Origin of the sequence: Streptomyces sp. SM10, assembly GCF_002910915.1 — a bacterium.
In the GTDB taxonomy this organism is placed as follows: Bacteria; Actinomycetota; Actinomycetes; order Streptomycetales; family Streptomycetaceae; genus Streptomyces.
The window spans coordinates 1-113,177 of record NZ_NEUF01000108.1 but is presented as its reverse complement, the minus strand read 5'-3'; the positions used below and the strand labels follow the sequence as shown (position 1 = coordinate 113,177).

Below are 113,177 nucleotides of genomic sequence, written 5' to 3'. Positions count from 1 at the left end.
ACATCCCGGCGCCGCCGTGGAAGATCTCGTCCGCGAAGGCGGTCAGCCAGATCGGGAAGTTGAATCCGAAGGTGCCGACGAAGCCGACCAGGACGATCGGCCAGATCAGCTCGGGTCTGCCCGACACGTAACGCAGTCCTTCGCGCAGCTGGCCCTTGGCCCGCTTCACGGTCACGGACGCGTGCAGCTCGCTCGTCCGCATCATGAGCAGGCCGACGAGCGGTGCGATGAAGGACAGTCCGTTGAGCATGAAGGCCCAGCCGCTGCCGACCGTCGTGATCAGCACACCCGCGACGGCGGGGCCGATGAGCCGGGCGGACTGGAAGTTCGCCGAGTTCAGGCTGACCGCGTTGCGCAGCTGCGCGGGGCCGACCATCTCGGAGACGAACGACTGCCGCGCCGGGTTGTCGACGACGGTCACCATGCCGAGCAGGAAGGCGATCAGGTAGACGTGCCAGACCTCGACGACGCCGGAGAGGGTCAGGACGGCGAGTGCGATGCCGCACAGGCCGAGCGCTGCCTGGCTGATGAGGAGCAGACGCCGCTTCGGGAGCCGGTCGGCGATGACTCCGCCGTACAGGCCGAAGAGCAGCATCGGGAGGAACTGGAGGGCCGTGGTGATGCCGACGGCGGCGGCGGACCCGGTGAGGCTCAGGACGAGCCAGTCCTGCGTGATGCGGGACATCCAGGTACCGGTGTTGGAGATCACGGCGCCCGTGGCGAACAGGCGGTAGTTGCGGATCTTCAGCGACGAGAAGGTCCCGCCGGTCTTGCTCTCGTGGGTGGAAGTCGGTGCGGGGGCGGAGTCTGCTCCGGATCCCGTACTCAAAAGGGTTCGCCTCCTCGGGCGTATACGACGTTCGGACTGACGGGTACGTGACCGGGCGGACGCCGCGGGCCGGTGGCCCGCGCGCGCCCCGGGGTCAGAGGTGGGCGAGCTTCTCCAGCACGGGCGCGGCGGCCCGCAGCTTCTCCCACTCGTCCTCGTCCAGGCCCTCGGCGAGGCCGGCCAGCCAGGCGTTCCGCTTGGAGCGGGACTCGGCGAGCATGGCTTCCGCCTGCTCGGTCCGGCTGACCATCTTCTGCCGACGGTCATCGGGGTGCGGTTCCAGTCTGACCAGGCCCTTGGCTTCCAGCAGCGCGACGATGCGGGTCATCGACGGCGGCTGCACGTGCTCCTTGCGGGCCAGCTCACCGGGTGTGGCGGAACCGCAACGGGCGAGCGTGCCGAGCACCGACATCTCGGTGGGGCTCAGCGACTCGTCGACACGCTGGTGCTTCAGTCGTCGACCCAGCAGCATCACGGCGGAGCGAAGGGAGCTCACGGCGGCGGCACTCTCACCGTCGTGGATCAGGTCAGGCATGTTCCTTAGCGTAACTCATTAGCAATGCTAAATACCAGCCGGTGGTACACGCGCGAGAGACTGATCACCCGAACGAGTGAGCATGGGGCGGAAAGCGGCGCGCAGGAGCCATGTGTGCCGCGACCCTGCTTGGCATGGGATCGACAGTGCTCAGCCTGCGCATGGACGGTGAGCTGCTCGACCGGCTCCGCCGACACGCCGCCAGACGCGGCATGAGCGTCCAGGACTACGTGGTCCGGACGCTCGTACGCGACGATTTCGACGAGCGCTTCAACGCCGCCGTCGACGAGACGGAGAAGTTCTACGGGGCGGAGCCCCGTCACGCGGACCCGGCCGACCGGGTCACGTGACGGAGTTCCGCCCCGCAGGGGTGGGGACGTCCGGGCGCGCAGACGTCTCCTGACGTGCTTACGTGAGGCCGAGAGCCGGCATCGCGTAGTAGAAGACGAAGACCGCGGACACCACGTACATGGCCGCCGGGACCTCCCGGCCGCGACCGGCCGCCAGGCGCATCACACTGAAGGCGATGCAGCCGATGCCGATGCCGTTGGTGATCGAGTACGTGAGCGGCATCATCAGCATGGCCATGAAGGCCGGGATGGCGAGCGTGTAGTCGCTCCAGTCCACGTCCCGCACGTTGCCCGCGAGGATCAGGAAACCGACCGCGATCAGCGCCGGGGTGGCCGCCTGCGAGGGAACCATCGTCGCCAGCGGCGTGAGGAACAGCGCCACCGCGAAGAACAGCCCGGTCACCACGCTCGCGAGGCCCGTACGCGCGCCCTCACCGACGCCCGCCGTGGACTCCACGAAGCAGGTCGACGCGGAGGAGGATGTGGCACCACCCGCGGCGACGGCCACACCGTCGACGAGGAGGACCTTGTTGATGCCCGGGAAGTGGCCGTCCTTGTCCATCAGCTTCGCCTCGTCGCCGACGCCGAGGATGGTGCCCATCGCATCGAAGAAGCAGGACAGCAGCACGGTGAAGACGAAGAGGACGCCGGTCAGGAGACCGACCTTCCCGAAGCCGCCGAACAGACTGACCTTGCCGAGCAACCCGAAGTCCGGGGACGCGACGGGGTTGCCGGGCCACTCCGGGACGGTCAGGCCCCAGGCGCCGGCCGGGAGGTCCGCGACCGCGTCGATGACCAGCGCGACGACCGTCATGGCGACGATGGAGATCAGGATCGCGCCCGGCACCTTGCGGACGATCAGCGCGAGGGTGAGCAGCGTGCCGAGGATGAAGACCAGGACCGGCCAGCCGTTGAGGTGGCCGTCACTGCCGAGCTGGAGCGGGACCGTGGTGTGCGCGGCGTCCGGGATACGGGAGACGAAGCCCGAGTCGACCAGGCCGACCAGCAGCACGAAGAGGCCGATGCCCATCGCGATGCCCTTGCGGAGCGACTTCGGCACGGCGTTCATCACCCGCTCGCGCAGCCCGGTCGCGACCAGCAGCATGACGACGATGCCCGCGAGGACGACCATGCCCATCGCGTCCGGCCAGCTCATCCGGGGAGCGAGCTGGAGGGCGACGACGGTGTTCACGCCGAGACCGGCGGCGAGCGCGATCGGCACGTTGCCGATGACGCCCATCAGCAGCGTGGAGAACGCGGCCGTCAGCACCGTGGCCGTGACGAGCTGGCCACCGTCGAGCTGGTGCCCGTACATGTCCTTGGCGCTGCCGAGGATGATCGGGTTGAGCACGATGATGTACGCCATGGCGAAGAACGTGGCGAGACCACCACGGACCTCGCGCGCGACCGTCGACCCCCGCTCGGAGATCTTGAAGTAACGATCAAGGACGCCGTGCGGCTGCTGCGGCATCGGAGGCTGATCGACCGGAGCGGTGGCCGAGGAGGACATGTATGACCTTCAGTCGTGCATCGGGGGATGAAAACCAGTCGCGCTTGGATGTTCATACGAATAAATCGAGTCATCCGTAACCAGATTCAGTATGAATACATAAGCGAAAGATCGCTATCTCCGCGCGTAGATCCTTGGGCCGACTGGCCTGCGACGGGTCCGTCCGGCACCCCACTAAGCTGATCCCATGGAGAAGTGGACACCCAAGCACGAGGCACCCGAGCCCCTGGAGGGCCCCGTCGTCGCCACCGTCACCGGCGGCACGATCCTCTGGTTCGTCCTCTTCGTCGTGCAGGTCCCCTTCTACGGCTGGTTCGACGACCGCGGCCACGCCTGGTGGATCTGGGTCTGCCTGGCCGGCGCCGGTCTGGGCCTGATCGGCATCTGGTACGTCCGCGGACGCGACGCCGCGATCAAGCGGGCGGCGGCTCAGAGCTCGGCCGAGGAGTCCACGTCCGGCGGCACGCACCACTGACGCCCGGCCGCCCGGCGGGGCGGGACAGCGGGCCCGGCGAACGACAGCAGGCGCGGCGGCCCGGCGTACGACAGCAAGGCTGCCCACGGCCCCGTGTACGCCGTGGGACGGACGGCCCGGCGTACGACCGTGGGACCGTCCCGGTCCTCCCCCGGTCGGATCTTCCGGCACCCGGCGGGTGAATCGCCCCGTCCGCCCGTACGGTCGGAATCATGACGCAGCGGGCACTCGACTCCTCCGGTGAGCAGCCGGACCCCACGAAGAGCTCTCCCGCGCCCGCGCCTCCGGACGGGCTGAGCACCGCGGAGGTCGCCGAACGGGTCGCGCGGGGCGAGGTCAACGACGTACCGGTCCGCTCGTCCCGCTCGGTCAGCGAGATCGTCCGCGCGAACGTCCTCACCCGCTTCAACCTGATCATCGGCGTGCTCTGGGTGATCATGCTGCTCGTCGCGCCGATCCAGGACAGCCTCTTCGGCTTCGTGATCATCGCCAACACCGGGATCGGCATCGTCCAGGAGTGGCGGGCCAAGAAGACCCTGGACGGCCTCGCGGTGATCGGCGAGGCGAAGCCGACCGTGCGCCGAGACGGCGCCTCCGCCGAGATCTCCGTCTCGGAGATCGTGCTCGGCGATCTGGTGGAGCTGGGGCCCGGGGACAAGGCCGTCGTCGACGGCACGGTCGTCGAGGCCGACAGTCTGGAGATCGACGAGTCGCTCCTGACCGGCGAGGCCGACCCCGTGATCAAGCGGCCGGGCGACCCCGTGATGTCGGGCAGCTTCGTCGTCGCGGGCGGCGGGGCCTTCACCGCCACCAAGGTCGGGCGCGAGGCCTACGCCGCACAGCTGGCCGAGGAGGCGTCCCGCTTCACCCTCGTGCAGTCGGAGCTGCGCAGCGGCATCAGCACGATCCTCAAGTACGTGACGTGGATGATGGTGCCGACGGCGACCGGGCTGATCATCAGCCAGCTGGTCGTCAAGGACAACAACTTCAAGGACTCGGTCGCCCGCACGGTCGGCGGCATCGTCCCGATGATCCCCGAGGGCCTGGTCCTCCTCACCTCGGTCGCCTTCGCGATCGGCGTCATCCGGCTCGGCCGCAAGCAGTGCCTCGTGCAGGAGCTGCCCGCCATCGAAGGGCTGGCCAGGGTCGACATCGTCTGCCTGGACAAGACCGGCACCCTCACCGAGGGCGGCATGGACGTCACCGAGGTCCGCCCGCTGAACGGCTCCGACGAGGGCTACGTCCGCCGCGTCCTGGGCGCCCTGGGCGCCTCCGACCCGCGGCCCAACGCGAGCCTCCAGGCCATCATCGACGCCCACCCGGACGGCGAGGGCTGGGGCGTCACCCAGGCCATGCCCTTCTCCTCGGCCCGCAAGTACAGCGGCGCCGCCTTCACCGAGGGCAACGGCGACGCGTCCGCGTGGCTGCTCGGCGCCCCCGACGTGCTGCTGTCCGCCGACGACCCCGCCCTCGCCGAGACCGGCCACCTCAACGAGCAGGGGCTGCGGGTGCTGCTCCTCGCCAGGGCGCGGGGCGCGCTGGACGCCCCCGACGCCGCCTCCGGTGCCCTGCCCACCGCCCTCGTCGTCCTGGAGCAGCGGCTGCGGCCCGACGCCGGGGAGACCCTGGCCTACTTCGACGACCAGGACGTCGCCGCGAAGGTCATCTCCGGCGACAACGCCGTCTCGGTCGGCGCGGTGGCGCAGAAGCTGGGGATGCCGGGTGCCGAGCGTGCCGTGGACGCCAGGCGGCTGCCCGACGACCGGGACGACATGGCGACGGAGATCGAGCGGAACGCGGTCTTCGGCCGGGTCACCCCGCAGCAGAAGCGGGACATGGTCGCGGCCCTCCAGTCACGCGGGCACACGGTCGCCATGACGGGCGACGGCGTCAACGACGTGCTCGCCCTGAAGGACGCGGACATCGGGGTGTCGATGGGCTCGGGCTCCGAGGCGACCCGTGCGGTGGCCCAGATCGTGCTGCTGAACAACAGCTTCGCCACGCTGCCGTCGGTCGTCGCCGAGGGCCGACGGGTCATCGGCAACATCACCCGGGTCGCCACCCTGTTCCTGACGAAGACGGTCTACTCGGTGCTGCTGGCGATCCTGGTGGTCTGCTTCCAGGTGGAGTACCCGTTCCTGCCGCGCCACCTCACGCTGCTGTCCACCCTGACGATCGGCGTCCCCGCCTTCTTCCTGGCGCTCGCGCCCAACAAGGAGCGGGCCCAGCCGCACTTCGTACGCCGGGTGATGCGGTACGCCGTCCCGTCCGGGACCATCGCGGCGGCGGCCACCTTCGCCACGTATCTGCTGGCCCGTCACCACTACGCCGGTACCGGCGCGCTGGAGGCGGAGACGAGCGCCGCGACGCTCACCCTGTTCCTGGTGTCGATGTGGGTCCTGGCGATCATCGCCCGCCCGTACACCTGGTGGCGGATCGCCCTGGTGGCGGCGATGGGCCTGTGCTTCCTCATCGTGCTCGCCGTGCCGTGGCTCCAGGACTTCTTCGCGCTGAGGCTGGTCGGCACGACCATGCCGTGGGCGGCGGTGGCGATCGCGGCGGCCGCGGCGGCCGTCCTGGAACTGGCCTGGAGGCTGGTCGGCCGCCGCTTCCGCCCGTGACTACTTGACGTCGACGAAGTCACCCGCGGTCGTGACGGCCGGGGTGGTGGACGTGCCGGCGAAGCTGTAGCGCCAGTAGCCGTCCTCCACGGCCTTGACCGTGGTCTTCAGCGAGCCGGTGCTGTTGGTGTTGATGGTCTTGACGGTGGTGTAGGTGCTGCTGGCCTTCTTGCGGAACTGGAGCTTGACGGGCTGCACGGTGTAGCCCATGTAGGTGCCGTTCTCCCAGTTGGCGCGCGACAGCTTGCCGGTGGCCGTGATGGTCGCGCCCTTCTTGACGGGCTCCGGCGCGGCGTTGACGGTCAGCTTGGAGAGTCGCTGGACCCGGGCCGTGGCCTGGTAGTCGTTCCACGCGACCGAGGTCAGGTCGCCCGCGAGCGCGCCCGCGGTGACCTTCCAGGTGCCGGCCAGCAGGTTCTTGTACAGGTCGTAGCCGGGGTAGGCCGTGATCGTCATGGAGCAGGTGGCGGTCGTGGCGCTGGAGTTCTTGCAGGTCGCCGCCTCCTCGTTCGGGAGCAGCACCCCGTCGAGACCCTCGTCCAGGTTCGTGCCGTGCCAGAGGTCGATGTAGCCGTCGACGATGCCGGACGGGTGCGAGGCGGTGACGGAGACGGTGAACGTCTTCGCTGCCGTGGTGCCGACGACGACGTCCTTGCCGCCGTTGACGACGACCTTCGAGATGACGGGGGTCGCCACCGCGGCGCGCGAGACCGCGCGAGGCGCCTTGGCCCCGGTGCCGAACACGTCGGCCGCGGTGGGCTTGTCCAGGCCCGGAACGGCCTGGTCGCCCGCCTGCGCCGCCGGAACGGCGAGAGCGGACAGAGCCAGGGCGCCGGAGAGAGCGGCGACAGTGGCACGCATACGCATGTGTTCCCCAGGTGGAGAAGGGGGCCCGCGGCAAGTCCCGCGTCCGACGGTCCCCATGTGGTCGGTGAGTCTGCTGACTCCACAGACAGAGACTGTTCACACGCGTGAAGGGTTGTGCCCATTCGGCGACTTTTATGTGAAGATCACATCACCCGCCAGGCTGACGGGCTGTGCTGAACAGGCAGGCCCTCCACGGACCTGCGCCCTAGCTTCCACACACGGCCGCCTCCGGCAGGAGCGTGCCCCGGAGGAGACACGGATGCTCGACCCGCTCACCGGAGTCATCGCCGTCGGAATCGTCGGAGCGGCCTCGGCGTTCGCCGGTGACCGCCTCCTCCGCAGACGCAAGCGCGCGTTCCAGGACCGCTATGGAAGTTACGAGGGGTTCCGGGGCCAGGTCGACGCGGACGAGGTCCGCGCCGTACGCGACGCGCGAGGAGACGTCGCGGCGGTCAAGGCCGTCCGCGACCGCCACCCCCTCGCCTCGCTCACCCACGCGAACCGGTACGTCAAGGAGCTGTGAGGCGGGGCGCCGGGTCCGCTCAGTCGAACCAGCGGTCCCGCGCCAGCTCCTCCGTGCGGGACGGGTCCTCCAGCAGCGCGGCCACCTCGAAGCGGCGCGGCCACTGCCCGGCCGCCCAGGCGAGACCTGCGGCGACCCCCTCCAGCGTGGAGGCGTGGACCACCCCGTCGGGCGTGCGGCGCCAGTCCAGCTCGACGCCGCCGGCCCGCAGTTCGCCGTGCTCGATGTAGGTGTCGGGCGTCCCGGCGCCGAGCAGGGCGCGCACGGAGTCCGGCACCTGGTGCTCCTCGCCCTCCGTCGTCACCACGGCTTCGACGCTCTCGCCGAGCCGCCGCACCTGGAGCAGGTCCGCCAGCTCGGCCGCCCGCGCCGGAGCCACCGGCAGCAGCGGGAGGCCGCCGGTCAGCGGCAGGAGGTCGGGGGCATCGGCGATCACGACGTCCGCCGCGTCGGCGACCCGCACCTCGTCGTCCACGACGGCCCGCAACTCGTCGGGCAGCGTCACCTGTTCGGGGTCCAGCTCGGCGAGCGCCGTGTAGAGCGAGTGCAGCTGCACGGGGCCGACGGGACGATCCTCGTCCGCGAGGCGCCCCAGCAGTTCGGCCGCCCCGCCCGGCTCGTCCAGGAGCGCGGCCACCGAGGTCCGCACGCCGAGGGCGCGCAGCACCTGCGCGTCGTCGAAGCCGGTGGCGTCCGCGGAGTCGTACAGCCCCGCCAGTCGCGGGTCGCCGCCCGCCGCGCGCAGTCCGGCAGGGCGCCGTCCGTCGAGCACGGGGTGATCGCGCAGCCACCACGCGGTGTAGGGGCGTACCGACTGCGTCGTGCCGTCCGGGAGCAGCACCCGCACCGGCTGGGTCAGCGCGTCGCGCAGCGGAGGGCGGGCCAGCATCGCGAGCGCCTGCGGCCAGGCGTCGTCGTCGACGAGGTCCAGGTCGCGTACGGCGACGAGCTCGGTGGCGACCGGCGGTACCGGGGAGTCCGGGAGCTGGTCCAGCACGTCCTCGCACCAGACGTCGACGGCGTCGAGCAGGCCGGCGTCGTCGGGCTCGGCGAAGTCGCTGTCGCGGGGCTCCAGTTCGTCCGGATCCAGGACGACGTCGGCGGCCCGTACGAGCGCGAAGGTGGCCAGCACCCCACAGGCGGTCAGGGGCTGTTCGCCCCAGCGTTCGGCCAGCCCGGCGTCGCAGAAGGCGAGTTCGCCCTCGCGCATCACCTGCGCGAACGGGCTGTCCGGCAGCACGAGCTCACCGGCGGGCGCCGGTTCACCGTCCTCGTCGGGCAGAGCGAGCGCACCCAGCCAGGGTTCGTCGCCGGGCGTGAGGTCCGCGTCCCGCACGAGCGTGAGGACGGTGTCGGCGAGCTCGTCGCCGTCCAGGGCGTCCTCGTCCCAGATCTCCCCCGCGTCCAGCGAACCGGCGACGGCCGCCCGCACCTGAGGGGTGGTCAGGACGGCGCGGGGCGTGGCGGGCAGCGCGCCGAGCTTCTCCAGCAGGGGGTGCGCGGCGTCCGGGTGGGCCACCTTCAGCCCGAGGCGGGCCAGCCGGTCGAGGACGGGCGAGGTCAGCGCGTCCGGCAGCGGCAGGAGGACCTGGCGGGGGCCGATGGTGGTGCGGGGCGCGTCCGCGGAGCCCGCGAGGGGCACCGGCAGGCCGGAGAGCCGGTCCGGGTCGACACCGGCGAGGCTGTCGTACAGCCGCCGCCACCACTCCGGGTCACGCTCCAGGCCCGCCAGCCGGTCGACCGCCTCCGTCAGCGGGACCCGGGCGACCCCGAGCGTGCGCAGCTCCGCCCGGCGTTCGAGACCGGCGGGCAGCAGGCAGGGAAGGACCTCGGCGAGGACCCGTACGGTCTCGGCGCCCACGCCCTCGACCACCTCGGCCTCGACCGGGCGCAGCGCCGTCGTGTCCCGGCGCGGGGCACCGGTGCCGTCCCAGTCGTCCCACTGGCCCGCCGACTCGGCCGGGTCCCGGGGAGCCGCCGGCTCCAGGAAGGCGACGCGGGGCAGCCGCTCCAGGATCGCGGCCCGCAGGGCGCCGTCGAGCGGCCCGTTGCCGAGCGCCCCCGGCACCAGGGCGATCGTCGCGACGGAGACGGGTTCCCACCCGGCGAGCAGCTCCGCGTAGGCGTCGGCCGCGCGCTGCACCAGGAAGTCGGTCAGCGGGCCGGGCGCGGGGTGCCTGCGGGCGGTGTCCAGCGGCAGCGAGGCGATCAGCAGCGCGGGGACGCCGAGGGGTTCGTCGGTGGGGGTCGGGGCGTGCACGACGGGCGCCGTACGGGGGTGCTGGGGCGCTCCGTCCTCGTCCACCGGCACGGCCCACGTCACGGACCAGTGCGGCCGGAGCCGCTCCTCGACGGGCCGGTCGGCCAGCAGGGCCGGCTCCAGGGGTCCCTGGTCCGCGACGGTGCGCCACCGGTGCAGGCCGCGCACGGAGTCGTCGATGTGCGTGTACGGGCCGTCCTGGGAGCGGCGCAACGTCCGGACGCCGTCGGGGGTTTCGATCACGAGCTCGTCGAGGCCGGGCAGCGTCAGGAGCAGTGCGTCGTCGACGCCGTCGAGCAGCCTGCCCACCAGGTCCTCGGCGACACCGTCACGGAGGGGCAGGACGACAACGGTGTCGTAACCGTCGGGCGCCGTGCCCTCGGCGGGCAGCGGCAGCCGGAGCAGCGGCACATGGCCGTCGCGGCGGCGCAGTTCGTCGCCGAGACCGGGGCTGCCGACGGACGCCTGCCGTGCGAGGTCACGGGCCTCGGCGAGAGACCAGCGGACACCGCCGTGGCGCCCGATCACGGCGGGCTCGTCGCTGACGGCCAGCACCGCGGCGAAGCCGACGCCGAAGCGGCCGACGGACGATTCGTGGCCCTCGCGCTTGGCGGAGGCGCGCAGGGTGCTCAGCGACTCCACGCCGGTCGCGTCGAGGGGGGCACCGGTGTTGGCGGCGGCCAGGACCGCGGGACCGTCACCGCCCTTGCCCTCCGCGGCGTGCAGGGTCAGCCGGAGGCGTCCGGGGACGCCGGCGCGCGCGGAGGCGTCCGCGGCGTTCTGGGCGAGTTCGACGACCAGGCGGTCGCGGTAGCCGCCCAGGGCGAGGTCCTCCTCGGCGTTGGCGTCCTCCCGGAAGCGGGCGGGGCCGGCGCCCCAGGCGTCGAGCACGCCGCGCCGCAGTCGCGCCGTCCCGAACGGATCGGCCCCCTCGGTCGCATTCATGCCCACGCTCGTACTCCGCTCTTCCGGTGACCCGTGACGCCCAGTGTGCGCCCGAAGGTACCGCGACCGGGAACCACGCCCGCGCCCCGCACCGGGCCACGGCCGCGCGCCCCCGCCCGGGGCGTCGTCCGCAATTCACCGGAAGGGACGGAATCGCCCGGAGGGAGCTCCGGCGCACCCGGACGAGGAGAAGGACCGGGGCAGGACCGCCGCCGGGGCGCGGGTGCGCCCCGGCGGCGGGCAGGAGCGTCAGGAGTGGCCCAGGTCCTCCGTCGAGCCGTCCGGCCGGAACGGGACCGAGCCCGAGTCGTCCGCGGGACGCAGCGGGTAGTCGTCCACCTTCATCGTGTCCAAGGCGTGCGGCGCCGGTTTGGGCGGTTTCGGCATGACCGCCGCCTCGGAGTGCCCCCCGCAGCCGTACGACAGCGAGACCACCCGGCCGTCCGCCGGGGCGAACTCGTTCGCGCAGACCCCGAAGGCCTGCTTCAGGGACCCCGCCATCGGCACCAGGAACGCGCACGTGACGCAGGACGCGGGCGCGGCCTGCGCCATGGGTGTCCTCGCGCCGAACTCCTCGTCCCACCGGTCCGCCGCCTGACCCAGGCCGTACCGGGACAGCACCCGCGCACGCCGCGTGCCGAGCTCGTCCGCGACCGAGGCGATCGAGCCCCTGCTCGTCGCGGGCAGCGTGGTGAGCTCCGCGTCCTCGGTGTCGGCGAGAGCGGCCAGCTCCTGCGACACCTCGGAGACGGCGGAGTTCGGCAGGGGCTCGTCCTCGCCCGTCCAGCCGGGCTCCAGGCGCGGGTCCTCCGCCTCGGTGGGCAGGAGGTCGCCGGGCCCCATGTCGCCCGGCCGCAGGCGCTCGCTCCAGGGCACCCACTCGGGGGCCAGGAGCGCGTCGGAGCCGGGCAGCAGCACCGTTTCGTCAAGGGTGACGTTCTTGGCGCGGGAGGCCCTGGCGACCGTCACCGCCCAGCGCCAGCCCCGGTAGCCGGGCTCCTTGGACTCGAAGTAGTGGGTGACGACCCGGTCTCCCTCGGAGACCAGCGCCACGTGCTCACCCACCACTCCGGGCGCGGCGGCCTCCTCGGCCGCCGCGCGTGCGAGGTCTACCGCCTCGGCGCACAGGCGGTCGGGGGCGGGGGTACGGGCCGTACGGCTTCGCGTCGTCGCAGCACTCACAGGTCTCGCTTCTCTCCATACGCCGTCTCACGAGCGCGCCAGCAGCCCCATCGATGTCCGATTTCGGCCATGACAGTTGTGAGCGGAGCGGACCTGGGGGCCGCGTCGACGTCCACACCCGTTGTGCCTGCCTCGGGCGCGCCTTCTGCCACCCATTCTGCGGGATCGCGGAGAGGCGCGCGGCCAAGAACAACCGCCGGTGGCGCGTGAGTGCACGCTACCCTCTCCGCCGCCCCACGCCCACCTGCCCGTCCCAAAGTGGACCGGAACCCTTCCGGAAAGCCCCCCGATCCGCTCCGGACCGAGCCGGATCCGCCCGGGATCCGCCCGGGACCGATGGTGCATCCCGGCCATCTCCCGCCCGGGGACGACTCACCCGACGGAGCGCCCCCGCGCCACGCCCCGGCCCGATCATGGGTTCGTGACGGCGGGGGGTGGGGCACTATGACCACGTGGCTGCCGCCAGGTCGTCCGACGGATCCGGTCCGCTCCGCAGGGCGGGCCGGGCGATGGGCCGTGCCCTGCGCGCCCCGTTCACCGGCACCGCGCGAGCAATCCGCAAGGCGACCCACGCCCACGGGGCGGGCGAGTCCGGCCTCGGCAAGCTGATCGAACTGCACGCGGTCAACGGCGCGGGCGACGTCATGATCACCGTGGCGCTCGCCTCCACGGTGTTCTTCTCCGTACCGACCGACGAGGCACGCGGGCGCGTCGCCCTCTACCTCGCCGTCACGATGGCCCCCTTCACCCTGCTCGCCCCGGTGGTCGGCCCGCTCCTGGACCGGCTGCCGCACGGCCGCCGCGCCGCGATGGCCGGCGCGATGTTCGCCCGTGCGGTGCTCGCGATCACGATGTCGGGCGCGGTCGCCACGGGCGGCCTGGAGCTCTATCCGGCGGCCCTCGGCGTCCTGGTCTGCTCGAAGGCGTACGGGGTGGTGCGCAGCGCCGTCGTCCCCCGGCTCCTCCCGCCCCGCTTCTCCCTGGTGAAGGCGAACTCGCGGGTCACCCTGGCCGGGCTGCTGGCCACCGGCATCGCGGCTCCGATCGGGGCGGGGCTGCAGACCATCGGATCCCCCTGGCCGCTCTACGGCGCCTGCGCGATCTTCCTCGGCGGGACCGTCCTCGCCTTCACGCTGCCCCACAAGGTCGACTCCGCCAAGGGCGAGCGCAAGGCCCGCCTCGTCGTCCCGCACGAGGAGGCGGCACGGGCCCCGCTCCCCCGCACCCCCAAGGGCGGCAGGGGCGGCAGCACGCTCCGGAGGAGGCGCGGGCGGGAGAAGCCGCCGGGGCTGCGGTCCGTCGGCCCGTCCGTCCTGCACGGTCTCCAGGCGAACGCCGCGCACCGGGCGCTCTCCGGCTTCCTCATCTTCTTCCTGGCGTTCCTGCTGCGCGAGCACCCCCTCGCCGGGCAGAGCGCCGCCGTCTCCCTCGGCATCGTCGGCGTCGCCGCGGGCACGGGCAACGCGTGCGGGACCGCGGTGGGCTCATGGCTGAGGGCGCGCGGCCCCGAGGTGATCGTCGCGACGGTGCTGGGGCTGGCCCTGGGCGTCGCCGTGCTCGCCGCGGTCTTCTTCAGCACGGTGATGGTCGCCGCGCTGGCCGCGGTCGCCGGATTCACCCAGGCGCTCTCCAAGCTGTCGCTGGACGCGATGATCCAGCGCGACGTGCCGGAGGAGGTGCGCACGTCGGCCTTCGCCCGGTCGGAGACGCTGCTCCAGATGTCCTGGGTCGTCGGCGGGGCGATCGGCATCGCGCTCCCCCTCAACGGAGTACTGGGCATGTCGGTCGCGGCCGGGCTCCTCGCCCTCGGTGCGACCGCCTCCGTACGGGGCCTCCTGGGGGCCGCCCGGCGCGGCTCACCGCACCCCCGCGTGGCGTGAGCGGCACCGACCGATAACCTTCGGCGCATGACCGTTGCGTTCTTCTCCGGTAAGGGCCGTCGAATCGGCGTCGCTCTTGGTGCCGTGTCCGCGGGACTCCTTGTCCTGTCCGCCTGCGACAAGCCGACGCCGCTCGCCACCGTGACGGTCGGCGACAACTCGGTGAGCACCGAGGCCGCCTGCTACAACGACGGCGACGCCCTCAAGGAGTCCGAGATCCAGGGCTGCCTCAACAAGAAGGCGGAGAAGTCCGTCGAGGTCGCGATGGACGACAAGGTCCACTTCGGTGTCGACCCCGAGGTCGCCGACCACGGCTGGACCCTCTTCATCAACGGCCAGCAGGCCGAGCAGGAGCCGTACAAGAAGACCTACCGGACCATCCCCGGCAGCGCCTTCTTCGCCAGCCAGACCGGCGAGAGCACCGCGTCCAAGACGCAGGTCAGCATCGTCGAGACCAAGGGTCAGAAGCTCACGGGCGTCTGGCACTTCCAGCTCAAGAAGACCTCCTGACCCCCCTGACTCCAGGGACCACCGCTGTGCGTGTGCTCGTCGTGACCGCCGTCCCGGCCGAAAGGGACGCGGTCACGCGTGCGTTCGGGGGTGAGCCGGAGGTGCACGAGGTGCCGGGCGCCGAGCTGCACCGGGCCGGGCCCTACGACGTCCTCGCGGGGGGTGTGGGCCCGGCCGCAGCGGCCGCCGCCACCGCCTGCGCCCTCGCCCGCGCCCCGGAGCCGTACGCCCTGGTCGTCTCGGCCGGGATCGGCGGCGGCTTCGCGCCCGCCGCACCGGTCGGCTCCCTCGTCGTGGCCACCGGCATCGTGGCGGCGGACCTGGGGGCCGAGACCCCGGACGGCTTCGTGCCCGTCACCGGTCTCGGCTTCGGCCGGGACACCTTCGTGCCGCCCGCGCCCCTCGTACGGGACGTCGCGGAGGCCACCGGCGCCGTGCCGGGCCCCGTCCTCACCGTCTCCACCGTGACCGGCAGCGCGGCCCGCACCGCCGCGCTGCTGGCCGCGCACCCCGGAGCCGTCGCCGAGGCCATGGAGGGCTTCGGCGTCGCGGAGGCCGCCGACCGGTTCGGTGTGCCGGCGCTGGAGCTCCGGGCCGTCTCGAACGCCGTGGGGCCGCGCGACCGCGAGGCCTGGCGCATCGGCGACGCCCTCGCGGCGCTCACCGAGGCGTTCGGGAAGACCGCACCCGTAGTGGAAGGTTGGACCCCGCATGACCGACTCGGCCGACACCGTGACTGACACCCCGAGCACCGGCGCACCGCTCCCCGCGCTGCGGATCGCCTTCTCGCCGTGCCCGAACGACACCTTCGTCTTCGACGCCTGGGCACACGGGCGGGTCCCCGGGGCCCCCGCGCTCGACGTCACCTTCGCCGACATCGACCTCACCAACGGCATGGCCGAGCGCGGCGAGTTCGACGTGCTCAAGGTCTCCTACGCCGTCCTGCCGTGGGTCCTCGACGAGTACGCCCTGCTCCCGTGCGGCGGCGCCCTGGGGCGTGGCTGCGGACCGCTCGTCCTCACGAAGGAGCCGGGCACGGACCTGACGGGGAAGACCGTCGCCGTGCCGAGTGAGCGCTCCACCGCCTATCTGCTGTTCCGGCTGTGGGCGGCCGAGGTCGTGCCGGGCGGCGTGGGCGAGATCGTCGTCATGCCGTTCGACGCGATCATGCCCGCGGTGCGTGACGGCCGGGTGGACGCCGGGCTCGTGATCCACGAGGCCCGCTTCACCTATCAGAACTACGGGCTGCACAGCCTCGCCGACATGGGGCAGCACTGGGAGTCGACCACCGGCCTGCCGATCCCGCTCGGCGCGATCATCGCCAAGCGCTCGCTGGGCCAGGAGACCCTGGAGCGCCTCGCGGCGTCGGTCCGCGCCTCGGTGCGGATGGCCTGGGACGACCCGGAGCGCTCGCGCCCGTACGTCCTGGAGCACGCCCAGGAGATGGACCCGGCCGTCGCCGACCAGCACATCGGTCTCTACGTGAACGAATTCACCGCCGACCTCGGCGAGAGCGGCTACGCGGCGATCCGGGGCCTGCTGACCCGGGCGGCGGCCGAGGGCCTCGTCCCGGCACTGGCCCCGGACGCGTTGTCCGTCACCGGGCGCTGACCCCGCGCCTCCTCCTCCACGGGCAGCTCACGGGTGCAGTCCCGGACCAGTGCGTGGAAGGAGAAGCGGGCGGCGGCGTCCTGCCGGATCAGATTGTTGTCGAGCAGGACGTCGACGAGCTGCTCCGCGTCGTCGGGGCCGAGGCCGGTGACGGCCGCGGCCCTGTCCAGGTCGAAGGAGGCCGCGGGGTGCAGGCTCAGAAGCCGGCTGTACCGCCGCTCCGCAGGGCTCAGACGCAGGTACGACACACGGAGCAGGGGCATGAGGTCGCGCTCGGCGGTCCGCAGGCAGCGCATCCGGCTCGTGGTGCCCGTCAGACGGGTGACGAGGTCCCCGGCCCTCATCGCGGGCCGGTCCCGCAGCCGGGTCGCGGCCATACGGACGGCCAGGGGCAGATGCCCGCACAGCTCGACCGCGCGCGCGACCTGGTCCGGCTCCCGGGCCGCCCGCTCCTCCCCCGTGATCCGGCCGAACAGGGTGACGGCGTCCTCCTGCGGCATCACATCCAGTGACAGCGGGACCGAACCGTCCAGCGCGGTGAGCCTGCGTCGGCTGGTCACGAGCACTGTCACCCCGCCCGTGCCGGGCAGCAGCGGGCGGATCTGCCCGGTGTCCAGCGCGTCGTCGAGGATCAGCAGGCTGCGCCGGCCCGCCAGCCTCGACCGCCACAGGGCGCTGCGCGGCGCCAGTCCCACCGGGAGCGCGTCCGCGGCGATCCCGTCGGCCTGGAGGAGCGTACCCAGGGCCTCCTCGGGCGTCACCGGCCCCCGCAGCGGGCTGAAGCCGTGCAGCTCGACGGCGTACTGCCCGTCGGGGTGGTCCGGGGCGAGCCGGTGCCCGGCGTGCACCGCCAGGACGGTCTTGCCGACGCCGGCCGTGCCGTCGACCGCGACGACCCGTGGCGCGCCGGCGCCGCCCCGCCCGACGGCGTCCAGCAGACGGCGCAGGTCGGTGGTCCGACCGGTGAAGTCGGGCAGGTCGCGCGGCAGGAAGTTCCGGCCGGCGGGGCCGGAAGCGGCGGGTGCCCCGGCCGGGGGCGCGGGCATCTCGCCCTCCCGTCCGGTCGTGTCGTGCCTCACCGCGCCGTGGACGGCCGGGGAGTCCGCGAGGATCTCCGCGTGCAGGGCCCGCAGCCCGGAACCGGGTTCGAGTCCGAGCTCCTCCGCGAGGTGGCGCCTTCCCTCGTCGTAGACCGCGAGGGCGTCGGCCTGGCGACCGCTGCGGCAGAGCGCGGTCATCAGGCTGCCGCGCAGGGCGTCCCGCAGCGGGTACCTCGCGATCAGAGCGTGCAATTCACCGACCAGCGAACTTCCCTCCCCCGCCCTCAGGCGCAGGGCCATGAGGTCCTCGATCGCGGTCAGCCGCTGCTCGTCGAGCTTCACCGCGGCACCGAGGACGGCGGAGCACTTGATCCCGACGAAGGCGTCGCCGCGCCAGAGGTCCACCGCCGACTGGAGCAGTCGGACCGATTCGGTGAGGCGCCCCTCCCGCTCCGCCGCCTTGGCCGCGCGGACCCGGCAGGTGAAGAGGTGCATGTCGAGGGCGCCGCCGGGGACGGTGAGCCGGTATCCGATGTCCGCGGTGACCAGGCTGCTCCCGCCGCCCACCGGCAGGATGCGCCGCAGGTCGTGGACCGCGTTGTGGACCTGTGTACGGGCGGACGACGGAGGGGTGTCCCACAGCTCGTCCACCAGGAAGTCCACCGGGACCACCCGGCCCGCGCCGATCAGGAGCAGCGCGAGGAGCTTCTGCTGCCGCATGCCCCGTACGGGCACGACTTCGCCGGACCGCCGCATCTCCAGGGAGCCCAGGACCAGGAATTCCGTCATGCCCGCCACCACCGCACATCGACTCGGTTCGGTGCCCGGCCGGAAGCCGCGTCCGGGCTGTGTACGAGAGCCGCGGTGAACGCGGCCACGCCGGACCGTCAGTCCCAGCCGGTGGTCTCCTCGCCCGACTCCGCGGTGCTCAGGCTTCCCGCGGCGCCGGCGGGCGGAGTGGCGGACGCCTGGGTGTGGGCCGAGACGGCGGTGAGTGCGCAGAACAGCAGGCCGGCCAGTGCGACGGTCCGTCTGGTCCGGCGTGCGACGCGGAAGGAAGACTGCGACATGGGATCACTCCTGCGTGAAGGGGACGTGGAGGTTGCCGGCGGGCCCCTGGCGAGGTGTCCCGTCCGACATCGAAGAGTCTTGTCGCCCCGGGGGGTGATCGACTAGCCTTCCCCGCCTTCCGCATCCGTCCATCGCATATACCGTCCAGGATCCCCGGTGGACCGGACCATCTCGTCGAAGACCGGCGGCACGAGGGCGCTGGAGCAGCTGGTGATGCGGGCGCGGCTGAGGGCCGGCTCCGCCTCCAGCACGCGTTGCGCCACGGCATACGCAATCCGCTCGGACTCGACGACCGTGACGCCGTTGACCCAGAACCCCATGGTCAGCTCTCCGCCGCTCCCGGGGTGCGCGCTGATGTGCTCCACCGCCCCGCCGGGCGCGACATGGCGGAGGAACACCTGCTTGACCCCCGCGAACTGGGCCGTTCCTTGAGGGAGTTGCAGCCGGACGTGTACCAGATTCATCAGTTCACCACCTCGGTGCGTAGCCGGGGGACCGCCGGCGGCCGACCCCCGAAAGGCCCTCGAAGGGCCCGATTGGCCTGCTGCGCAAGGGCGTTCGCGCTTTAGGCAACGTTTACGGATGCGGACCCTCCAGGCTGTTCCGATCATGCTTAGATTGAGGCCGAATGTCTTTGCATGGGGGGAGAGACAGTCGGGTGCTGGAGATTCTCGGGCTGGACGAGATCTGCGAAGCCGTCTACAGAGCTGTCCTCGCGTATCCGCAGGTGGAGCTCGCGGAGTTGGGGGAACGGCTCCGGATCTCCGGAGTGAAACTCCGCCAGGCGCTGGACCAGCTGAGCGAGTTGGCACTGATCCGGCCGATCGCCGGCCAGCCGTCGCACTTCCGCGCCGTCAATCCGGAACTGGGCATCCAGACCGTCATCGCCCAGCAGGAGGAACGCCTCGCCACGGAACAGCGGCGGATCGAACAGATCCGTCGGACGGCCGCACAGCTCTCCGCCGACTTCACCGCCACCCGGCTCGACAAGCGGATCGAGGGTGTCGAGCGGCTGGACGGCATCGAGGAGATCCGGGACCGCATCGCCCTGCTCGTACGCGACGTCCGCGTCGAGATCATGGCGTTCGCCCCCGGCGGTGCCCAGAGCGAGGCAAGCATGGAGGCGGCCAAGCCGCAGGACCAGCAAGTGCTGGAGCGCGGTGTCCGGATGAGGACGCTCTACCTGGACAGCGTCCGCCACAACCCGGCCACGCTGTCCTACGCGAAGTGGCTGTCGGGTCTGGGGGGCGAGGTCCGCACGACGCCGTCCCTGCCGGTCCGGATGATGGTCCTGGACCACGGGACGGCGATCGTGCCGGTCGACGGCGGCGACAGCTCCGCCGGCGCCCTGGTGCTCAGCGGCTGCGGAACCGTCACCGCGCTGTCCGCCCTCTTCGAGAGCATCTGGGAGCAGAGCGTCCCCCTGGGACAGCCCGCCAGCCGGGAACGGGACGAGCACGACCTCACCCCCCAGGAGGCCGAGGCGCTGCGCCTCCTGGGCCAGGGCCTCACCGACGAGGCGGTGGCCAAGCGGCTCGGGGTGTCCCCCCGTACCGCCCGACGCATCGCCGCGGACCTGCTGGAGAAGCTCGGCGCCCGCAGCCGGTTCCAGGCGGGCGCCAAGGCCGTGTCCAGAGGGTGGCTGACCGGCGCGGAGTGAGCTCCGGGCCACTCCCGGCGCACCCGCCGTGGCCGGGCCGCCGGCCGGCCCCGGGTGGTGTGCCACCCCGGACCGCCGGCTCCCGCGGCGCACGGCGGCCGTACCGCACCTCACGCCCGCCATGCCCTCACGCGTCCTGACCACGCCGACGGTGCTCCCTGCGGTCCGCAGCGAACAGCGCGAGAGCGGGCACGAGGGTGAGCGCGTAGATGCCGATGAGCCAGCCGAAGGAGTGGGCGAAGGCCCCCGGCACCAGCCCGTGGCGGTCCTCGGCCGCCTGCTGCAGCACCACGGTGACGACGGCGACGGCGACCGTGCCGCCGATGCGCTGGACGAGGTTCAGCTGCGCAGAGGCATCCCCGATGGACTCGGGGCGGATCGACTGGAACGCCCTGGTCATGGCGGGCACGATGGTCAGACCGGTGCCCAGCCCCCGCACGGCGAGCGTGGCGCACAGCAGGACGTAGGAGGTGTCTCCGCCGACTCCGGCCAGCGGGAGTGTCGCCAGCATGGTCAGCGCGATACCGATCACCACGGTGCCGCCGCCGCCCACCTTCTTCATCAGGACCCGGCACAGCCATGCGGCGGTCACCACGCCCACCCCCGCCGTGGACATCAGCAGTCCGGTGGTCACCGCCGACTCGCCACGGGCACTCTCGAAGTACAGGGGGATCAGCATCATCGGCGAGTAGAGGATGAACCCCAGACAGAAGACATTCACCACGGCCATCGTGTACACGCGGTTGCGGAACAGCCGCAGGTCGAGCAGCGGGAACGGGGTGCGAAGCCCGCGCACCACGAACACCGTGCCGCTGGCCAGGGCGAGCAGCAGCGGCAGCAGGAGAACCGTCCGCAGGGCGATCCCGTGGTCGGTGAACTCCTTGATGGCGAGCACGGTGCTGACGGTGCAGACGGCGGAGGAGAGCAGCCCCACCACGTCGAGCGGCTTCGGGATGCGCTCGCCCGGCGCGTCGCCGCGGACCCAGCGCGCGGTGACGCACAGCAGCGCGGCGCAGAGCGGGATGTTGATCGCGTACACCGCGGGCCATCCCCACGCCCCGACCAGGAGACCCCCGACCGTGGGGCCGAGCAGCGGGCTGATCAGCATCACGCTGCCGTTCAGCGCCTGGACGCGGCCCAGTTGCTCACGGGGCACCCCTCGGGTGAGCAGGATCGTCGACACCGGGGTGAGCACGCCGGCGGCCGCTCCGGACACACCGCGTGCGGCGACCAGTTCGGGCAGGGTCTGGCTGAGCGCGCAGGCGGCCGACCCCAGGGCGAACAGGACGGTGGCGCCCATGAAGACGCGCTTGACGCCGAATCTTCCGGCGAGCCACCCGGTGGCCGGCATGCAGGCGGCGAGCGCGATCAGATAGGCCGTCACCACCCACTGGACCTGGTCGAGCGAACCGAACCTGGCCGTGGTGTCGTGCAGCGAGACGTTGACGATGGTGGTGTCGAGCAGGGCGAGGAAACCGCCGGTCACCGCTGCGGCGATCGTCCCGAAGGCCGGACCCCGCGTGCCGGGGGCGGCCGGCTTCCCCTCGGGGGCGGGCTGCTCCCCCGCCGCGGGTGCGGGCTGCTCCCCCGCCGCGGGTGCGGGCGGGCCCGTCGGTGGCGCCTGGTCCGCGGGAGCGGCCGGACCGGCCGGGATCACCGGGTCCACCGGAGGACTCGACACGTCCGCATGGGTCTGGTTGGTCATCGACATGGGTGCGTCCTTAGAGGTCAACGGGCGGGCGGGCCGGACCGGTCCGCCGCGAGGAGTTCGTTCTCGGCGTCGTCGAGGAGCGCCTCGCCCGCGGCGCGCGCGCCGGGACGGTCGCGGCACGCCAGGGTCAGTTCGGTCTCGTCGCCGATCCGGAAGGCGCTGAGGAACATCTCGGCGTACGGGACGAGCATGGGAAGAGTGAAGAAGCCGGTCGGGGTGAACCCCGGCGTGCGGTGGTCGTCAGTGTCGACGCGGCCGTGGTCGGAGACGATCGCCGTGCAGGGAAAGCGGGTGCCGTCCAGGTTCTGCGCCTCACGCAGGCTGTTGGCGAAGGGGTTGCTGCGCAGGAAGTCCCGTTCCAGCACGGCCACATCCCGCTTGCGCAGCAGGGCCCCGACGATCTGGCTGTGGAGCCGCTTCCACTCGTCGTCCCGCCGCAGGTCGAGCACCACCTGGGACGTCAGGTTGGCGGAGGAGCGCACACCGGGGTCATGGCGGCGGAGGTCGACGGGGACGATCAGCCGTCCGGAGGCGGCGGGCAGACGCCGGGACACGGCCGCCGCCACCCGGGCGGTGACCGCCGAGGGACAGGCCTTCACCCGGCGCCGGATCCACAGGGGAGTTCCGGCGGCCGGCCCCTCGCCGAGGACTGCGGGGAGCCCTTCGAGGCGTACCGCAGGCGGCGGGGAGGGCACCTTTCCCGCCGCCGTACGGAAGTGGGCGTCATCGGCCGTGGAGGCCGCGCCGACGGGATCCTCCCCGCGCAGCACCCGGAAGACGTCGGCGGTCCACTGCCGCAGACCGCGGCCGTCCGTGACGATGTGGCTGGCGCGTACGACGAGGCGGGTCACCGGCCCGTTCGCCAGGCCGACCTCGCAGACCGGCCCGGTGACCACGTCCAGGTCGCGGAGGTGGAAGGGGCTGTCGAATCCGGCGGACGGCGGGAGTTCGACGATCGGCGGAAGCGGGCCGCCGGCCCTCCAGACCGCCCCGCGCCGCCGTACGGTGACGCCCGGGGAGGCGAGGCTCGCCACCCGCACCGCGTCCCGGAGGGCGTCCGGGTCGATGTGGCCCTCGCCCTCCACGACCATCTGGATCAGCTGTGGTGTGCCGGTCGCCGCCGCGTTCAGGTAGCCGCGCTCGATCGGTGAGATGCGGCGGGTGTAGGGCCGCGGCGGAGCCCCGGCGGTCGTCGTGGTCATGCTGACTCCAGGGTCGGGGCGTCGGTGCGGGCGGCCGCCGTGCCGGGGTCCGGCCGCCACCACCAGCGCACCGGGGCGGTCCGGTCCGCGGCGAGGGCGAGGTACGTGTCCCGGCCGACGGCCGCCGACCGCACCTGGTGGCCGGCGACGCCCGTCGGGCGCCACCCCGGACTCCATTCGGGCAGGCGGACCCCCCGGAAGGTCTCCTTGGTGAGGTGCGAGGCCTTGATGAGCGCCTCGCACTCGGCGAAGTCGCGGATGCAGGCAGGTCCGGGCAGCCCGAGCAGGGCGCCGAGCCACCCCATGGCGCCGGGGCGGTCCCTCTCGTCCTGGAGGTCCACGCCCACCTCGGCCCCGGTGCCGAAGGCCACGGCGCTGAACTCCGCGCAGTGGGCCACCGACACGGCCAGGCCGAGGCGGGGCAGCCGCCAGCGCCGGTGCGCGTCACGGGCGAGATCCCGGCCGTTGACACGGAGCCCGTGGACGCTGTGGACGGCATCGATGATCAGCGAGCGGCCGGATGCGTTCAGGCGGTGCCCCATACGGTCGCGGGGCAGCCCAGGGTGACCGGTGAGGAGGCAGTCGAGGACCGCTCCCGCGCCCGGCGCCGCGGCGCCGGCGGCCAGGAACACCCGGTCCCTGGGCGAGATGACCGGCGGCACGGTCAGCAGGCCGCTCATCACGCCCCCGTGTCGAACACGGCCGCGGCGTACGAGCCTCCGTGGGCGAAGCTGGACAGCAGCAGCCTGCCTCCCGGAGCGGCCCCGTTGAGCGCGGCCACCAGCCCGAGTGCTCCGGCGCTGCCGTAGGTCTCGCCCAGCAGGGCCTTGGGTGCGAAGACCGGGCGGCCCGCCAGGCCGGCCAGTTCCAGGGCGCGGGCCTCGGCCCGGTCGACCAGGCCGTGGCCGGACGCGGCCGACACCACCGTGTCGATGCCCTCGGGGCCGGTACCCGCGTCGGCCATCGCCGCGCGCAGGGCACGTGCCCACGCCCCGCCGTCCCTGCCGAGCCTGCCGATACCCACCGACTCGCCGGAGGCGCCGTACCCCTCGGCCCTGGCCAGGACGTCCGCACCGCGTGCGGCAGCGGCCTCCTCGCTCTCCAGCAGAATCGCGGCGGCACCCTCGCTGAGCACCATTCCGGTGCGTCCCCCGGGCACCACGTGCGCGGACCGGGCGTAACCGGGCAGGCCGGCCTGGGTTGCCAGGGCCTGTTCGGGGAACTCGTCGGCGATCACGACCATGATCCGGTCGGCCGCGCCCCGGGCGATGACGCGTGCCGCGAGATGCAGGGCGAGGACCGAACTGGTTCCGCCGTTGGCGATCGTGGCGGTGTAGCCGCGGTAGCGGTGCAGCATCGCCACATGCCCGGCGGCCGCGTTCACCACGGTGTTGGCGAACAGCGAGGGGTTCGCCCCGGTGATGCCCTGCCGCAGCACGCCCTCGTGGAACCGCAGGACGGAGGTGACCGGTCCGTAGCCGGTGGCGAACACGATCCCGGTGGACTCGGCCTCGGCCCGCGAGGGTTTGCCGTGCCGGGCGTACAGGTCGCCGACGGCGGCGGCGGCCAGCAGACTCAGCGGGTCCATGCGGCGCGCGCGACTCGGATTGAGCTTCCCGGTGGCCGCCTTGACGTCCACCCGGCCGACCGGCACCTCGCCGATGCCCGTCACGTGTTCCAGGGTGTCGAAGCAGGGCCGTCCGGACGCCAGGGCCTCGGCCAGCGGTCCGGTGCCGGCCGCCGCACCCGCGAGGCCGGCCGCGCCGGTCACGACGACCTGGTGGCGGGCCGCGGCACGCCGTGGCGCAGATCCTTTGCGGCCCGGCCGGTTGAGGACCACGGAGGCGTTGTTCCCGCCGAAGGCGAAGGAGTTCGACAGGACCACCTCGGGCGCTGCCGGACGGCCGGTGCCGGGGACGATGTCGAGACCGAACGGGGACTCCTCGCCCCGGGTGTTGACGGTCGGGGGCAGCACACCTCGGTCGATGGCCAGGGTACTGACGACGGCCTCGACCGCCCCGGCTGCGCCGAGGGTGTGGCCGAGCATCGACTTGGTGGAGCTGGCGGGCGGTACCGAGGATCCGAACAGCAGCTTGAGCGCCTTGGGTTCGGACGCGTCGTTGGCGGGCGTACCCGTACCGTGCAGGTTGAGGTAGTCGACGTCCTCCGGACCGAGACCTGCCGTCTCCAGGGCCTGGGCCATGGCGGCGGCGGCGCCCTTGCCGCTGGGGTCGGGCGCGGTCTGGTGGTAGCCGTCGCAGGAGAGGCCGTATCCACCGAGCTCTGCCAGGACGCGGGCGGAGCGCGCGGCCGCGCGTTCCACCGACTCCAGGACCATGAACCCGGCCCCTTCGCCGAGGGTCAGTCCGGTCGAGGCCGTCAACGGCGCGCAGGGTTCGGGGTCGAGGGCGCCCAGGGCACTGAACCCGTAGGCGGACAGCGAGGCCAGGGGGTCGACACCGCCGCAGATCACGTAGTCGACATCGCCCTTCCACAGCATCTCGGCGGCGTAGCCGAGCGCCACCGCACTGGCGGCACACGCGTTGGAGAGCACCACGCGCGGTCCGCGCAGGTCGAACTCGGCCGCGATGTAGTCGCCCACGCAGGGGAGCTGGGCGACGGCGGCCTGCTCGGCGTCGAGCCGGCCCTCGTGCACCAGGGCTCGGTGGACGTTCTCCAGCGTCGGCATCGCACCGAGGCTGGATCCCACCACGACGGCCACCCGGTCGCGGTCGACCCGGTCCAGGTCGAGTCCGCCGGTGCGCAGCGCCTCGCGGATCGCGGTGGCCGCGAGGCTGTAGCAGCGGTCGAGTCCGGGCTCCTGGGAGCTGGTGACCATGCCCGCCCAGTCGGTGAGCAGCTCGTCCGTGGCGAAGAGCGTGTTGGTCCGGATGCCGGAGATCCCGGCGGTGATGGACGACCAGCTCTTCTCGAGGTCGTCCCCGGCCCCTGTGATCAGTCCGAGGCCGGTGAGGGCTATGCGCGGGGCGGTCATCAGGAGATCCGCGTGGTCAGCGAGCGGGCGATGACGCGGGGCAGCGTGACGGTCCGCAGCGGACGCTCCGCGCCCTGCTCGTCCGGGGCCGACAGCTCGAGGCCGGTGGCCCAGAACGGGGCGTCCAGGAGAGCCAGGACGAGCTCCTCCTCCGGATTCGCGGAGGGGGCCTGGGCGAGGAGGGTACCGACGGCCCGGCCGGCGGCGGACACCTGCGTGCCGACGGCGAAGCCGCTGTCCGCCGGAGCCGCGAGGACGGTCAGCCGGGCGGACCCGGTGGTCGGCCTGACGAGGTTCTCGGAGCCCCGGAAGTCACCGATCCGGCTCCAGTCGACCATCCAGGCCAGGTCGGCCTCGTCCACCGCCAGACCGGCAAAACCGGTCGCGTAGCCGCCGAGTCCCGCCTCGGCCTGGACACGGGCCAGGCCCTCGGGCCCGACCTCGGCCCCGCCCAGTTCGACGACGGCTGCGAGGACCGCTCCGTACGCCCTCTCCGGGGCGTTGGACAGCAGGAGGTAGCCGTATTCGCCGGTGGTCCCGACGCGGGCCAGGTGGGCCAGAGCGGCCGGGTCCCCGGCGAGGGCTGCCTCGGCGACGCCGTGCAGGGTCAGGCCGGAGATGTCGAAGTCGACGAACCGGGCCGCCGCCGACCAGGCGGTCGGGCCCTCGAAGGCCGTGGCGCCCCAGCCCTCGGGGGCCGTCTCGACGGTGACGCCCTCGGGGACGTCGAGCGCGGCCAGGTAGCCCCGCAGCTCGTCCTCGGTGACCGGGGTGCGCGGCAGCAGCCACGCCTCGTCGCCGATCTCGAAGTGCAGCAGGACCGCGAACGGGGAGCCGTCGGTGTTCAGGGCGAGCGCCTCACGGACGGTGTCCGGGTCGACGAACTCGCCCGACTTGGCCAGGAACTGGTCCAGCAGCGCGATCCGCTCGTCGCCCGTGATCCGCACCAGCGGAGCGGTGACGCGGTATGCCCCGGCAGTGGTGCGCAGGGTGGCGTAGTCCTCGGTGCTGGTACGCGGTCCGGTGACGGTCGTGACGGTCATGGTGAGTGGTTTCCTTTCACAGGTACGGGTGTGCAGAGGGAGTACGTGGAGTTCGGGGCCCTGGCCCCGAGGGCTCAGAGGCCGGGACCGTCCCGGACGGCCAGGTGCCAGGAGGCGGCGACGCCGTCCTGCCCGTCGGCCGCGGCGACGCAGCCGACGAGCAGGCCCGACGGGGTGGTGCGGAGCACGATCTCCGCGTCGCCCGAAGGCGTTCCGGCCGGCCGGCAGTCCAGCCAGCTGCCGTCGGACAGCCGGACCGAGACCGCCGCGGCCCACACCTGCCGGAAGTCCGGGGAGTCCAGCTCCCACCGGGTGCCGGCCGAGTCGATCACCACGGAGGCCCGGGCCCCGGTGTCCGGGGTGATCCAGAGAACGGCCTCGTCCTCGGCGAACGGGGCGCGTACGTCGACACGGAGGGGGCCGTCCCCGGAGGCGGTGACGTCCCAGTCGATCCCCCGCTCGGGGTCGAACAGGCCGAGCGCGTGCTTCTCGGCCCAGCCCGCGTTCAGGTGCACACCCCAGCCGAGACCGCTGGCGCGGCTGGAGCGGCTCTGCTCCAGGGCGACCCACATCCCGGCCGACCAGCGCGGGTTGCAGCCGAACGCACGGGTCCGTGGGTAGGGGCTGCGGAGCACCTTGGTGGCGCCTTCGCGCCACACGGTGACACCCGCGGCCGGGGCGTCCACCGTCAGCCGCCGGTCCTGTGTGGCAGGTCGCGGGCCGACGGCCGGCAGCGGCGGGCGCCCCGGTGTCTCACCGGTGCTGAACGTGGTGCGCAGGCGCGCCACCCCGTCGGCCCCCGGCTCCGGCCTGCGCTCCAGCAGGGTCGCGTGGATCAGCCGGACCCGCTGCTCGGCCGGCACCTGGATCCGGACGGCGGAGCCCGACCAGGTGAGGACGCTGCCCTCCGGCGCGGTCGAGGAGGCCGCGACCACCTCGGAGGAGTCGCGCACCCCGAGACCGATCCCCAGGGGGTGCTCCGTGGCAGGTCCGCCGTCCGGACCGGGCAGGGCGAGGGTGCCCTGCCGGAGCCCGACGGTCTGGAAGACCCTGCCGGGCCGCCCGCCGAAGGTGAAGTCCTGGCTCAGGACGCCGTCGGCGAGGGTCACCGTGCCGGTGACCTCGTCGTCCCCGCAGCGCTCCGAGATCCGCACCCCGTGCCCGACCGGGTCGACGCGCAGATCCAGCGGCTCGCCCTCGCGCCAGCCCGCCGATCGGTCCGCCCGGCAGCTGGGCCAGGTGGAGACGGACAGCGGACCGTGGTGACCGGGGGCGAACACCCTGACGGTCCCGTCGTCGCCGTCCACCTCACAGGTCAGCCCACCGTCGGTGAACCGGTACGGCTCGGCGCGCCGGGGCACACGGATCTCGTAGGGGGGCTCCGTGACGGCCAGCGCCCGGCCGGTGCCGTCGGGTCCGGTGATCTGCGCCCCGCGGACGCACCCCCGGTCGACGTCCACCTCGGCCGTGAGCCTGTAGTCGCCCAGCGAGAGGCAGTAGGCGACCGTACGTATCCCCTCGGACACCACCACGTCGGTGCGCAGTTCGTCGGCGCGGGCCTGGGTGACGGTGCCGAAGCTGCTCATCCCGCCGAGAGCCGCCCTCACCCCGTCGTCCAGGTCGGCGAAGACGCTGCGCAGGATCAGCGGGATGTAGTTGTGCAGTTCGACGTTGCCGTCCTCACCGGGCACGGTCTGCCCGACGGAGACGCAGCCCACCCGCCGGTAGAGCTTGAAAGCCACGGAGTTGGCCGGGTTGACGGTGAGCCGCAGCACCAGGCATCCGGTGCGCATCATCCACTCGACCGCCTCCGTGAACAGCCGCCCGGTGACCACCCCGTTGCGGTAGGCAGGTGCCACGAAGAACATGTCGGCGATGAGCTCGCCCGCACGGGCGGAGCGCCGGCCGGTGCTGTGGAACAGCCCGAAGGTGCCCACCACCCGGCCCTCGTCGAGGGCGACGAGGAACGTGGCCGTGTCGCGCTCGACGAGCTCGCGGGCCAGCTCCTCGCCGCTGATCCCGCCGGCCACCGGGTTGGGATTGTCACGGTGACGGCCGTAGAGCCCCGCGATGTCATCGGCGTCGCCCTCCTCGTACGGGCGGATCGTGACGGACATTCCACACCTCCTTGCTTGCGTGTTGTGGGACGGACAGGTCGTGTGGGGGGAGCCGGGGCGCGGCGGGAGCCGTGGGGCCTCCGCGGCGTACGGCGCTCACGGCCGGCCGGCGGACCGTGTCTGCGGCTTGCGCTCGGTGGTGACGATCAGCGAGCCGGACGCGGCGGTCTCCGAGCCGACGGTGGCCCGGACGGACACCTGGCGCAGCCCGCCCAGGCGCTGGCCGAGCTTGGCCTCCAGCTTCAGCTGGTCGCCGGGGACGACCAGCCGGGAGAACTTCATCGAGCTGATCGAGCCGAGGTAGCCGACGCCCTCGGAGGGCTCTCCGCTCACGGCACCGGACTCGACGGCCTCCGCGACGTACACGACGGCGACCAGCTGGGCCATGGCCTCGACGATCATCACGCCTGGCATGATCGAGTGGTCCGGGTAGTGCCCGGCGAAGAAGGGCTCGTTGACCGAGACGTTCTTGACCCCTCGCCCGGACACTCCGGGGACGACGTCGTGGGCCCGGTCGATCATCAGCATCGGCCAGCGGTGCGGCAGCATCCGCTTGATGTCGTCCGAGGAGTAGCTGAAGGTCTTGGGTGCCGGCTTCCCCGCGGGGGCGGCCGGGGCGGCGGATCTCTCCTGGATGACCGTCATCGTCAGACCTCGCGTGCTTCGACGAAGTCGACCAGGGAGTTGATGGACCCGAACGCCTCGAAGTCGTCGTCGCTGATGAGCACGTCGTACTCGTTGTTGACCATCACGACGATCTCCAGCGTGTCGAGCGAGTCCATCTCCAGGCCGCGGCCGAACAGCGGCTGGTTGTCGGAGACCAGGACCGGCTCGACGTCCAGGCCGAGGCGCTCGATGATCATGGATTTGACCTTCATGTTCTTCGCGAGCCGTGCCTCCGCCTGGCTGCGGACGTCCTCGAAGGTGGCGACAGACATGGGGTATTCCTCTCGGGAGTGCGTGGGTCGGTGTTCGTGCGTACGGGCCGGTGACCGGCCGCGTGGTTCAGCCGGGGATCATCCCGCCGTCGACGGTGAGGACCTTGCCGGTGATGTACGAGGCGGCGGGGCCGGCCAGGAAGGCCGCGGCCTGGGCCACCTCGGCCGGCTCGCCCATGCGGCCCAGCGGGATGGCCTGGAGCGCTTCCTTCATCTGCGCGCCCGGCACCTTCTTGACCATGTCGGTGTCGATGAAGCCGGGGGCGACCACGTTGACGCGGATGCCGCGCGGAGCGCCTTCCTGCGCCAGGGTCTTCGCCAGGGCGATCACCCCGCCCTTGCTCGCGGCGTAGTTGGCCTGGCCGACGCGACCCGCGATTCCACTGGTGGACGCGATGAAGACGATCGCGCCCCCGCTCGTGTACATCTGCTTCGTCGCCTCACGGGCGGTCAGGAACGCGCCGGTGAGATTGGTGGAGACGACCTCGTTCCACTTGGCGCTGGACATCGCGGCCAGGTGGCCGTCCGCGGTGATCCCGGAGTTCAGGACGGCCACGCCGAGGGAACCCCACCGGACGCGCAGCTCCTTGTACATCGCGGCGACCTCCGCCTCGTCGGAGACGTCCGCCTTCAGCAGCAGCGCCCGCCTGCCGAGCGCACGCACGCGTGCGGCGACCTCCTCGGCCTTCGCCTCGCTGGCGCGGTAGTTGAGGGCGACGTCGCAGCCCTGCTCGGCCAGGGCGACGGCGATCGCCGCCCCGATTCCGCGCGACGCACCGGTGACGAGGGCCTTGGTGCCCTCGGCGAAGAGGCCGCTCATGCCGCCCTCCCGGCGACGGCGGGGGCCTCCGTGCGGCCGGCCGCACCGGTGACCCGGTGGCTGCCGGGGTCGAAGCCGGCCACCTCGCTGCCGATTCCGGCCCGGGCCGCCGCCGCGAGGACCGCGTCCGCCACCGCGAGGTCGAGGATGCCCAGACCGAACGGCGAGAAGACGGTGGTGCCCGCGTGCGGAGGTGTGGCCGAGCCGTCCAGGAAGGCGGCGATCTCCGCCCGCACGAACGCACGGTGCCCCACCTCCTGTTCGGCACGGTGCAGCGAGGTCTGCTCCCGCACGGTGTGCTCGACGTCGTCGACCACGTTGTACGCGCCGAGGACGGAGGAGGTGCTCAGGTCGCGCAGGGACAGGTGCAGGATCACCTGTCCGTCCGGGCGCCCGGGGAAGTCCGCCAGTTCGAGCCAGTAACTGGAGTCGGTGGTGGCGACGGACACGGTCTGCGCCCCGAGGGCCTCGGCGATGTCCCCGGCCCGGAAGGTGATCCCGGGGTGAGCGCCGGCCAGTTCGGCCGCGAGGGCCTCGGCCCGGCCGGGAACGGCGTCCTGGAGCACCATGGTCTCGACGGCGGGGTGCGTGAGCGTCAGGTAGGCGGCGACGCGGTGGTTGATCGTGCCGCAGCCGATCAGGCCCACGGTGCGCACCGTGCGGTCGCCGTGCAGTGCCCCCGCGGCGAGCGCCGCACTCGCGGCGGTCCGGGAGGCGGAGATCTGGCTGCCCTCCAGCAGGGCCGACGGGTAGCCGGTCTCCAGGTCGTTGAGGATCTGGAGGGACGAGGCCCGCTGGAGTCCCTGTTCGACGTTGGCGGGGAAGGACGATATCCACTTCAGGCCCATCACAGGCGCGGGGCCGCCCAGATGGGCCGGCAGCGAGATGATGCGCGATCCGGGGGTCTCGGGCGGGCGCAGGAAGGTGGAGAAGGGCACCTGCGACTGGCCGCGGCCGTGCAGGAGATAGGCGGTGCGCACCGCGTCGAGCACGGTGGTCTCCAGGCCGTTCAGCGCGGCCCGGACGTCGTCGCGGCCGAGGATTCTCAACGTTCGCTTCTCTCGTCGTCGTGGGTGGTGCCGTCGTGGGTGACGGGGTGCGGGATGTGCCGGATCTCCGCGAGGAGTCCGTCGAAGTGCGCGTCGACCCAGTCGTCGTCGTAGACCGTGTCGAGGTAGCGGTCGCCGCCGTCGGGAAGCACCGCGACGCAGGTGGCGCCCGGCTCGATCCACGTCGCGGCCCCCTGGAGGGCTGCGACGACGGCGCCGGAGGAGCCGCCGGCGAGGACCGATTCCCGTGCCAGGAGCCGGCGGCAGCCACGTACGCAGTCGGCGTCGGTGACCTTGACCACCCGGTCCGCCAGGCCCGGCAGCAGCAGTTGCGGCACGACCGCCGCGCCGTGCCCGGGGATCGACCGCCGGTGGCTCCGCTCCCAGGGCTCCGGGGGGCCGAAGATGACGCTGCCCACCGCGTCCACCGCCACGATGCGGGTGCGCAGGTCCTGGTCGCGGATGTACTCGGCGCAGCCCCGCAGGGTGCCGCAGGTGCCGGCGGCGAGGAACAGGTAGTCGGGGCCGCCGGGCAGCGCCTCGCAGATCTCGCTCATCGTGGAGTGGTGCGCCCGGGCGTTGTACTCGTTGGCGTACTGGTTGGGCCAGTAGGCGTCCGGAATGCTCTTCAGCAGCTCCTGGACCCGGTTGATCCGTGCGGGCAGGTACTCCCCGGTGGCCGGATCGCGGTCGACCACCTCGACCCGGGCACCGTACGCCCGCATGATCGAGGCGTTCTGCGCGGTGGTCCGGGGGTCGACGACGCAGACGAGGCCGAGCCGGTGGAAGTTGCACACCTGGGCGAGGGCGATGGCCAGGTTGCCCGAGGAGGACTCGACGACCGTGGACACACCGGGCACGAGCCGGCCCGTCCAGATCGCGTGCTCGACCATCGACTTGGCGGCACGGTCCTTGATGCTGCCGCCCGGGTTGAACCGCTCGCACTTGCCGTAGACCTGGAAGTCCGCCGGGGGGAAGAGCCGGTCGAGGGCGACGAGCGGGGTTCCGCCGATCGTCTGGACGATGTCGGCCTTCGGCTGGTGGGCCGGCGGCGCCGCGAGTGCGACTCCGCCGGGGGCGAGGAGCGTCATTCCGGCACCTTTCTGCTGATCTGGAGCCGCAGTTCGCTGACGTAGCGCTCACCCTCTCCATCCGGAAGCCAGGAGTCGTCCGGGTCCGGCAGGGGCTCGCTGATCGTCACGACGGCCGACGGATCGTGTCTGAGGGCTCTGCGGGCGGTGTTGGCGAAGGAGAGCACCAGCGCCGGGCTGGTGAAGTCGGCCAGCGACGGCTTGGTCTCCTCGGGGAATTTGACGAAGGCCCTGTCCGGCAGGCCGTTGCCGGACACCCAGCGGCGCACCGCCAGGTAGTCGGCGTGCCGGTCCGCCTTGGCGGCCAGGCCGATCCCCTCGGCCGGCAGCCGCCAGGTCTCCCGGAAGAGGACGAGCTTGTCGAGCGTGACGCGGGGGGTGTGGGCCCGGTCGAGGCCGATCTTGAAGGCGTCGGCGGCGATGATCGACACCAGCACACCGAGCAGTTCCGGGATGCTCCACACGCGGCCGTCGGGCGTGGTCGCGGTGACCGTCCCCGCCTCCTCGGCGAGGACGACGGCTGCCGCGGGATCGACCCGGGTGCGGTCGCCGAACGGGGCACGCGTGAAGCCGATCAGCCGGTCGCCCTCACCGATGGGAGCCGGCACCATCCGGCCGCTGTTGCGCCGCCAGTTGGTCGGGAGGAGCGGCACCATCCGGGGGGCGCCGACCGCGCGGTTGACCTTGTCGCGGAGCGATTCCCCGTCCGCGGTCCACTCCAGGAACGGCAGGTCCAGGGTGGCGAGGCAGGCGTGCATCTCTCCCAGGACGACCGTGAAGTCACCGGAGTTGACCGCCTCGACCGACCGGGCGACCACCTGGAGGTCCGGGCTGTGCACGGCGGCCGGACGCGGTCGGCCGGGAGCGACGGCGAACGCCGCCCGGGCCCGGTCCTCAATCGCGTCGACCGGAAGCCGTACCCGTGCGGACCGCTCGTCCGCCGGGTCCAGCGCGATGACCTCGCGCCACTTCTCGGCCAGCTCGCGGGTCGCGGTCCGCACCGCGACCGGGTCGTCCCCCCAGAACATGCCGAGCACCTGGGGCCATACGTCGGCGAGGGTCACCGTGCCGTGCCGGGCCGCGGCACGGCGTACGAGGCCGGCGACCTGGTCCTCCACGAGCCGGGCCAGCCGGTCGCCGAACCAGTCCGCCGCATCGGCGGCGACGGCCAGCGGACGGGCGATCGGGTCGAAGAAGTCACGCCCGAGACGGGTGCGGCAGTCCCGCACGGTGTCCTGGAAGCAGAGCGTGCGTCCCGCGTAGGTCTTGCCCTCCTCCCGGGACGCGGACTGCCCGGTCGTCCGGACGAAGAAGGTGTCCAGCCGGTCCAGTGCCCCGGTGAGCTCCTCGGAGGCCGCCGCCCGCCCGATGTCGTCCCGCAGCCCGGCCAGTTCGGTGAGGACCGCGTCGAGGCGCACGAACAGCACCGGGTCGCCGATCGCGGCGACGCGCCGGCGCAGGGTCTCCTCAGCCCACAGATCGACGGGGATGTTGGCGTCCCAGCTGAGGACCCGCTGCCGCAGCAGCCGGTTCAGAGCCCGGTCCACCCGCTCTCCCGCGGAGGCGGGTTCCCACCCCTGCTCGGCGACCAGCACGTCCACGAGGGCCTGGGCGTGGCGCTCGCCGTCCGCCTGGCGCAGGACCTGGACCTCGTCGTCGCGCAGCCGCACCGAACGGCCGCCCGGCAGCGTGAGCCGGTCGCCGTCGAGGTGCACGTCCGGCCGCAGCACCGGCGGGAACCACCAGCGGGCGCCCGGCTGCGCGGTCATCCACTCGGCCAGGGCGGCGACCGCCCAGCGTTCGAGAAAGACCCGGCTGTCCGCGATCAGTGACGGCCCCGGGGAGAAGTCGAGGGCACGCTGCTCCTGCCCGACGGAGATCCAGGAGGCGGGGCCGAAGAAGCCGATGGTGTCGGCCTTGGCGCCGTAGCGCATCCAGTACATCGCGAGGGTGCGCTCGCGCTCCCTGCGCTTGGCGCCCTTGGCGGTGCCACGCACCAGCGAGTCGAGGATCCGGTACACCCCACGGTTCTGCCAGGCGATGGCGGTGCGGACCCGTTCGTCGCCCGCGATCCCGGCGAGCCGTGCGGCCTCGTCCGCGTAGGCGCTCTCGTAGCGGGCGACGAAGTCCTCGTGACCGGTCGCGCCGGTCTCGGTGAGTGCCGCCGCGTCCGCCGCGCTCCGAGCGCCGATCCGGTGCAGACCGGATACGGGGAATCCGGCGCTGCGGAGCATCCCGACGCCCCACACCTGCCAGCCGGTGCCGGCCAGGGCGTACGACGGTTCGCAGGACGACCAGTCGAAGGGGCGGGCGATCTCCGGGGTGACCGTCATCCTTCCGCTCCTTCCCGTAGTGCGGCGGCCAGCCGTGACACGCCCTCGGTCATGCGCTTGCGCGGTACGTGACTGAAGCAGAGCCGCAGCCCGTCGGCGTGCTCCCCGTCGACGGAGAAGTGGCTGCCGGGCACGTAGGAGACCCCGTGCCTGGCGGCTGCCGCGGTGAAGCGGTTCGTGTCGGTGCCGTCGCGGTGCCGGAGCCAGATGTAGAAGCCGCCGTCGGGGCGCTCCCACTCCCAGGAGCCCTGGGGGCCGAGCTCCGCGTCGAGCGCGTCGGCCATCTGCGTGCAGCGCTCCCGGTAGCCGCTCCGGTAGCCGTCGATGGTGTCCGTCCACCCGTTGCGGGCGTAGAACGTGGCGAGCGCGGACTGCGCCAGCGCGGACGGGGAGAGCGTCATCACCTCGGTGGTGGCGCGGAGGTTCTGCGTCAGATGGGCCGGTGCGGCGATCCAGCCGCAGCGCAGTCCGGGGGCGAAGACCTTGGAGAAGGTGCCCAGGTAGACCACGTGGTCCGGCGCCAGGGCCTTCAGCGAGGTGACGCACGTGCCGTCGAAGGACAGCAGGCCGTAGGGGTTGTCCTCGATCACCAGGAGGTCCAGCTCCTGGCAGACCGCGATCAGCGCTGTCCTGCGCTCGGTGGAGAGGGTCCGGCCGGTCGGGTTCTGGTGCGTCGGGTTGCAGTACAGCAGCCGGACGGTGCGCCCCTCGGCCCGCAGGCGCTCCACGGTCTCCCGCAGTGCCGCGGGGTCCATGCCGAGCGGGTCCTCGGGGACCCCACACAGGCGGAGGCCGGCGGTCCGGAAGGCGGCGGTGGCACCGGGGTACGCCGGCGTCTGGCACAGCACGGTCTCACCAGGTGAGGCCAGGCCCAGGGCGACGGCCATCAGTCCCGCCTGGGACCCCCCGGTCGGCACCAGGTCCTCGGCCGGCTCGTGCACGCCCTCACGGTCCATCAGGTCGGCGATCGCCGGGACGAGGGCCTTGGGGACGTGGGGGGTGCTGTACTGGAAGGTGATCCTCCCGCCGAGCCGCACCAGTCGGGACAGCTGGCCGGAGATCTCCTCCAGGGGAAGTACGTCGAGGTCCGGCAGGCCGCCCGCGAAGGAGATCAGGTCACCGCCCCGCTCGAACAGCCGCGGCATCTCCGCCGTGGTTCTGGTGGTGGTCCACATGGGTCGTCAGCTCCCGGCCGTCACCGGCAGAGAAGCGGCGAGCCGCGCCTGCACCGAGCGCCACAGTCCCGCCGACGAGGTGAGCGCGGGGTCGGCGAGGACCTCGGGGTCGACCTCGATCCCGAACCGCTCCTCGACGGCCATCACCAGGGCGACGGTGTGCAGGGAGTCGACGCCGAGGTCGACGAGCGGGCGCTCGGGGTCGTTGACGGTCACGGAGCAGATCTCCTCGACGAGCTGGTCAAACTGCGACTGGTTCATGGGTGTTCCTCGTCTGTGCGATGGGAGGCGTGTCCGACGCGTGAGCGTGGGCCGGGGAGCCGATCAGACGCTGGGTGGCCGCGCGGTCCGGCTTGCCGTTCGCGGTCAGGGGCACGGCGTCGAGCGGGACGATCAGGTCGGGAAGGCGGGCACGGTCCAGCCGGCGCGCCAGGTGGATGAGGATCTCCTCCGGGGCCAGATCGCTCTGCACCGCCAGGCGCAGGGGTCCGTCCTCGGGTTCGGGCCGCAGGGCCACCGCCGCGGTCACACCGGGAATGACCTCCGCGGCGCTCTCGATCTCGGTCAGGCCGATGCGGACACCGCGGCGTTTGATCATGTCGTCGTCCCGGCCGACGAAGTAGAGCCGTCCTTCCTCGTCGAGGTGGCCCTGGTCGCCCGAGTGCAGTTCCAGCGAGCCGTCCGTACGCCGGACGAATCGGTTCTGCTCCTCGATCGGGACCCCCCAGTAGCCGTCCATCACGGTGGCTCCGTGGACGACGATCTCGCCGGTCTCGCCGGGGCCGAGCGCCCGCTTGTCCGGGCCGACGATCCGCACGTGGTCGCCGGGGATGGGCCGGCCGACCGAATCGGGGTGGGTGGCGTACTCGGCGGGGTCCAGGACCGAGATGCGCTTGCACTCGGTCATGCCGTACATCGAGGCGAACTCCGAGCCGGGGAAGACCTCCAGCAGCTCGGACATGACCGCCCGTCCGGGCCGTGCGCCGGTGTTGGTGAACAGCCGCACCTTCGTCGGCCGGCGGAGCTTGCGCTGAAGCAGGGTGAGGATCTGCGCGAGCGAGGGCACCAGAGGGACGACGGTGAGGCCGTGCCGTTCGATGAGCCTCAGCAGACCGACGTCCTGGCCGCGCCCGGTGAGCACGAGCGTGCCGCCGGTGAGCGCGCAGAGCAGCCCCTGGTAGAGCCCGTAGTCGAAGGAGAGCGGCAGCCGGCAGAGCACCACGTCGTCCGGTCGGTAACCCAGGCAGGCGTTGACCGCGTGAAGGGCGGCGATCATCTGCCGGTGCGGGCAGACGACCCCCTTCGGCCGGCCGGTCGTGCCCGAGGTGTAGATCAGCATCGCGACGGCGGTGTCCGGCAGTTCGGCGGCGCGGGGGTCGAGGACGGCGCTCCCGATCTCCCGCTGTGCCGTGGAAACGCTCACGGTGTCACCGGCGCCCTGCCCCGCACCCGGCGGGCAGATGGCCAGGGCAGCGGCGCAGTCCTCGACGATGGCCCCGACCTGCACGTCCGTCAGCTCGGGGTGTACGGGGACGAAGACCGCGCCGACGCGGAGCGTGGCGTAGAACAGGGCGAGGAACGCCCGGTCGTTGCCTCCGGTGTAGACGACCCGCTCTCCGGGGGCGATCCCCCGGCCGCGGAGCCATCCGGTCGCGCGGTCGACGGCGGTGCCGAGCTCGCCGTAGGTCCAGGAGCCCTCGGTGTCGATGACGGCGAGGTGCCCGGGGCGCTCGGCACACGGGGGGCCAAGAAGGTCAGACACCAGCACGGGCCGGCTCCGTTCTCCCGGCACCGGCGTCGAGCCGTGCTGCGGCCTTCGCGATGTCCCGCGGTGTGTTCAGTGCGACGACGTCGATGCCCGGATACCGGCGCTTGAGGATGCCGGTGAGCGTGCGGGCGGGCGGGAGCGAGATCACCGCCCCGGGCGCCGTGCGGTCCAGGGCGTCCATGCACAGGTCCCAGCGCACCGGCCTCACGACCTGCTCGACGAGCCTGTGGCGGATCCCGTCGGGCGAGGTCACCACCGCCCCGTCGGCGTTGGAGAGAAGGAGCAGGCGCGGCCGGGCGAAGTGGGTGGCGGCTGCCGCGTCGGCGAAGACCTGCCGGGCGGACTCCATGTGCGGGGTGTGGAAGGCTCCCGCGACCTGAAGCTCCTTGACCGTGGCTCCGCGCGGCGGGTGGGCGATCAGCTGCCCGATCCGCAAGGACGTCCCTGCGGCCACGATCTGGCCGGGGCCGTTGTACGTGGCGGGGCTCAGGCCGAGCCCGGAGAGGTGCGCCAGCACCTCCGCCTCGTCCCCGCCGACCACCGCCGCCATGGATGTCGGGGTACCGGCGCAGGCCTCCGCCATGGCGCGACCGCGTACGGCGGCCAGCCGCACGGCGTCGGCGGGGTCGAGGACTCCCGCGTACACCGCCGCGGTGAGCTCCCCCACCGAGTGGCCGGCCACCACGGCCGCCCCGTCGGTCAGCTTCCCCGCCAGCGCCCCGTGGGCCAGCAGGCCCTGGGCGACGAGCAGCGGCTGGGTGTTCTCCGTCCGCGCGATCTCGGCCGACGAGGCCTTGGTTCCCAGGTGGGCCAGATCGCAGCCCGATGCCTCGGACCACTGCCGCACCGACGCGGCGCACTCCGGGTCCCGGAGCCAGCCGGCCAGCATGCCCGGGGTCTGGGACCCCTGACCTGGCGCAATAATTCCGAACATATGTTCTATCCCCCTCTGTCGAGTACCCCTGCGCGATCGTCGGCGACGACGGATGCGAACGGCCGGCGTAGGGACCGCGGCCGGCTACTGCCGGCCGGTGCTCCTGGCGAATCTGCGGACCGCCATGAACGAGAACGCCGCGAACCAGGCGACGACGTTGAGGACGGCACCGGTCAGGCTGGAATGCTCACCGCTGAACGCGTAGCCGTCGGTGAGGGCGTACCGGGCGAGGGTCGCCACCCCGTACATCGGGGTGAACCGCGAGATCTCCAGCATGACCCCGCTGAGCGGGATGAAGAGGTCGCCCAGGAACGCGAGCGCGGTCATGGTCAGCCCCGGCATATGCATGACCACGTCGGGCTTCATGGCCAGGCCCATCGCGATGCCGAGCGCGGCGAACACCGCGGCGCCCAGCCAGGCGACCAGCAGGGCCGTCACCCAGACCCCGGCGTCGGCGCGCGCCCCCGTGGCGAGGCCGAGGACACCGACGATGACCACCGGGACGCCGGCCATCAGCACGGAGCACAGCACCTTGACGAGCAGGTAGCCCGGAGGGGTGAGCGGGCTCAGCGCGATCGTGCGCATCCAGCCCACGGACCGCTCGACCGAGATCGTGGCCGCCGAGCTGATGGCCGCCGTCCCGGCGCCGTACACGGCCAGGCCGGCCATCATCCAGGCGGCGAAGTTCCCGTGCGGCAGGGAGGCGTCGTCCGGGCCCGTCCGGAACAGGGCGAGATAGAGCACGGCCGGGAGCAGCAGCGTGAAGATCGTCGTCTGGCGGTTGAACCGCCGGCGCAGCTCGTACCCGATGAACGTGGCGTTGACCCCGCCGAACACCGACCCACGGGGGCCGGCCTCCGTCTCTGCGAGCGTGGTGGTCACAGTCCCTCCTCGGCACCGCGGTTGTGCTGGGTGATGGCCATGAACGCCTCTTCGAGGCTGCGCGGGGCCACTTCGATCTCCCGCGCCTGCGTCTCGCCGACGAGCAACCGCAGCACGGCGTCCGAGTCGGCACAGTCGAAGAAATGGCGCTCACCGCGGACCGTGCAGGAACGGACACCGGGGGAGGCCGCGACGGCCGCCGCGTGGTGCGGCGCGATCACGGCGGACACCGTGCGCCCACTGGTCGCTGCGCGGACCGAGGAGGCCGAACCGTCGGCCACGACCGCGCCGTGGTCGATCATCACCACACGGTCGGCGAACTGGTCCGCCTCCTCCATGTAGTGGGTGGCGAACATGACGGTCATACCCCGTCCCGCGTCCTCCCGGACGGCCGCCCAGAACTCCCTGCGGGCCGCCACGTCCATGCCGGCCGTCGGCTCGTCCAGCACCAGGAACTCGGGGTCGGACAGGAGCGCCACGGCGAACCGCAGCCGCTGCTGCTCCCCTCCGGAGCACGCGGACACCTTCCGGTCCCGCAGCCCGGAGACCCCGGCCCTGCTCATGCACCGCTCGGGGTCGGCACCTGGGTGCAGCGAGCCCAGCATGTGCACGGTGGCCCCGACCGTCAGATCGGGAAGCAGTCCTCCCGACTGCATGACGGCCGCGACCCGTCCGGCGCGTACCGCGTGCTGCGGCTCCTGCCCGAACAGCTCCACCGTCCCGGAGTCGGGCCGGGTCAGGCCCAGGAGCATGTCGATGGTCGTCGATTTTCCGGCGCCGTTCGGGCCGAGGAAGGCCACCACCTCGCCGCGCGGGATCCGCAGATCCAGCCCGTTCACGGCGGTGAAGCCCTCGCCCTTGGCGTTGGCGAAGCGCTTGACCACCGCGCCGAGCACAGCGACGTCCGAAGGCGCACCTCCTCCCTCGGCGGGGCGGACTCGGGGTTCGGTCATCATCGGAAGCCTCACGATTCGGTGGACGCCGGCTGGCGGAAAACACTCTTCCGCGAGCCGCTATCCCTCCGGACCGGAGCCGCTACTCCCCGCCTATCCTCCCTCTGTCCGACGAGGCGGCGAAGGTGACCGCCGGGCCGGCACACACGCGAAAGGCCGGGCACTCACCCCATGGGGTGGGTGCCCGGCCTCGCGTGATCACGCCCGGAACGGCGGGATCCGGGCGGTCAGACGTCGAGCTCGTCCGCGACCGCCCTCAGCAGGCCCGCGATCTTCGCACCGGCGGCCTTGTCGGGGTAGCGGCCCCGCTCCAGCAGCGGTGTGATGTTCTCCAGCACCGTCGTCAGGTCCTGCACGATCGAGGCCAGCTCGTCCGGCCTGCGCCGCTGCGCGGCGGCGACCGACGGGGTGGGGTCGAGAATCACCACGGACAGGGCCTGGTCACCGCGCTGGCCCGCGACCACGCCGAATTCGACGCGCTGACCGGGCTTGAGGGCGTCGACGCCGGCCGGGAGTACGGAGGAGTGGACGAAGACGTCGGCGCCGTCGTCGCGCGAAAGAAAGCCGAAGCCCTTTTCCGAATTGAACCATTTGACCTTACCCGTGGGCACGTCTGTCCTCGTCCTCGTACTCGTCGGTGTGCGGGAGAGCCGAAAACGGCTCCGGATAGCAGTACAGCGGGTCTGTGACCCGCCGTGTCCCAGGCTAATGGCCCGGGGGCCGGACACAAGACGTCGCCGACCGGTTCCGCCGAGCGGGGAACTACCCTGGCCGGGTGAGTACTACTCCTTCAGGCGCAGGCGACCGGCTCGTACAGGTCGGCGCGATCGTCTTCTTCGTCGGCGCCCTGGCCACCCTGGTGACCGTGGCCCCACTGTTCCTGGGTACCGACCCGTTCCCGTCCGTCGCCTACGCGGTCTGCATGCTGATGGGTCTGGGCTTCCTGATCGCGGCCGCCGGGGTGGTGCGGTCGGTGTGGATGAGCTCCCCGAAGCGGGCCGCGACGAGGTAACGGCCCGCTCCTCCCTCTGCGCGGCCCGCCACTCCTGTGCGTAGTCGTCGAAGACGACGCGCAGGTGGTGGCCGATCTTCAGGCGGTCGAGGTCGTCCAGGTCGGCGAGCGAGACCCGGACCGACCACTCGGGGCCGTCGAAGCCTCCGCCGTCGAGCGGGACCACCGAGATCTGCTCGGCGAGCTGGAAGAGCGGGTCGACGGGCTCGTGGTTCTGCTCCAGGAATGCGGCGAACCCCCTGCCGTGGACGCGTTCGGCCTCCGCCGGCAGGCCCAGCTCGATGGAGTGCGCTGCCCGCTTCGGATCCTGCCGAGATCTTCATGTGGACGCCCTCCAGGAGGAGGTCGAGCCGCTGCCGCACAATGGCGCGAATCCGGTGCTTGTACTCCTGGCCCTCGTCCAGCGTGTCGAAGAGCGGGAACAGCGCCGTCATCATCTGGTGCGGCAACAGCAGCGCCCCGGGCGGCACCCGCGACGGGCCCGACGACCCGGGGCCGGCCCGGGGTGCCGTCCCTGGTGTCACACGGCCACGAAGGTCCTCAGCCAGGCGGGGAACGCGGTGAGGTCCGGCAGGATCACCTCGGCTCCGGCCGCCCGGAGCTCCGCCTCGTCGCACGGTCCGGTCGTGACGCCGACCGACAGGGCGTTCGCCGCGTGGGCCCCCCGGACGTCGCCGGTGTGGTCGCCCACGTAGATCCGCGCGCCGTGCTCCAGGAGCGCCTCCGCCTTGCCCTCGGCCCAGAGTCCGCCGATGAGCAGGTCCGCGTCGATACCGAGGTGCGCGAGGTGGAGCTTGGCGTTCGGCTCGTACTTGGCGGTGACGACCATCACCTGCCCGCCGAGCACCTGGACGGCCTCGACGGCTTCCCGGGCACCGGGCATCGCCGTCGTCGGCGTGATCGCCCGGTCCGGGTAGATCGCGCGGAAACGGTCGGCGGCCCCCGCGATCGCCTCGGCGGGGAACCAGTTGGACATCTCCTCCGCGAGCGGCGGCCCGAGGCGGCTGACGACCAGGTCGGTGTCTATGTACACACCCGTCTCGGCGGCCAGCGCCTCGTAGACGGCCCTGATGCCGGGCCGGGAGTCGATGAGGGTCATGTCGAGGTCGAATCCGACCGTCAGGGTGGGTGAAGGCATGGGCTCCATTGTGCCGAGTCTCCCGGCGGGACCGGCGGGCCCGCCCCGCGCGGGGGCCCAGGGCGCGCCCCCGGAAGGGGCATCAGCGGTAGCCGGTGGCGTCGGCGGGCCCGCCGACGCCCTGGACCTCGGTGAGATAGCGCCAGGCGTCCGGCCGGCTGCCGTCGAGGTCGGTGAACCCGTACTCCTGGGCCAGCCCGCCGCTGGACAGCGACCGACCGTTCCACCGGCTCACATCGGGATCGGCGGCGAGCGCGACGACGGCCCGCCCGGTGTAGGACGGCGTCTCGGAGATGCAGAAGTGCGGCACCCGGTCGAGGGCGTCCCGCCAGGTCTCCTCGGTCACCTCGAAGTGGTCGAGCATCATCTCCGAGCGCATCCACCCCGGGGTCAGCGCCACCGCCGTGGCACCCCGGGAGCCCAGTTCATGGCCGAGGGAGAAGCCCATACGCAGGACGGCGGTCTTCGCCAGGTCGTAGAAGAAGGAGTTCCGGTAGGTGTCCCGGTTGTACTCGGCGGTGCCGTCGGTCATCTCGACGACCAGACCGCCCCGGCCGCGCAGCAGGAGGGGAAGGGCGTGGTGGCTGGTGATCGCGTGGGTCTCCACGGCGAGCCGCAGCAGCCGCAGCCCCTTGTCCAGGTCGTGCTCCCACACGGGGGTGTCCCAGGCGAAGAGGTGCTCACCGCCCCAGATGTCGTTGACCAGCACGTCCAGCCGGTCCTGTTCGGCCGCGATGCGGTCCACCAGCGCGCGGACCTGCGAGGGGACCAGATGGTCGGTCGGCACGGCGATGCCGTGGCCGCCCGCCGCGGCCACCAGGTCCGCCGTGTCCTCGATGGTCTCGGGACGGTCGTACTCCGACCGCCGGGTCCGGGTGCTGCGTCCGGTGACGTAGACGGTCGCCCCGGCCGCGCCCAGCTCGACCGCGATCCCCCGTCCCGCTCCCCGCGTCGCCCCTGCGACGAGGGCCACCTTGCCGTCCAGTGCCGCTGACATGTACGTCCTCCCGGATCCACGCTGTGCCGCGCCGACGCCCGTGCGGACGGCGGAGACAGCATGCTTCCCCGGAAAGCAGACACCTTCTGTCGCCTTTTACGGGCGTGTTCTCCGCGGCTTTCGGGGGGCGCAACGGCCTTCCGGGTGCGTTCTCCACTGCCACCCGGGTGCGTGGCCCACGGCCGTCGGGTGTGTTCCCCGCGGCTTCCGGAAGCGGGCCGAAGCCTGTGGGGCGCGGTGTCAGGTCCGCGCCCCACAGGTGATCCGGGGATGTACGCCAGGGCATGATCCTGCCCAGGCAGCTCCGGTCTAGGCCCCCGACGTCATCCGCTCGACCGCCTGCCGCGTCAGTTCACGGCTGGACGGCTCGGTGTCGAGGGCCCGGTGCAGGGTCAGCCCCTCGATCAGCGCGTCGAGCCGGCGGGCGGTGTCCGGGTCGAAGTGCTGCTCCAGCAGACGGCGGCTGCGGTTCATCCACGCGTGGGTGAGCTCGCGGTACTCGTCGCGCCGGGCGGCCAGGGTGTAGAGCTCCTGGGTGAGGACGAGTTCGCGGCGCGGCCCCTCGGACAGCACGTGGATGAGGTCGGTGACCGCCTCACGCGCCTCCTCGGGGGTGCCGGCCCGGCCCAGGTGCTGTTCGAACACGGCCACGATCTGGTCGGCGAAGCGGGTGAACGCCTCGCGCAACAGGTCGTCGATGCCGCTGAAGTGGTAGGTCATCGACCCCAGCGGAACCTCGGCGCGGGCCGCGATCCTGCGGTGCGAGACGCCGACGACCCCCTCGTCGGCGATGTGGTCGAGCGTGGCGGCGAGAATCCGCTCCCGCCGCTGGGGGTCCGTACGTCCGGTGGCCACGGGACGGGCGGGTCAGACGCCGCGGACGACGCGGGCGGGGTTGCCCACGGCGACGACGTCGGCGGGGATGTCCTTCGTGACCACGGCACCCGCGCCGATCACGGAGTTGTCACCGATGGTCACCCCGGGGCAGACGATGACGCCGCCGCCGAGCCACACGTTGTCACCGATGGTGATGGGGAGCGCGGCCTCCAGCTTGTCCCGGCGGGGCCCCGGCTCGACGGGGTGGGTGGGCGTGAGGAGCTGGACGTCGGGCCCGATCTGGCAGTCCTCACCGATGGTGATGCGCGCGACGTCCAGCGCGGTGAGGTGGTAGTTGACGAAGGTACGGGCGCCGATGGTGATGTTGCTGCCGTAGTCGACGTACAGCGGCGGGCGCAGGTCGACGCCCTCGCCCACGGAGTCGAGCAGTTCGGCCAGGATCGTCCTGGCCGCGTCGGCGTCCTCGGTGTAGGCGGCCTGGAAGCGGGCCGCGAGGCGCATCGCGTGCTGCTGGCGCCGCGCGATCTCCGGATCGTCGGCGATGTAGAGGTCACCCGCGAGCATGCGCTCCAGGTTCGTACGCGGATCGTCGGCGAAGTGGTCCATCGGCATGCGTGCGACCGTACACCCAAGGCGTACGAACGTACACTCCAGCCGTGCCGCCCGCCCCAGCTCCTCGGCCGCCCGGCCGCTGTCAGCCCGTCAGCCTGCGGGAGCGCCACACCAGGTAGAGCGCCGACGCCACCGCCGCGACCCGCACCACGACGGGCCAGACGTCCGTCATCGCGTCCCCCATCGCGCTCTCCGCGAGCGGCTCGCCCCAGCGGCCGTCCATGCGGCCCCACAACCAGACGAAAGCGCCGCCGACGACCAGGCCCGGCAGGCCCAGCGCGACCCACTTCGCCTCCGCGCGGGAGAACCTGCGCGAGCTGTACGCCAGCAGCCACCCTCCCGCGAGCGCCAGCCACGACCCGAGCACGGCACCGGCCACCAGCAGCGCGGCGGCCAGCAGCAGGAGCGGATGGGAGAGGCGGGGCCGCGCGGGGGCCCCGGCGTCCACGACGGCCTTCCTGGGCCGCCGCAGCCGCAGGCGCGGCCGGGGACGCGCCACGGGCGCCGGAGCGGCGGCCTCCTTCCCGTCCGCCGCAGGTGCGGGCTCCTCCCCCTCCGCCGGGGCGCGCGGCCCGGGGGGCTTCGGCGTGCTCGGCATGCCGAACAGCTCCGGGCTCTCCAGCCCGCCCACGAACCCCGGCACGGACGTGCCGACGCCCATCGCCCCCGGCCCGCCCTGCGCGACCTCACCGAAGGGCCCCGGCTCGATCCGCCACCACTCGGTCTCGCCCCCGGGCTGCTCCTCGCCCAGCCCCGCCATGTGCGGCGCGGACGCCGACGGCCAGGCCGGAGCCGGTCCAGCGGCCTCCGGCCTCCCCGGCGCCGGCCCGCCGGGTCCGGGATCCGCCTGTGCGGCCTGTGGCGACGCGCCCTTGCGCGACACGTCTTTCCTGAGCAGACCACGCCGCGCCCGGGGCACCCCGGGCGCGCTCCCGGCTTCCGTGGCGGCGTCCGCCCGGGGCGAGGGGAGCGACACCTCCCCGTCGCCCGACTCGGCCGCCGCGGACACGAGTTCACCCGGAGCCCCGAGGCGGCCGAGGATGCGCCGGACCACCGCCGGAGAGTCGGATCCGTCCGTGCCGCGCTGCCGGTCGATCTCGCCCCGCAGCGTCGCGACGAGCCTCATCCGGGCGCCCGAGGACAGCTGTTGCTGCTGCGCCAGGTCACCGACCCGGCTGAGGTAGTCGTAGACAAGCTGGTCGCTCTCGATCCCCACGCGCTGGTTCTCCCTCCACCCGCCCTGCCCCGACGGTAGCGTTCCAGGGGCTACCGTGGGACGGATGGGGACGACCACACCACCGCGCACGCTCGCCGAAGCCCTGCGCGCCCGGGGCGACGAATCGCTGGCCGGGCTGCTGCGTGCCCGCCCCGACCTGCTCAGCCCCGTGCCGAACGACATCACGCAGCTGGCGACACGGGCCGGCACCCGGGCCTCCGTGGTCCGCGCGCTGGAGCACCTCGACCGCTTCGCCCTGCAGACCGCCGAGGCGCTGGCCGTGGCACCGGACCCCGCCCCCTACGACACGCTGCTCGCGCTCCTCACCGGTGACGGGCAGGACGACGGCGACGGACGCGACGACGCGGGTGCGGCGATCACCGCCGCCCTGCCCACCGCCCTCGCCACCCTGCGCGAACAGGCCCTGGTCTGGGGCGAGGACACCCGGCTGCACCTCGTGCGCACCGCGCGCGAGCTGCTCGCCCCCTCGCCGCAGCACCCCTCCCCCACCGGCCTCGGCCCGACCGTCTCCGAGGCCACGGCCGGGATGTCGCCCGGCAGGCTGCAGGAGATCCTGACCGCAGCCGGGCTGCCGCCCACCCACGACCCGGTCTCCGCCGTCACCGCGCTGGCCGGGCTCTTCACGGACCGGACCAGGATGGCGGAGCTGCTCGACACCGCCCCGGTCGAGGCGCTGTCGGTGCTCGACCGGCTGGTGTGGGGCCCGCCCTACGGGGAGGTCACCCCGAACCCCACCCCGCCCGTGCAGTGGCTGCGCGACCGCGGGCTGCTGCTGCCCGTGTCGACGCGCACCGTCGTCCTGCCGCGCGAGGCGGCGCTGCACCTGCGGGCCGGCCGCGCCCATCGCGTGCCCGAGCCCGTGGCGCCGGCGCTCATCGCCGCCGCCGAGCGCGATCCCCAGGCTGTGGACAGAGCCGCGGCGGGCCAGGGCTTCATGGCGCTGTCCACCGTCGAGGAGCTCCTGAAACTCTGGAACAACGGCGGCCCGGCCATCCTCCGCGCGGGCGGCCTGAGCGTCCGCGAGCTGAAGCGCGCCGCCGCCGCGCTCGACACGTCCGAGCCCGTCGCCGCCTTCTGGATCGAACTCGCCTACGCGGCGGGCCTGCTGGCCTCGGACGGCGAGACCGACGAGCGGTACGCGCCGACCCCGGCCTCCGACGAGTGGCTGGACCTCGACGCCCAGGACCGCTGGACCCACCTCATCACCGCCTGGCTCGCCGCCACCCGCACCGCGGGCCTGGTCGGCGGCCAGGACGCCAAGGGCCGGGCGCTGTCCGCACTCGGCCCCGACCTGGACCGCTCCGCCGCACCCGAGGTACGCCACCGGGTCCTGGCCCTCTTCGCCTCGCTCCCGCCGGGCACCGCGCCCGACCCGCAGACCCTGCTCGCCCGGCTCCGCTGGGAACGCCCGCTGCGCACGACGCCACCGGGCGGGCCCTCGCCCCAGGGCGAGGCGTCCGACCTGCGCTCCCGGATCGCCCTGTGGACGGTCAACGAGGCGGAGATGCTCGGCGTCACCGGCCGCGGCGCCCTCTCCTCCCAGGCCCGCGCCCTGCTCGACGAGGGGCCCGACGACGCCGCCGCCCGTCTCGCCCCGCTGATCCCCGAGCCCCTGGACCACGTGCTGCTCCAGGCCGACCTGACGGCGGTCGCCCCCGGCCCGCTGGAACGCCCGCTGGCCGACATGCTCTCCGTCCTCGCCGACGTCGAGTCCAAGGGCGGCGCGACGGTCTACCGCTTCACCCCCGGCTCCGTACGCCGCGCTCTCGACGCCGGGCGGGCGGCGACCGACCTGCACGCCTTCCTCGCCACCCACAGCCGTACGCCGGTGCCGCAGCCGCTGAGCTACCTCATCGACGACGTGGCCCGCCGCCACGGTCATCTGCGGATCGGCGCCGCCTCCGCCTACGTGCGCTGCGACGACGAGGCCGTGCTCAACGAGATCCTGGCCGACAAGCGGTCGGCCACCCTGCGGCTGCGGCGGCTCGCACCGACCGTCCTGGCGGCGCAGGCCGGCCCGGGGTCGCTCATCGAAGGGCTGCGCGAGATGGGGTACGCCCCGGCCGCCGAGTCCGCCGAGGGTGACGTCCTGATCACCCGCGCCGGCGCGCGCAGGACCCCGCCGCGCACGCCGCCCGTCCCCGTCCCCGAGGGGCCGCCGGTCCCGGACGCCACCCTGCTGACCGCGGCCGTCCGGGCCGTCCGGGCCGGCGACACGGCCGCCAGAGCCGTCCACAAGGAGTCCCCGGAGACGGGCACGGCCCCGGCCGGCTCCCTCCCCCGCACGACCACGGCCGAGACCCTGGCCACCGTGCAGGCCGCCGCGATGACCGGCTCGGCGGTCTGGATCGGCTACGTCAACGTGGACGGCGCGGCCAGCCAGCGCGTGATCGCCCCGGTGAAGGTCGAGGGCGGCTTCGTGACGGCGTACGACCACACGGCCGACGAGGTCCGGACCTATCCGCTGCACCGGATCACGGGGGTCGCGGAGCTCGCCGACGAGCAGTCGACCTGACCCGGAGGCGTCAGGCGGGATCCATGTCCCGGAAGCGCTCGAAGGTCTCCGTGCCGGTGTCCCCCTTGGCCCACTCGACGGTCAGGGTGTTGCCGGACTGCTCCAGGTTCCCGACCCGGTCCTCGCTCTCGACCCGGACGCCGTCCTTCTTGCAGAGCAGCGCGACCTCCAGGAAGTCACCGCTCTCGTCCTCCTGCCACCGGCCCTCGCACTCCAGGCCGTCACCGGCACTGAGGACGGCGTTGATCCGGGCGGGCTCGTCGGTGTACGCGTCGCCCAGCCCCAGCATCGTCGAGTCGGACGCCCGCCAGACCGCCTGGAGCCCGGTCCCCGTCGGCGCGGGCATGCCCGTCGGCGAGGGGGACTCCTCCGGTGTCTCCTCCGTGGCGCTCGGAGAGGGCGAGGTGGCACTGGGACTCACCTTCGCGACGGGCCCCTTGGCGTCGTCGTCGTCACCGGTGCCGAGCGCGAACCACACCCCGCCGCCGATCAGGACGAGCGCCACCAGAGTGGCGCCCACGATCGGCCCGGTGCGCCGCTTCCCCTTCCCCGCGGGCGGAGGCGGCACCGCCGGTCCCTGGGGCGGCGGCGGGTACGCGCCGTACGGCGCGGGCGGACCGGGCGGACCGGGCGGTGGCGGCTGCTGAGCCGCGTACGGGTTGTCCGGCACGGGCTGCCCGCCGTGGGGATTCCCGTACCCGGGCCGCGGCGGAAGGCCCGGGGGCTGAGCACCGATCGGCGGCTGCTGCCCGCCTCCGTACGGCGGCTGCGGCTGACCGCCCGGCGGCTGCTGCGGCGGCCAGGGTGACGGCTGTGACATGACGTTCCTCCCCCGCGGACGACGACCTGCCGACGCGCATTCCCTTTCTACCAGCCGCTTCTGACCACCGGTCGGCCGGTGAGCTCACCCCGGCCGGAGGGCCCCACCGGCCGACCCGCACGGGCTTCGCCGCACCAGGACGCCGGTCAGAGCCGGCCCCCCGGATCGTACGCACCGTGGCGTCGCCGGCTCCCTCCGGACCACCGCGCGGCGGGAGGCCCGCCACCCGCTCCGTCACGCGTGCGCGACGCCCGTTCGCGGCCGATGCGGCACACTGGACGTTTGGCCGTTCGCGGCCGTCCCCGGCGGCGGATCCCAGCAGCAGGGCAGAAGCGGAACAGAAAGGGCCGACGCGCGTGACCGGACCCCTCATCGTCCAGAGCGACAAGACGCTGCTCCTCGAGGTCGACCACGACCAGGCCGAGGCCTGCCGCCGTGTCATCGCACCCTTCGCCGAGCTGGAGCGTGCCCCCGAGCACATCCACACCTACCGCGTGACCCCGCTCGGCCTGTGGAACGCCCGCGCCGCGGGGCACGACGCCGAGCAGGTCGTCGACGCGCTCGTGGAGTACTCGCGCTACCCCGTGCCGCACGCGCTCCTCGTCGACATCGCCGAGACGATGGCGCGGTACGGCCGCCTCACCCTGTCCAAGCACCCCGTCCACGGCCTGGTGCTGACGTCGAACGACCGCCCGGTGCTGGAGGAGATCCTCCGCTCGAAGAAGGTCCAGCCGCTGGTCGGGGCGCGTCTCGACCCGGACACCGTGGCCGTGCACCCCTCCGAGCGCGGGCAGATCAAGCAGACGCTGCTCAAGCTGGGCTGGCCCGCCGAGGACCTCGCCGGGTACGTCGACGGCGAGGCGCACCCGATCGAGCTGGACCAGGAGAGCTGGTCGCTGCGCCCGTACCAGAAGCAGGCCGTCGAGGGCTTCTGGCACGGCGGCTCGGGTGTCGTCGTGCTCCCCTGCGGCGCCGGGAAGACGCTGGTCGGCGCGGGTGCCATGGCCGAGGCCAAGGCGACCACGCTGATCCTGGTCACCAACACCGTCTCCGCCCGCCAGTGGAAGCACGAGCTGGTGAAGCGGACCTCGCTGACCGAGGAGGAGATCGGCGAGTACAGCGGTACGCGCAAGGAGATCCGGCCGGTCACCATCGCCACGTACCAGGTGCTGACCACCCGCCGTAAGGGGATCTACCCGCACCTGGAGCTGTTCGACTCCCGCGACTGGGGGCTCGTGATCTACGACGAGGTGCACCTGCTGCCCGCGCCCGTCTTCAAGTTCACCGCCGACCTCCAGGCCCGGCGTCGCCTCGGGCTCACCGCGACGCTGGTGCGCGAGGACGGCCGCGAGTCGGACGTCTTCTCGCTCATCGGGCCCAAGCGGTTCGACGCCCCGTGGAAGGAGATCGAGGCGCAGGGCTACATCGCGCCCGCCGACTGCGTCGAGGTCCGCGTGAACCTCACGGACTCGGAGCGGCTCGCCTACGCGACGGCGGAGGCCGAGGAGAAGTACCGGTTCTGCGCGACGACCGCGACGAAGCGGAAGGTCACCGAGGCGCTCGTACGCAAGCACCGGGGCGAGCAGACCCTGGTCATCGGGCAGTACATCGACCAGCTGGACGAGCTCGGTGAGCACCTGGACGCCCCGGTGATCAAGGGCGAGACGAGCAACGCCCAGCGCGAGAAGCTCTTCGACGCGTTCCGGCAGGGCGAGATCAGCGTGCTGGTCGTGTCGAAGGTCGCGAACTTCTCGATCGACCTGCCGGAGGCCACGGTCGCCATCCAGGTGTCGGGAACGTTCGGCTCGCGTCAGGAGGAGGCGCAGCGGCTCGGCCGGGTCCTGCGCCCGAAGGCGGACGGGCACGAGGCGCGCTTCTACTCGGTGGTCGCCCGCGACACGATCGACCAGGACTTCGCGGCTCACCGCCAGCGGTTCCTGGCCGAGCAGGGGTACGCCTACCGGATCGTCGACGCGGACGAGCTGCTGACGGAGAACTGACAGCGGTCCCTGGGCGGGGCTTCCGGGCGAGGGCCCACCGGTTCAGCGGCGGCGGACGGGCTTTCGGGCTCAGCGGCGGCGGCGGACGACGCCCGCCTCCTCCGCGTACTCGCCGAGGACGGCCACACCGAACGCGGTGCGTGCGAAGACGGATACGGCGCGCACCGCGTTTCCCATGCGGTGGCTGCGTGGATGACCGGTCGCCGCGGTCGCGCCGTGCGCGGGGCCGGTCCTGCGCGGGTTCAGATGAACGGTGCTCATGCATTCCATGGTGCTCCGTCCGCCCGCGCTCCGGCATCGGCCTGCGGACCGAAGCGCGGGCGGGAGCCCGTAGGCCGGAGGTCGCATGCCGTCCCCTACGGGACGGACACGGCCCGCGTCTATTCGTTCGCCCCGGGGTCCCGCGGTCGCTACAATCGCCGGTCTGCCCGCCTCCCGCACCGTGGTACCGGCCTGCCCTTCGAGCGGTCGGCAGCCGGGGGAGCGCCGCCGACCGGACGGAAACCGGCCGACAACTGCCGCACGCGCCCACCGGCGTGCGCGTCTGCGTGTGAACGTCCCCGAGCGGACCGGGCGCTGCGCCCTGTCCGCCGTCCTGCGTCGAAAAGCCGGAGGCAACACCGTGCCCGCGCACGAAGAGACAAGCAATCCACTGGTCAGGGAGCGGGCGCACCTCGCCGCGTCCCGTGCCGCGCTGCGCGCCATGCGCGAGGACGTGCAGGCGCTAGACATCCGTGATGTCACCGCGAACTGGGTCAACGCCGCGGTCCTGCAGGCCCAGATCGACGACCGCATCAAGGCGCTCGCCGACCTCTCCCACACCCCGCTGTTCTTCGGCCGCCTGGACTACCTGCACGTGGTCGGCGCCGAGAAGGCGGAGGGCTCGGAGGGGGAGCGCTTCTACATCGGGCGCCGCCACGTCCACGACGCCCACGGCGATCCGATGGTCATCGACTGGCGCGCGCCGGTCTCGCAGCCGTTCTACCAGGCCTCCAGGAACAACCCCCTGGACGTCGGCCACCGCCGCCGCTTCGGCTACACCGGCGGCGAGCTGACCGCGTACGAGGACGAGCACCTCACCGACCCGACGGAGACCGAGCAGACCAGCAAGCTCCTCCAGGCGGAGATCGAGCGGCCCCGTGTGGGGCCGATGCGTGACATCGTCGCGACGATCCAGCCCGAGCAGGACGAGATCGTCCGCAGCGGCCTGGGCGGCACGGTCTGCGTCCAGGGAGGCCCGGGCACCGGGAAGACGGCCGTCGGCCTGCACCGTGTCGCCTATCTCCTCTACGCGCACCGCGAGCGCCTCGCCCGCACCGGCACCCTCGTCATCGGCCCGAACCGGTCGTTCCTCCACTACATCGAGCAGGTGCTCCCGGCGCTCGGTGAGCTCGAGGTGCAGCAGGCCACCGTCGAGGACCTGGTGGGTGCGCGCGTCGAGGTGCGGGGGACCGACGGGTCGGCCGCCGCGGTGATCAAGGGCGACGCCCGCATGGCGGAGGTCCTGCGGCGGGCGATCCGCTCGCACGTGACGCCTCCGGCCGAGACGGTCGTGGTGGTGCGCGGTTCCCGGCGCTGGAGGGTCCCGGCCCACGAGATCGAGGAGATGGTCACCGAGCTGCTGGCCCGCGACATGCGGTACGGGGCCGCCCACGAGGCTCTTCCGCAGCGCATCGCGCACGCCGTCCTCGTGCGGATGGAGGAGGCCGGCGAAGCCCCGGACGACCGGGTGCAGAACGCGGTGGCGCGCAATCCCGCGGTGAAGGCGGCCGTGAAGGCGATCTGGCCGGCGGTGGAGCCCGCGAAGCTGGTGCTGCGGCTCCTGACGGACGCGGACTTCCTGGCCGCGCACGCGGAGGGCCTCCTCACCGGCGACGAGCAGAAGCAGATCCTGATGGCACGGCCCGCGCGGAGCGTGAAGTCGGCGAAGTGGACGGTGGCGGACGCGGTGCTGATCGACGAGGCAGCCGACCTGGTGGCGCGCACCCATTCGCTGGGCCATGTCGTCATCGACGAGGCCCAGGACCTGTCCCCCATGCAGTACCGCGCGGTGGGCCGGCGCTGCTCGACGGGGTCGGCGACCGTGCTCGGCGACCTGGCCCAGGGGACCACCCCGTGGTCGACGCGGAGCTGGGAGCAGGCGCTGTTCCACCTGGGCAAGGCAGACGCGGTCGTGGAGGAGCTGACGGCGGGCTTCCGTGTGCCGCGCGAGGTGATCGCGTACGCCTCCCGTCTCCTCCCGTCGATCGCCCCGGGCCTGGCCCCGGTGGAGTCGGTGCGTGAGACGCCGGGCTCCCTTGCGGTACGGCAGGTCGCGGCGGCGGACGAGCTGGACGCGGCGGTGGTCGCGGCGTGCGAGGAGTCGCTGCGCCACGACGGCTCGATCGGCCTGATCGCCGCCGACGCCCGCATCCCGGCGCTCTCGGCGGCACTCGCGGACGCGGGCCACAGCGTCCTCTCCCCCGGTGAGGAGACGACCGCGCACTCCCGGCTGACCCTGGTCCCGGCCTCGCTCGCGAAGGGACTGGAGTACGACTACGTCGTGCTGGACGAACCGGCGGCCGTGGTCGACGGAGAACCCGACGAACGCACCGGCCTGCGCCGCCTGTACGTCGCCCTGACCCGCGCGGTCTCCGGCCTCGCGGTCCTGCACGCGGCCCCGCTGCCCGAACAGCTGGGTTAGCGGGACCCGACGGGCTGCCCGGGACCCGGACGGCCGGTCGCCGGACGGGTCGGGTCGGGTCAGGTCAGGTCAGGTCAGGTCAGGTCAGGTCAGGTCAGGTCAGAGCACGGTCACCTCGGTCGGGTGGTTCCCGGTCCTCCTGCCCTTCCGCGTCGAGGTGCGGCAGGAGCCGGTCCAGCCACCGCGGGGTCCACCAGGCGGCGCGGCCGAGCAGGGTCATCACCGCGGGCACCAGGAGCAGCCGCACGACGGTGGCGTCGATGAGCACGCTGACCGCAAGGCCCAGTCCCAGCATCTTGACCACGATGTTGTCGCTGATGATGAAGGCGGCGAAGACGCTGACCATGATCAGCGCGGCGCAGGTGATGACCCGTGCGGTGATCTCCAGGGCGTGCGCGACGCTCGCCTTCGGGTCGTTCGTGGCCAGCCAGGCCTCGTGGATCCGGGTCAGCAGGAAGATCTCGTAGTCCATGCTGAGTCCGAAGACGATGGCGAACATCATCATCGGCACGTAGCTCTCGATCGGGACGTCGCCCGAGACGCCGAGCGCGGGCCCTCCCCAGCCCCACTGGAAGACGGCGACCACGACCCCGTACGAGGCGGCGATCGACAGCACGTTGAGCACGGCCGCCTTGACCGCGACGAGCAGCCCGCGGAACACGGCCAGGATCACGAGGAAGGCGAGTCCGACCACCACCGCGATGATCAGGGGCAGCCTGCTGGAGACGATGTCCAGGAAGTCGACCTGGGCGGCCGTCGTGCCGGTCACATAGGTGTGCGCGGCGGTGCCGGAGACCGCGCCGGGCAGCACGTCGTCCGACAGGCGGTCGACCAGCTCCGTGGTCCGCTCGTCCTGGGGTGCGGCGACGGAGTAGGCGGTGGCGGTGAGGACGTCCCCGTCCGAGGTGGGGGTGAGCGGGGTGATGAACGCCGCGTCCTGCACCTTGGCCAGGGACTGCTCCGCCTGGCTCTCCAGCGCGGACCGGTCGTCCTGGGGGACGTCGCTCTGGTCGATCACGAGCGTCAGGGGGCCGTTGGAACCGGGCCCGAACGCCGAGGACATGAGGTCGTAGGCGCGCCGGTCGGTGAAGGACTTGGGGTCGGCCCCGTCCCCGATGTGCCCGAGCTGGATGAAGAGGAGCGGGAAGGCGAGTACGGCCAGCACGACCACCCCGCCGGCCAGGAACCACCACGGCCTGCGCTCCACCCGCTGCGCGTACCGGTGCCAGGTGCCGTGCGTCGTCCGCTCCGGACCCTCCACTCCCCCGCGCGGCCCAGGCCTGTCCGCTCCCCCGCGCGGCTCCGGCCCGGCCTCCACCTCGGCGATCGGCCGCCGCACGTGGATGCGGTCGATGTGCCGCCCCGCCAGGCCGAGCACGGCGGGCACCAGGGTGAGGGCTCCGAGCACCGCGGTGACGACGGTGACGGCCGCCGCCAGGCCGAGCTTGCCGATGAAGCCGATCCCGGAGACCCACAGCCCGCAGAGGGCGATGATGACGGTGCACCCGGACAGCAGCACGGCCCGCCCGCTGGTGGCCGTGGCCGCTCCGGCCGCCGCGACCGGGTCCCTGCCGTCCATGAGGCTCTGGCGGTGCCGGGTGACCAGGAAGAGGGCGTAGTCGATGCCGACGCCGAGCCCGATCATCGTGGCCAGCGTCGGCGAGACGGTGGCGAAGGTCGTCGCGGCGGCCAGCATCGCGAGCAGGGCGAGCCCGCAGATGACGCAGATCAGCGCGGTGACCAGCGGCAGCAGGGCGGCCACCAGACTGCCGAAGCCGATCAGCAGCACCACCACGGCCACCCCGAAGCCGATCGCCTCGCTGATGCGGTCGTTGGCGCCGGGCCGGGCCAGCTCGCCCAGCGAGCCGCCGTACTCCACCTCGGCGCCCGCCGCCCGGAGCGGCTGCACGGCGGAGTCCACCCCGGCGAGGTAGCCCGAGCCCAGGGTGGAGGGCTGCTCACTGAACCGGACGGTGACGTACGCCGTCTTCCCGTCGCTCGACAGCGGGCCCACGTCCGGGCCGCTGGTGCTGGTCTGCGCGGTCAGCGGGTTCTGGACGGAGAGCACGTCGGGCAGCTTTTCGAGGTCACTGACGACCGTGGACATCTGGCTGCTCAGCCCGCTGAGCGACGCGTCGGCGTCGTGCACGACCACCTGGCTGCTGTAGCCGCCGGCCGAGGGGGCGTGTGCGTCGAGCACGTCGAGGCCGTCCTGCGACTGGGTCCCGGAGATCGAGAAGTTGTCGGAGTAGTCACCGCCGTAGGTGCGGTGCATGACCTGGAGCACGGCGAGCGTGGCCAGCCACAGCACGATGACGATCACGAAGTGACGCGCGCACCACACCCCGGTCGCGTGCAGGACCCCCGCCCGGCGCGCTGCGGCGCCGGGCTCGCGGGCGGGCTGCTGATGCGACATGTGGACTCCGGGGCTGGGCCGGGCACCTGGGACACTCAGCATTGAAAGCCGGTCCCGGCGCCGTGGCACCCCGGAGTGGGGGAACGGGTGACGCCGCCCCGACCCGTCCGCCCCTACCCGCCCGTCAGCCGTCGAGCGCCGCGCGCCACTCCCGTACCGCTGCGGCGTCCACCGGTCCGGCCCAGCCGCCCGGCCGGGCCGCCCCTCCGATGTGGAAGGCCTCGATGCCCGCGGCGCACAGGCTCGGCAGGTGCTCCAGACGCAGGCCGCCGCCCACCATGATCTGCGGCTCGTAGCCGGGCATGTCCGAGCGCCCGGCCTCGGCGAGCAGTGTCTCCATGCCGTCGTCGACACCGCCGGGCGAGCCCGCCGTCAGGTACGTGTCCAGCCCCGGCAGGTCCGCGAGGTGCTTGCGCAGCACGTCGCGGTCGGCGGCGCGGTCGATGGCGCGGTGGAAGGTCCACGGGCAGCCGTCCAGCTCGGCGACGAGCCGCTCGACGGCCACCAGGTCGGCGTGGCCGTACTCGTCGAGGAAGCCGAGGACGAACTCCTCGGCCCCCGCGGCGCGCATCGCGCGGGCCTTGTCGACGAGGACGTCGATGTCGCCGGCGGCGAAGCCGTCCGCGACCCTGAGCATGACGCGCAGCGGGATGTCGACTGCGGCCCGGATCTCCTCGAAGACCGCGAGCGGCGGCGTCAGGCCGTCGGCCGCCATGTCGGTGACCAGTTCGAGGCGGTCCGCACCGCCCGCCTGCGCCGCGACCGCGTCCTCGGCGTCGAGAGCGATCACCTCCAGGACTGCACGGTTGCTCATGGTGTTCCATTCCTTAGCAGCGGCTACGGACTACAGGTCTAGTCCAATAAACCAGACTACGGGTCAGCCACCCGGGGCGCAGCTCCCCATGCGAACGCAAGCATGAAGATACGCGGAGGCCGCGGCGCGTCCGCGGTGGCGGACGGGCCGCGACCTGGAGGGTCACGGGGCGCGCGCGTCAGATGCCGCTTCCGAAGCTGGAGGTGGTAGAGCGTTCCGCTGTGGGGGTCACCCGTTTGGCGGCGCGGGGTGAGCGGTGGTGCCGGGCGGGGGCGAGGGTGGCCCTGTCTGCAGATCTCCGTCCGAGGAGTTTGGTCATGATCATCAAGAAGTTGCACGAAGCGGGTGTGCGCAGTGATCACGCCTATACGGCCGCTGTCGTCTCGATCGGTTTGTCGTTCCTGTCGTGGGCGACGTCGGTCAAGGTAGAGACATCGGGGACAGATCGCGCCGACCGGTGGGGGATTTTCGTGGGTGAGTGGGCGCCTACGTTCTTCGGCCTGGGGCTCGCGCTGGCGCAGTACGAGAAGGACTGACAAGCGGCCTGACGCTCTTGTGGGACCGGCCTGAGGCCGGTCCCACAAGAGCGTCGGGCCGCCGGCCGGGGCCCCGCGGATGAAACAGGCCGAGACGAGAACGCCCACTCAGGGCTGGAGCGGCATCGACCAGCAGTTGGAGAAGGCCTTCTTCCCGGAGAGCCGGTCGGTCAGCCAGGAGATGGCGCTGCCCTGGTCGGTGAGGAGCGGGACGAGGTGGTTGGTGAGGAGCTTGTCGCCGAGGTTGGGCAGGTGGATCGCCTCGTACGTCACGTCACCACCCCTGCGGCACCAGTCCACCGCGAGCTGACGGGCCTGCCTGTGCCCGACGATGTCGTCCTGGACCCCGGTCGCCAGCCGCACCGGGCCGGTCGGCTTCAGGGTGCCGATGCGCTGCTGGGCGAGGATGGCCTGCAGCTTCGGTTCGGCCGCGATGACGTCCGCGATCGGCTTGCCGTTGGCGGTCCACTTCTTGCTGTTCGTGAAGCCGTAGCCGAGGATCGCGTCGCCCACGCACATCGAGGAGGTGTCCTTCAGCGCCGCCTTGCCGACGTCGTTGGTGTTCGCGTCGACGACCGCCTTCAGGGACGGGTCAGACTGGGCGAAGCCGTTGATCGACCAGCCCAGCGCGCCGGCCAGGGCGCTGCCGTCGATGCCCTTCATGACCTCGGTGAGGTCCGCGGGCGGGGCTCCGGCGTAGGTGCCCGCCAGGTTGACGTCGGGGGCGTACGAGGAGCGGAGCTCGGCCGCCGACGCGCTGGCGCCGCCGCCCTGGCTGTAGCCGTAGAGGCCGACCTTCGAGGCGGAGGTGACCGAGGCGCCCTGGACGGAGCGCGCGGCGCGGGCCGCGTCCAGGAGGGCGTGCCCCTCGTCGACGCGGTTGACGTAGGTGTGGAGGCGGTCGGTCGTGCCGAGCCCCGCGTAGTCGGTGACCACGACGGCCGCGCCGGCGGCGAGGAAGCGGTAGACGGCGATGTTGTCGTAGCCGATGGACACCGTGCCCTCGCCGATGGTCAGCGGGTGCTGGAGCGACAGCGAGGGGGCGCACTGGTCGCCCTGCCCCATGGTCCCGGAGGCGAGCGCCACCAGGGGGCGCTCGCCTCCGCCCTTCCATGCGGCGGACGGCTCGATGTACGCGCCGGTCACGGCGACGGGCCCGCCGCCCGCGTCGGTGGACTTGTACATCAGCCGGGTCGCCGTACCGGGCATCCGGCGGCCGTCGAGCCCGGGGAGGCTCACCCCGAGAGGCAGCGGCTCCGTACGGACGAGCGCCCCGTCGGCGGCGGGCAGCCGCGCCGGCGGGTTGTAGAACTCGGGGATGGTCACCCCCCGGGAGACCACCGGCTCCGACCCGGCGGTGCCGGTGGCCGAGGCCGGTACGGCCGCCGCGCCCAGGCAGGCGGCGGCCGCCGCGGAGGCCGCCAGGAGGCGCCCCGCACGGCGTCCCGGCCGACGGGGTTCCAGGAGGTGGGGGGTGTTCACGGTCGAGCTCGAACGGGTGGTCTTGCGCGGACTCACGGCTCACTCCTCGCTCTGCTCCGATGAAGGTGAGCGCAAGCTAGCACCGAGGAGTTACCCGAAGTAACTCGTCGGTAAGTTACGCTTCGGTAACGTGCACTCCGGCAGACCGGAGCCGCCTCCGGGGCCCGTCACGCCCGCACGAACCGCACCGGAGTCCCCGGGACCGCCTGCGCCGCCCCCGCCAGGGCCGCTTCGGGGACCACGCCGACGACCGGGTAACCGCCCGTCGTCGGATGGTCGTTGAGGAACACCAGGGGCAGCCCTTCCGGCGGGACCTGGACGGCCCCCAGCACCATGCCCTCGCTGGGCAGTTCGCCGTCCCTGGCCCGCTCCAGGGCAGGTCCCTCCGTGCGCAGCCCGATGCGGTTGCTGCGCTCCGAGACCCGGTACACGGCGGTGGTGAGCGTGCACAGGGCCGCCTCGGTGAACCAGCCGTCGCGCGGCCCCGGGTGCAAGGGGAGCACCAGTTCGGCGGGGACCCCGGGCCAGGGGACCGCGTCCACGGCCGGGGCGCCGTGCCCCGGGCCCAGCGGCAGGGCGTCGCCCTCGCGCAGGACAGGCGGACCGAGCCCCGAGAGCAGGTCGGCGGATCTGCTGCCGAGCACCGGCTCGGGCACCAGCCCGCCCGCGAACGCCAGATAGCCGCGCAGCCCGTGCACCGCGGGCCCCGCCTCCAGCACCGCGCCGGGCGGCACGCGGACGGGCGCGCCCCATGCGACCGGGCGGCCGTCGACCGTGACCCGGCACCCCGCCCCGCCGACGACGGCGAGCACCGGCCGGTCGCCGGTCACCCGGACCGCGCACCCGGTGAGGGTCGTCTCCAGGACCGCCGCGTCGGGGGTGTTGCCGGCGAGCCGGTTGACCAGCCGCCGGGCGGGCCCGTCCAGGGCCCCGGCCCTGGGCACGCCGAGGTGGGCCCAGCCGGTGCGGCCCTCGTCCTGCACCGTGGTCAGGGCGCCCGCCCGGACGACTTCGAGCCCGGCGCTCATCCGCGTACCCCCGCCTCGACGAAGCGCACCCGGGTCCCGGGGCCGAACAGCGCCGCCGGTTCGCGGCCCGTGTCCCACAGGGCCTCCGGCTCCGGCATCCGGCCGATGAGCTGCCAGCCGCCGGGCGAGGGGCGCGGATAGACACCGGTGTACGGACCGGCCAGCGCCAGCGCCCCCGCCGGCACCCGGGTCCGCGGGGTGGCCCGCCTCGGCACGTTCAGGTGTCCGGGCAGGCCGGTGAGGTAGCCGAAGCCGGGCGCGAAGCCGCAGAAGGCCACCCGGAACTCCGTACGGGCGTGGAGGCGCGGCACCTCGCCGACGGCGACGCCCCACGCCTCGGCCACGTCGGCGAGGTCGGGCCCGTCGTAGACGACCGGTATCTCGACGGCCTCCCCGTCGCCCCGGCGCAACGGCGGCACGGTCCACGCCCGCAGCCGCCCCGCGAGCCCGGGGTCCTCGACCCCGTCCAGCAGCACCGTCCGGGCACCGGGGACGACCTCCCGTACGGCGGGGAGCTCACCGGCGGCCCTGCGGCGGAGCAACTCCGCGTGGAAGGCCTCCGCCTCCTCGCCGGAGGCGAGTTCGACGAGCAGGGCGCGGGGGCCGGCCGGCAGCACCCGGGGGCCGCTCACGTGAACGCCCGCACGCGGACGCCCGCCGCTTCCAGCGCCGTCCGGACCCGCCGGGCCAGCGCCGCGGCCCCGGGGGTGTCCCCGTGGACGCACAGCGACCGGGCCTCGACGGCTATCCGGCTGCCGTCGATGCCGCTCACCGCCCCGTCGACGGCCATGCCGACACTGCGGCGTACGACCTCGTCCGCGTCGTGCACCACGGCTCCCGGCTCGACCCTCGGCACGAGCGTGCCCCGCGGGGTGTACGCGCGATCGGCGAAGGCCTCCTCGACGGCGGTCAGGCCGGCCGCCTCCGCGTGGGCGAGCAGCCGGGAGCCGGGCAGCCCCAGGACGGCCGGGCGGCCGCCCGCGAGCAGCACGCCCGCGACGACGGCGGCGGCCTGCTCCTCGTCGTGGACGACCCGGTTGTAGAGGGCGCCGTGCGGTTTCACGTACGAGACCGCGGAGCCCGCCGCCTCCGCGAAGACCCGCAGGGCGCCGATCTGGTAGGCGATCTCGGAGGTCAGCTCGGCGGCCGGCACGTCCATGGAGCGCCGGCCGAACCCGGCGAGGTCGCGGTAGGAGACCTGCGCCCCGATGCGGACGCCCCGCTCCGCCGCGGTGTCGCAGACCCGTCGCATCACGGACGCGTCGCCCGCGTGGAAGCCGCAGGCCACGTTCGCGCTGGTGACACAGGTCAGCAGCGCCTCGTCCTCGGTGAGGGTCCAGCGGCCGAACCCTTCGCCCAGGTCGGCGTTGAGGTCCATCGGCCGCGCCGGGCGCGTCACACTCGTCAGATCCGTCACGGGCGCACGCTAGCGATTGTTCAACAATCTGACAAGAGCCCGGCCGCCGCCTGAGACACTCGTACGGTTCACTGAGCACAGCGCGCCGCGCGCGGCTGACGGAACACCAGGCACGCCCCGTCCTGCGGGAAGCGGGCACCGGGACGCGGCAGGCACGACCGCACGACAGGCAGGGGACGGGCATGGCGGGGACGGCGAACGGCAGAGGGACCGGGTCCACCCCGGACCTCTCGGAACTGGCGGCACACAGCGCCCCCCTGGAGCGGTCCGGCACGGCCGAGCGGGTCGCCGCCGTCCTGCGGGACCGGATCACGGAGGGCTACTTCCCCCCGGGCAGCCGCCTCTCCGAGGAGAGCATCAGCGGCACCCTGGCGGTGTCCCGCAACACCCTGCGCGAGGCGTTCCGCCTGCTGTCGCACGAACGCCTCCTGGAGCACCGCCTCAACCGGGGCGTCTTCGTCCGCATCCTGGCCGTGGACGACCTGGTCGACATCTACCGGGTGCGGCTCCTCGTCGAGTGCGCGGCCCTGCGCGCCCTGGGCGAGCCCCCGTTCGGCCTGTCGGCGGTGGAGGCGGCGGTCTCGACGGGCGAGCAGGCCGCGCTCCAGGACGACTGGCCCGCCTGCTCGACCGCCAACATCCGCTTCCACCAGGCGCTGGCGGGACTGGCGAACAGCCCCCGCACCGACGAACTGATGCGCAACGTCCTCGCCGAACTACGGCTCGCCTTCCACGTGATGGCCGACCCCCGGCGCTTCCACGAGCCCTACCTCACCCGCAACCGCGAGATCACGGACCGGCTGGCCAAGGGCGACGCGGCCGGCGCCGAGCGGATGCTCGCCTTCTACCTGGAGGACTCCCGGCGTCAGCTGGCGGAGGCCTACGCGCAACGGCTCACCGAGCGGTAGCCACGGATCGTTCCCTGATCCACACCCCACCCCGCACCTCTCCAAGCATCCTCATAACCGCCTGAAACGGGGCAAACGGTGGCAAGCGATCCGCCACAACACCCTCGCACACCACCGATTCGGATCGATGTAGCTCACACCCTTGTGGGATTGTTGAACAAGAACCTAGGGTCTCGCCTTAATACCCCCGTCTGATCAGGGCCGTGCACCGTCATGCCCCTGCGCGGAAGAAGGCCGACGCGTGATCGTTCTCCTCGGCGTGCTCGTGGTGATCCTCGGATTCGCCACCCGCCGCAATCCCCTGCTCGTGGTGGGTGCCGCCGGCATCGTCACGGGGCTGCTCGGCAGACTCTCGCCGCAGGAGGTGCTGGCCACCTTCGGCAACAGCTTCGCCTCCTCCCGTTCGGTGACCGTCTTCGTCATCACGCTGCCCGTCATCGGTCTCCTGGAGCGCTACGGCCTCCAGGAGCAGGCCCGCACGCTCATCGGCAAGCTGGGCAAGCTGACCACCGGCCGCTTCCTGACGCTCTACCTGCTGATACGGCAGCTCACCGCCTCCGTCGGCCTCACCAGCCTCGGCGGCCCCGCCCAGAGTGTGCGGCCCCTGATCGCCCCGATGGCCGAGGCGGCGGCCGAGGCCAAGGCGGCCGAGGCCAAGGCGGGCCGTCCGCTGCCGGAGAAGCTGCGCGAGAAGGTTCGCTCGCACGCGTCGGGCGCCGACACCATCGGCGTGTTCTTCGGCGAGGACTGCTTCATCGCCATCGGATCGATCCTGCTGATCACCGGCTTCGTGAACTCCACGTACGACCAGCACCTCGAGCCCCTGCACCTGGCCATGTGGGCGATCCCCTCCGCGATCTGCGCCTTCCTGATCCACGGGGCCCGCCTGCTCAACCTGGACCGGCAACTGGAGCGCGAACTCGCCGTCGCCGCCGCCGAGAACGACCTGACGGCGCAGGCCGGGATCCGGACGGAGGACGCCAAGTGATCAAGTCCGAGTACTTCTTCTGGCTGGTCGGCGCGGTGTTCCTCGTCATGGCCGCGCAGATGGCCATGGACGGCACCAACCCCAGGCGCTTCGGCTCCGCCGGCTTCTGGGGCCTGCTGGGCGTCGCGTTCTTCTACTCCACCGGAGTCGTCGACGAGTCCCTCCCCGCCGAACCGCTGGGCGTGGCCGTCCTGATCCTGATCGTCCTGGGCGGTTTCGGCCTCACCGGCAAGGGCGAGTCGCACACCCCGCCCCGCGAGAGGCGCGCGGCCTCGGCCGCCCGCCTCGGCAACAAGCTGTTCCTCCCGGCTCTCACCATCCCCGTCGTCGCGATGGTCTGCGCGACCCTGGTGAAGCACTGGAAGATCGGTGGCGAACCGGTCCTGGAGCCGGGCTACGAGACCATTCTCGGCCTGGGCGTCGGCGCGATCGCCGCGTTGGTCGTGGGCATGGTGCTCCTGCGCGAGCGGAAGCTCTCCGTGCCGCTGCACTCCGGTCGCACCATGCTCGAATCGATGGGGTGGGCGCTGATCCTGCCGCAGCTGCTCTCCATCCTCGGCTCGATCTTCCAGACCGCGGGCGTCGGGGAACAGGTCGGCAGGATCACCCAGGCGGTGCTGCCGGACGGTCAGAGGTTCGTGGCCGTGGCCGTCTACTGCTGCGGCATGGCGCTGTTCACCATCGTCATGGGCAACGCCTTCGCCGCGTTCCCGGTGATGACCGCCGCCATCGGCTGGCCGGTCCTCATCGAGCAGATGAACGGCAACGCGCCCGCCGTCCTCGCGATCGGCATGCTGTGCGGCTTCTGCGGCACGCTCGTCACGCCGATGGCCGCCAATTTCAACCTGGTGCCCGCGGCGCTCCTCGAACTCAAGGACCAGTACGGCCCGATCAAGGCCCAGCTCCCCACGGCGGCGGCCCTGCTGGTCTGCAACGTCGCGATCATGGCCCTCTTCGCCTTCTGACCCGGACCGCCGCGATCCCCGGCCCGCACCACCCCCGACCCGGACCGCCCCGATCCGCCGGCCCGCACCACCCCCGAACCGCGCCGCTCCCTTGACCCGAGCCGCTCGCCCTCCCCTCTGGAGCCCCCCGATGTCCCCCGCGCTTCCCGCCGCGTACGCCGTCCCCTTCGCGGAACTGGCCCTCGCCAACGTCGTACGCGAATACCCCAACGCACCCGCCCACCTCTACGCCGGGCCCGAGGAGCTCGTGCCGCCCCGCACGCTGCACCCCGCGTTCTACGGGGGCTACGACTGGCACTCCACGGTGCACATGCACTGGCTGCTCGTCCGCCTCATGCGCCGCTTCTCCACGACCGGCGATCTTCCGACCACGCTCACCACCCGCATCCGGGAGGTGCTCGACACCCATCTGACCCCCGCGAACATCGCCGTCGAAGCCTCCTACCTGCGCGGCCGGCCGCACTTCGAGCGTCCCTACGGCTGGGCCTGGCTGATCGCACTCGCCGCGGAGTGCCGGGCCCTCGCCACGCCCGACGGCGACCGCTGGGCCGAGGCCCTGGCCCCCGGCGTGGCGGCGGTCGGCGACCTGCTCGGCACCTGGCTGCCCAAGGCCACGTACCCGGTCCGGCACGGCGTCCACAACAACAGCGCGTTCGGCCTGGGCCTCGTCCTCGACGCGGGCGGGAGCGCAGGGCTCCCGGCGGCGGTCCTCGACGCGGTGCGTGACCGGCTCCGGTCCTGGTTCACCGACGACCACGACGCCCCCGCCCACTGGGAGCCCTCCGGCCAGGACTTCCTCTCCCCCGCCCTGGCCGAGGCGGACGCGATGCGGCGGGTGCTGCCGGTGGCGGAGTTCCGCAGCTGGCTCGCCACCTTCCTGCCGGCCCTGGTCTCGGCCGCGCCCGACTCCACGCTGCTCGACCCGCCGGTGGTCTCCGACCACGCCGATCCGCAGATCGGCCACCTCCTGGGTCTCACCCTGAGCCGGGCGGCCGCCCTCCGTTCGATCGCCGGCGCGCTGACGGACGGCCCGGCCCGGACCGCGCTGCTGGCCTCGGCCGACGCCCATCTCACGCTCGGCCTGCCGACGGTCTCCTCCGGGGACTTCTCCTCGGACCACTGGCTGGCGACGTACGCGGCCCTGGCCCTGGACACGGCGCCCGGTCACTGAGCGGCGGTCCCGTCCCCCCGGCCCGATCCCCCGCGCGCAGGACGGGCCGGGGGCGGGCAGGGGAAAGCCCGGGCGGGCGGGGCGTACGCCCTACCCTCGGCGTATGAGCGACAGCGCCCCCGCCCCGTCCGAAGGCCCGCACACCTCCGACGCACTCCGCATCCGCTGGCAGGACGCGCTCCTCGCCGCCCGGGGCGGCGCGGCCGGCCCCGATCCGGCCCCGTACGCCGAGAACCTCCTGGACCGCTGGGCCGAACCCCAGCGGCGCTATCACACCACCGCGCACCTGACCCAGGTCCTGGACCGCGTCGACACGCTGGCCGGGCACGCCGCCGACCCGGACCTGGTGCGCCTCGCCGTCTGGTTCCACGACGCCGTCTACCGCCCCGACCGCTCCGAGAACGAGGAGCGCAGCGCCGCCCTGGCCGAGCGCGCCCTGCCCGAGGCGGGCGTCCCCGACGCGACGACGGCGGAGGTCGCCCGGCTGGTCCGGCTCACCGTCACGCACGACCCGGCGGACGGCGACACCAACGGCGAGGTGCTGTGCGACGCCGATCTCGCGATCCTGGCGGCGGCCCCCAGGGAGTACGCGGCGTACGCGGCCCAGGTGCGGGAGGAGTACGGCTTCGTCCCCGACGACGCCTTCACCGAGGGCCGGTCCGCCGTCCTGCGGCAGCTGCTGGAGCTGCCCCGGCTGTTCCGTACACCCCACGGCGCTGCGGAGTGGGAAGCAAGGGCACGGCAGAACCTGACCACGGAACTGGAGCTGCTCACCCACTGAGACAGGGGAATGACAGGGACGAAACCACTGTTGGCCACTGTCATGCCCGACTCTGCTTCCAGCCGTCCCCGCATGCCGATGGCCGTCTACATCCTCGGCCTCTCGGTCTTCGCCCTCGGCACCAGTGAGTTCATGCTGTCCGGGCTCCTGCCGCCGATCGCCGACGACATGGGCGTGTCCATACCGAAGGCCGGACTCCTCATATCCGCCTTCGCGATCGGCATGGTGGTCGGCGCCCCGCTGCTGGCGGTCGCCACACTGCGGCTGCCCCGCCGTACGACCCTCATCGCGCTCATCTCGGTCTTCGGGCTGGGCCAGGTCGCGGGCGCCCTGGCGCCGACGTACGAGGTGCTCTTCGTGTCCCGGGTGGTGAGCGCGCTGGCGTGCGCCGGCTTCTGGGCGGTCGGGGCCGCGGTCGCCATCGCGATGGTGCCGGTGAACTCCCGGGCCAGGGCGATGGCGGTGATGATCGGCGGGCTGTCGATCGCCAACGTGCTGGGCGTGCCCCTGGGCGCGTTCCTCGGGGAGAGCTTCGGCTGGCGGTCGGCGTTCTGGGCGGTGGGAGCCGCCTCCGCCATCGCCCTGGTCGGTGTCGTCACCCGCATTCCGCGCATCCCGCTGCCGGACGAGAAGCCGCAGCTCAAGCGGGAGATCGCGATCTACAGGGACCGCCAGGTCTGGCTGTCCGTCGCGATCACGGCCCTCGCCGCCGGCGGTGTGTTCTGCGCGTTCAGCTACCTCGCGCCGCTGCTCACGGACGTGGCCGGCCTGAGCTCGGGCTGGGTGCCGTGGGTGCTCGCGCTGTTCGGTGTCGGCGCCCTGATCGGCACGACGATCGGCGGCCGGGTCGCGGACGCGCACCTCTTCGGCGTGCTGCTGAGCGGCATCAGCGCCTCGACGGTCTTCCTGGTCGCCCTGGCCCTGTTCGCTTCCAGCCAGGTCGCCGTCGTCGTCCTGGCGTTCCTGCTCGGGCTGTCCGCGTTCTACACGGCCCCGGCGCTCAACGCCCGGATGTTCAACGTCGCGGGTGCGGCCCCGACGCTGGCGGGGGCGACGACCACCGCCGCGTTCAACCTGGGCAACACGACCGGCCCGTGGCTGGGCGGGACCGTGATCGACGCGGACTTCGGCTTCCGCGCCACGGCCTGGGCGGGGGCCGCGATGCTGGTCCTGGGCCTGGCCTCCGTGGTGGTCGCGCTGCGGCTGCGCGCCGGTGCGCCGTCCCGGAGGGTCGCGGGCGCACCGGCGCACGCCGACCCCGAGCAGGGTGCACCGGCGCACGTCAGCCAGGAGCAGGCCGCCCCTTCGGCCGCCTCAGCCCCGCGTCGGTGATCCGGCGGACGATCTCCTTCGACCCGACCTCCCGCGCCCCGGCGCGCACCGCGTCGGCGTAGCGCGCCTCGGGCACGTCGTAGTGGTCGCGCTCGAAGGCGCGGGGCGGGCAGCCGATCGTGGCGGCGAAGGCGTGGAGCTCCTCGAACGACACGTCGCTGACCAGGTGCGACCACATCCGCCCGTGCGCCGGCCAGGTCGGCGGATCGATGTAGACGGTCACCGCCCGAATACCTCGGCGAGCGACCCGACCCGTGCGACGGACACCGTCGCCTTCGTGCAGACCCAGTGCGGATCGGCGCCGAGCTCGGGCTCGACGTCCAGGGCGTGCGGCCCCTCCCCGGTGCACACCGGGCACAGCGGCCAGCGGCCGTACTCCTCCAGGAGCGCGTCCTGGACGTCCTGCGCCACGAGCCCCGTGACGAACGACACACCCTCGGGCCACTGTTCGACCCACCAGCGCCGGTGGGCCACCGCGTCCTCGACCATCGAGACGATCCCGGCCTCGGCGACATCGCCCGCGACGAGGTCGGCCACCACCCGTGCGCGCGCGGTGTGCAGCTCCTGTTCCAGGCTGTTCAACTCCATGACCCCATTGTCCCCTGCCCCGCGACGGGCCGGGCCTGACGTGATCCTTCAGAGGTCGGGACCAAAGGGGGGTTGACGGGATTCGTCCCTGAAAATATCTTTCAAATGTGACCCATGACGTGAAGGAAAGTTTCAACCCGGATTCCCCGCCCGCCCCCGCGGCTCTCGCGGCGAAGGTGCGGACGCTCGCTCCGTCCATGACCCGTTCCATGCAGCGGGTCGCCGAAGCGGTCGCGGGGGACCCCGCCGGGTGTGCCGCCCTCACCGTCACCGGTCTCGCCGAGCTCACGGGCACGAGCGAGGCGACCGTCGTCCGCACCGCACGCCTGCTCGGCTACCCCGGCTACCGGGACCTGCGCCTCGCGCTCGCCGGGCTCGCCGCGCACCAGCAGTCCGGCCGGGCGCCCGCCGTCACCGCCGACATCGCGGTCGACGACCCCATCGCGGACGTCGTCGCGAAGCTCGCCTACGACGAGCAGCAGACCCTCGCCGACACCGCCGCCGGTCTCGACACCGTGCAGCTCGGCGCCGCCGTGGCCGCCGCGGCGACCGCTCGCCGCATCGACATCTACGGCGTCGGCGCCTCCTCCCTCGTCGGCCAGGACCTGGCGCAGAAACTGCTCCGCATCGGCCTGATAGCCCACGCCAACATGGACCCGCACCTCGCCGTGACCAACGCCGTGCAGCTCCGGACGGGAGACGTGGCCATCGCCATCACCCACTCGGGCTCCACCGTCGACGTCATCGAACCGCTCCGGGTCGCCTTCGACCGCGGCGCGACGACGATCGCGATCACCGGCCGCCCCGACGGACCGGTCTCGCAGTACGCCGATCACGTGCTCACCACGTCCACCGCCCGGGAGAGCGAGCTGCGGCCCGCCGCCATGTCGAGCCGCACGAGCCAGCTCCTCGTCATCGACTGCCTCTTCATAGGCGTCGCCCAGCGGACGTACGAGACCGCCGCGCCCGCCCTGTCCGCGTCCTACGAGGCGCTCGCCCACCGCCACACCCCCCGCAGCCGCTGACCCGGCCGACGTCACGCGAACGAGAAAGCAGAGCCGCTGTCCATGACCTCCACCACCGACGCCGACGCCGCCACCCCCGGCGGCTACGGCGAACTCCGCGCCCAGCTGGCCACCCTCACCACCGAGGCCTTCCGCCCGGAGCTCGCCGAGATCGACCAGCTGCCGACGCAGGAGATCGCCCGCATCATGAACGGCGAGGACGCGACCGTCCCCGCCGCCGTGGCCGAGAAGCTTCCCCTGATCGCCGCCGCGATCGACGCCACCGCCGAGCGCACGGCGCGCGGCGGCCGGCTGATCTACGCGGGCGCCGGAACCGCGGGCCGCCTCGGCGTGCTCGACGCCAGCGAGTGCCCGCCCACCTTCAACACCGACCCGTCCGAGGTCATCGGCCTCATCGCGGGCGGCCCCTCCGCCATGATCAAGGCGGTGGAGGGCGCCGAGGACAGCAAGGAGCTGGCCGCCGCCGACCTCGACGCCCTGGGCCTCACCGCCGACGACACGGTGGTCGGCATCTCCGCCTCCGGCCGCACCCCGTACGCGATCGGCGCCGTCGAGCACGCCCGTGCGCAGGGCGCGCTCACCATCGGCCTCTCCTGCAACGCCGACTCCGCACTCGCCGCGGCGGCCGAGCACGGCCTGGAGATCGTCGTCGGCCCCGAGCTGCTCACCGGCTCCACCCGTCTCAAGGCGGGCACGGCGCAGAAGCTCGTCCTCAACATGCTGTCGACGATCACGATGATCCGGCTCGGCAAGACGTACGGGAACCTCATGGTCGACGTACGCGCTTCCAACGAGAAGCTGCGCGCCCGCTCCCGCCGGATCGTCTCCCTCGCCACCGGCGCCTCCGACCCGGAGATCGAGGCGGCGCTCGCCGCCACCGACGGCGAGGTGAAGAACGCCATCCTCGCCATCCTCGGCGGGGTCGACGGCCCCACCGCCGCCACGCTCCTGACCGACTCCCGAGGCCACCTCCGCGCCGCCCTCGCGGCCGTCCGCACCACCTGACGCACCACTCCCCGCACAGCAAGGCACCACGCACCATGGCTACTGAAGACAAGAACCGCGCCACTGCCGCCGCGATCCTGCCGCTCGTCGGTGGCGCTGCGAACGTCAGCTCGATCGCCCACTGCATGACCCGGCTCCGGCTGGGCCTGCACGACCGTTCCCTCGTCGACGACGAGGCCCTCAAGGCGGTCCCCGCCGTGATGGGCGTGGTCGAGGACGACACCTATCAGATCGTCCTCGGCCCGGGCACCGTCGCCCGGGTCACCCCCGAGTTCGAGCAGCTCGTCGAGGAGGGCAAGGCGTCCGGCACCCCGGAGACCGCCCACACCGCGGAGGAGCTGGCCGACAGGGGCGCGGCCCTCAAGGCACAGCAGAAGGCGAAGAACGCCACCCCGTTCAAGCTGTTCCTGCGCAGAATCGCGAACATCTTCGTCCCGCTGATCCCCGCCCTGATCGGCTGCGGCATCATCGCCGGCCTCAACGGCCTGCTGGTGAACCTCGGCTGGCTGCCCTCGGTCACCCCCGCACTCGCGGCGATGGCCTCCGGCTTCATGGCCCTGATCGCGGTCTTCGTCGGCTACAACACGGCGAAGGAGTTCGGCGGTACGCCGATCCTGGGCGGAGCGGTCGCTGCGATCATCGTCTTCCCCGGCGTCGCGAACATCGAGGCCTTCGGCCAGACCCTCTCCCCGGGTCAGGGCGGTGTCCTCGGCGCCCTCGGTGCGGCGGTCCTCGCGGTGTACGTCGAGAAGTGGTGCCGCCGCTGGGTGCCCGAGGCACTGGACGTGCTGGTCACGCCCACGCTGACGGTCCTGATCTCCGGGCTCGTCACGATCTTCGGCCTCATGTACGTGGCCGGTGAGATCTCCACCGCCATCGGCACCTTCGCCGACTGGCTGCTCTCCACGGGCGGCGCGGGCGCGGGCTTCCTGCTCGGCGGGTTCTTCCTGCCGCTGGTGATGCTGGGCCTGCACCAGGCCCTGATCCCGATCCACACGACCCTGATCGAGCAGCAGGGCTTCACGGTCCTGCTCCCGATCCTCGCGATGGCCGGAGCGGGCCAGGTCGGTGCCGCGGCGGCGGTCTACCTCCGCCTCCCGAACAACGAGTCGATCCGCAGGACCATCAGGTCCGCGATGCCGGCGGGCCTGCTGGGTGTCGGCGAGCCCCTGATCTACGGCGTCTCGCTCCCGCTGGGCCGTCCGTTCATCACGGCCTGTGTGGGCGGCGCGTTCGGCGGCGGGTTCGTGGGTCTGTTCAACCAGCTCGGCGACTCGGTGGGCTCCACGGCCATCGGCCCGTCCGGCTGGGCGCTCTTCCCGCTGCTGGACGGCAACCACGGCCTCGGTTCCACCATCGCGATCTACGCGGGCGGCCTGCTCGTCGGCTACGTCGCGGGCTTCGTCGCCACGTACTTCTTCGGCTTCAGCAAGTCCCTGCTGGCGGAGTTCAACGTCTCCCAGGAGCCGGCCGCCTCGACGGTCGCGGCCTCCGGCGGTGCCCCGGCCTCGGGCCAGGGCTCCGGGGACGAGCCGGCGAAGGAGCCGGCCGGCGTCTGACCCGGACCTCTTCCCGACGACGGTCTCCCCGCACGCGGCGTGCGGGGAGACCGTCGTCGTCATGCGGGGTCCGGCGCCGGGCCGCCGGACCGGACACGCGTGACCGACGGGGAGCGGGCGCCGGACCGCCCCCGAACGGCCGCGAACCGCACGGGAAGCCCGCGAACTTTTTTCCGCACGAACACGAGTGTGTAGGCAATTGCTTTCCGGGCACCAGATGTCTCGGAGGTTGATAACAATGGTTCCCCTGCTTCTCGTTCTTCTTCTCGCCCTGATCCTTTTCGGTGCCGGCTTCGCACTCAAGGCACTGTGGTGGATCGCCGTGATCGTGCTGGTGATCTGGCTGGTCGGATTCTTCGCCCGGTCCACCACCGGCGGCAAGCGTGGCCGTTGGTACCGCTGGTAGACAGCCACGACCAGCACAGACGCGGGTGGCGCGGGACCTACGGGTCCCGCGCCACCCGCGTTTTCGCGTACACGTCGAACACACGACGCATGGAGCGGAAAAGTACGGGCACGCGATGTGTCAGGCGAAAATCGCCCCTCATTCATGGTCGCGACGTATTCGCCGTTCCGAATGAACCGTCGAGGAAGGAGCCATTTCATGAGTGACGATCTGTGGGGCTACCAGCCTTCGAGTGGTCACACCGCGGGCGCCGATCTGACCGGATTCTCGGTCGAGGCGACGGACGGCAGCATCGGCAAGGTCGACAAGCACTCCGACGAGGCGGGCTCCGCCTACCTCGTCGTCGACACCGGGGTGTGGATCTTCGGGAAGGACGTCCTGCTTCCGGCGGGCACGGTCAAGGGCATCGACACGGAGCACCGGACGGTCTTCGTCGACCTGACCAAGGACCAGATAAAGGACTCCCCCGAGTTCGACAAGCACAAGCACGCGGCCGACCCCGGCTACCACGCACAGGTCGGCGGCTACTACGACAGCTTCCGCATCCTCTGATCCCGACGCGGGATCCTCACGCACCACGCGCAGAGGCGGGGTCGGCCCTCATCGGGCCGGCCCCGCTGTCCGGCGTCCCGCCCTCAGACCGGGAAGCCGTCCGTGAGCAGGGTGACGTCGAAGGGGTCGGGCCGCCCTCGTCACCGGTCCGGTCGCCCTGGGCGGACTGCTGCTGACCGCCGTGGGCCTCCTCGCCGTCTGGCCCGAGTTCACCGAGATACGCCTGGGCGCGGAGCGAGCCCGCATCGACGAGGGCCCCGGGCCGCGATGCGCCACTCCTGGTCCCTCGTGTGGGGCCGGGCCTCCGCCTGGTCCCGGACCGTGGCCTTCGCGCTCCCCCTGGGCGCGCTCACCGTAGCCCTGTACGTCCTGCTCCACCTCGCCGCACGGCCGCTGCGCTCCGGCACGGTCCACGCCTTCCTCGAGTGGGGCCCGGACAACACCTACGCCGCGTACGTCGCCGGGCTCCTCGTTCCGATCGCCGTCGCCCTGCTGCTCACCGGCGCGCTGGCCCTTCCACCGGCGCACGCCACACTCGCGATACTCCGGCAGCGGCTCGTCCAGGCCCGGGAGCGCCGGGCGTCGACCCGGCCGTGACGCCCCGGGGCGGCCTCACGGCAGCCGCCCCTCGCGGTTGATCTCCCGCACCCGGGCCCGAAGCACGAGCCCCGGCGGAGCAGGCCGGACCGCGTCCGGCGGGCAGTCCCACTCGGCCCCGCCGCCCGGCGGACGCAGTTGCACGTACGGGCCGACGCGGCCCATCACCCGGCCCACCCGGCCGTCCCGCACGTCCACCGCGAACGTCCCGGGCTCCGGCGTACACGGCTCCAGTCCTTCAACTGTCATGAGCCGCCTTCGCTTCGAGCAGTGCACTCAGCCGCAGCGCCGTCTCGATCGAGCACCGGCCGAGGTCGACGAGCGGCGCCGGCTCGTTCCCCGCGCACGACACCGGGTCGATCCGCAGCGACGGCAGCTTCACGCCGACCCCCGTGAACCCGGCCCGCAGCCGCGCCACCGCGTCCTCCGCAGCCCGCACTCTGCCCACTGCCTCTTTGTGCCGTTCCGTAGCCGTCTTCATGATCTTCCCCATTTCCACGCTGAGTAGCGGCTATGCCTACTCAGCGTGGCCAATTCGTCGCCACCGTGGAAGAGGCGCAGTTCCAACACCCGCACATGTCCACCAGGAGTCGCCTTGCCCGGACCGAAGAAGCTGTGCACGTCCTGCCGTTCTCCGCCGGGGCGCCCATGGCTCTCGAAGGTTCCCTCACGTTGACGGCCTTCGCGGACGCTCCTCCGCTCGCCCATCTGCAAGGCTTGGGCACAGGACAGTTGCGGGACGATCCAGCTACGGTCAGACAGTACGAACTGACCTACGATCTCGTCGTGGCCAGCGCCCTGTCACCGGACGCGTCCCTGGCCCTGATCGAATCGGTGGCGGAGGATGACGACCATGAAGATCAGCGTCTCCGATGACGACCTGTCGACAGCGTCCTGGCACAAGTCCCCGTACAGCGGCGCAAGCGCTGGCTACCGCCTCGAAGCCGCCGACGGCCTCCCCCACGTCGCCCCCGTCCGCGACTCCAAGGTCACCGACGGCCCCGTGCTCGCGTTCCGGACCAACGCCCGGGCGGCCTTCGTCGCCGACCTCGAGCGCTCGTAGCCGACCCGTCGCCGCAGGAGGCCCACCGCATGCCCGAGTTGCAGATCGACGCCCTGGTCTTCGACGTCCTCGGCACACTCGTCGACGAACCCGCCGGGATCCGCGGCGGGATCCAGGAGCTCGCCCCGTCGCTCGACGAGGCCACCACAGCGGCGCTCCTGACACGGTGGCAGGAGCACATCGACCACGAGTCGCGTCGCGTGCTCGCCGGTGGCCGCCCCTACGCCACCACAGAGGCGTTGGACCGGGAGGCCGCCCGGATCGTCGCCGAGGCCGCCGGTGTCGAGGACCCCACTGCCGTGGCGACGCTGGCCCTGGCGGGCCGTCGCCTGCCGCCGTGGCCGGACACCGTTGCCGGGCTCGCCCGGCTCGCCGAGCGCTTCCCGCTGATCGGCCTGTCCAACGCGAGCCGGAGTGCGCTGCTGGGGCTCAACGCCCACGCCGGTCTGCGCTGGCACCAGGTGCTCTCCGCCGAGGAGGCCCGGACGTACAAGCCGGACCCGGCGGTCTACCAGCTGGCCGTGACCGCCTCCGGCGCCCCGCCGGAGCGGCTCTTGATGGTGGCCGCCCACGCGTGGGACCTGCGCGGTGCGCAGGCGCTCGGCCTGCGCACCGCGTATGTCGCCCGCCCCGTGGGTGATGCGCCCGCCCCCTCGGACCGGTTCGACGTGTATGCCGACGACTTGACCGACCTGGCAGTCCAGCTCGACAAGGCCCAGGGGCTGTCCTCGGGTGAGCGCCCCACGGGGTGAGGGCAGATCCGCGGAGCTGGGGGAGGCAGCGCATCGGCGGTCCCGTGAAGCAGGCGGCGGACCGAAGGGCCGGGCCCCGGCACCGTCTGGGGGCCCTGCCCTGTTCGGCTACGGGCGCTGGGCCATCCAGTCGGCCACGTCCGCGGCACGGTTGGAGTAGGCGTTGACCGGACAGCAGGACGGCCGCCGCGGACAGCGAGGTCGCCGCCCACACTGCGCGTCTGCGCCCGGACGGACGGGGCAGAGGCATCACGGGTGCTCCTCCGGGACGGGAGAGGGTTCGGGGGAACACCGACGCCAGGAAGAGGCCGTTACTGAGGCATTGCCGGTCCGCCCCCGGGGGCCGGTCACGCCTCTACCCGCCGGTATCGACCGGTTCGGGTGCGCACGGGAGGCCGGAGCGGCGGTCCGGTGCCATATTCGGCGTGTGGCCGCCGTCATGCGGCCACACGACTCGTGTGCCGCAACCGTGCCGGGATCTCACCACCGCTCCCGCACGCCTACCCGTCAGCGAGGACCCGGGTGCATGCCAACGACCGCGGAGGGACCGTCCGGGAACATCCGGGGGAACCGGACCTGGACCAGCTCATGGTCTCGGCCGGCGAGGGCGACCGGGAGGCCTTCGCCGGCGTCTACGACGTGACCGCGGGCCCCGTCATGGGGCTGGTGCGCCGGGTCCTGCGGGACTCCGCCCAGTCGGAGGAGGTCACGCAGGACGTGCTGCTCGAGGTGTGGCGTACGTCCGGTCGGTTCAGGCCCCACCGCGGCAGCGCGATGACGTGGATCATGACTCTGGCCCACCGGCGCGCCGTCGACCGGGTCCGCTCCGCGCAGGCCAGCCAGGACCGTGAGCAGAGGGCGGCGAGGCTCAGCGAGGACACCCCCTTCGACGAGGTCACCGAGCAGGTGGAGACCCACATGGAGTGGCAGCAGGTGCGCCGCTGCGTGCGGGGGCTCACCGACATCCAGCGCGAGGCCGTCGTCCTGGCCTACTACGGCGGACACACCTACAAGGAGATCGCCCACTCCCTGTCCCTGCCGCTGGGGACCGTCAAGACCCGCCTGCGGGACGGCCTCATCCGGCTCCGCCGCTGCCTGGGAGCGAAAGCGTGATCACCACGGACCCCCACGAGTCGTCGGGCGCCTACGTCCTGCACGCCCTCCCCGATGAGGAGCGCCGGGAGTTCGAGGCCCATCTCGCCGAGTGCCGGCAATGCCAGGAGGAGGTGGCCGAGCTGCGGGCCACGACGGCGCTCCTGGGACGGATGACGGCTGAGCACCCGCCGGACTCCCTGCGGGACCAGGTCCTGGGCCGGCTGGCCGACACCCCGCAGGAGCCCCGTACGCGCAAGGGCCCGAGGGTACGCGGGCGCGGACCGGCCCGGTCCCTGCGCCTGGCGCTCGCCGCTTCGGTGGCCGTCGCCCTGGTCTGCCTCGGCCTCGCCGGATGGCAGCGCCAGGAGGCCTCGGACGCCAGGGACCACGCCCGCCAGGTCGAGGAGCAGGCCGCCCAGGTGCAGGCGCAGGCCCGGCAGGCGGAGGCGGCGCAGGAGAACGTGGCCAAGGTGCTCACCGCGTCCGACGTCCGCCTGCGGACCCAGGCGCTGAGCGACGGCGCCACGGCGTCCGTGACCTTCTCCCGGAGCGAGGGTTCGGCCACACTCGCCGTCTCCGGTCTGCCCGCCCTCCCCGCCGGACGGACGTACGCGGCGTGGTTCATGGAGGACGGGACGCCCGTGCCGGCCGGGCTGCTCACCGGCGACCCGGGGCGCCGGGTGACGCTGCTGGAGGGGGCGCTGGACAACGCCGATGCCGTCGCCCTGTCCGTGGAACCCGCCGGGGGCTCCCCGCAGCCCACCACCGTCCCTCTCGGCGCGGTCCCGCTGACGGCCTGACCTGCGGCGCACAGCTGCCGGCCCGCGGAAGCGGACGGCCTCCGCGGGCCTGACGCGGGCACCGGAAGAGGGGCGACTTGTGCCGTTCCTTGCCTTTGTGGGATTCACCCCAAACCTTCCCCCCGATGTCTCCGAATCCCTTGTGTAAAGCGACTCGCACCATCGGAACCCCATCCGACAGGCCCGGTAACCCCGTCGTCCCACCAGCCATCCCCCACGCTGCGGCACCCTTAGCGGCGCCGTGCCCCCTCGGGACACCGCCATGACCACGATGACCGCACCACCGCCCTCGTCCACTCCGTCGCCCATCACGGCGGGGAAGCTCTCGATTCCCCTGCCGGCCGGTCCGGAAGCGCCCTCCCACGCCCGCCGCGCGGCCGTCGGCTTCCTCCACTGGTCATGGCCCTCGCTGACCGAGGAGCGCTGCGACGACTTCCTGCTGATCGTCTCCGAGCTGGTCACCAACGCCGTCCGGCACGCACCCGGGCCCAGCACCCTGACCCTGACGACCACGGCCGGGGCCCTGGACATCGCCGTGACCGACTGCTCGTGCGTCCGGCCCGCCCCGCGGACACCGGACCTGAGTGACGGAACCGGCGGCATGGGCCTGCACATCGCGGAGGATCTCGGGGCGCGGGTCTTCACCGAGCCGCTGTCGGCGGGGAAGTGCGTGCACGCGGCGTTCAGCGAAGCCTGAACCGCACCCGCGTACGGGACTGTCCCGTGGCGGATGTGCGGGGCCCTCGAGCCGGAAGGGCTTGGAGATCACGGGAGCGGGTGTCGTATCGCTGGGGACGCACGCGCACTCGGTGATCCACCGGCCGGGCTGGAGCAGGTCGGCCCCCGGGCCGTTGGTGAACGGGTACTGGTTGTACAACCGAGCCAGGACAGGCCCCTGACGCGAGCGGCCCTCGCCCGGGGAGGACGAGGGCCGCCGCGACACCGGCGGGGCGAGGAGACGTTCGGCCTCGCCGGCACCGCGGTGTTCCCGGTACGGCGCGGTCAGGTCACCGGATCAACCCGAGCTGCAGGCACGCCCGTTCAGCTTGAACGCCCCCGGGTCGGGCGCCGGGGCCGGAGCCGCGACGTTGAAGCCGAAGTCGACCGCCGCACCCGGTGCGAGGGTCCGGTTCCACGACAGCGGACTCGCGCTGACCGTGCGGCCGTGCTGACCGAACTCCGCGCTCCAGGTGTGGCTGAGCTTCTGCTCACCGGGGAGCAGCCAGGTCAGCGACCACGGGGAGACCGCCTCCGAACCGGTGTTCCGGAGCCGGACCGTCACCGTGGACCCGCTGTTCCACGGGTGCGAGGAGTAGGTCACCTCGCAGGTGCGGGCCGGTGCGACCGTCCCGCCGTCGCCCGCGTCGTCCAGGTAGGAGGCGATGAAGGCGAGCGGGGCGTTCCAGTTGACCGTGATCTCGTTGGTCGACCAGGAGCCGATGTCGTCGATGTAGCACATGGCCGGGGCGCAGCCGGTCAGCTTCTCGGCCGCCACCGGGTCGCCGGAGGCGATCGCGGTGAGGTTGGGCCCGCCCGCGAGCGAGCCGGGCGCCGGGTGCGGCAGGGACGGGTCGTTCTGGTGCGCCCAGAAGCGGTGGTGCTGGTTCTCGGAGTCCCGCTCGCCGTAGCCGGTGACGTACGACCGGTTGAGGGGGTTGCGGCCCAGCAGGTAGTCCGCGCCCCGCAGCACGGCGTCCTGGTAGGCGGCCTTGCCGGTCAGGTCGTGGGCCGTCGCCAGGACCACCATGTTGTTGAGCACCGCGCTGTTGGAACCCCAGACGTAGTCCTCACCGGCCGGCGCGTAGGGCAGCCCGTACGCCTGGTCACGGGACTGCGCGGCGTAGCGGTCGGCGCCCTTCGTCACGGTGGTCCGCACCTGTGCCAGCTGCTCGGCGGTCAGGGCGCTCGGCACGGTGGCGAGGGTGAGCACACCGAGTCCCGCGGTCGAGCCCCAGGAGATCCCGCCGTTGGCCGAGAAGACCGCGTCCACGTCACCGTGGAGCGCCGAGGAGAGCACCGCCTGCCGGTAGGTGTCCTCGCCCGTCGTGGTGAACAGCTCGGCGGCCGCCCAGTAGAACTCGTCCGAGACCTCGTTGTCGCTGTACGTGCCACCGCCGGTGCCGTCGTTCGGGTCCGCCAGCATGTCCGGGTGCCGCTTCGCCGCCTCCCACGCCGTCTCGGACGCCCGTAGGCAGCGGTCCGCGAACGCGGCGTCGAAGGGGGCGTAGAGCCGGGCGCACTGCGCGGCAGCAGCGGCGAGGTTCAGCGTGGCCGCGGTCGACGGGGCGTGCAGTTCACGCTGCTGGGGGTCGAGATGCGGCTTCATCGGAAGCCCGGTCCACTCGGCGTCGTGGATCTTGTGATGCACCATCCCGGCCAGCGGCTCTCCGGCCGGGACCTGCATCTTCATCAGGAAGTCCAGCTCCCAGCGCGCCTCGTCCAGGATGTCAGGCACCCCGTTGCCGCGTTCGGGCACCCGCAGCTCACCGTCGCCGAGCTCCGCCGACTCGGCGTCCGGGGCGGTCAGGGCGCGCTCGTACGTGGACATCAGCTGGGCCACGGAGATGCCGCCGTTGACCACGTACTTGCCGTGGTCGCCCGCGTCGTACCACCCGCCCGACACGTCCAGGCGGTAGTCGCAGACGCCCGGCTTGCAGGGAACGTCCGTGTCGCCCTTGTTCGGCGCCACACCGATGTGGCCGGCCGGGCGCGCGTACTCCTCGCCGACGAGATCCGCCTCGATCGGGGTGCCGCTGCGGTTGTGGTAGAAGTACGCCAGCGCGTCGGAGCGCAGCCCGTCGTACAGGTCACCGCGGATCGAGAACGGCTCGCTGACCTCGCCGTCCACCTCCACGGTGTAGCCGTCGCCCGCCGCGGTGAGGCCGGTGAAGTCGAAGGTGTGGACCCGCTGGAGCGAGCTGGGGTCCTCGCCCTGCGGCACGGTCTCGCCGGTGGCGGCCGTGGACCCGTCCCCGGCCTTCACCGTCCAGGTCAGCGGCGCGTCGGCGTCGGAGACCAGGGTGCCGCTCTTGGGGCCGCGGGGCAGGTACCCCACCTGGTTGACGCGGACGGGCGACCCGGTGTCCGGTACGTACACGGGCGGTTCGGCCCCGCCGCGGAGCGACACGTCGTCCAGGCAGAAGGTCGTCGCCCGCTCACCACCACCGATCTGCAACTGCACCGACGCGGCCGGCTGGTCCACCGAAGCGGTGAAGGTCCGGGAGACCTCGGTGACCTCCGTGCCGACCGGGTCCGCGGTGGCGAGCACCGTGGTGTACGGCTCGGCCGCCTCCTGGACGCGGGTCTGCACGGTCAGGGGCACGGTCGAACTGGCGCTGTACGACAGCTCGTAGCTCTCGCCCGCGACGATCGGGACGTCGTTCTGGCCGATGATCACGTCCCAGGCGTTGGCCGTGCCCGCGGGCACCTCGGCGCACAGTCGGCCGTCCGAGACCGCCGGGGTCAGATTCGCCGTCGCCCACCAGGGGGCGACACCGGCGGCGAAGTCGCCGTTGGCGATCTGCTCGGGGCCGGGCTCGGCGTCGTCGGCCGCCAGGGCCGTGCCGGGCACCGTCAGCGCGGCCGCGCACAGTAAGGCGGCCGCTGACATCGTGAACACGCGTCGCCCGTGCCGGGGGCGCGGCCGCGTGGGCCGTGCGAGGAGTGGTGAGGCAGTCACCGGGAAGGCCTTTCGTCGGCGGAGACAGGTGGGGACGAGCCTGGTGGGAGCGCTCCCATCAGAGTGTGAGGGCGGAACGCGCGTTCCGCCAGGGTCATGACAGAGAAACAGGAGCCGGGTGGTGCGGACATCGCACGGGACCCCGTGCGATGCCGGACCGGCCGGGAGACTCCCCGGCCGGTCCGGCCCTTCCGCTACGCGAACGGGATCTTCACGACCGCCGCGTCCGTGCCGGTCTGCACCTGGGACGTGCCGTTGCCCAGTGCGTTCCAGATCTCCAGGCGGACCGTTCCGCCCCTCAGGTTGCCCAGGCTCCCGGTCACCGCGACGGCGCCCACGGCCTGGGTGTACTCCTCCCACCCCGCGACCGGGTCGGTCGCGAAGTAACGGAAGGTCTCGGTCCGGTCGAACGTGCCGTCACCGGTGAGGTCGTAACTGACCCTGACCTGCGGGGCGAGACCCACCTTCGTGCCCGCGTCGACCCGCAGGCGGAAGGCGGTGGACGCACCCGCCGCGAGTGTTCCGTCGACCTTCCTGATCTCGTAGACCGTCGGCCGGTACGGCGTGCCGTCCCGGTTGACGCCGTCGGCCGAGGCCAGCGTGTCGGCTCCCGCCGCGCCGTCCGTGGCGGTCGTGAGGACGCCGCCCGACTTCAGCCGGAAGGTGTTTCCGGTGGACGGACCGGGCTCCTCGGGATCCGGATCTCCGCCGCCGCTCCCCGTGCCGGTGGCCGCGGAGCGGGCCGGAACGGAGAGGGTCGCACCGTCGGAGAAGGTGACGGTGCGCGCGGTGGAGTCGTAGTTGTGGGCGGCGTAGGTACGGACGCCGTTCCTGGTGAAGACCGCCGACGTGGGGATGCTCCCGCTGATCGTCATGTCGGGCGCGCCCAGGCTGTCGAGCGTGGTGATCCAGTGGTAGGTGTGCGCCTTGGACTCCCCCTGCTCCGGGGTGTAGCCCGCGTTGTCGGCGTCCCACTTGGCCTTGGCCGCCGCCGGATCGGCCAGCGACTCGAACTCCCACAGGAGGTCGCGCCACTCGACGGCCGGCCCGCCGTTCTCCCTCCGCATCTCCGCGAGGTTCCGCTTGACGGCGGCCTTCTCGCGGGCCAGGTGCAGGGAACCACCGGTGACGGGCAGGACGTTGATGCCGTGGATCTCCTCCGGGTTCGCGGTCCACCAGGTGGAGTACGCGGCCCCGCTGCCCCAGACCATGCCGACCGTGTCGTGGCCGAAGGAGCCCGGGAAGACCTGCTGGTCGGCGTCGAACCAGTACTGCGTGATCGCTTCCGATTCGGTGGTCAGCAGGTAGCTGCCGAGGTCGCGCAGTCCGGTGTCGCCCGTCGCCGCACCCCACAGGACGAGGCCCGCACTGAGGTTGACGGACTCCGAGGACGACTCCTGGTTGTTGCCCGCCGCGAAGCCCTGGTGGCCGGAGGCCCAGCTGTGGCCCGCGTACACGTCGAAGCCGCGCAGGAAGGGGTACGCGGTGTCCGTGCGGCTGGGGTTGGCCGTGTCACGCACCAGGGTCTTGACCATGGTGCCCCAGGCGGAGTCGGCGGCCCACGCCTGGTCGTACTGGGCGACGATCGCCGCCGCGTACACGTAGTAGCTGTAGTGGAAGTGGTGGTCGTTGAGCTCGGTGTCGCTGCCGTACGAGGCCGGGTAGCCGGTCAGCGTCTTCCAGTCCTTGTCGTAGCTGAACTCGCTGGCCCCGCCCGCCGTGAACCACTCCTGGAGGCGGCCCTTCATCAGGCCGAGGAGCTTGTCCCGGATGCCGGTCTGGCCGATCTGGTCGGCGACGGGCACCAGTTGGGCGAGGCGGCCGAGCGCCTTGCCGGTCCAGTAGGTGTCGGCGGCGCCGGAGAACGGGTCCGAGGCGTTCGCCACCTCGTTCAGATAGCCGGTCAGCCTCGCCTTGTCGACCCCGGTGGACGCGGGCAGGGCGGGCAGCACTCCCTGGTTCTTCTGGCTGGTGGTGAAGGAGGCCGACTCCCGCACCTTCATGGTGCCGCGCGGGGAGACGTACGTGTACGGCGTGAGCGCGTCGGTGGTGTGCAGCCACTGGTGGCGGTACAGCGCCTGGATCGTGCCGCGTTCGGTGCCCTCCTTGGCCTCCGTGGTCAGGGTGTAGGTCGCCCTGACCGTGCCGCCGGTGGACTCCCAGGCGACCTTGGAGCCGGTGACGAAGCTGAAGGCGTACTTCCGGTAGGTGGCGAGCGCGTCCGTGGACGGCAGCACGGCGAGCGAGAAGTAGTCCTTGCCGCCCAGCCCGGCGGTGATGGCCGTGCCGGAGACGTTCCAGTCGCTGCCGGTCGGGGCGAAGAGGGCGTAGTGGTGACCGGCGACCGTGATGCCGAGGACGTTGCCGTTGTCCGCGAAGACGGCGGGGGTGGCGGCCGTGGTGATGCGCGCGTCACCGCCGGAGCCCTTGGCGTACACGAAGGGCATGCCGTGGCCGATGGTCGTGCGCAGGGTGCGGGTGCCGTCCGACCAGTAGGGGGTCACTGTCCAGTCGGACCAGTCGTCGGCCTTGGTGTCCGGGGAGTTCAGACCGTTGAGGCCGACGGTGAGGTCCGCCTTGTGCGCGTACTCGTACTGGCGGCCCTCCCCGACGATCGCGGGCGTGGTCGGGTAGCCGACCTCCAGTCCGCCGGACGTCGCCTGGTAGGTCAGCGGATGCCCGTACATCGGGGTGGAGTACGGATTGTCGCCGTACCGCTGGTAGGCGAGGGAGGACCACCAGTCGTTGGTGGGGACCGGCTTGTCCTTCGCCGCCGCCGTGAGCTTCGGCGTGACCGGGGCGCCGGTGTTGGTGGTGGGGCCGGAGGCACCGGCAGGGCGGGTGTCGGTATAGCTGCCGGAACCCGCGGGGATGGTGGCGGCCGCCGCCGGGGATGCGGCAGGGCCCAGGCCCACGGCGGTCAGGGCGACGGCCAGGACCGTCGCCGCTGCTGGTCTGGAGAGGGAGTGCATGGGCAGCACCTCGTCAGGGGGGTGTGGAGAGCGCGTGAGAGCGCTCTCAGGTGCCAGGAACGTAAAACTTTTGAAACTCTGGGTCAAGAGAGCTGACACAGAAGGGAGTTGGGCGTAACGCATGGTCGCCATGCATTCGAGTCTTGACGAGAAACGAGACCGGGAGGACGCTCCGGATACAGGTGGTGAGAACGCGGACACGGCGCGCGAGTGACGGGTGCCGTCGGACGCACCCACCGGCGGCCGCACTCGATCAGCGCGTGCGCCGTCAGCCTGCGCGGCCGCAGACGCACCCCCACGGGGGGGTCCCGCACTCTGCCTTACGCTCCCGCCTGCACGGACCGTTCGCGCCCGCGCCCCGCACAAGGCCCAGAGGTGCCGCATGTCGCGTTCCCGCTCCTCACTCCCGGCGCTCGTGGTCCCCGTCGTGTTCTCCCTCGCCGCCTGCGGCAGGCTCTTCCCCCCGCCGCCCCCTGACGGCAAGCCGATCGAACTGCCCCTGGCCCGGGCGGCCGTGACCTGGACCGACAAGTGGGGCGGCACGCTGGAGCTCGAGGCGGACGGAACGTACACCGCCGACCGCGACTGCAGCGCCAGCGGACGGGAGTCGGGATCGGGCACCTGGAGCCTGGACGGGATGCACGGGGTGGACGAAGTGGACGGGAACGAGATCACGGTGGAGTTCGCGACCTACTTCATCACCTACGAGGCGCTCCGGAACGGCAGGACGCTCAAGCTCTGGACCTACATCGGAGAACCTGACGACGGCGATCTCTGCGTCCTGCCGCTCCCGCGTGGTGAGACGGCCCCAGCGCACACGACGCCGGCCCCCGGGAAGGAATTCCCGGGGGCCGGCGTCGCACGGATACTGCGGGTACTGCCTGGAGCTGCTGATCCGAGGATCAGAAGTCCATGTCACCGCCCGGCATGCCGCCCGGAGCGGCCGCGGCGGCCTTCTCCGGCTTGTCGGCGATGACGGCCTCGGTGGTGAGGAAGAGCGCGGCGATGGACGCGGCGTTCTGCAGGGCGGAGCGCGTGACCTTCGCCGGGTCGATGATGCCCTCGGCGATCATGTCGACGTACTCGCCGGTCGCGGCGTTGAGGCCGTGACCGATCGGCAGGTTGCGCACCTTCTCGACGATGACGCCACCCTCGAGACCACCGTTGACGGCGATCTGCTTGAGCGGGGCCTCCAGCGCGAGCTTCACGGCGTTGGCGCCCGTGGCCTCGTCACCGGTGAGGTCGAGCTTCTCGAAGACGGCCGAGGCCTGGAGCAGAGCCACGCCACCACCGGCGACGATGCCCTCCTCGACGGCGGCCTTGGCGTTGCGCACCGCGTCCTCGATGCGGTGCTTGCGCTCCTTGAGCTCCACCTCGGTGGCGGCGCCGGCCTTGATGACGGCCACGCCGCCGGCCAGCTTCGCGAGGCGCTCCTGGAGCTTCTCGCGGTCGTAGTCCGAGTCCGAGTTCTCGATCTCGGCACGGATCTGCTTGACGCGACCCTGGACCTGGTCGCTGTCGCCGCCACCGTCGACGATGGTCGTCTCGTCCTTGGTGATGACGACCTTGCGGGCGGTGCCGAGCAGGTCGACGCCGGCGCTCTCCAGCTTGAGACCGACCTCCTCGGAGATGACGGTGCCACCGGTGAGGATGGCGATGTCGCCGAGCATGGCCTTGCGGCGGTCACCGAAGCCCGGAGCCTTGACGGCGACGGACTTGAAGGTGCCACGGATCTTGTTGACGACCAGCGTCGACAGAGCCTCGCCCTCGACGTCCTCCGCGATGATCAGCAGGGGCTTGCCCGACTGCATGACCTTCTCGAGCAGCGGAAGGAGGTCCTTCACGTTGCTGATCTTGGAGTTGACGATCAGGATGTACGGGTCGTCGAACGACGTCTCCATACGCTCCATGTCGGTGGCGAAGTACGCCGAGATGTAGCCCTTGTCGAAGCGCATACCCTCGGTGAGCTCGAGCTCCAGACCGAAGGTCTGGGACTCCTCGACGGTGATGACGCCTTCCTTGCCGACCTTGTCCATAGCCTCGGCGATCTTGGCGCCGATCTCGGTGTCAGCAGCGGAGATGGAGGCCGTCGAAGCGATCTGCTCCTTGGTCTCCACGTCCTTCGCCTGCTCCAGCAGAGCGGCGGAGACGGCCTCGACGGCCTTCTCGATGCCACGCTTCAGAGCCATCGGGTTGGCACCCGCGGCGACGTTGCGCAGGCCCTCGCGGACGAGCGCCTGGGCGAGAACGGTTGCGGTGGTCGTACCGTCGCCGGCGACGTCGTCCGTCTTCTTGGCGACCTCCTTGACCAGCTCCGCACCGATCTTCTCGTACGGGTCCTCGAGCTCGATCTCCTTGGCGATGGAAACACCATCGTTGGTGATCGTGGGCGCGCCCCACTTCTTCTCGAGGACGACGTTACGGCCCTTGGGGCCGAGGGTGACCTTGACGGCGTCGGCGAGCTGGTTCATCCCGCGCTCGAGACCGCGCCGTGCCTCCTCGTCGAACGCGATGATCTTGGCCATGTGAAGTGGTCCTCCCGGACTAATGGGGTCTCCCCTGCTCGAACGCAGTTGAGAGCTTGGGGAAGGATTTCTCCGGACCGAGAGGCGCCCGCGACGGACGGCCAGCGTGCTCGACGGTTCCTTGCCCCACCGAGCCTGCGGGCCTCACCGGCCCGGTCCAAGTTCTGTCACTCTCACCTGGAGAGTGCTAACGCCAATGATTAGCACTCGACCCCTGCGAGTGCAAGCGTCCCTCTCCGCATGTGGACAACCGGAGGGGCGGCGAGGGGCGCGCGTGAGGCCCTTACCCCTGGCGGAGGGGGACGCACGCGGGGCCCGTACCCCTGATGGCGGAGGGGGACGCACGCGGGGCCCGTACCCCTGATGGAGGTACGGGCCCCGCGTGTGTGAGTAGTGTCGTTGGCCGACCGCGCCGAGCTCAGCCGACGGCGAGCTTGACCATGTCCGCCTGCGGCCCCTTCTGGCCCTGCGAGATCTCGAATTCAACTCGCTGACCCTCTTCGAGGGTGCGGTACCCGTCCATCTGGATCGCGCTGTAGTGGACGAAAACATCCGCACCACCGTCGACCGCGATGAAGCCGTACCCCTTCTCCGCGTTGAACCACTTGACGGTGCCCTGAGCCATGCCTAACTCCCCTATTACTGGCCCTTGCACGAGCACCGCACTTCGCGGGCCCGGGTCAGAACACACCCTCCGACAGGAGAGGGTGGCGTGCGCCGGAACGCGTCGACCGCGGCCGAATGTATCTGCCCAACTGCCCTCTGCAACAGGTCAATCGGACGAGAATTCTGGGCACACGTGAACGCACGGATAGACCCAACTCAGGGGATTCCAGGGCAAGTCGGGCCCGGCAAAGGCGACTTATGCCACAAGGGGTGCACGTACTTTGGCTGCATCTTGTCGCGACCGGGCGCATTCTCGTATGCGGGCGGCACGGGCAGCTGCGGGGACTTCCCCAACTGTACCGTGCTCAACCATGCAGAATGGCCCCCTCCGCTTCTCTCGCGGAGGGGGCCACAACGCTCACTCTGTGGAATCGGGCAGCCGGGCGGGCCCGTACCACCTGCGGAGGTCAGCCTCCGGCGACGGCCGGGATGATCGAGACGCCGGCGCCGTCCGGGGTGACCGCGTCGAGGCCGCCCTCGAAGCGCACGTCGTCGTCGTTGACGTACACGTTGACGAAGCGGCGCAGCTTGCCCTGGTCGTCCAGGACGCGGGCGCCGATGCCCGGGTGGTTCTGCTCCAGGGACGCGATGACCTCGGAGAGGATCGCCCCCTCCGCCGAGACCTCGGCCCGGCCGTCCGTGTAGGTGCGGAGGATGGTGGGGATACGGACCTTGACGCTCATGTGGGTGCCTTCCTTCGGTCTCGGGTGGTCAGTTGGCGGCGGCGAGGCCCGCGTCGCGGAACGCGTCCAGGCTGGGCCGGATCGTCGCCGACAGGCCGGTCGTCGGGGCGACCGCGTCGAGCGTCTTCAGCCCGTCGCCGGTGTTCAGGACGACGGTGGTCAGCGCCGGGTCCAGCAGACCGGCGTCGATCAGCTTCTTCGTCACGCCGACCGTCACCCCGCCCGCGGTCTCGGCGAAGATGCCCTCGGTGCGGGCCAGCAGCTTGATCGCGTCGACGACCTGCTCGTCGTTGACGTCCTCGACGGCACCGCCGGTGCGCCGGGCGATGTCCAGGACGTACGGGCCGTCGGCCGGGTTGCCGATCGCCAGGGACTTGGCGATGGTGTTCGGCTTCTGGGGCCGCACGACGTCGTGGCCGGCCTTGAAGGCGGTGGAGACCGGGGAGCAGCCCTCGGCCTGGGCACCGAAGATCTTGTACGGCCTGTCCTCGACGAGGCCGAGCCTGATCAGCTCCTGCAGCCCCTTGTCGATCTTCGTGAGCTGCGATCCGGACGCGATCGGGATGACGAGCTGGTCGGGCAGCTGCCAGCCCAGCTGCTCGCAGATCTCGTACGCCAGCGTCTTGGAACCCTCGCCGTAGTAAGGCCGCAGGTTGACGTTGACGAAGCCCCAGCCCTCACCGAGCGGGTCACCGATGAGCTCCGAGCAGAAGCGGTTGACGTCGTCGTAATTGCCCTCGATACCGACCAGTTCGCCGCCGTACACCGCGGCCATGACGACCTTGCCCTGCTCCAGGTCGTGCGGGATGAACACGCAGGAGCGGAAGCCGGCGCGGGCCGCGGCGGCGCCCACCGCGCCGGCGAGGTTGCCGGTGGAGGAGCAGGAGAGCGTGGTGAAACCGAAGGCGCGGGCGGCCTCGACGGCGATGGCGACGACACGGTCCTTGAAGGAGTGCGTCGGGTTGCCGGAGTCGTCCTTGACGTACAGGCCGCCGGTCACGCCCAGCTCACGGGCGAGGTTGTCGGCCTTGACCAGCTTCGTGAAGCCGGGGTTGATGTTGGGCTTGTCCGCGACGTCGGAGGGGACGGGCAGCAGCGGCGCGTAGCGCCAGATGTTGTTCGGACCCTCGGCGATGCGCTTCTTCAGCTCTTCGGGGGAGCCGCTCGGCAGGTCGTACGCCACTTCGAGCGGCCCGAAACAGGACGCACAGGCGAAAAGGGGTCCGAGCTCGAAACGCTCGCCGCATTCGCGGCAGGAAAGCGCCGCGGCGGGACCGAGGTCCACGGCGGAAGAATTGGTGTTCGCTGCAACTGTCTGCACGGCCATGATGGCGGAGGCCCTTTCTCCTCATCTTCCTTGCGACGTATTTCGCCACAAGACGGAATTGGCACCTTCCCCACCGTGACCTCGCGGTCGGCAGGAGGGTTGCCGGGACTTCAACGGGCCGTTCCCTCAGTCCCTCTGGATGAGCGCTATGGCACCGGACCATGGATCCGGGCGTTTATTCGCGGGCCGACCCCGACATGCGAGGGTCATCCGCGTTGTTCAAGACTGTAACCGAAGCACCGGACGGTTGAGATAGCCGTCCGAACCGCGAGATGGATCACATACAGGGAGTACCGACCGTGCTGGAAGAGGTGGAACGCTGGCTGACCAGGCGTTCCTGGTCCGCTGCCGACCGCCCGCTGGACCGTCTCACGGCCGCACGGGCGGGGGATCCGCGCCGCTCCCGGGTGAGCGTCGTGCTGCCCGCGCTGAACGAGGAGGCGACCGTCGGCGCGATCGTCGCGGAGATCCGGCGCGAGCTGATGGAGAAGGTCCGGCTCGTCGACGAACTGGTCGTGATCGACTCCGGATCCACCGACGCCACGGCCGGGGAGGCGCGCCGGGCCGGCGCCCGGGTCGTCCACCGGGACGCGATACTCCCCCGCATCCCCGCCCTGCCCGGCAAGGGCGAGGTCCTTTGGCGGTCACTGCTGGTGACCAGCGGGGAGATCGTCTGCTTCGTCGACGCGGACCTCAAGGACTTCTCCGCGGACTTCGTCTCCGGCATCGTCGGCCCGCTGCTGACCGATCCCTCGGTGCAGTTCGTCAAGGCCATGTACGACCGGCCGCTGGGCGAGAGGGCGGGCCAGGGCGGCCGGGTGACCGAACTGGTGGCCCGCCCCCTGCTCAATCTTCACTGGCCGCTGCTGGCCGGCTTCGTCCAGCCGCTGGGCGGCGAGTACGCGGTGCGGCGCTCCCTGCTGGAGCGGCTCCCCTTCCCGGTCGGTTACGGGGTGGAGCTGGGCCTGCTCGTCGACGCGCTGCACACGGTCGGCCTGGACGCGCTGGCCCAGGTCGACGTCGGCGTACGCAAACACCGCCATCAGGACGGACAGGCCCTCGGCAGGATGGCGGCGGCGATCTACCGCACGGCGCAGCTGCGGCTCTCCCGCGGGCCGCTCGTACGGCCCGAGATCACCCAGTTCGAGCGGGGACCCGACGGCTTCGTCCCGCGCACCCATGCGGTGGACACCGAGGAGCGGCCGCCGATGCGGGACATCGCGGAGTACGCCTCACGCGACGCGGCGTAGCGGTTCCTCCCGCCCGGCTCCGCGCCCTCTTCACGTTTGGCGGCTTCCCGAACGGGCTAGGTTCGGGTACATGGTCTCCGAGCACGCTGCCCAGGTCCTCGTCGCGTCCAACCGCGGCCCGGTGTCGTACGCACGACGGGAGGACGGCTCGCTCGAATCGAAGCGGGGCGGCGGCGGGCTCGTCTCCGGCCTCAGCGCGGTCGACGACAAGCTGTGGGTGTGCGCCGCCCTCGGCGACGGCGACCGGGAGGCGGTCCGGCGCGGCGTGTCCGAGCCCGGCGTCCGGATGCTCGACATCGACGCCGGGGTCCATGCCGACGCGTACAACGGCATCGCGAACTCGGTGCTCTGGTTCGTGCACCACATGATCTACCAGACGCCGGTGGAGCCCGTCTTCGACGCGGAGTTCCGCCGGCAGTGGGCGTCCTACGAGACCTACAACCGGGCCTTCGCCGAGGCGCTCGCCGAGGAGGCGGCCGAGGGGGCCGCGGTCCTGGTGCAGGACTACCACCTCGCACTGGTCCCCGGCATACTGCGCGAGCTCCGCCCCGACCTGCGCATCGGGCACTTCTCGCACACCCCCTGGGCGCCCGCCGACTACTTCCGGCTGCTGCCCGACGACATCGGCGAGCAGCTGGTCAAGGGCATCCTGGGCGCCGACCGCGCCGCGTTCCTGACCCGCCGCTGGGCGGACGCCTTCATCGGCTGCTGCACGGAGATCCTCGGCGGCACCGGCCGCACCCGGATCGGGGTGCACGGACTGGGCGCCGACGCCGACTTCCTGCGCCGCCGCTCCCGCGAGGCCGACGTGGACGAGCGCATGGAGATCCTGCGGGACCAGGTCGGCGCCGGCCGGCGCACGATCGTGCGGGTGGACCGCACCGAGCTCTCCAAGAACATCGTCCGCGGCCTGCACGCCTACCGCGCCCTCCTGGAGGAGCGCCCGGAGTGGCGCGAGCGCGTGGTGCACGTCGCCTTCGCCTACCCCTCCCGGCAGGACCTCGCGGTCTACCGCGACTACACGGCGGAGGTCCAGCGGGTCGCCGACGCCGTCAACGCGGAGTACGGCACCGAGAGCTGGACCCCCGTCATCCTCCACGTCGACGACGACTTCGCCCGCTCCCTGGCGGCGTACCGGCTGGCGGACGTGGCCCTGGTCAACCCGATCCGCGACGGCATGAACCTGGTCGCCAAGGAGGTCCCGGTCGTCTCCGACGACGGCTGCGCGCTGGTGCTCTCCCGCGAGGCGGGGGCCTACGAGGAGCTGGGCGAGGACGCGATCGTGGTCAACCCCTACGACGTGTCGGCGACGGCCGCGGCCCTGCACGAGGCGCTCACGATGGAGCCCGACGAGCGGAGCGCCCGCTCGAAGCGACTGGCCGCCGCGGCGACGGCCCTGCCGCCGCAGCAGTGGTTCCTGGACCAGCTGGACGCGCTGCGGGGCTAGGCGTCGCCGGACAGGCGGGACCTTCGAAACACGCCTTCACGGGCCGACCTGCCGGGCCAGGTTCCCCAGCAGGTCCGCGACCGCCTCAGGGCCCGGCAGCACCAGGTCCGCGCACTCCGCGAGTTCGGGGACGGCGGTGCCGCTGCAGACCAGGAGGCCCGGGGTGCCCTGGGCGCGGAGCTTCTCCACCGCGGCGTACGCGGCGAGGTCGCCGAGGTCGTCACCGGCGTACAGCACGGCCTCGGCCCCGGCCTCCTTCGCGTACTCCTCCAGAGCGACGCCCTTGTCCATGCCCGGCGGGCGCAACTCCAGGACCAGACGGCCCGGTTCGACGATCAGGCCGTGACGGGCCGCGAGGCCGGCCAGCGGGGCGCGCAGGGCGTCGAAGGCGGCCTGCGGATCCGCGGCGCGGCGGGTGTGGACGGCGACCGCCCGGCCGCCCTTCTCCTCGATCCAGGCGCCGCCGGCGCCCGCCTCCTCCAGCACGGCCGGGAGCTCCGCCCGCACGGCCTCCACCCCGGGGTCGGCGGCGGGGGCGTGGACGGTGGCCGTGGCGGCGTCCCAGCGCTCGGCGCCGTAGTGCCCGAGGACGACGAGGTGGTCCAGGCCCGGCGCCCCGGCGAAACCGCCGTACCGCACGGCGGTGTCGGCCGGGCGGCCGGTGATCACGGCGACGGCGGCGACCAGGGGGGCGAGTGCGGAGAGGGCCGGGACCACACGGGGGTGGGCACGGGACTGCTCCGGGTCCGGCACGATGTCGGCGAGTGTGCCGTCGAAGTCCAGCGCGACCACCGCGCGGGCGGGGCGGGCGAGGAGTGCGGCGAGGCCTTCGCGGCCGGCCTGGGTGGACGGGGTCGGGAGGGGGTGTGCCGGGTTGCCCATGCGGGTGAGCGTAGCGGGCGGGCCGCCGCACCGCGCGGCTTCCCGGCCCTGGAGGTCGCCCCGTGGGCCCGCCTGAGCGGCGGCCCGGGGTTGCGCCCCGGACGCCGCCTCACCGGCCGTCCAGCGGGTTGCGCCCCGGACGCCGCCTCAGCGGCGGCCGCGCCTCGCTTCGCGGACCCGGCGCAGACGGTTGACCGTGACCGGGTCCTCCTCCAGCGCGCGCCGGTCGTCCAGCAGCGCGTTGAGCAGCTGGTAGTAGCGCACCGGCGCCATGCCCAGCTCCTCGCGGATCGCCCGCTCCTTGGCGCCGGGGCCCGGCCAGGAGCGCCGCTCCAGGGCCAGGACCGCGAGGTCCTGGCCGGAGAGCGGGGCGGCGGAGCCGGCGGGGTCAGGGGGGCGGGCGGTCATATCAACCAACCTACCTACTCCGCGCTCTCCGCCTGCCGGGCCTGGGACGCGATGTCCACGAGCACGCCCTCCGGGCTGCCGCCGGGTTCGACCGCGGAGCCGATCTGCTCCTTGACCGTCTCGCTGACCTGCGCCCACGACGTCTTGCCGAAGGGCGGCAGCGTCGAGTTCGGCAGCGCCGAGAGGAACTCGTGCAGCGACTTGTGCTTCTTGTCGCCCTCCATCGCGGCGGAGGCACTGCTGGTCACGGGCAGCAGGTCGTACTGGTCGGCGAAGGCCAGCACGTTGTCGTCCTTGTAGGCGAAGTCGAGGAACTTGCCTATCTCCACCCGGTGGCCGTTCTGCTTGAAGCCCATCATCCAGTCGGCCACGCCCATGGAGCCGCGGGTCGGCCCGTCGATGCCGGGCAGCGGGACCATGCCGACGTCGACGCCCTTCTTCTCGGCCTCCTGCATCAGCGTCGGGTGGCCGTTGAGCATGCCCACCTCACCCTCGGTGAACGCGTCGAAGGCCTTCGCCCGGTCCAGCTCGCCGGGGGCCACCGGGCCGGTGAGTCCCTTGCCGACGAGGTTGTTCCTCAGCCACTGGAAGGTCGCGACGTTGGCCGGGGAGTCGATGTCGTAGTTGCCGACCTCGTCCGTGTAGCCACCGCCGCCGCTGAGCAGCCACATCAGGGTCTCGGCCTGGGACTCCTCCTGGCCGAGCGGCAGGGCGAAGGGGTAGGTCACGCCGCGCCCCTTCAGCGCGGTGGCGTCCGCCTGGATGTCGTCCCAGGTCTCCGGGGCGCCGAGGCCCGCCTTGGCGAACAGGCCCTTGTTGTAGAAGAGCAGCCGGGTGCTGGCCACGAACGGCAGGCCGTACAGACTGCCGTCGACCTGGCCCGCGTCGGTGAGCGAGGGAAGGAAGTTGGAGCCGGTGCGGATGGCTATCATCTCTTGGGCCGTGTAGAGCTTGTCCGCCTCGGCGTAGTCGGCGTACGCCCCGATCTGCGCGATGTCGGGGGCCTTGTCGGCCTTCACCATCTCGGCGACCTTGCGGTCGACGTCCTTCCAGGAGTAGACGCTGACCTCGACCGCGATCCCGGGGTTCTCCTTCTCGAACTTCCCGGCGACGTCGTCCCAGTACTTCTGGGAGCTGTTCTCCGCACCGGTGCCGTAGTCGGCCGCGACCATCCGCAGGGTGACGTCGCCGGAACCGGTGTCCGCACCACACCCCGACAACGTCGCCGTCATACCGAGTGCGGCCACCGCCGCGGTCAGACCCACAAAGCGCCGCTGCACAGCCCGTCCATCCCTACATTGGTCGACGCGGAAGTCATCGCTCCCGCGGTGAACCGCGATCCTGCCTCACCTCCGGGGCGGAGGTCTACACCACCGGTGTATCGATCCGGCAATCTAGCAGGGACCGTTTTGTATGCGCGCTCAACAAACCTTCGATAGTGGACTAGACCTTTTAGGGGTCGGCGGGCGAAACTGTCTCCCGTGAGACACGTCATCGCCCTCGATGTGGGCGGCACAGGAATGAAGGCCGCTCTGGTCGGGGCCGACGGCACCCTGCTCCACCAGGCGCGCAGGGCCACCGGCAGGGACCGCGGCGCCGATGCCGTCGTGGAGACGATCCTTGGCTTCGCCGCGGATCTGTACGCCTACGGCGAGGAGCACTTCGGCGAAGGCGCCGTGGCCGCCGGCGTCGCCGTGCCCGGCATCGTCGACGCGGACCGCGGGATCGCCGTCTACGCCGCCAACCTGGGCTGGCGCGACGTCCCCCTGCGGAAGCTGATCGGCGAACGCCTCGGCGGCATACCGGTCGCGCTGGGCCACGACGTCAGGACGGGCGGGCTCGCCGAAGGGCGGATCGGCGCAGGTCAAGGCGCGGACCGCTTCCTCTTCGTGCCGCTGGGCACAGGGATCGCCGGCGCCATCGGCATCGGGGGCACCATCGAGGCGGGCGCCCACGGCTACGCGGGCGAGATCGGCCACGTCGTGGTCCGCCCGGACGGCCCGGACTGCGGATGCGGCCAGCGCGGCTGCCTGGAGACCCTCGCCTCGGCCGCCGCGGTGTCCCGGGCCTGGGCCGCCGCGTCCGGCGACCCCGACGCGGACGCCGCCGACTGCGCCAAGGCCGTCGTCTCGGGCGACCCGGCCGCCCTGCGCGTGTGGCAGGACGCCGTCGACGCGCTCGCCGCCGGCCTGGTCACCGCCCTCACTCTGCTGGACCCCCGCACGCTCATCATCGGTGGCGGTCTTGCCGAGGCAGGGGAAACCTTGTTCACACCACTGCGTGCGGCCGTCGAGGAACGGGTCACGTTCCAGAAGCTGCCCCACATCGTCCCGGCGGCCCTCGGGGACACCGCCGGATGCCTGGGCGCAGGGCTGCTCGCCTGGGATCTACTCTCCACGGAGGTATCCGCCTGATGGCCGGACGCGCAGACAGCACGGTTCTCGCAGGGGCACGGGTGGTACTTCCCACCGGGACCGTCGAGGACGGCCGGGTGATCGTCGAGGGCACCCGGATCGCAGGCAGCGTGCCGGAGGGCGCCCGTACCGTCGACCTCTCGGGCCACTGGGTGGTCCCCGGGTTCGTGGACATCCACAACCACGGCGGCGGCGGCGCCTCCTTCGCCACCGGTACGGCCGAGGACGTCATGACCGGCCTCCGCGCGCACCGCGCGCACGGCACGACGACCGTCGTCGCCTCCACCGTCACCGGCGAGATGGACTTCCTGGCGCGCCAGGCCGGACTCCTCTCCGAACTGGTCGAACAGGGCGAGCTCGCCGGGATCCACTTCGAGGGCCCCTTCATCTCCCCGTGCCGCAAGGGCGCCCACAGCGAGGGGCTGCTCCGCGACCCCGACCCCGCCGAGGTCCGCAAGCTCCTCGACGCGGCCCGCGGAACGGCGAAGATGGTCACCCTCGCCACGGAGCTGCCGGGCGGCATCGAGTCCGTACGGCTGCTCGCCGAGCACGGAGTGATCGCCGCCGTCGGCCACACGGACGCGACGTACGAGCAGACCGTCGCGGCCATCGACGCGGGCGCCACCGTCGCCACGCATCTCTTCAACGCGATGCCCGCGATCGGCCACCGCGCACCGGGGCCGATCGCGGCCCTCCTGGAGGACGAGCGCGTCACCGTCGAGCTGATCAACGACGGCACCCACCTGCACCCCGCCGCCCTGGAGCTCGCCTACCACCACGCGGGGGCCGGCCGGGTCGCGCTGATCACCGACGCCATGGACGCGGCCGGCGCAGGCGACGGGCAGTACCAGCTCGGGCCGCTCGCCGTCGAGGTCAAGGACGGTGTGGCCCGCCTGGTCGAGGGCGGCTCGATCGCAGGGTCCACCCTGACCCTGGACACCGCGTTCCACAGGGCCGTGACGGTCGACCGGATCCCCGTCGATGACGTCGTCCGGTCGATCTCCGCCAACCCGGCCAGGCTCCTCGGCCTGTACGACAGGGTCGGCTCGCTGGACCCGGGCAAGGACGCCGACCTGGTGGTCCTGGACGCGGAGTTCGCGCTCAAGGGCGTCATGCGCCGCGGCGAGTGGATCGTGAAGCCCCCGGCCGTCTGACGACACCTCCCGGGCGACGCCCGGTTGAACACGTAACGAAGAGACGGCGGTTGTCCCGGGAACCTGGGACGACCGCCGCCTCTTTGGCATGATCACCGAGGACGGCGCCGCGGGGAGACGGCGCACGGGAACGGACGACGAAGGAACCGGGGGCCGGTACAGGTGATTCTGACCGTCACGCTGAACACCGCACTCGACCTGACGTACGCCGTGCCCGCGCTCGTCCCGCACGGCAGCCACCGCGTCACCGAGGTGACCGAACGCCCCGGCGGCAAGGGCGTCAACGTGGCCCGGGTGCTCTCCGCGCTCGGCCACACCACCGTGGTCACCGGCTTCGCGGGCGGCTCCACGGGCGCCGTCCTGCGCGAACTCCTCGGCGCGCTCCCCCAGGGCCCCGCCGACGCCCTCGTCACCGTCGCGGGGAACACCCGCCGCACCCTCGCCGTCGTCGACCGCTCCACCGGCGACACCACCCAGCTCAACGAGCCGGGCCCGCACATAGACGCCGGTGAGTGGGCGGCCTTCCTGGGGACGTTCCGGGAACTGCTCCCGGAGGCGGAGGCCGTCGCCCTCTGCGGCAGCCTGCCGCCAGGCATCCACGTCGGCGCGTACGCCGAGCTCGTACGGCTCGCCCGCTCGGCCGGCGTGCCCGTGCTCCTGGACACCGGCGGCGAGCCCCTGCGCCGCGGCATCGCCGCCCGCCCCGACCTCGTCAAGCCGAACGCCGACGAGCTCGCCCAGCTCACCGGGGCCCGCGAACCGCTGCGCGCCACCTGCGACGCCCGCCGCCGGGGCGCGCGCAGCGTCGTCGCCTCGCTCGGCGCCGACGGGCTCCTCGCCGTCACCCCCGACGGCACCTTCCGGGCCGCACCGCCGTCGGCCGTACGCGGAAACCCGACGGGTGCGGGCGACTCCGCCGTGGCCGGGCTGCTCTCCGCCCTCGCCGAGGGGCTGGGCTGGCAGGACCGGCTGACGCGCGCGGTGGCCCTCTCGACGGCGACCGTACTGGCCCCGGCGGCAGGCGAGTTCGACCGCGCGGCCTACGAGGACCTGCTGGACCGGGTCACCGTCGAGGAGCACGCGTCGGCCGCCTGATGTGACGGCGAGGCCCCCCGGAAAACACCGCGTCCCGGCTCGCTGCACGCGATGACCGGGACGACGGTGGAGAACCGCTGGGCGCTCGTCAGTCCTTGACCTGACCCGACTTCAGCGACAGCTGGTCGAGGTTGGCGTCGCAGGAGTCGCCCTCGTTGCACGAGAGCATCAGCGAGTTCGCCCCCTTCTTCAGGTGGACCCAGGCATACGTCTTGGTCCAGCCCTTCTCCAGGTCACCCTCCGCGGCCTGCGCGAAGTTCTTCATGTTGATGGACCGTGGGTCCCCGTCGTTGACGGTCAGGGACGTCTTGGCGTCCTTGCCCGGCACGCCGTACGTCACGAACAGCGTGTAGTCGCCGCTCTCGGGCACGTCGACCGTCCAGGTGGCCGACCGGCCGACCTCGTTGAGGCTGATGTACTGGCCGTTCGCGCTCTTGGCGCCCTTGACGGTGTTGTCCAGCGAGGCCGTGCCCCCGAGCGACAGCGTCGCCGCGTCCTGCTCGGGCAGATCGACCGGCTTCTGGGACGGCTTGTCGGACTTCTCCGGCTTCGGGGACTCCTGGACCTCGTCGGCAGGCCCCGCCGACGAACCGGCCTCGTCCTTCTTGCCGTCACTGTCGTCACCCGTCATGAGCGCGGCACCGATGCCGATGAGCACGACCGCGACCACGGCGACCGCCGCGATGAGCAGCGCCTTGGTGTTGGGTCCGCCACGGCCCGGGCCCGAACCGGAACCCCTGCCGCCGCCGTACCCCACGGACCCGGACTGCGCGGTGGGCGCACCGCCGGGGTAGGTCTCCGGCGCCGCGTACTGCGCGTTCGGCTGCCCGTACTGCTGCTGGTTCTGGCCGTACTGCTGGTTCTGCTGGCCGTACGGCGGCGGAGCCTGCTGGCCGTACGTCCCCTGCGGCGGGACCTGCCCGTACTGGCGCTCACCGACCGTCCGCACCTGGTTGTACGACGTTCTGGGCACACCGGGCTGCGCGGCCGGACCGGGGTAGCCGTAGCCACCCTGCCCGGGCGGCTGTGCGCCTGCCGCCTGCCCGTCCGCGTACAGATAGCCGAACGGATCGTCGTCCTCGGGCTTGCTCGCGCCGTTGTTTCCGGCCGTCATCCCTGGGTCACTCCTCACCATGTCGCCAGCCGTCGCCGACCGGCCGAGCCTACCCCGAACGGAGCACGCGTCGAATTGCCCTCGGCCCCCCGGAAAACCGGGCGGGGTACGGGGACAGCCAGGGCGTGAACGTCAGCCGGCTCTGCGGTGAACCTTCGAACGGGACCGCTTCTCCACGTACATCCGCTGGTCGGCGGAGTGCAGGACCTCTTCCTCGGTCATGCCGCACTCGGCCCAGCCGATACCGAAACTCGCCCCGACCCTGACTGCCCGGCCGTCCACCCGGATGGGCGGAATGATGGCGTTACGCAAGCGTACGGCCAGATCTGCGGCATCTGCCGCCCCGAGGCCGTCCGCGAGGACGACGAATTCGTCACCTCCGAGCCGCGCGACCGTGTCACCGTCCCGTACGCAGGTCGTGAGCCGCCTGGCGACCTCGATGAGAACCGCGTCACCCGCGTGGTGACCGAAGCGGTCGTTGATGGACTTGAAGCCGTCGAGGTCGCAGAAGAGCACCGCCAGCCCCTTCGTGCCGTCGTCGCGGTCCGGGTCGGGCGCCACGGTGTGCACGTGGTGGTCGTAGGGGCCGACCCCCGGCGCGACCTCCGCCTCGTAGACGTCCGCCCGGTAGCCGTGCACCGCGCTCTCGACGTCCCCGTAGGCCGCGTCCAGCGCCTCGATGGCGGAGGAGGTGACCGAGTGAGGCCTCTCACACAGGCGCGCGCTGAGCCGGGAGCGCAGTTCGGCGCTGTTGGGCAGACCGGTGAGCGCGTCGTGCGAGGCGCGGTGGGCGAGATTGAGCTCGTTGCGCTTGCGCTCCTCGATGTCCTCGACATGGGTGAGCAGGAAGCGCGGGCCGTCGGTGGTGTCGGCGACGACCGAGTTGCGGAGCGAGACCCATAGGTAGGTGCCGTCCCTGCGCCCGAGCCGCAGCTCCGCCCTGCCTCCCTCGGCGGAGGTGCGGAGCAGGGTGCCGATGTCCTCGGGGTGGACGAGGTCGGCGAAGGAGTAGCGGCGCAGGACCGAGGCGGGGCGCCCCAGGAGCCGGCAGAGCGCGTCGTTGGTGCGCAGCAGCCTGCCGTGCTGGTCGCCGCCCATCTCGGCGATCGCCATGCCGCTGGGGGCGTACTCGAAGGCCTGGCGGAAGGATTCCTCGCTGGCCCGCAGCGCCTGCTGTTCGCGTTCGAGCCTGACCAGTGCGCGCTGCATGTTTGCGCGGAGGCGAGCGTTGCTGATCGCAATGGCCGCCTGGGAGGCGTACATCTGGAGGGCTTCACGGCCCCAGGCGCCGGGGCGGCGGCCGTTGCGCGGCCTGTCGACCGATATGACACCCAGGAGGTCCAGACCTCCGCCGGAGGCGTACATGGGGGCGTACAGGCGGTCCAGGGGGTGCCATTCGTCCTCGAAGCGGGGCTCCGGGCCCTCGGTGTGCCACTGGGGGACGTCGTCGTCGAGGAGCACCCAGCCCTCGGTGTGGGGTATGAACCGGAGCTCGTCCCAGGCCTCACCCATCGACAGCCTGCGCCCCCAGGACTCGCGGGAGCCGACACGGCCGGTGATCAGGGATTCCGCCGCACTGTTGCCGGCGAACGCGGCGACGACGAGATCGCCGTCGGGGCGGACGAGGTTCACGCAGCCCAGTTCGTAGCCGAGGCCGGTGACGATGCCGTCGGCCACGGACTGCAGCGTGTCCGCCAGGCTCCGCGCCGTATTGAGATCAGCGACGGCCTGGTGCAACTGCCGCATCGTCGCAAGGCGGACGTACGGCTCCGACTCGGCCTCCATTGCTCGCACTCCCTGAGACCTCGACAGCAACTCCAGGTTTCTTATCGACGCACTTGTTCCAGTGTCACGGCCACTGAATCACAGTGAGCTGTGCACCCGGTACACAGGGTCAACAAATATTGCTCTCTGTGACTCAAGTCACAACGGGTGCTAAAGGATGTACGGGACACCTTCAGGGACTGCTGGTGTTTTCCGAACGCAAATCCGGACACCTGGTCCCCCGGTCCTAGGACCCGGCTGGTCCCCTGGCCCGATGCGACGGCGCGTCCTGCGGCACTAGCGTGCCCGGTGTGCTGCAGAAGACTCCCCCCGCCCCGCGCCCCGAAGCCGTCCCCCATGCTGAAGGGGTGAGCAACGACGAATTCCGCGCCGCCCTGTCCCGACTGGCGGCGGGCGTGGTGCTGATCACCGCCCAGGAGCCACCGCTCGACGAGCACGGCCGGGGCGAGGACGCGGGGATGACGGCGACCGCCTTCATGTCGGTCTCGCTGGACCCGCCGCTGGTCATGGTGAGCCTGCGCAACGACTCGCGGATGGACGACCTGCTCGCCGAACAGCCCCTGTGGGCCGTGTCGGTGCTGACCGGGAGCCAGCGGCACATCGCCGGGCGGTTCGCCATGAAGGGCCGGATCAGCGACCGGCTGCTGTTCGAGGACATTCCGCACATACGCGGCGAGATCACGGGGGCGCCCCTGGTGGACGGCGCCCTGGCCACCCTGGAGTGCCGGACCGAGCAGCGCGTCCTGGCCGGTGACCACACGCTGGTGATCGGCCGGGTGCTGGCGGCGTCGCTCCCGAGCGGGGACGACGAGCCGCTGACGTACTTCAAGGGCCGTTACCGGCAGCTGGGCTGACCCGCGGGGCGCCTGCCCGCGTCCCGGAGGGTGGCGCCGCACAAGCCGGCACGGGGTCAGGCGGGCGGGGCAGGCGGGTAAGGGGGCAGACGCCCGCCTCTACCAGTCGCGGCCCGAGCGTCCGCGCTTCGTGTCGCCGCGCTGCTTCTTCTCGCGCAGGCGCCGCTCGTTGATGCCGCGCGGAATCTTTTTCTTGAGGCGGGGCTTGGGCGGCGGCGCCGTGGCCTCCGCCAGCAGGGCGGCGAGCCGCACGGCGGCCGTCTCCCGGTTGCGCCACTGGGAGCGGTGCTCCGACGCGCGTACGGACACCACTCCGCCGACCAGCCGGCCCGCCAGCCGTTCGAGGGCCCGGGCCTTCCACACCTCGGGCAGGGAGTCGGTCGCCGCGAGGTCGAAGCGGAGCTCGACCTGGGAGTCGCTGGTGTTGACGTGCTGCCCGCCGGGCCCCGAGGACCTCGAGAAACGCCACATGAGTTCGGCCTCCGGCAGGGAGACCGAACCGCGGATGACATAGGGCCCGGACATGACACCCATGTTCCCTGGCGCGCGGCCGGTTCGTCACCTTGTTTTGCGAGCGTTCGGCCAGAAGTTCGGCAAAGAAAGTAAAGCGAGCAGGAACCTCGTGGTCTCTTGTCTGCGTTAGGACGGGTGACGGTAGCTTTCGTGATGGCACGAAGCCCGCACACGACGAGGAAAGGGACTTCCCATGGCTGTAAGCCTGTCCAAGGGCGGCAACGTCTCGCTCACCAAGGAGGCCCCGGGCCTGACCGCCGTCACGGTCGGCCTCGGCTGGGACGTCCGCACCACCACCGGTACCGACTTCGACCTCGACGCCTCGGCGATCGCGGTCAACAACGCCGGCAAGGTCTACTCCGACGGCCACTTCGTCTTCTTCAACAACAAGGCGACGCCGGACCAGACCATCGTCCACACCGGTGACAACGTCACCGGCCAGGGCGAGGGCGACGACGAGCAGATCAACGTCAACCTCGCGGGCCTCCCGGCGGACATCGACAAGATCGTCTTCCCGGTCTCCATCTACGACGCCGAGGCGCGCAGCCAGAACTTCGGCCAGGTGCGGAACGCCTTCATCCGCATCATCAACCAGGCCGGCGGCACCGAGATCGCCCGCTACGACCTGAGCGAGGACGCCGCCACCGAGACCGCCATGGTCTTCGGCGAGCTCTACCGCAACGGCGCCGAGTGGAAGTTCCGCGCGGTCGGCCAGGGCTACGCCTCGGGCCTGCGCGGCATCGCCCAGGACTTCGGCGTCAACCTCTGACGTCCCGGCTTTCCCACGGGAGCCCCCGTCCGACTCCGGTCGGCCGGGGGCTCCCGCGCGTCCGTACCGGCCTCCCCGCCCTCGTCCGCCTCGCGCCCCCGAACCGCCCCGCGCGCGTCAGATAGCGGACACGGGCACACCTCAGCCGGACAAGAACTGGTCAAGAACTTGTGAGGTAATTGTCGGGGTCCAGTCAAACTCGATCATTCGGTGGCACTCTCTCCGCTCGTAACCCCCACAGGAACGAGCAACGGAGAAGGCATGACCCCCCACATGAACACCCGTCGCGCCGCTGCCCTGACCGCAGTTGCCGCGATGGTCGTCGTAGGCGTCCAGACCGGTACGGCCACGGCGGGACCCCACACCGCCGACGGCACCGCCTCTTCCTCCCGCTCCACCGCCGGAGCCACCGCTCTCGGCGTGAACACCGCGGCCGTCCGCACCACCGCGCTGCGGGCCGCCCAGGCGCACGCCCCGGCCGCCGCCGAGTCCCTCGGGCTGGGCGGCAAGGAGAAGCTGATCGTCCGTGACGTCGTCACGGACGCCCACGGCACCGTGCACACCCGCTACGAGCGCACCTACGCGGGGCTCCCCGTCCTCGGCGGTGACCTCGTCACCCACACCGCCGCCGACGGCACGTCCAAGGGCGTGGACAAGGCCACCGGCGCACGCATCGCCGTACCGTCGACCCAGCCGAGGCTGAAGGCCGCCGCGAGCGCCCGCACGGTCGTCTGGGCGGGCAGCGGGAAGCCCGCCCTCGCCTTCGAGACCGTCAAGTCCGGTGCCCAGAAGGACGGCACGCCCAGCAAGCTGCACATCATCACGGACGCCACGACCGGCAAGCGGCTGCACAGCTTCGAGGCCGTGGAGACGGGCACCGGGAACAGCCAGTACAGCGGAGAGGTCACGCTGTCGACCACCAAGGGCGGTTCGGGCTTCGAGCTGACCGACGGCGACCGTGGCGGACACAGGACCTACGACCTGAACCAGGGCCAGACCGGCACCGGCACCCTCCTCGCCGACGCCGACGACACCTGGGGCGACGGCACCGGCGACGACCGCCAGACCGCCGCGGTCGACGCCCACTACGGCGCGGCGACGACCTGGGACTTCTACAAGTCCGAGCTGGGCCGCGACGGCATAGCCGGGGACGGCCGCGCCGCCTACTCCCGCGTCCACTTCGGTACCGGCTACGTCAACGCCTTCTGGGACGACAGCTGCTTCTGCATGACCTACGGCGACGGTGCCGACGACAGGAGCGCACTCACCGCCATCGACGTCGCGGGCCACGAGATGAGCCACGGCCTCACCGCGGCCACCGCCAACCTCGACTACGCGGGTGAGTCCGGCGGGCTGAACGAGGCGACCAGCGACATATTCGGGACCTCCGTCGAGTTCTTCGCCGACAACACCACCGACCCCGGTGACTACCTCATCGGCGAGAAGATCGACATCAACGGCGACGGCACCCCGCTCCGCTACATGGACAAGCCGAGCAAGGACGGCGGCTCGGCCGACTACTGGGACGCCGGCGTCGGCGACCTCGACGTGCACTACTCCTCCGGCGTCGCCAACCACTTCTTCTACCTGCTGGCCGAGGGCAGCGGTGCCAAGACCATCGGCGGGGTCGACTACGACTCCCCGACCTCCGACGGCTCCACGGTCACCGGCATCGGCCGCCAGAAGGCCTACCAGATCTGGTACAAGGCGCTCTCCGTCTACATGACGTCGAGCACCGACTACGCGGGCGCGCGCGTCGCGACCGAGAAGGCGGCCACCGACCTGTTCGGAGCCGACAGCGCCGAACTCGAGGCCGTCGACGCGGCCTGGACGGGCGTCAACGTCAAGTAACGCCCTCGGATGCGGGAGCCGGCCGGCCAGGGCCGGCCGGCCGGCTCCCGCGCGTCGGGGTGCCCGTACGCCGTCGCGGGCGCCCCAGGAGGAGCCCGCCCACCACGCCATTCATACTTGTATGTTGGTATGCACTTGCATACGTCAGCGAGCAGCGTGCACGACCAGGCAATCGGGGGCCGGGATTTCATGGCATGGGACGAGTGGGAACAGATCAAGTCCGCCCACCACGACAGCGCGTCGACCGGAATGCGGCTGAACCAGGTGCCGGCCGAGCAGGGGGGTCCCCCTGTGTACGGGCCCTTCGCCCCCTCCTTCGCGTCCTCGCCCGCCCAGAAGAAGGCGGCGGCCGACGCGATCGACGACCACATCCTCGGAGACACGCGTGCCGCGGGTAAGTGGGCCGACGAGGCCAACAGCGCGGCGGTCAAGGCATTCGGTCCCAAGGACGCCGAGGGCTGGGACGCGGCAAGCGCCCTGAAGGCGGCGGACAAGGCCTGGGACGACTCGGTCCGGGTCCTCTGCAACCGGCTCTCGTCGGAGAGCGCCTCCTTGCGCGAGACCCGTCTGCAGTTCCGGTCCGACGATCTCGGCATCGGTACCCAGCTCGGCGGCACGTCGAAGATCACCGGGTACTGAGGGGGAGGCGCCACACCATGCCGAGTTACCACGAAGTCATGACGACGGACCTGTCCGCGCTGACCACCGCCGCCGCCAAGTGGGAGTCGATGGCGGGCGAACTGGCCAAGCAGGAGAGCGCCTACAAGCGCGACGTGCACGGGATCAGCCTCGGCCCGTCCTGGGTGGGCCAGAGCGCCGAGGCCGCCAACCGCCGCTTCGACGTCACCCTCAAGGAGTACGCCGGGGCCCAGACCGAAGCGAAGGCCATCGCCTCGCTGATCAGGGACGCGCACACCCAGTTCGTCGAACTGCGGGGCAAGGTGAAGGCCGCGGTCAACGAGGCCGTCGCCGCCAGGATGACCGTCTCCGACCAGGGGCAGTGCCGCCTGGACTTCAGCAAGCTGACCGAGAGCGAGCGCTTCACCGCCCACCACGATCCCGATCTGCGTACCACCGAGCAGTCGTGGACCGACCACATCGCCAAGGCCGTGCGGGCCGTCGCCGACGCCGACGCCGGATTCGCCGTGGCCATGAAGGCGGTGACCAAGGACAACGACGACCGGGACGGCACCGAGGGCGGCTTCAACCACAAGGCCACCGGCGACATCGAGAACTACGAGGCGAAGGCCGCCGCCGCGACCGCGATGAAGCTCAACTCGGGCGAGAAGGTGTCCGCCGCGGAGCTCGCGGAACTGGAACGCTCGCTGCGCGACAACAGCGGGAACAAGGAGTTCAGCCAGCCCTTCCTCGCGAAGATCGGCGCGGACGGCACGATCAAGCTCGGCAACAAGCTGTTCGACATGGCCGCGGACGACAAGAGCAGCCGCACCCAGTTGCTCGGGATGCAGCGCGAGCTCGCCAACTCCCTCGCGAACGCCACCAGGGACCCGGAGGGCGCCAAGGAACGCGCCTTCTACGACGAATTCACCAAGGAGCTCAAGGAGAACGGCACCAAGAGCTTCGGTGAGTCCAACAACCCGATCAAGGGGTACTCGGGATTCGTCGCCGTGATGAACATGGCCGACGAGAAGTTCGACCCCGACTTCATGACCCAGCTGGGCGACGACATGATCGCCGCCGAGAAGAAGGACAAGGACCTCTTCGTCCAGATCGGTGCCGGCCACGACGGCATCCGGGCCGATGCCATCGACAATCTCCTCGGCGTCATGAGCCGCGACCCTGACACCGCGACCGCCTTCCTCGATCCCGGCCCGGACCCGGACAAGGGCAACGGCAGGCTGGAATACCTCACCGGCCACGGCGACGGCGCCCGCGAGTGGCCCAAGCTCATGCTCTCCCTGTACCCCCAGGTCGAGGTGGACGACCCGTACGGGCACGCCGGGCTCGGCGCCGCGCTGGAGGCGGCCACCACCGGCCACCCTCCGCTGTCCGAGGGGGAGTCCAACGGCCGCCCTGGGCCGCACAGCCCGGCCCAGGCCCGGATCATGCACAACACGATCGAGTTCCTCGACGCCGGTGCCTCGGGCGACGACGTACCGAAGAACATGCACCAGAACCTGGCGAACGCCCTGGCGGACTACGCGGCCGACAACCACAACATCCTCGCGGAGAACGACAGAGATCGATACGGCAGCCCGGGGGGCAAGGAAGGTATCTGGGAGAAGGGCTCCGAGGCGGGGATCAGCGTCGGCAAGGAATCGCTCGTGCGGGTCATGCGCGGCGTCACGGAGGAAGCCGACACCGCCGAACTGCTCTACGCAACCCAACGCGACTACGCTTTCGAGCAGTTGGTCAACGCCCCTGCAGACGGCGGCAACGGACACGTGCGCTGGATCAACCCCGCCAACGACCTGGGACAGGTCATGGGGGTCATGAACGGCATCGGCTCCGACGTGATCCACGACCAGACCGAGGAGAAGATCGCGGACACCAACGACCAGGCCAGGTACGCCTACCACGTCATCGGCGCCCCGGTCACCGGCCTGCCGGTCCTCGGCGATGCCGCACAGCGGCTCATCGACGCGGGGACGTACGAGTGGTCCAAAGACACCATCGCGACGGCGGAAGCGGCGGACCAGGAGAAGAACTCCGGACACTACAGCGCGGGCGTCGACGGCACGTACAGCCTCATCGACGCCTGGGCCAAGGACCGAGGCGTCGACGTCACCGATCCCGACAACAGCAAGAACGACCCGAACTGGGACGCCTGGGACAGGATGAGCAAGGAAGCGAAGCAGTCGTATTCAGGAGGACGCAGCGATGCTGCGACCTATCTGGGACGGGATTAATCATGGGTGCTGAATCATCCCGGAAGCGCCGCCGGGCCTGGCTGGTCACAGCCGGCGTCTGCGCACTGGTCGTGGCGGCCGGTGCGACGGTGGCGACCAACACCAACGTCCTCGGGCCCCGTGACCTGTGCGACGGCCGTCTGAGCAGCGAGGACGCCGGGAAGAGCCTCGACGGCTTCGGCCGGGTGACCGGAAGAATCAACTATGCCGACGGCTGCTTCGTGGAGCAGTCCGGCTGGCTGCCGGGCACCAAGGACGCGCGGGTGGTTCTCGAGCCCATGTCCGTCAACGCTGTGGATCCCTTCGGCCTGAAGGTGTGGGATATGTCCGGTGCCCAGAACATCTTGCCCGGCGCCTTGCCCGGCGCCTTCGATCAGCACGGCAACGGCTGGGTCTCCCTTCCACCCGGCTGCGCACCCATGGGTGCCGGAACGGCACGGGGATCCCGAACGGTCCTGCATGTCAACGTTGCGGAGGGTGGAGTGGACGCGGCGGCGCTCGCCCGGCTGGCTCAGGGAGCCGCCCGCAAGTTCGCCGCCGATCACGACTGCGCGCCTCCCGCCCCATCACAGGAGAACGCCGGGACGGACCTCCTCGAAGCGTCCGCGGTGACGAGGAGCGACCCCGCAGCGGTGTGCGGCCTGACCGGCTTCACCCTCGCCGCCAAGGCCCCAGCGGGCAGCCCCCTGCAGGAGCAGACCTCGGGCTCCCGCGACGACGCCTGGTTCTGCGACCTCTCCCTGCACCAGCCCGCCACAGGCCTGGCCAGGGACCAGGAACACGGAGCCTTCGCCCGCCTCGCGATCATCCAGAACCCAGCACTGCTGCCCGGCGCGAAGGAGCGGGGATTCGAGCACGCCGTCTGCGGCGGCAAGGAAACATACTTCGCGACGGACAGCCTCACCTTCGAATGGGCCTCCCCGGAGACCGAGAGGGAGCGCGCCGCAGCCGCCTTCTTTCCCAAGTCCGACGTATGGGACCGCTTCACCGCCGCCGCCCGCAAAGCACTCGCCTGCGACTGACCGGACGGCTGCCGCGCTCGCCGGGCCGGCCGTCAGCGGCCGAGCGCCGCGACGCCCGCCGCGGCGAACTTCTCGTCGAGGTCACCGCTCGGGGCGCCCGCGACACCGATGCCCGCCACCGGCGCGCCCTTGACCTGCACGGGCGCGCCGCCGGCCAGGAACAGCGTGCCGGGGATGTCCTTCAGGTTCGGGGCCTGCTCCAGGCGCTTGACCAGCTCGGAGGTGGGCGCGTTCCAGGAGACGGCGGTGTACGCCTTCTTCACGGCGGACTCGGGGGACCGCGGGCCCGCGCCGTCGCCGCGCAGGGTGACGAGGGTGTTGCCGTTGCGGTCGACGACGGCCACCGAGACGCGCTGGTTCTCCTTCTTCGCGGCGTCCAGGGCGGCCTGTGCGGCCTTGGTCGCGGCGGCGACGGTCAGGTGGGTGGACTGCTGGAGGTTCCGGTCGGCGGTGTCGGCCTTCACCGCTGCGGCGGGTGCGGTAGCCAGGGTGGACGCGTTGGCGGACATCGCGCCGAAGGTCCCGGCGCCCAAGGCGCCCAAGGCGCCCAGGGCGACGGCACCGGTCAGGACACGGGTGCGCAGCGACATCTTCTTCATGGTGATCTCCTAGGATCGTGTGCGGCTCGACTCCGAGCCGGCCGGCTTCCTGCTCTCGATCCTCCGGCCGGATCCTGGGCCAGCTGTCACAGGGACTCGGCAACCGTGACATCGCGCGCGCGCTCTTCATCAGCGAGGCGACCGTCAAGACCCGCCTGGGCCGGATCTACGAGAAGCTCGGCGTGGACACCCGGGCGGGAGCGGTCGCCGTCGCCGACGAACAGCGGCTGCTCCCGTGACCGACGAGCTCAGCCCCCGCTCCCCCGGCCCCACCGCCGCACGGCGCGGGGCACACGCTGGGCATGACACCATCGAACCGTGCTCGACATCGGCTACTCCCTCTCCCGGCGCTTCCCGGATCCCCCGCAGACCGACTACCGCCGCGCGGACGTCCACGCCCTGCGGCACGACCTGTTCTCCGGGGACGTCTACCTCGCCGACACCAAGGCCGACCGCGAAGTATCCACAGCCTGGGGATGGGTCCCCGTGCTCGACTTCGCCTGGGCACTCTGCGACATCGTCGAGCAGATCGACCGCGACCCGCGGGGGAACCGCTCGCACCGCCAGCAGTTCGCCGAGCTCGACTTCACCGAATCGTCCGACCGCATGCTCTTCGAGCGCCGCTTCGGCTGGGTCGACGTCGAGGCCGACTGGATGCCCGGCGACGAGCCCCCGCTCACCTTCAGCCACTCCCTGCTGCGCCGCGAGGCCCGCGACTTCCTGCACGACCTGATCGCCGACCTGGCCGACATGCACGAAGGCCTCGCCGACAACCCGATCGTCTGGGACCTCCAGGCCCGCTTCCCCCGTCTGTGACGGCTCCCGGAACTCCCTGAAGGTTCCCGGAGCTCTCCGACGCCAGCCTGAGCTCTCCGACGGCTCCCCGGGCCGGGATCACGCCTCCACCCGCACCCCGATCTGCGCGGCGAAGGCCGGAGCCAGCTCCATCAGCTGGGACGGGCTGATCACCGCCCCCGCCAGCCGCTCCACCCCCCGGGCGATGTCGAGCTCGGCCACCGTCCGCAGATCCACGGACTCCATGCGCACGGCACTGAAGTCGGCCCGCTTCAGCACACAGTCCCGGAACTCCACCCGGACGAGCCGCGCCTCCCCGAAGTCCGGCTCCGAGAGCACGCACCCCTCGAACACGACGTCCTTCAGCCGCGCCGTGCGGAGGTTGAGGTAGTCGATCTTCCCGCCCCGCACGAGGACCCGCTCCAGCACCGCGCCGTGCAGCTGCACCCCGCCGAGGCGCGCGTCCACGATCTCCACGTCCCGCAGCGAAGCCCCCGCGAGATCGGTGCCCACGCCGCGCACCCCCGTCAGCACCGAGTCGATGAATCTGGCCCGCACCAGCTCCGTGCGGTCAAGCGCGCACCCACGCAGCTCGCAGTCCATGAACCGCGCGCCGGGGCCCGATGCGTCGACGAGGTCCGTCCCCCCGAAGAGCACCCCGTCGTAGTCCCCGTCCGGCTCCAGCCCCTCGCCCTCGTACTCCACGAGAGGCGGAAGCCGGACCTCCGGCCGCCGCGCCGGGGCCACCCCGTCCTTCGCGCCCGCGCTCCTGCTGCTCCTGTTGCCTGTACGTGCCATGCCCCCATCGTGACGCACACCACTGACATCGCCCGGCCCGGCTCCTCAGCGAGGTGGCGTTCACCAGTGGCATCGCGGCGGCGGTCCCGGCGGTCAAGCTCCTCGGCAGGACGGAACCGACGGCCACGCCCCGCACCCCGTGAGCCAGGGCCCCGCGCACGCGGGACCCACCCCGTCCGCCGCAACCCCGTACCCGCGGGACGCCCTCCGGTGAGCCACGCCTCCTCACGCGCCGGAGCGGCTCAGGCCGCTCTACCTTCTTGATCGGGCTGATCGAGCCATTCGTAGGGTTGGGTCACCCAGGGGCGCTGGGTGTGGCTTTCAGGCCGCTGCCGTCTCGTGGCAATCGAGGCTTTGCCGCTCAGCGCCCCACGACGACTCGGCCGCCGATTAGGAAGTGCGAACAAGTCGCTGTGTAGAGCAATGCCGGCGAGGTCGTCCGTGGCACGAAGAGTACGAACACGCATGTCAGGAGCGCGATGAGCCGGATATGGGCGGGGATCGACGTCGGCAAGGGCCACCATCACGGCCTTGCCCTGGACGTGGACGGCAAGACACTGCTGTCGCGGCGGGTCGCCAATGACGAACCCGAGCTGCTGAAGCTGGTCGGGGATGTCCTGGACCTGGCCGACGGGCGTGAGGTCACCTGGGCGATCGACATGACCGGCGGGGAACCCGCGTTGCTGCTGGCCTTGCTGGTCAGCCACGGCCAAGAGGTCCTCTACATGCCCGGCCGACTGGTGAACCGGGCGTCCGACGGCTACCGCGGCGAGGGCAAGACCGACGCCCGCGATGCCTACGTGATCGCCGACCAGGCCCGGATGCGCCGCGACCTGCGGCCCATCCGTCCCGGTGACGAGGCAGCCATCGAGCTGAAGCTGCTGACCGGGCGCCGGTCTGACCTGGTCGAGGACCGCACCCGCGTCGTGAACCGCCTGCGCGGCACTTTGCTGAGCATGTTCCCGGCCCTGGAGCGGGCCTTGGACGTGACCAACACCGGCCCGCTCAAGCTGCTGACGGGTTACCAGACCCCGGCTTCGATCCGCCGGGCCGGCGTCGCCCGGCTGACGAAGTGGCTGGCCAACCGCAAGGTCCGCAGCGCCAAGGACCTGGCCGAAGCGGCGGTCGAGGCCGCCGCGCGCCAGCACACCGCCGTGCCTGGGGAGAAGACCATCGCGAAGCTGGTCCATACCCTGGCTGAGGAGGTGATGGCCCTCAACGCGCATATTTCCGAGATGGACAAGCTCATCGAGGGCCGGTTTCGCGAGCACGAACTCGCCGACATCGTCCTGAGCGTCCCCGGCATCGGTGCGACTCTCGGTGCCGAGTTCCTCGCCGCCGTCGGCGGCGATCTGGACGAGTTCGACTCCCCGGACGCCCTGGCGGCCTTCGCCGGCGTCGCCCCAGCACCTCGCGACTCGGGCAAGGTCAGCGGCAACCTCCACCGGCCGGTCACCTACCACCGCAGACTCCAGCGCGTCTTTTACACCTCCGCGCTCGTCAGCGTCCGCTACGACCCGAACTCACGGCAGTTCTACGACCGCAAACGCGCCGAAGGGAAGAGGCACGTCCAAGCCGTGCTCGCCCTCGCCCGCCGACGTGTCAACGTCATCTGGGCACTGATCCGCGACCGACGGTGCTACGAAGTGACACCGCCGATGGCTACGGCCGCTTGACAACAGCATTAGGAAGCC

General features: G+C 72.1%; 104 protein-coding genes, 3 pseudogenes and 1 riboswitch (1 of these 108 running past the window's edge). Of the genes and pseudogenes, 47 read left to right on the top strand and 60 right to left on the bottom strand.

Annotation, left to right across the window (positions count from 1 at the left end):
* Both B9S57_RS17210 and B9S57_RS17205 read right to left on the bottom strand, forming a co-directional pair.
* Positions 1-829 carry the 5' portion of an MFS transporter gene (locus B9S57_RS17210; RefSeq protein WP_103516458.1) on the bottom strand. Its footprint begins 506 nt before the window's first position, so 829 of the gene's 1,335 nt are visible here — the first part of the coding sequence; it begins with the start codon at positions 827-829; its stop codon lies beyond the left edge, outside the window.
* 94 nt (positions 830-923) lie between these two features.
* On the bottom strand, positions 924-1,364 hold the full coding sequence (locus B9S57_RS17205; RefSeq protein ID WP_103516457.1) for a MarR family winged helix-turn-helix transcriptional regulator: 441 nt from the start codon (positions 1,362-1,364) through the stop codon (positions 924-926).
* A gap of 134 nt (positions 1,365-1,498) precedes the next feature.
* On the opposite strand from B9S57_RS17205, the gene B9S57_RS17200 reads away from it, so the two are divergent.
* Positions 1,499-1,714 (top strand): hypothetical protein, encoded by a 216-nt coding sequence (locus B9S57_RS17200; protein WP_181011376.1) that lies wholly within the window; start codon positions 1,499-1,501, stop codon positions 1,712-1,714.
* 58 nt (positions 1,715-1,772) lie between these two features.
* Here B9S57_RS17200 and B9S57_RS17195 read toward each other — a convergent pair whose 3' ends face one another.
* Positions 1,773-3,224: an NCS2 family permease gene (locus B9S57_RS17195; protein ID WP_103516456.1), complete on the bottom strand. Its 1,452-nt coding sequence runs from the start codon at positions 3,222-3,224 to the stop codon at positions 1,773-1,775.
* A 187-nt stretch (positions 3,225-3,411) separates the two neighbouring features.
* Here B9S57_RS17195 and B9S57_RS17190 point away from each other — a divergent pair, with 187 nt between their 5' ends.
* Both B9S57_RS17190 and B9S57_RS17185 read left to right on the top strand, forming a co-directional pair.
* Positions 3,412-3,699 (top strand): DUF2530 domain-containing protein, encoded by a 288-nt coding sequence (locus B9S57_RS17190; protein ID WP_103516455.1) that lies wholly within the window; start codon positions 3,412-3,414, stop codon positions 3,697-3,699.
* Positions 3,700-3,911: 212 nt separating this feature from the next.
* On the top strand, positions 3,912-6,320 hold the full coding sequence (locus B9S57_RS17185; RefSeq protein WP_103516454.1) for an HAD-IC family P-type ATPase: 2,409 nt from the start codon (positions 3,912-3,914) through the stop codon (positions 6,318-6,320).
* Here the strand turns inward: B9S57_RS17185 and B9S57_RS17180 are convergent, their stop codons facing one another.
* A complete protein-coding gene (locus B9S57_RS17180) occupies positions 6,321-7,187 on the bottom strand; it encodes a DUF5707 domain-containing protein (RefSeq protein WP_103516453.1) in 867 nt (288 codons plus the stop codon).
* A 259-nt stretch (positions 7,188-7,446) separates the two neighbouring features.
* Between B9S57_RS17180 and B9S57_RS17175 the strand changes: the two genes are divergently transcribed.
* Entirely contained in the window at positions 7,447-7,710 is a 264-nt protein-coding gene (locus B9S57_RS17175; protein ID WP_103516452.1) for a hypothetical protein, read from the top strand.
* Between the two features lie 19 nt (positions 7,711-7,729).
* Here the strand turns inward: B9S57_RS17175 and B9S57_RS17170 are convergent, their stop codons facing one another.
* Positions 7,730-10,915: a sacsin N-terminal ATP-binding-like domain-containing protein gene (locus B9S57_RS17170; RefSeq protein ID WP_103516451.1), complete on the bottom strand. Its 3,186-nt coding sequence runs from the start codon at positions 10,913-10,915 to the stop codon at positions 7,730-7,732.
* A 249-nt stretch (positions 10,916-11,164) separates the two neighbouring features.
* Complete coding sequence (locus B9S57_RS17165) at positions 11,165-12,097, bottom strand: DUF3027 domain-containing protein (RefSeq protein ID WP_181011375.1); 933 nt, start codon at positions 12,095-12,097, stop codon at positions 11,165-11,167.
* Positions 12,098-12,549: 452 nt separating this feature from the next.
* Between B9S57_RS17165 and B9S57_RS17155 the strand changes: the two genes are divergently transcribed.
* From B9S57_RS17155 to B9S57_RS17140, 4 genes are read left to right on the top strand one after another with little or no spacing between them, the layout of a single operon-like run.
* A complete protein-coding gene (locus tag B9S57_RS17155) occupies positions 12,550-13,977 on the top strand; it encodes an MFS transporter (protein WP_103516489.1) in 1,428 nt (475 codons plus the stop codon).
* 27 nt (positions 13,978-14,004) lie between these two features.
* Complete coding sequence (locus B9S57_RS17150; RefSeq protein ID WP_103516450.1) at positions 14,005-14,487, top strand: DUF2771 domain-containing protein; 483 nt, start codon at positions 14,005-14,007, stop codon at positions 14,485-14,487.
* A gap of 26 nt (positions 14,488-14,513) precedes the next feature.
* On the top strand, positions 14,514-15,227 hold the full coding sequence (locus B9S57_RS17145) for a futalosine hydrolase (protein ID WP_103516449.1): 714 nt from the start codon (positions 14,514-14,516) through the stop codon (positions 15,225-15,227).
* Positions 15,199-16,098: a 1,4-dihydroxy-6-naphthoate synthase gene (locus B9S57_RS17140; protein WP_103516448.1), complete on the top strand. Its 900-nt coding sequence runs from the start codon at positions 15,199-15,201 to the stop codon at positions 16,096-16,098. The genes B9S57_RS17145 and B9S57_RS17140 overlap by 29 nt, the downstream gene beginning before the upstream one ends.
* On the opposite strand, the gene B9S57_RS17135 is transcribed toward B9S57_RS17140, so the two are convergent.
* The 3 genes from B9S57_RS17135 to B9S57_RS17125 all read right to left on the bottom strand — a co-directional run bounded on the left by B9S57_RS17135 (position 16,005) and on the right by B9S57_RS17125 (position 18,673).
* Entirely contained in the window at positions 16,005-17,927 is a 1,923-nt protein-coding gene (locus B9S57_RS17135; RefSeq protein ID WP_103516488.1) for a BTAD domain-containing putative transcriptional regulator, read from the bottom strand. The genes B9S57_RS17140 and B9S57_RS17135 overlap by 94 nt on opposite strands.
* Positions 17,928-18,025: 98 nt before the next feature.
* Positions 18,026-18,208, bottom strand: coding sequence for a hypothetical protein (locus B9S57_RS17130; RefSeq protein ID WP_103516447.1), 183 nt, complete (start codon positions 18,206-18,208; stop codon positions 18,026-18,028).
* A 102-nt stretch (positions 18,209-18,310) separates the two neighbouring features.
* On the bottom strand, positions 18,311-18,673 hold the full coding sequence (locus tag B9S57_RS17125) for a hypothetical protein (protein ID WP_103516446.1): 363 nt from the start codon (positions 18,671-18,673) through the stop codon (positions 18,311-18,313).
* 194 nt (positions 18,674-18,867) lie between these two features.
* Between B9S57_RS17125 and B9S57_RS17120 the strand changes: the two genes are divergently transcribed.
* Positions 18,868-19,869: a LuxR family transcriptional regulator gene (locus B9S57_RS17120; protein WP_181011374.1), complete on the top strand. Its 1,002-nt coding sequence runs from the start codon at positions 18,868-18,870 to the stop codon at positions 19,867-19,869.
* Positions 19,870-19,996: 127 nt separating this feature from the next.
* On the opposite strand, the gene B9S57_RS17115 is transcribed toward B9S57_RS17120, so the two are convergent.
* The 19 genes from B9S57_RS17115 to B9S57_RS36245 all read right to left on the bottom strand — a co-directional run bounded on the left by B9S57_RS17115 (position 19,997) and on the right by B9S57_RS36245 (position 41,491).
* Positions 19,997-21,580: a DHA2 family efflux MFS transporter permease subunit gene (locus tag B9S57_RS17115; protein ID WP_219818567.1), complete on the bottom strand. Its 1,584-nt coding sequence runs from the start codon at positions 21,578-21,580 to the stop codon at positions 19,997-19,999.
* A 17-nt stretch (positions 21,581-21,597) separates the two neighbouring features.
* Positions 21,598-22,782 carry a hypothetical protein gene (locus B9S57_RS17110; protein WP_103516445.1) on the bottom strand — a complete coding sequence of 395 codons (1,185 nt, stop codon included), beginning with the start codon at positions 22,780-22,782 and terminating at the stop codon, positions 21,598-21,600.
* Positions 22,779-23,462, bottom strand: coding sequence for a hypothetical protein (locus B9S57_RS17105; RefSeq protein WP_181011373.1), 684 nt, complete (start codon positions 23,460-23,462; stop codon positions 22,779-22,781). The genes B9S57_RS17110 and B9S57_RS17105 overlap by 4 nt, the downstream gene beginning before the upstream one ends.
* Positions 23,462-25,777 carry a beta-ketoacyl-[acyl-carrier-protein] synthase family protein gene (locus tag B9S57_RS17100; protein WP_103516444.1) on the bottom strand — a complete coding sequence of 772 codons (2,316 nt, stop codon included), beginning with the start codon at positions 25,775-25,777 and terminating at the stop codon, positions 23,462-23,464. The genes B9S57_RS17105 and B9S57_RS17100 overlap by 1 nt, the downstream gene beginning before the upstream one ends.
* Positions 25,777-26,820: an aminomethyltransferase family protein gene (locus B9S57_RS17095; RefSeq protein WP_103516443.1), complete on the bottom strand. Its 1,044-nt coding sequence runs from the start codon at positions 26,818-26,820 to the stop codon at positions 25,777-25,779. The genes B9S57_RS17100 and B9S57_RS17095 overlap by 1 nt, the downstream gene beginning before the upstream one ends.
* A 74-nt stretch (positions 26,821-26,894) precedes the next feature.
* Positions 26,895-28,937, bottom strand: coding sequence for a GNAT family N-acetyltransferase (locus B9S57_RS17090; RefSeq protein ID WP_103516442.1), 2,043 nt, complete (start codon positions 28,935-28,937; stop codon positions 26,895-26,897).
* Between the two features lie 96 nt (positions 28,938-29,033).
* Positions 29,034-29,582: a 3-hydroxyacyl-ACP dehydratase FabZ gene (fabZ, locus tag B9S57_RS17085; RefSeq protein WP_103516441.1), complete on the bottom strand. Its 549-nt coding sequence runs from the start codon at positions 29,580-29,582 to the stop codon at positions 29,034-29,036.
* Positions 29,583-29,584: 2 nt separating this feature from the next.
* The gene (locus B9S57_RS17080) at positions 29,585-29,875 is read right to left on the bottom strand and encodes an acyl carrier protein (protein WP_103516440.1); all 291 of its coding nucleotides are present in this window, start codon (positions 29,873-29,875) and stop codon (positions 29,585-29,587) included.
* A gap of 67 nt (positions 29,876-29,942) precedes the next feature.
* Positions 29,943-30,695 (bottom strand): 3-oxoacyl-ACP reductase FabG, encoded by a 753-nt coding sequence (fabG, locus tag B9S57_RS17075; protein ID WP_103516439.1) that lies wholly within the window; start codon positions 30,693-30,695, stop codon positions 29,943-29,945.
* Positions 30,692-31,744 (bottom strand): 2,3-diaminopropionate biosynthesis protein SbnB, encoded by a 1,053-nt coding sequence (gene sbnB / locus B9S57_RS17070; protein ID WP_103516438.1) that lies wholly within the window; start codon positions 31,742-31,744, stop codon positions 30,692-30,694. The genes fabG and sbnB overlap by 4 nt, the downstream gene beginning before the upstream one ends.
* Positions 31,741-32,835 carry a 2,3-diaminopropionate biosynthesis protein SbnA gene (gene sbnA, locus B9S57_RS17065; RefSeq protein WP_103516437.1) on the bottom strand — a complete coding sequence of 365 codons (1,095 nt, stop codon included), beginning with the start codon at positions 32,833-32,835 and terminating at the stop codon, positions 31,741-31,743. The genes sbnB and sbnA overlap by 4 nt, the downstream gene beginning before the upstream one ends.
* The gene (locus tag B9S57_RS17060; RefSeq protein WP_103516436.1) at positions 32,832-35,168 is read right to left on the bottom strand and encodes a lantibiotic dehydratase; all 2,337 of its coding nucleotides are present in this window, start codon (positions 35,166-35,168) and stop codon (positions 32,832-32,834) included. The genes sbnA and B9S57_RS17060 overlap by 4 nt, the downstream gene beginning before the upstream one ends.
* Complete coding sequence (locus B9S57_RS17055) at positions 35,165-36,343, bottom strand: PLP-dependent aminotransferase family protein (protein ID WP_103516435.1); 1,179 nt, start codon at positions 36,341-36,343, stop codon at positions 35,165-35,167. The genes B9S57_RS17060 and B9S57_RS17055 overlap by 4 nt, the downstream gene beginning before the upstream one ends.
* A 6-nt stretch (positions 36,344-36,349) precedes the next feature.
* Positions 36,350-36,604, bottom strand: a complete 255-nt coding sequence (locus B9S57_RS17050) for an acyl carrier protein (RefSeq protein ID WP_103516434.1) — start codon at positions 36,602-36,604, stop codon at positions 36,350-36,352.
* The gene (locus tag B9S57_RS17045; protein WP_258036416.1) at positions 36,585-38,105 is read right to left on the bottom strand and encodes a class I adenylate-forming enzyme family protein; all 1,521 of its coding nucleotides are present in this window, start codon (positions 38,103-38,105) and stop codon (positions 36,585-36,587) included. The genes B9S57_RS17050 and B9S57_RS17045 overlap by 20 nt, the downstream gene beginning before the upstream one ends.
* A complete protein-coding gene (locus tag B9S57_RS17040) occupies positions 38,098-39,045 on the bottom strand; it encodes an ACP S-malonyltransferase (RefSeq protein ID WP_103516432.1) in 948 nt (315 codons plus the stop codon). The genes B9S57_RS17045 and B9S57_RS17040 overlap by 8 nt, the downstream gene beginning before the upstream one ends.
* Before the next feature lie 84 nt (positions 39,046-39,129).
* Positions 39,130-39,927: an ABC transporter permease gene (locus B9S57_RS17035; protein ID WP_103516431.1), complete on the bottom strand. Its 798-nt coding sequence runs from the start codon at positions 39,925-39,927 to the stop codon at positions 39,130-39,132.
* Complete coding sequence (locus B9S57_RS17030; protein ID WP_103516485.1) at positions 39,924-40,880, bottom strand: ABC transporter ATP-binding protein; 957 nt, start codon at positions 40,878-40,880, stop codon at positions 39,924-39,926. The genes B9S57_RS17035 and B9S57_RS17030 overlap by 4 nt, the downstream gene beginning before the upstream one ends.
* 227 nt (positions 40,881-41,107) lie before the next feature.
* On the bottom strand, positions 41,108-41,491 hold the full coding sequence (locus B9S57_RS36245) for a cold-shock protein (RefSeq protein ID WP_103516430.1): 384 nt from the start codon (positions 41,489-41,491) through the stop codon (positions 41,108-41,110).
* A 164-nt stretch (positions 41,492-41,655) separates the two neighbouring features.
* Between B9S57_RS36245 and B9S57_RS17020 the strand changes: the two genes are divergently transcribed.
* Entirely contained in the window at positions 41,656-41,892 is a 237-nt protein-coding gene (locus tag B9S57_RS17020) for a hypothetical protein (RefSeq protein WP_103516429.1), read from the top strand.
* 22 nt (positions 41,893-41,914) lie between these two features.
* Here the strand turns inward: B9S57_RS17020 and B9S57_RS35515 are convergent.
* The 6 genes and pseudogenes from B9S57_RS35515 to B9S57_RS16990 form a co-directional block, all read right to left on the bottom strand.
* Positions 41,915-42,347: pseudogene (locus B9S57_RS35515) on the bottom strand (aspartate 4-decarboxylase); the annotation flags it as partial.
* 65 nt (positions 42,348-42,412) lie between these two features.
* Positions 42,413-43,039 carry an HAD family hydrolase gene (locus B9S57_RS17010; protein WP_374935948.1) on the bottom strand — a complete coding sequence of 209 codons (627 nt, stop codon included), beginning with the start codon at positions 43,037-43,039 and terminating at the stop codon, positions 42,413-42,415.
* A gap of 73 nt (positions 43,040-43,112) precedes the next feature.
* Positions 43,113-44,027: an SDR family oxidoreductase gene (locus tag B9S57_RS17005; RefSeq protein WP_103516427.1), complete on the bottom strand. Its 915-nt coding sequence runs from the start codon at positions 44,025-44,027 to the stop codon at positions 43,113-43,115.
* A 309-nt stretch (positions 44,028-44,336) separates the two neighbouring features.
* On the bottom strand, positions 44,337-44,882 hold the full coding sequence (locus tag B9S57_RS17000) for a TetR/AcrR family transcriptional regulator (protein ID WP_103516426.1): 546 nt from the start codon (positions 44,880-44,882) through the stop codon (positions 44,337-44,339).
* A gap of 12 nt (positions 44,883-44,894) precedes the next feature.
* Positions 44,895-45,476, bottom strand: a complete 582-nt coding sequence (locus tag B9S57_RS16995; RefSeq protein WP_103516425.1) for a sugar O-acetyltransferase — start codon at positions 45,474-45,476, stop codon at positions 44,895-44,897.
* A gap of 82 nt (positions 45,477-45,558) precedes the next feature.
* Positions 45,559-46,692, bottom strand: coding sequence for a hypothetical protein (locus B9S57_RS16990; RefSeq protein WP_103516424.1), 1,134 nt, complete (start codon positions 46,690-46,692; stop codon positions 45,559-45,561).
* 64 nt (positions 46,693-46,756) lie between these two features.
* Between B9S57_RS16990 and B9S57_RS16985 the strand changes: the two genes are divergently transcribed.
* On the top strand, positions 46,757-49,228 hold the full coding sequence (locus tag B9S57_RS16985; protein ID WP_103516423.1) for a helicase C-terminal domain-containing protein: 2,472 nt from the start codon (positions 46,757-46,759) through the stop codon (positions 49,226-49,228).
* Positions 49,229-49,238: 10 nt separating this feature from the next.
* On the opposite strand, the gene B9S57_RS16980 is transcribed toward B9S57_RS16985, so the two are convergent.
* Positions 49,239-50,048 (bottom strand): hypothetical protein, encoded by an 810-nt coding sequence (locus tag B9S57_RS16980; RefSeq protein WP_103516422.1) that lies wholly within the window; start codon positions 50,046-50,048, stop codon positions 49,239-49,241.
* Positions 50,049-50,404: 356 nt separating this feature from the next.
* On the opposite strand from B9S57_RS16980, the gene B9S57_RS16975 reads away from it, so the two are divergent.
* Positions 50,405-52,048, top strand: a complete 1,644-nt coding sequence (locus B9S57_RS16975; protein WP_103516421.1) for a DNA repair helicase XPB — start codon at positions 50,405-50,407, stop codon at positions 52,046-52,048.
* Between the two features lie 69 nt (positions 52,049-52,117).
* Here B9S57_RS16975 and B9S57_RS16970 read toward each other — a convergent pair whose 3' ends face one another.
* Positions 52,118-52,309 carry a hypothetical protein gene (locus B9S57_RS16970; RefSeq protein WP_181011372.1) on the bottom strand — a complete coding sequence of 64 codons (192 nt, stop codon included), beginning with the start codon at positions 52,307-52,309 and terminating at the stop codon, positions 52,118-52,120.
* Positions 52,310-52,670: 361 nt separating this feature from the next.
* On the opposite strand from B9S57_RS16970, the gene B9S57_RS16965 reads away from it, so the two are divergent.
* Positions 52,671-54,731: a UvrD-helicase domain-containing protein gene (locus B9S57_RS16965; protein ID WP_103516419.1), complete on the top strand. Its 2,061-nt coding sequence runs from the start codon at positions 52,671-52,673 to the stop codon at positions 54,729-54,731.
* Between the two features lie 94 nt (positions 54,732-54,825).
* Here the strand turns inward: B9S57_RS16965 and B9S57_RS16960 are convergent, their stop codons facing one another.
* Positions 54,826-57,147 (bottom strand): MMPL family transporter, encoded by a 2,322-nt coding sequence (locus B9S57_RS16960; RefSeq protein ID WP_103516418.1) that lies wholly within the window; start codon positions 57,145-57,147, stop codon positions 54,826-54,828.
* Between the two features lie 124 nt (positions 57,148-57,271).
* Complete coding sequence (locus B9S57_RS16955) at positions 57,272-57,961, bottom strand: copper homeostasis protein CutC (protein ID WP_103516417.1); 690 nt, start codon at positions 57,959-57,961, stop codon at positions 57,272-57,274.
* A 317-nt stretch (positions 57,962-58,278) separates the two neighbouring features.
* Here B9S57_RS16955 and B9S57_RS16950 point away from each other — a divergent pair, with 317 nt between their 5' ends.
* The gene (locus tag B9S57_RS16950; RefSeq protein WP_103516416.1) at positions 58,279-58,497 is read left to right on the top strand and encodes a hypothetical protein; all 219 of its coding nucleotides are present in this window, start codon (positions 58,279-58,281) and stop codon (positions 58,495-58,497) included.
* Positions 58,498-58,605: 108 nt separating this feature from the next.
* Here the strand turns inward: B9S57_RS16950 and B9S57_RS16945 are convergent, their stop codons facing one another.
* From B9S57_RS16945 to B9S57_RS16930, 4 genes are all read right to left on the bottom strand, one after another.
* Positions 58,606-60,015, bottom strand: coding sequence for a lipase family protein (locus B9S57_RS16945; protein WP_103516415.1), 1,410 nt, complete (start codon positions 60,013-60,015; stop codon positions 58,606-58,608).
* Positions 60,016-60,146: 131 nt separating this feature from the next.
* Positions 60,147-61,007 (bottom strand): biotin-dependent carboxyltransferase family protein, encoded by an 861-nt coding sequence (locus B9S57_RS16940; protein WP_103516414.1) that lies wholly within the window; start codon positions 61,005-61,007, stop codon positions 60,147-60,149.
* Complete coding sequence (locus B9S57_RS16935) at positions 61,004-61,639, bottom strand: allophanate hydrolase subunit 1 (protein ID WP_103516413.1); 636 nt, start codon at positions 61,637-61,639, stop codon at positions 61,004-61,006. Before B9S57_RS16935 ends, B9S57_RS16940 begins: the two co-directional genes overlap by 4 nt.
* The gene (locus tag B9S57_RS16930; RefSeq protein ID WP_103516412.1) at positions 61,636-62,385 is read right to left on the bottom strand and encodes a LamB/YcsF family protein; all 750 of its coding nucleotides are present in this window, start codon (positions 62,383-62,385) and stop codon (positions 61,636-61,638) included. The genes B9S57_RS16935 and B9S57_RS16930 overlap by 4 nt, the downstream gene beginning before the upstream one ends.
* Before the next feature lie 221 nt (positions 62,386-62,606).
* Between B9S57_RS16930 and B9S57_RS16925 the strand changes: the two genes are divergently transcribed.
* From B9S57_RS16925 to B9S57_RS16900, 6 genes are all read left to right on the top strand, one after another.
* On the top strand, positions 62,607-63,332 hold the full coding sequence (locus B9S57_RS16925) for a GntR family transcriptional regulator (RefSeq protein WP_103516411.1): 726 nt from the start codon (positions 62,607-62,609) through the stop codon (positions 63,330-63,332).
* A 241-nt stretch (positions 63,333-63,573) separates the two neighbouring features.
* On the top strand, positions 63,574-64,320 hold the full coding sequence (locus B9S57_RS16920; protein ID WP_103516410.1) for a DUF969 domain-containing protein: 747 nt from the start codon (positions 63,574-63,576) through the stop codon (positions 64,318-64,320).
* Entirely contained in the window at positions 64,317-65,285 is a 969-nt protein-coding gene (locus B9S57_RS16915; protein ID WP_103516409.1) for a DUF979 domain-containing protein, read from the top strand. The genes B9S57_RS16920 and B9S57_RS16915 overlap by 4 nt, the downstream gene beginning before the upstream one ends.
* A gap of 130 nt (positions 65,286-65,415) precedes the next feature.
* A complete protein-coding gene (locus B9S57_RS16910) occupies positions 65,416-66,456 on the top strand; it encodes a DUF2891 domain-containing protein (RefSeq protein WP_103516408.1) in 1,041 nt (346 codons plus the stop codon).
* Positions 66,457-66,559: 103 nt separating this feature from the next.
* Positions 66,560-67,237, top strand: a complete 678-nt coding sequence (locus B9S57_RS16905; RefSeq protein WP_103516407.1) for a hypothetical protein — start codon at positions 66,560-66,562, stop codon at positions 67,235-67,237.
* 72 nt (positions 67,238-67,309) lie between these two features.
* Entirely contained in the window at positions 67,310-68,569 is a 1,260-nt protein-coding gene (locus B9S57_RS16900; protein ID WP_181011379.1) for a Cmx/CmrA family chloramphenicol efflux MFS transporter, read from the top strand.
* On the opposite strand, the gene B9S57_RS16895 is transcribed toward B9S57_RS16900, so the two are convergent.
* Entirely contained in the window at positions 68,520-68,792 is a 273-nt protein-coding gene (locus tag B9S57_RS16895) for a DUF4031 domain-containing protein (protein ID WP_103516405.1), read from the bottom strand. The genes B9S57_RS16900 and B9S57_RS16895 overlap by 50 nt on opposite strands.
* Complete coding sequence (locus B9S57_RS16890; protein ID WP_103516404.1) at positions 68,789-69,157, bottom strand: hypothetical protein; 369 nt, start codon at positions 69,155-69,157, stop codon at positions 68,789-68,791. The genes B9S57_RS16895 and B9S57_RS16890 overlap by 4 nt, the downstream gene beginning before the upstream one ends.
* Positions 69,158-69,264: 107 nt before the next feature.
* Between B9S57_RS16890 and B9S57_RS16885 the strand changes: the two genes are divergently transcribed.
* The 6 genes from B9S57_RS16885 (at position 69,265) to B9S57_RS16860 (ending at position 74,301) form a co-directional block, all read left to right on the top strand.
* The gene (locus tag B9S57_RS16885) at positions 69,265-70,182 is read left to right on the top strand and encodes a MurR/RpiR family transcriptional regulator (protein ID WP_103516403.1); all 918 of its coding nucleotides are present in this window, start codon (positions 69,265-69,267) and stop codon (positions 70,180-70,182) included.
* A 42-nt stretch (positions 70,183-70,224) separates the two neighbouring features.
* Positions 70,225-71,187: an N-acetylmuramic acid 6-phosphate etherase gene (gene murQ, locus B9S57_RS16880; RefSeq protein ID WP_103516402.1), complete on the top strand. Its 963-nt coding sequence runs from the start codon at positions 70,225-70,227 to the stop codon at positions 71,185-71,187.
* Positions 71,188-71,222: 35 nt separating this feature from the next.
* Complete coding sequence (locus tag B9S57_RS16875; protein WP_103516401.1) at positions 71,223-72,746, top strand: PTS transporter subunit EIIC; 1,524 nt, start codon at positions 71,223-71,225, stop codon at positions 72,744-72,746.
* A gap of 238 nt (positions 72,747-72,984) precedes the next feature.
* Positions 72,985-73,152, top strand: a complete 168-nt coding sequence (locus B9S57_RS16870) for a DUF5670 family protein (RefSeq protein WP_103516400.1) — start codon at positions 72,985-72,987, stop codon at positions 73,150-73,152.
* A 198-nt stretch (positions 73,153-73,350) separates the two neighbouring features.
* Positions 73,351-73,704 (top strand): PRC-barrel domain-containing protein, encoded by a 354-nt coding sequence (locus B9S57_RS16865; RefSeq protein ID WP_103516399.1) that lies wholly within the window; start codon positions 73,351-73,353, stop codon positions 73,702-73,704.
* A gap of 267 nt (positions 73,705-73,971) precedes the next feature.
* A complete protein-coding gene (locus B9S57_RS16860; RefSeq protein ID WP_103516398.1) occupies positions 73,972-74,301 on the top strand; it encodes a hypothetical protein in 330 nt (109 codons plus the stop codon).
* A 15-nt stretch (positions 74,302-74,316) separates the two neighbouring features.
* Here the strand turns inward: B9S57_RS16860 and B9S57_RS16855 are convergent, their stop codons facing one another.
* Together B9S57_RS16855 and B9S57_RS16850 are read right to left on the bottom strand one after the other, a co-directional pair.
* A complete protein-coding gene (locus tag B9S57_RS16855; RefSeq protein ID WP_103516397.1) occupies positions 74,317-74,550 on the bottom strand; it encodes a hypothetical protein in 234 nt (77 codons plus the stop codon).
* Positions 74,540-74,782 (bottom strand): hypothetical protein, encoded by a 243-nt coding sequence (locus B9S57_RS16850; RefSeq protein WP_103516484.1) that lies wholly within the window; start codon positions 74,780-74,782, stop codon positions 74,540-74,542. Before B9S57_RS16850 ends, B9S57_RS16855 begins: the two co-directional genes overlap by 11 nt.
* 134 nt (positions 74,783-74,916) lie before the next feature.
* Between B9S57_RS16850 and B9S57_RS16845 the strand changes: the two are divergent.
* The 6 genes and pseudogenes from B9S57_RS16845 to B9S57_RS16820 form a co-directional block, all read left to right on the top strand.
* Positions 74,917-75,177, top strand: a pseudogene (locus B9S57_RS16845) (Scr1 family TA system antitoxin-like transcriptional regulator); the annotation flags it as partial.
* Positions 75,155-75,364: a DUF397 domain-containing protein gene (locus tag B9S57_RS16840; protein WP_103516396.1), complete on the top strand. Its 210-nt coding sequence runs from the start codon at positions 75,155-75,157 to the stop codon at positions 75,362-75,364. The pseudogene B9S57_RS16845 and the gene B9S57_RS16840, both read left to right, overlap by 23 nt.
* A 29-nt stretch (positions 75,365-75,393) precedes the next feature.
* Positions 75,394-76,116, top strand: a complete 723-nt coding sequence (locus B9S57_RS16835) for a haloacid dehalogenase type II (RefSeq protein WP_103516395.1) — start codon at positions 75,394-75,396, stop codon at positions 76,114-76,116.
* 522 nt (positions 76,117-76,638) lie between these two features.
* On the top strand, positions 76,639-77,229 hold the full coding sequence (sigK, locus tag B9S57_RS16830) for an ECF RNA polymerase sigma factor SigK (RefSeq protein WP_258036415.1): 591 nt from the start codon (positions 76,639-76,641) through the stop codon (positions 77,227-77,229).
* Positions 77,226-78,011 carry an anti-sigma factor gene (locus tag B9S57_RS16825; RefSeq protein WP_258036414.1) on the top strand — a complete coding sequence of 262 codons (786 nt, stop codon included), beginning with the start codon at positions 77,226-77,228 and terminating at the stop codon, positions 78,009-78,011. The genes sigK and B9S57_RS16825 overlap by 4 nt, the downstream gene beginning before the upstream one ends.
* 262 nt (positions 78,012-78,273) lie before the next feature.
* A complete protein-coding gene (locus tag B9S57_RS16820) occupies positions 78,274-78,708 on the top strand; it encodes an ATP-binding protein (RefSeq protein ID WP_103516394.1) in 435 nt (144 codons plus the stop codon).
* Between the two features lie 318 nt (positions 78,709-79,026).
* Here B9S57_RS16820 and B9S57_RS16815 read toward each other — a convergent pair whose 3' ends face one another.
* Together B9S57_RS16815 and B9S57_RS16810 are read right to left on the bottom strand one after the other, a co-directional pair.
* Complete coding sequence (locus tag B9S57_RS16815; protein WP_103516481.1) at positions 79,027-81,621, bottom strand: glycoside hydrolase family 9 protein; 2,595 nt, start codon at positions 81,619-81,621, stop codon at positions 79,027-79,029.
* A gap of 263 nt (positions 81,622-81,884) precedes the next feature.
* On the bottom strand, positions 81,885-84,662 hold the full coding sequence (locus B9S57_RS16810) for a glycosyl hydrolase (RefSeq protein ID WP_103516393.1): 2,778 nt from the start codon (positions 84,660-84,662) through the stop codon (positions 81,885-81,887).
* A 382-nt stretch (positions 84,663-85,044) separates the two neighbouring features.
* Between B9S57_RS16810 and B9S57_RS16805 the strand changes: the two genes are divergently transcribed.
* Entirely contained in the window at positions 85,045-85,638 is a 594-nt protein-coding gene (locus tag B9S57_RS16805) for a hypothetical protein (protein WP_103516392.1), read from the top strand.
* Here the strand turns inward: B9S57_RS16805 and groL are convergent.
* The 4 genes from groL to thrC form a co-directional block, all read right to left on the bottom strand.
* Positions 85,565-87,187 carry a chaperonin GroEL gene (gene groL / locus B9S57_RS16800; protein WP_103516391.1) on the bottom strand — a complete coding sequence of 541 codons (1,623 nt, stop codon included), beginning with the start codon at positions 87,185-87,187 and terminating at the stop codon, positions 85,565-85,567. The two genes, B9S57_RS16805 and groL, sit on opposite strands and share 74 nt — an antisense overlap.
* 418 nt (positions 87,188-87,605) lie before the next feature.
* Positions 87,606-87,812: a cold-shock protein gene (locus tag B9S57_RS16795; RefSeq protein ID WP_003967346.1), complete on the bottom strand. Its 207-nt coding sequence runs from the start codon at positions 87,810-87,812 to the stop codon at positions 87,606-87,608.
* A 448-nt stretch (positions 87,813-88,260) separates the two neighbouring features.
* Positions 88,261-88,536, bottom strand: coding sequence for a MoaD/ThiS family protein (locus tag B9S57_RS16790; RefSeq protein WP_103516390.1), 276 nt, complete (start codon positions 88,534-88,536; stop codon positions 88,261-88,263).
* 28 nt (positions 88,537-88,564) lie between these two features.
* Entirely contained in the window at positions 88,565-89,863 is a 1,299-nt protein-coding gene (thrC, locus tag B9S57_RS16785) for a threonine synthase (protein ID WP_103516389.1), read from the bottom strand.
* A gap of 18 nt (positions 89,864-89,881) precedes the next feature.
* A riboswitch (SAM riboswitch) is annotated at positions 89,882-90,009 on the bottom strand.
* A 153-nt stretch (positions 90,010-90,162) separates the two neighbouring features.
* On the opposite strand from thrC, the gene B9S57_RS16780 reads away from it, so the two are divergent.
* Positions 90,163-91,113 carry a glucosyl-3-phosphoglycerate synthase gene (locus tag B9S57_RS16780; RefSeq protein WP_103516388.1) on the top strand — a complete coding sequence of 317 codons (951 nt, stop codon included), beginning with the start codon at positions 90,163-90,165 and terminating at the stop codon, positions 91,111-91,113.
* Between the two features lie 70 nt (positions 91,114-91,183).
* Positions 91,184-92,560: a trehalose-6-phosphate synthase gene (locus tag B9S57_RS16775; RefSeq protein ID WP_103516387.1), complete on the top strand. Its 1,377-nt coding sequence runs from the start codon at positions 91,184-91,186 to the stop codon at positions 92,558-92,560.
* 36 nt (positions 92,561-92,596) lie between these two features.
* Here B9S57_RS16775 and otsB read toward each other — a convergent pair whose 3' ends face one another.
* The 3 genes from otsB to B9S57_RS16760 form a co-directional block, all read right to left on the bottom strand.
* Complete coding sequence (otsB, locus tag B9S57_RS16770; RefSeq protein ID WP_103516386.1) at positions 92,597-93,442, bottom strand: trehalose-phosphatase; 846 nt, start codon at positions 93,440-93,442, stop codon at positions 92,597-92,599.
* A gap of 147 nt (positions 93,443-93,589) precedes the next feature.
* Positions 93,590-93,850 carry a DUF3263 domain-containing protein gene (locus B9S57_RS16765; RefSeq protein ID WP_103516385.1) on the bottom strand — a complete coding sequence of 87 codons (261 nt, stop codon included), beginning with the start codon at positions 93,848-93,850 and terminating at the stop codon, positions 93,590-93,592.
* 14 nt (positions 93,851-93,864) lie between these two features.
* Positions 93,865-95,082: an ABC transporter substrate-binding protein gene (locus B9S57_RS16760; protein ID WP_103516480.1), complete on the bottom strand. Its 1,218-nt coding sequence runs from the start codon at positions 95,080-95,082 to the stop codon at positions 93,865-93,867.
* 288 nt (positions 95,083-95,370) lie between these two features.
* Here B9S57_RS16760 and B9S57_RS16755 point away from each other — a divergent pair, with 288 nt between their 5' ends.
* The 3 genes from B9S57_RS16755 to B9S57_RS16745 all read left to right on the top strand — a co-directional run bounded on the left by B9S57_RS16755 (position 95,371) and on the right by B9S57_RS16745 (position 98,513).
* Positions 95,371-96,264, top strand: a complete 894-nt coding sequence (locus tag B9S57_RS16755; protein ID WP_374935949.1) for an ROK family protein — start codon at positions 95,371-95,373, stop codon at positions 96,262-96,264.
* On the top strand, positions 96,264-97,418 hold the full coding sequence (gene nagA, locus B9S57_RS16750; RefSeq protein WP_103516383.1) for an N-acetylglucosamine-6-phosphate deacetylase: 1,155 nt from the start codon (positions 96,264-96,266) through the stop codon (positions 97,416-97,418). The genes B9S57_RS16755 and nagA overlap by 1 nt, the downstream gene beginning before the upstream one ends.
* Before the next feature lie 162 nt (positions 97,419-97,580).
* Complete coding sequence (locus B9S57_RS16745) at positions 97,581-98,513, top strand: 1-phosphofructokinase family hexose kinase (RefSeq protein ID WP_103516382.1); 933 nt, start codon at positions 97,581-97,583, stop codon at positions 98,511-98,513.
* A gap of 88 nt (positions 98,514-98,601) precedes the next feature.
* Here the strand turns inward: B9S57_RS16745 and B9S57_RS16740 are convergent, their stop codons facing one another.
* Together B9S57_RS16740 and cdgB are read right to left on the bottom strand one after the other, a co-directional pair.
* Positions 98,602-99,627: a carbohydrate-binding protein gene (locus B9S57_RS16740; RefSeq protein WP_103516381.1), complete on the bottom strand. Its 1,026-nt coding sequence runs from the start codon at positions 99,625-99,627 to the stop codon at positions 98,602-98,604.
* A 132-nt stretch (positions 99,628-99,759) separates the two neighbouring features.
* Entirely contained in the window at positions 99,760-101,412 is a 1,653-nt protein-coding gene (gene cdgB, locus B9S57_RS16735) for a diguanylate cyclase CdgB (protein ID WP_103516380.1), read from the bottom strand.
* Positions 101,413-101,759: 347 nt separating this feature from the next.
* On the opposite strand from cdgB, the gene B9S57_RS16730 reads away from it, so the two are divergent.
* Entirely contained in the window at positions 101,760-102,266 is a 507-nt protein-coding gene (locus tag B9S57_RS16730) for a flavin reductase family protein (protein WP_103516379.1), read from the top strand.
* Positions 102,267-102,365: 99 nt separating this feature from the next.
* Here the strand turns inward: B9S57_RS16730 and arfB are convergent, their stop codons facing one another.
* A complete protein-coding gene (gene arfB / locus B9S57_RS16725; RefSeq protein ID WP_073743675.1) occupies positions 102,366-102,800 on the bottom strand; it encodes an alternative ribosome rescue aminoacyl-tRNA hydrolase ArfB in 435 nt (144 codons plus the stop codon).
* Positions 102,801-102,972: 172 nt separating this feature from the next.
* On the opposite strand from arfB, the gene B9S57_RS16720 reads away from it, so the two are divergent.
* The 5 genes from B9S57_RS16720 to B9S57_RS16700 all read left to right on the top strand — a co-directional run bounded on the left by B9S57_RS16720 (position 102,973) and on the right by B9S57_RS16700 (position 109,291).
* Positions 102,973-103,548 carry a TerD family protein gene (locus B9S57_RS16720; RefSeq protein ID WP_103516378.1) on the top strand — a complete coding sequence of 192 codons (576 nt, stop codon included), beginning with the start codon at positions 102,973-102,975 and terminating at the stop codon, positions 103,546-103,548.
* Between the two features lie 261 nt (positions 103,549-103,809).
* Positions 103,810-105,399 carry a M4 family metallopeptidase gene (locus B9S57_RS16715; RefSeq protein WP_103516377.1) on the top strand — a complete coding sequence of 530 codons (1,590 nt, stop codon included), beginning with the start codon at positions 103,810-103,812 and terminating at the stop codon, positions 105,397-105,399.
* Positions 105,400-105,588: 189 nt separating this feature from the next.
* On the top strand, positions 105,589-106,038 hold the full coding sequence (locus tag B9S57_RS16710; protein ID WP_103516376.1) for a hypothetical protein: 450 nt from the start codon (positions 105,589-105,591) through the stop codon (positions 106,036-106,038).
* Between the two features lie 38 nt (positions 106,039-106,076).
* Complete coding sequence (locus tag B9S57_RS16705) at positions 106,077-108,269, top strand: hypothetical protein (protein WP_258036413.1); 2,193 nt, start codon at positions 106,077-106,079, stop codon at positions 108,267-108,269.
* 2 nt (positions 108,270-108,271) lie between these two features.
* A complete protein-coding gene (locus B9S57_RS16700; protein ID WP_103516374.1) occupies positions 108,272-109,291 on the top strand; it encodes a hypothetical protein in 1,020 nt (339 codons plus the stop codon).
* Positions 109,292-109,323: 32 nt separating this feature from the next.
* Here B9S57_RS16700 and B9S57_RS16695 read toward each other — a convergent pair whose 3' ends face one another.
* A complete protein-coding gene (locus tag B9S57_RS16695; RefSeq protein WP_103516373.1) occupies positions 109,324-109,890 on the bottom strand; it encodes a heme-binding protein in 567 nt (188 codons plus the stop codon).
* 71 nt (positions 109,891-109,961) lie between these two features.
* Between B9S57_RS16695 and B9S57_RS16690 the strand changes: the two are divergent.
* A pseudogene (locus B9S57_RS16690) lies at positions 109,962-110,129 on the top strand (response regulator transcription factor); the annotation flags it as partial.
* A 79-nt stretch (positions 110,130-110,208) separates the two neighbouring features.
* Positions 110,209-110,706 carry a hypothetical protein gene (locus B9S57_RS16685; protein WP_103516372.1) on the top strand — a complete coding sequence of 166 codons (498 nt, stop codon included), beginning with the start codon at positions 110,209-110,211 and terminating at the stop codon, positions 110,704-110,706.
* Positions 110,707-110,784: 78 nt separating this feature from the next.
* On the opposite strand, the gene B9S57_RS16680 is transcribed toward B9S57_RS16685, so the two are convergent.
* Positions 110,785-111,483: a pentapeptide repeat-containing protein gene (locus tag B9S57_RS16680; RefSeq protein WP_181011371.1), complete on the bottom strand. Its 699-nt coding sequence runs from the start codon at positions 111,481-111,483 to the stop codon at positions 110,785-110,787.
* 479 nt (positions 111,484-111,962) lie between these two features.
* On the opposite strand from B9S57_RS16680, the gene B9S57_RS16675 reads away from it, so the two are divergent.
* Positions 111,963-113,159, top strand: coding sequence for an IS110 family transposase (locus B9S57_RS16675; protein WP_103513951.1), 1,197 nt, complete (start codon positions 111,963-111,965; stop codon positions 113,157-113,159).
* Positions 113,160-113,177 lie beyond the last annotated feature (18 nt).

Coding starts and splice junctions, on each gene's coding strand:
- B9S57_RS17205 (WP_103516457.1), bottom strand. CDS start 1,364: ATGCCTGACCTGATCCACGACGGTGAGAGTGCCGCCGCCGTGAGCTCC.
- B9S57_RS17200 (WP_181011376.1), top strand. CDS start 1,499: ATGGGATCGACAGTGCTCAGCCTGCGCATGGACGGTGAGCTGCTCGAC.
- B9S57_RS17195 (WP_103516456.1), bottom strand. CDS start 3,224: ATGTCCTCCTCGGCCACCGCTCCGGTCGATCAGCCTCCGATGCCGCAG.
- B9S57_RS17190 (WP_103516455.1), top strand. CDS start 3,412: ATGGAGAAGTGGACACCCAAGCACGAGGCACCCGAGCCCCTGGAGGGC.
- B9S57_RS17185 (WP_103516454.1), top strand. CDS start 3,912: ATGACGCAGCGGGCACTCGACTCCTCCGGTGAGCAGCCGGACCCCACG.
- B9S57_RS17180 (WP_103516453.1), bottom strand. CDS start 7,187: ATGCGTATGCGTGCCACTGTCGCCGCTCTCTCCGGCGCCCTGGCTCTG.
- B9S57_RS17175 (WP_103516452.1), top strand. CDS start 7,447: ATGCTCGACCCGCTCACCGGAGTCATCGCCGTCGGAATCGTCGGAGCG.
- B9S57_RS17170 (WP_103516451.1), bottom strand. CDS start 10,915: ATGAATGCGACCGAGGGGGCCGATCCGTTCGGGACGGCGCGACTGCGG.
- B9S57_RS17150 (WP_103516450.1), top strand. CDS start 14,005: ATGACCGTTGCGTTCTTCTCCGGTAAGGGCCGTCGAATCGGCGTCGCT.
- B9S57_RS17140 (WP_103516448.1), top strand. CDS start 15,199: ATGACCGACTCGGCCGACACCGTGACTGACACCCCGAGCACCGGCGCA.
- B9S57_RS17135 (WP_103516488.1), bottom strand. CDS start 17,927: ATGACGGAATTCCTGGTCCTGGGCTCCCTGGAGATGCGGCGGTCCGGC.
- B9S57_RS17130 (WP_103516447.1), bottom strand. CDS start 18,208: ATGTCGCAGTCTTCCTTCCGCGTCGCACGCCGGACCAGACGGACCGTC.
- B9S57_RS17125 (WP_103516446.1), bottom strand. CDS start 18,673: ATGAATCTGGTACACGTCCGGCTGCAACTCCCTCAAGGAACGGCCCAG.
- B9S57_RS17115 (WP_219818567.1), bottom strand. CDS start 21,580: ATGTCGATGACCAACCAGACCCATGCGGACGTGTCGAGTCCTCCGGTG.
- B9S57_RS17110 (WP_103516445.1), bottom strand. CDS start 22,782: ATGACCACGACGACCGCCGGGGCTCCGCCGCGGCCCTACACCCGCCGC.
- B9S57_RS17105 (WP_181011373.1), bottom strand. CDS start 23,462: ATGAGCGGCCTGCTGACCGTGCCGCCGGTCATCTCGCCCAGGGACCGG.
- B9S57_RS17100 (WP_103516444.1), bottom strand. CDS start 25,777: ATGACCGCCCCGCGCATAGCCCTCACCGGCCTCGGACTGATCACAGGG.
- B9S57_RS17095 (WP_103516443.1), bottom strand. CDS start 26,820: ATGACCGTCACGACCGTCACCGGACCGCGTACCAGCACCGAGGACTAC.
- B9S57_RS17090 (WP_103516442.1), bottom strand. CDS start 28,937: ATGTCCGTCACGATCCGCCCGTACGAGGAGGGCGACGCCGATGACATC.
- fabZ (WP_103516441.1), bottom strand. CDS start 29,582: ATGACGGTCATCCAGGAGAGATCCGCCGCCCCGGCCGCCCCCGCGGGG.
- B9S57_RS17080 (WP_103516440.1), bottom strand. CDS start 29,875: ATGTCTGTCGCCACCTTCGAGGACGTCCGCAGCCAGGCGGAGGCACGG.
- fabG (WP_103516439.1), bottom strand. CDS start 30,695: ATGAGCGGCCTCTTCGCCGAGGGCACCAAGGCCCTCGTCACCGGTGCG.
- sbnA (WP_103516437.1), bottom strand. CDS start 32,835: ATGACGCTCCTCGCCCCCGGCGGAGTCGCACTCGCGGCGCCGCCGGCC.
- B9S57_RS17060 (WP_103516436.1), bottom strand. CDS start 35,168: ATGACGGTCACCCCGGAGATCGCCCGCCCCTTCGACTGGTCGTCCTGC.
- B9S57_RS17055 (WP_103516435.1), bottom strand. CDS start 36,343: ATGTGGACCACCACCAGAACCACGGCGGAGATGCCGCGGCTGTTCGAG.
- B9S57_RS17050 (WP_103516434.1), bottom strand. CDS start 36,604: ATGAACCAGTCGCAGTTTGACCAGCTCGTCGAGGAGATCTGCTCCGTG.
- B9S57_RS17040 (WP_103516432.1), bottom strand. CDS start 39,045: ATGTTCGGAATTATTGCGCCAGGTCAGGGGTCCCAGACCCCGGGCATG.
- B9S57_RS17030 (WP_103516485.1), bottom strand. CDS start 40,880: ATGACCGAACCCCGAGTCCGCCCCGCCGAGGGAGGAGGTGCGCCTTCG.
- B9S57_RS17010 (WP_374935948.1), bottom strand. CDS start 43,039: ATGGAGCCCATGCCTTCACCCACCCTGACGGTCGGATTCGACCTCGAC.
- B9S57_RS17005 (WP_103516427.1), bottom strand. CDS start 44,027: ATGTCAGCGGCACTGGACGGCAAGGTGGCCCTCGTCGCAGGGGCGACG.
- B9S57_RS16995 (WP_103516425.1), bottom strand. CDS start 45,476: ATGCCGATGGACCACTTCGCCGACGATCCGCGTACGAACCTGGAGCGC.
- B9S57_RS16985 (WP_103516423.1), top strand. CDS start 46,757: ATGGGGACGACCACACCACCGCGCACGCTCGCCGAAGCCCTGCGCGCC.
- B9S57_RS16980 (WP_103516422.1), bottom strand. CDS start 50,048: ATGTCACAGCCGTCACCCTGGCCGCCGCAGCAGCCGCCGGGCGGTCAG.
- B9S57_RS16970 (WP_181011372.1), bottom strand. CDS start 52,309: ATGAGCACCGTTCATCTGAACCCGCGCAGGACCGGCCCCGCGCACGGC.
- B9S57_RS16960 (WP_103516418.1), bottom strand. CDS start 57,147: ATGTCGCATCAGCAGCCCGCCCGCGAGCCCGGCGCCGCAGCGCGCCGG.
- B9S57_RS16955 (WP_103516417.1), bottom strand. CDS start 57,961: ATGAGCAACCGTGCAGTCCTGGAGGTGATCGCTCTCGACGCCGAGGAC.
- B9S57_RS16950 (WP_103516416.1), top strand. CDS start 58,279: ATGATCATCAAGAAGTTGCACGAAGCGGGTGTGCGCAGTGATCACGCC.
- B9S57_RS16940 (WP_103516414.1), bottom strand. CDS start 61,007: ATGAGCGCCGGGCTCGAAGTCGTCCGGGCGGGCGCCCTGACCACGGTG.
- B9S57_RS16930 (WP_103516412.1), bottom strand. CDS start 62,385: ATGGACCTCAACGCCGACCTGGGCGAAGGGTTCGGCCGCTGGACCCTC.
- B9S57_RS16925 (WP_103516411.1), top strand. CDS start 62,607: ATGGCGGGGACGGCGAACGGCAGAGGGACCGGGTCCACCCCGGACCTC.
- B9S57_RS16910 (WP_103516408.1), top strand. CDS start 65,416: ATGTCCCCCGCGCTTCCCGCCGCGTACGCCGTCCCCTTCGCGGAACTG.
- B9S57_RS16905 (WP_103516407.1), top strand. CDS start 66,560: ATGAGCGACAGCGCCCCCGCCCCGTCCGAAGGCCCGCACACCTCCGAC.
- B9S57_RS16900 (WP_181011379.1), top strand. CDS start 67,310: ATGCCGATGGCCGTCTACATCCTCGGCCTCTCGGTCTTCGCCCTCGGC.
- B9S57_RS16890 (WP_103516404.1), bottom strand. CDS start 69,157: ATGGAGTTGAACAGCCTGGAACAGGAGCTGCACACCGCGCGCGCACGG.
- murQ (WP_103516402.1), top strand. CDS start 70,225: ATGACCTCCACCACCGACGCCGACGCCGCCACCCCCGGCGGCTACGGC.
- B9S57_RS16875 (WP_103516401.1), top strand. CDS start 71,223: ATGGCTACTGAAGACAAGAACCGCGCCACTGCCGCCGCGATCCTGCCG.
- B9S57_RS16870 (WP_103516400.1), top strand. CDS start 72,985: ATGGTTCCCCTGCTTCTCGTTCTTCTTCTCGCCCTGATCCTTTTCGGT.
- B9S57_RS16865 (WP_103516399.1), top strand. CDS start 73,351: ATGAGTGACGATCTGTGGGGCTACCAGCCTTCGAGTGGTCACACCGCG.
- B9S57_RS16860 (WP_103516398.1), top strand. CDS start 73,972: ATGCGCCACTCCTGGTCCCTCGTGTGGGGCCGGGCCTCCGCCTGGTCC.
- B9S57_RS16855 (WP_103516397.1), bottom strand. CDS start 74,550: ATGACAGTTGAAGGACTGGAGCCGTGTACGCCGGAGCCCGGGACGTTC.
- B9S57_RS16850 (WP_103516484.1), bottom strand. CDS start 74,782: ATGAAGACGGCTACGGAACGGCACAAAGAGGCAGTGGGCAGAGTGCGG.
- B9S57_RS16840 (WP_103516396.1), top strand. CDS start 75,155: ATGAAGATCAGCGTCTCCGATGACGACCTGTCGACAGCGTCCTGGCAC.
- B9S57_RS16835 (WP_103516395.1), top strand. CDS start 75,394: ATGCCCGAGTTGCAGATCGACGCCCTGGTCTTCGACGTCCTCGGCACA.
- B9S57_RS16820 (WP_103516394.1), top strand. CDS start 78,274: ATGACCACGATGACCGCACCACCGCCCTCGTCCACTCCGTCGCCCATC.
- B9S57_RS16815 (WP_103516481.1), bottom strand. CDS start 81,621: ATGTCAGCGGCCGCCTTACTGTGCGCGGCCGCGCTGACGGTGCCCGGC.
- B9S57_RS16810 (WP_103516393.1), bottom strand. CDS start 84,662: ATGCACTCCCTCTCCAGACCAGCAGCGGCGACGGTCCTGGCCGTCGCC.
- B9S57_RS16805 (WP_103516392.1), top strand. CDS start 85,045: ATGTCGCGTTCCCGCTCCTCACTCCCGGCGCTCGTGGTCCCCGTCGTG.
- groL (WP_103516391.1), bottom strand. CDS start 87,187: ATGGCCAAGATCATCGCGTTCGACGAGGAGGCACGGCGCGGTCTCGAG.
- B9S57_RS16795 (WP_003967346.1), bottom strand. CDS start 87,812: ATGGCTCAGGGCACCGTCAAGTGGTTCAACGCGGAGAAGGGGTACGGC.
- B9S57_RS16790 (WP_103516390.1), bottom strand. CDS start 88,536: ATGAGCGTCAAGGTCCGTATCCCCACCATCCTCCGCACCTACACGGAC.
- thrC (WP_103516389.1), bottom strand. CDS start 89,863: ATGGCCGTGCAGACAGTTGCAGCGAACACCAATTCTTCCGCCGTGGAC.
- B9S57_RS16775 (WP_103516387.1), top strand. CDS start 91,184: ATGGTCTCCGAGCACGCTGCCCAGGTCCTCGTCGCGTCCAACCGCGGC.
- otsB (WP_103516386.1), bottom strand. CDS start 93,442: ATGGGCAACCCGGCACACCCCCTCCCGACCCCGTCCACCCAGGCCGGC.
- B9S57_RS16765 (WP_103516385.1), bottom strand. CDS start 93,850: ATGACCGCCCGCCCCCCTGACCCCGCCGGCTCCGCCGCCCCGCTCTCC.
- B9S57_RS16760 (WP_103516480.1), bottom strand. CDS start 95,082: ATGACGGCGACGTTGTCGGGGTGTGGTGCGGACACCGGTTCCGGCGAC.
- B9S57_RS16755 (WP_374935949.1), top strand. CDS start 95,371: ATGAAGGCCGCTCTGGTCGGGGCCGACGGCACCCTGCTCCACCAGGCG.
- nagA (WP_103516383.1), top strand. CDS start 96,264: ATGGCCGGACGCGCAGACAGCACGGTTCTCGCAGGGGCACGGGTGGTA.
- B9S57_RS16740 (WP_103516381.1), bottom strand. CDS start 99,627: ATGACGGCCGGAAACAACGGCGCGAGCAAGCCCGAGGACGACGATCCG.
- cdgB (WP_103516380.1), bottom strand. CDS start 101,412: ATGGAGGCCGAGTCGGAGCCGTACGTCCGCCTTGCGACGATGCGGCAG.
- arfB (WP_073743675.1), bottom strand. CDS start 102,800: ATGGGTGTCATGTCCGGGCCCTATGTCATCCGCGGTTCGGTCTCCCTG.
- B9S57_RS16720 (WP_103516378.1), top strand. CDS start 102,973: ATGGCTGTAAGCCTGTCCAAGGGCGGCAACGTCTCGCTCACCAAGGAG.
- B9S57_RS16715 (WP_103516377.1), top strand. CDS start 103,810: ATGACCCCCCACATGAACACCCGTCGCGCCGCTGCCCTGACCGCAGTT.
- B9S57_RS16710 (WP_103516376.1), top strand. CDS start 105,589: ATGGCATGGGACGAGTGGGAACAGATCAAGTCCGCCCACCACGACAGC.
- B9S57_RS16705 (WP_258036413.1), top strand. CDS start 106,077: ATGACGACGGACCTGTCCGCGCTGACCACCGCCGCCGCCAAGTGGGAG.
- B9S57_RS16700 (WP_103516374.1), top strand. CDS start 108,272: ATGGGTGCTGAATCATCCCGGAAGCGCCGCCGGGCCTGGCTGGTCACA.
- B9S57_RS16695 (WP_103516373.1), bottom strand. CDS start 109,890: ATGAAGAAGATGTCGCTGCGCACCCGTGTCCTGACCGGTGCCGTCGCC.
- B9S57_RS16680 (WP_181011371.1), bottom strand. CDS start 111,483: ATGGCACGTACAGGCAACAGGAGCAGCAGGAGCGCGGGCGCGAAGGAC.
- B9S57_RS16675 (WP_103513951.1), top strand. CDS start 111,963: ATGAGCCGGATATGGGCGGGGATCGACGTCGGCAAGGGCCACCATCAC.